We start from the raw sequence: 82825 nt of genomic DNA, 5'->3' as shown, positions 1-82825 counted from the left end.
TCCAGAGTTTGTACCTGAAAGCCCGCTATCTCAAATTATTGATGAATCGGCGCCGCTTTACGAGAAAGCTTCGATCGACGAGCATTACCTGGACCTTACCGGCATGGATCGTTTCTTCGGATGCCTGAAATGGAGCCGGGAGTTACGAAATAAAATCATGCGCGAAACCGGATTGCCCATCTCTTTTGGTCTGTCTGTCAATAAAACCGTCTCAAAAATTGCCACAGGCGAAGCCAAACCAAACGGTGAAAAACAGGTGCTTTTCAATGAAGTACGCCCGTTTTTACGGCCCCTGTCCATCCGTAAAATTCCCATGATCGGACCGGCCACTTACAAGCTGCTGCGTTCCATGGGAATCGATCGCATCGAGACCCTCGAAAACATGCCTCCTGAAATGTTGCGTCATGCCCTCGGGAAAAACGGCATTGCCATCTGGCAACGAGCCAACGGCATCGACCCTACCCCGGTAGAACCTTACACCGAACGAAAATCCATCAGCAGTGAACGCACCTTCGACCAGGATACGGGAGATATGAAAATGCTGACGGCCCACGTTGTCAAAATGACCGAGAAACTGGCTTACCAGTTACGCGCCGGCGAGAAGCTGACAGGGTGCATATCCGTAAAAATCAGATACAGTGATTTTGATACCCGAACCCTGCAAAAAATGGTGCCTTACACATCGTTTGATCATCTGCTGATCCCGGTTGCCAAAGATTTACTAAAGCGGCTCTACACACGCCGTGTCAGAATACGCCTGATCGGAGTGAGGTTATCCCATCTGGTAAGTGGTGCCCCGCAACTCGATCTTTTTGATGATACCCCCCGGCAGGTACAACTTTACAGGACACTGGATTATGTACGTCATCGGTTTGGGGCCGGAGCTGTTGGAAGAGCGATTTAACAATGATCATTGTTCATTCATATTACAGTCTCCGTTTCGGGACGCTCTCCCCCGAAGAGCTGGCGGCCAGGGCTGCAGAGCAAGGGATTAGTGTGCTCATTCTCACCGATATCAATAACACAACCGGCATTTTTGAATTTGTAAAAGCGTGTCGCAAAAACAACATTACCCCACTGGCAGGCATCGAGTTTCGAAACAACAACAAATGGCTTTATACCGGCATTGCAAAAAACTTCAAGGGGTTTGGCGAGCTAAACCGTTTTTTAAGTCATTACAGGCTGCAGGGATTGCCGTTGCCCGATAAGCCACCCGCATTTGAGAATGCTTTTATTGTATGGCCCTGGGGCAGCCGGCAGCCTTCCGAATTGAACGACAATGAATACATCGGCATCCGCCATTTTCAGCTAAAGCAATTGCTCACTTCTCCCTGGCGAAACCGTCAGGATCGCCTTCTCATCTGGCAACCGGTGATTTTTGCCAATCGCCGGGGAATGGAACTGCACCGCCACCTGCGAGCCATCGACCGAAACACCCTGCTCGACCGTCTGACTCCTGGTGACATGGCATCTCCTTACGACTGGATGGTGCCGCCGGCCAAACTAATGAAAGCTTTCGCCGACCACCCCGAAATTGTGAAAACAACAGATAACCTGTTAAGCCGGCTCTCTTTTGACTTCGACTTCAAAGGCAGTAAAAACAAACAAACCTACACAGGGAGCCGGCATGATGACGAGCTTCTGCTCGCCCAACTGGCAATGGACGGCCTCCGACAACGGTACGGGAACAACGTTGCAGTGGCACAACAAAGAGTAGAAAAGGAACTCTCAATCATCAGTAAAATGGGCTTTGCAGCTTATTACCTGATCGTGTGGGACATCATCAGATATTCCCTCTCCCGTGGATTTTATCATGTGGGACGAGGCAGCGGCGCCAATAGTGTAGTCGCCTATTGCCTGAAAATAACAGATGTGGATCCGATTGAATTAGATCTCTACTTCGAACGTTTTCTGAATCCCAAACGCACCTCTCCGCCCGATTTTGACATTGACTACTCCTGGCGTGAGCGCGATGAAGTTCAAAATTACATTTTCAAACGCTATGGTAATGCGCACACGGCGCTGCTGGGTGCTGTTTCGACCTTTCAGGCACGGGCAGCCATTCGCGAACTGGGAAAAGTATACGGATTGCCGAAAGAAGAAATTGACCAGTTGGTAGCCCGTCCGGCAGGCTTTGAACCTGACACTGTCGGAAAAACAATCCTTCAAACGGGACAACAGATGGCCGATTTTCCCAATCTACGCACCGTTCATGCCGGCGGTATCCTTATTTCGGACGCTCCCATTACCGACTATACTGCACTGGACATGCCACCGAAAGGATTTCCGACAACACAATGGGACATGTACACCGCCGAAGACATCGGCTTTGAAAAATTCGACATTCTCTCCCAGCGGGGCATCGGACATATACGCGATTGCATCGACATCGTACATGAAAATCACGGAGAAGAAATCGATATGCACCAGGTAGAGAAGTTTAAGAAAGACAAACAGGTCAGGGAACTTCTCAGAAAAGGTGAAACCACGGGATGCTTTTACATCGAGAGTCCGGCCATGCGGGGGTTACTTAAAAAATTGCGTTGCGATGATTACCTGACCCTTGTTGCCGCCAGTTCCATTATTCGTCCGGGTGTAGCAAAATCGGGCATGATGCGGGAATACATACGACGGTTTCACAATCCCGAAGGATTTGAATATGCTCACCCGATACTGAAGGAACAACTCAGCGAAACCTACGGCGTCATGGTTTACCAGGAAGATGTCATCAAAGTGTGTCACCATTTTGCCGGACTCGACCTGGCTGATGCCGATGTATTGCGTCGCGCCATGAGCGGGAAATACCGCTCCAGAGATGCTTTTCAGGCCATCGTCAATAAATTCTTCGAGAATTGCCGGCAGCGTGGTTATTCGCAAGCTCTAACGTCGGAAGTGTGGCGACAAATTGAGTCGTTTGCCGGTTACTCTTTTTCAAAAGCCCACTCGGCCTCCTATGCCGTGGAAAGTTTCCAGAGTTTGTACCTGAAAGCCCGCTATCCGCTGGAATTTATGGTGGCAGTAATCAATAATTTCGGCGGATTTTATGCCACGTGGCTCTATGTGAATGAAGCACGAAGATGGGGCGCCAATATTCACCTGCCATGCGTAAACCGCAGTCAATATGCCACTTCGATTACAGGGAAGGACATCTTCCTGGGATTTGTGCATGTACACGACCTGGAAACAAAAACAGTCCTGAACTTCATTGAAGAAAGGCAACGCAATGGTACTTACCAAAACCTGGAAGATTTCATTAACCGCACAGGCATTAGTCGCGAACAACTCATACTCATCATACGCCTTGGTGCTTTTCGCTTCACCGGAAAGAGCAAACCCGGGCTGTTGTGGCAGGCCCACCTGCTTTTGTCGGGCGAGAAAAAGAAGAAAAAGTTGCCCCGTCTGTTTTCGCTTAAATCGCCCGACTACCAGATGCCCCGTTTTGAGCAACAACGCATCGAAGATGCCTACGACGAAATAGAATTGCTGGGATTTCCCGTGGGAAGCTCTTTTTTCGATATGCTGAAAACATCGTTCCGCGGTGAGCTCCGTGCCCGCGACCTGGAGCAGAATATTGGCCGCCGGGTGCGCATGGCAGGACAACTGGTCACCATGAAATATGTACGAACCGTCAACCGTCAAATCATGCACTTTGCCACTTTCATCGATGCCGACGGTGAATTTTTCGATACCGTTCATTTTCCTCAGGTTCTGAAACAATGGCCTTTCACCGGAAACGGCGTTTATCTGATTCTGGGGAAGATTGTTAGTGAATTCGGACAGCCTTCTGTAGAAGTAGAAAAAATGGCCGCTTTGCCACTGCAGGCTGACCCGAGAGGGGCTTGATTTTCGACAGTTTTCCCTGAATTATTCTACCGAATAAATCCACCAAACTTAAGAGGCTGTCCAAAAATATGGTTATCCTGGTCATGGTGAAAGATTTCAAAATATTGATTTTAAGATTCTTCACTGCGTTCAGAATAACAAAAATTTTTTTGCTTTTTAGGCAGCCTCTTAAATTAACAGTGCTAATAATTTTATCAGGATGACTCTAAAAACCTGTTTATCTGACAATAGGAACAAACCTCACAGCAGCCCCGCCTCCGGGAGCCAACTTAAAACTAAGACCTGAATCTTTTGTGACTTTTTTTTCTATAATATGAATATCTGTGGGATTATCTTTGTAGTTGGCTTTCACCCCATCCTCATATATTTGTGCAAGATAAGTTATCCCCTCCTCAAGAAATGACAAATCAACCGAGATATTTCTTTTCTTTTCATTTGTTATTGTTCCCAAATACCATTCTTCACTGTTATAGTCTTTTCGGACAATTGTAACAAATTCGCCGATAATACCATTCAAGACTTTTGATTCAGACCAATTACAAGGTACATCTTTCACAAACTGAAATGCAGGCACATTCTCATAATTCCAGGGAATATCAGCAGCCATCTGTAGAGGACTGAAAATAATGACATAAAGCGCCAACTGCTTGGCAAGAGTTGTTTGAACCTTAGCACCCGCTGCTGTATGGTAATCAAAATTAAATATGCCCGGAGTGAAATCGAAAGGGCCGGCAAGCATTCGGGTAAAAGGTATAATTGTTGTGTGTGAAGGAGGGTTTCCACCATCTGCCGACCAAGCATTGTATTCCTGCCCGCGGCCCCCTTCCTGTGCCATCAGGTTTGGATAGGTTCTCTCCAGGCCCGTTCCTTTAACCGGCTCATGATTATCAATCATTATTTTATACCGGGCAGCTGTTTCAACCACATTTCGGTAATGCCTGACACCAAACTGACCATCATGCCATTCCTTCCCATCCAGATATTTATTTACATACCCGGTTTTCACCGAATTAACGCCATATCTATGATACAGAGCAAAAGCATCCTCAAGTTGCTTCTCATAGTTAAACACCGCCCCGGCTGTTTCGTGATGTCCAATTATCCGAACATTCTTTTTAGCACCATAGCGGCAAACCTCCTCTAAATCGAAATCCGGATATGAAGTTGTGAAATTAAAATCAGAACCATCTTTGGCCCAATTACCATCCCATCCAAGATTCCACCCTTCAATCAAAACACCACCAAATCCATTTTCTGCTGCAAAATCGATGTAACGCTTGGCATTCTGTGTGGTTGCCCCATGCTTGGGACCTTGTCCCCAGGTATATTCATCCAGATGCATAGCCCACCATATTCCGATATATTTGGTAGGTTCAATCCAGGAAATATCATCCAGAACACAGGGTTCATTTAAATTTAGAGTAAGATTTGACATGGCCAAATCGCCCGGGGTATCGCCCACAAGAATGGTTCGCCAGGGCGTTTGAAACGGTACCCTGCCATACACTTTAACTCCATTCGACCACGGAACCAGGTCACTTTCATACTGATTTGAGTCTGTCAATAGTAGCGTCATCGAAGCATAATCGGTAAGAGCGGCCTCATGAATAGCAAGAAAGGAACCATCATTCATCTCAAAGGTGGCCGGTGTATTAATAGTATCTGTTTCTCCCATTTTAGTTAATCGAAATAAACTTTCATAATAACTATTTTCCGAATGTACCGGTATCCACCACACCTTTTGCTCACGGGTGAATGTAAATTGAGTCAATTCATTAATAATAACAAGGCTGTCGGCATTGGGCTGTTCGGGAAACTCATATCTAAAACCCAAGCCGTCATCAAAAACTCTGAAAATTATATGTAATATTCTTTTATCTCCACTTTTTTCCTGCAGGGTAACAGATAATTCTTTATGATTATCCCTCACCTTTTTGAATTGCCCCCACGGTTGTTCCCAGGTTATATTAACAGAATCTTTTGTTGCTTTTACAATTTTAAAATTATCCTTCATGGGAGGCATATTCTTAAACTCGAACCCCATCGAAGAAGGTAAAATTATTTCCTCGCCGCCTCTTGATAAAGCATAAAAAGGCTCTCCTTTCTTTAGAAAAAAATCCAATTTAAGCTGCCCGTCGGGTGATGTTATTGAAGTATTACCCGGAGAATTACAACTCTGAACTGACAAGAAGATACATCCAATTAAAAAACAAAATATAACATTTTTCACAACACAACCGAATTAAAATTAAAATAACTATTACCATTTTTTATTGTACACATACGGGTATTCTAAATTTCACTCAGGAGTTCCTTTGCCAAACCTGGTTGCATAGAAACAAAATAATAAAATACCTGGTCCAGCTTTCTCTGGATTTCCTCATTATTTTTATATCTCTTCCTGAATTCATACAACAGAATAATTTGATCAAAAACATCCTCACTATTTTCAACCCCTGCAAACTGCTTAATCGTTTCCAGATATGAAAACCCGAACTCGTGAGTAGGTTCAATGATAGTCCCTTCTCCGTAATCATTCCAGGTAACAATTTGTAAATACTTTACACCCGATTCTTTTGTCAGCTGAAGGGTTTCTTCCAAAGTAGCTCCGTCATTGTGTGGTATTTCCCATCCCAGGCTCTCACCCCAGCCCCCTTCTTCATAGAAATCAACAAATCCGGGATAGGCAGACCCCATTGCAAAATTCAGAAGTGGTAGGCGATTAGTATAAAAGTTCTCTAAAAAAGAATTGTCCTTATAGACCCAGGCATATTCTCCATCAGCATTTTTACCTGCAGCCTCCGAATGATTCCAGAGTGTCAAAAACATAGGCTTAACACTGAGATTTAAAAAAGCATTTGTCCAGTCATTTTCCGACACTAAATTTATTGGCCCAAAGACCAAAAGAAGAGGTTTGCCGTCAATATGGATGTACTCTTCCATCCCGAAATAACTATTCTCAAGAAATGCCATGTCTTTTTTAACCACTGAGAGACGGTCATTTTCTGCTCCTTTATCAACAACTTCAGAGACGGTTCGATCTTCATACACAACTGCGAACTCAATTCCTACTTCTCCAACTTTATGAATCAAGGCTTCCGTATTTTCCTTAATAGAATAGTAATCATTGACATCGTAAGTTCCATACCAGTCTATCAACAGTCCGTCTATTCCCGAATATTTCATTAAAAGCAACTGGCATTCAATCACATCTTCATCGCCTGAGGCATAAGGACCAATTAAAGGATTAAAATGCGACGCAATATCAGGCAACCCTTCACCATCGAACTGGTCAGGGTCTTTTGTTGCCATCGACCAGTGCATACCCCATTCACCGTTTTCACTGCTTTCAGGGGTTTCATACCAGGGCATAAAGTGAACAAAAATATGTGTCTCATTATTTTTCTTCACATCAACGGGGTTCAGGACATGAACTTCAAAATCCTCTTCAGAATTTTGTTTTTCTTCATCCTTACATCCCGAAATACAAACCCCAAAAGCAGCAATAAATACTAACACCGGATAAATCTTCATACTTGCAGAATTATGTTTGAAATTTTGAAATTTTCGAAGCTCAAAGAAAACAAGCAGAGGAATAAATACCTCTGCTTGTTTTACAACGGTTTTCTAAAATCAATAATTTGGATTTTGAACGAGGTTTTTATTTTTATCCAACTCTGACTGAGGAATCGGAAAGACTTCCCTGTACCGGGGTGTCTCGCCCTTCTCCCACCATGGCTCAAAGAAATCACCAAATCGAATATTATGCGTACGCCGATGACCTTCAAAAATGAATTCCCTGAGCCATTCGTCATTCAGAAAATCAAGCGTAATCGTTTCAGGAGTATCCATCCCGGCACGCTCTCTGATTGGTTCAATAAAAGGGCGAGCGAGGTCAGGAGTCCCCATACGAACATAGCACTCAGCTTGCATCATCAAAACCTCTGCATATCGCATAACCACCCAATCGTGATCACGCTCCCATGATTCACCCGCTTTTACCTCGTATTTGAACAAACGAACACCTTCATTCTGTTTAGCATTCTCAAAGTTCTCTATCTCTTCAGTATAAATTAAAGGCTCACCATTATCCATATTTATAACAGAACCTGTAGCTAAATTAATTTGTTCTCCCTCCAGCATAGCATCTTTCCTTCGGTCTGCATCATCGAAGGATGAATACACTCCCGGCTGCCCGCAAATACCATTCCCACACCAGGGATAATCACCCGTTGGAGAAAAAGCATAAGGCTGTTTATAGTGAAAAGTCATTGAATGCAGATAATTTCCAACAGTACCAGCCTCTGAGTCATAAGGGATCGCAAAAATCACTTCCCGCGACACCTGATTTTCTGTCAAAAAATTTGTGAAATAATCCGGTTCCAGAGAATAACCCGAAACTTTTTCGCAGGCATCTATGCAATCCTGCCAGCGTGGGTTACCTGTATATACTTCAGCATTAAGATAAAGACGAGCAAGCAAAGTATTGGCAACATTTTGGGTAAAACGCCCGTAAATAACTTCGGACGGAAGAACATCCCTTATCTCCAATAACTCGCTTTCCACGAAATCAAACACCTCCTGACGTGACGATTTAGCAGGAAGCTCTTTATCTTCAAAGTCTGTAACAACAGGCACATCACCAAACATATCCAGAAGCAGATAGTAATAATAGGCCCTTATTCCCCTAAGCTCGGCATTGATTACGAACTTTTCATCCTCTGTCAACTCTGACTGATTGACCTGATAAATAATAGCGTTTACTTTTGCCAATCCCTGGAAACAATACCGCCAGGCACTCAATATCATAGCATTGTCCGCCGTCCATGTATGTTTTTGCGCTTCCTGATAACGCCCTCCGTCGTACCAGTCGGTACCCCGGGTAGGGATACATGCTTCGTCGGAAGTACATTCAGAGAGAAAAAATACATATTCGCAAGTAGGATATGAAATAGAGATATCATCGCTGAAACCACGCAAAGAAGAATAAGCCCCCCCTACAATGGTTTCAATTTCATCCGCAGTCTTTCCGTAATCTTTTGACTCCACCTGACTAAACAATTCTTCATCAAGATCGGTACAGGAGGTAACAGAGGTGATAATTACCCCCAATGTCAATATTATAATTAAATATATTTTCGACTTCATAACTCAATATTTTCTTTTTACAAATTCAGAATAACTCTCTATTATCAAAAACTTATATTAACACCGAAAGATATTGTGCGGGGTTTCGGATAATAGTTAAACATATCGATTCCGGGACTTTCGAGTCCCCCGATATTAACTTCCGGATCTACACCGGAATATCCGGTAATCACAAACAAATTTTCCCCTGTAACATAAATTCTTGCATTTGAAAATCCGAGAGTTTCAACAGGCAAGGAATAACCAAGAGTAGCCGTTTGTAATCTTAAAAAGGAAGCATTTTCAATCCAGTAATCCGAGAATGTTGGATCGCTTGTAATCCCGCTTTTCAGGAAATCATCGGGGACATTCTGGGCCGGTAAGCGGTTCGGGTCGTTCATACTCATAGCAGTTGCATTCAACACCTTTTGTCCAAACATACCATAGGTTGAAAAAGAGGCATCAAATTTCTTGTAGGTAAAGCTCATGCCAAATCCCAGATTTAATTTTGGTTGGGCATTACCTAATTCTGTTTTCTCCTCTCCCAGAATAAAGGCACCATTTTCATCAAGTCCTGAGCATTTGTAACCCCAGAAGGTTCCAACCGGATACCCCTCTTTTATAATTTGTGAAAATTGATTGGACATCCCGCGAAGGCTGTGCAATGAACCACTATAAATAATATCGGTCTCATAAGCCTGGTTTGAAAGTTTGTCTATTTCCTGGTGATTGCTTGAGAGCGTCAGATTAGTATCCCAATTAAAATCTTTTCCGGACATTATGTTGGCATCAATGGTTAGTTCAACACCTTTATTGCTTAGATCGCCAACATTAGCCAGCATGGTTCCAACCAAATACGGCGGCTGTGGCACTTCATAAGTATACAACAAATCACTGGTTTTTTTCTGGTATACCTCCAGCGAGCCAATGATTCGATTCTTTATTGCAAAATCGAGACCTATATTAATCTGCTCTGTTGATTCCCACTTCAAATCCGGATTTGCATTCTGTATGGGACCATAAGATTGTTTCCATTTTTCGCTTTCAGCATCATAATACATCTCACTTCCAACTCCAAGTAGTGGTAGTGATTTATACTCTCCAATCCCTTCCTGATTTCCGGTTACACCGTAACCAACACGAAGCTTGAGATTGTCGAGCCACTGTTCAGACCAGTCCATAAAAGACTCATCCGATAGCCTCCAGGCAATGGATCCTGACGGGAAAACCCCCCATTTATTATTCTCTCCGAAACGGCTTGAGCCGTCACGACGAATAGTACCGGTAAACATATATTTTCCATGCAATGTGTAATTTGCTCTGCCAAAGAAAGAGACAAGTTTTGCAGAACCTTTGTATGAATAAACATCACCTGCACGAAAATCCTGACCGGCAGCAAGATTGTTGTATAAGAACAAATCGGTATCAAATCCTCTTCGTTCAGCACCAAACCCTTCGTAAATATTTTCCAGATAAGAATATCCTGCCAATAAATTAAAGCGATGAATATCCATCACTCGCTCATAATTCAAATAAGTTTCCAATTGTTGGTTTTTGTATTCGCCGAGTGATTTTTGACCATACCCGTCATCAGTACGACCGGTTATTACTGCATATGAAGGTATGTAAAGGTTTCCTTTATGCGAATTATACTCATAAGAAAGGTTAGTGATTGATTTCAACCCAGGCAGAATCTCAAGTTCTGCTTTAAGATATGCAAGCAAACGATCCCTTTTATCATCAGCAGTTCTGTTTTGCAATATTTCTACCGGATTTTCATAGTTTGTTCCTGAAATATTAGTGAACTCGCCATTTTCGTCGCGCACAGGGATAACGGGGCTTAAATTATAGGATCGTTCAAAAATCATATAGTTAAGTGGATGCCATTCATCACGGTTGGCATGAAGACCAGCTTCCACTTTCAATTTTCCGTCTAACCCGTACTGATATCCAGACAAACTCGCACCAATGCGTTCAAGTTTTGTGGTTTTTATTACTCCCTCATTTTCAAGATAGTTCACTGAGGCCCGATACCCACTGTTTTCAGTACCATTGGAGAAAGAGATGGCATGTGATTGAGAAATGCTTGTTTGCTGTAATTCCTTTTGCCAATCGGTATCTCCCCCGTAATCAACAGCTCCTGCTATGTTATTTTCACGAACATATTGCCGCCATTGATTGGCTGAAAGCAAATCTAACTGATTGGCTACTTCACCTATAGCGACATATCCGGAATATTCAAGTACACCTTCCGTTTCATCGCGATTCGTTGTAATGATGATCACTCCATTTGCACCTCGCGACCCGTAGATTGCTGTAGCCGATGCATCTTTAAGCACATCGATCGATTTAATTTCTGAAGGCTGAACGGTATTTATATCAACACCAGGGATTCCATCTACCACAATTAACGGGTTGTTACTTGCTGTCAATGAAGTTCCTCCTCTTAAACGAAGGGTAGCACCGCTGGCAGGATCACCCGACCCTTGAACTACAGCTAATCCAGCTACTCGCCCCTGGAGTACCTGTTCGGTAGAATTGATAACTCCTTTCTTTAAATCCTCAGAGGCTACAGAAGCTATGGATCCGGTTAAATCGGTTTTTCGCATTGTTCCATATCCCACGGCAACAACAACTGCTTCATCAAGAGTTACCATACTCGGAGTTAGAGTAATCCGTATGGGTAATTCCATTGAAGAAGTGACATCTATAACTTCTTTTTCAAATCCAACAAATGAAACAATTAGCTGGCTTCCCACGCTTGCCACTATTTCAAAATGACCATTAACATCAGAAATAGTGCCGGTAGTTGTTCCGGCTATGAACACTGATGCTCCGGGAAGAGGTTCTCCTTGTTCATCGACAATAACACCTGTGACGTCAATGTTATCTTCCTGAGCATAGAGAGAAGAACTCAGAACGAATGAACACATTATCAGCCATAAATATTTTCGATAATAATTTGATTTACAAAGTATTTTCATGGTTACAATTTTTTAGTCATTAATTTAAGCGGGATGAATAAGTCTCCCTATGATTCTAATCCGACATCTATTTATCCGGTTGTACCAGAGGCAAGTCGGTATCTACAATTATTCTGTCGTTATTGTCCACGACAAGAACGTGAATTTGGGAAAGACCCGTCATTCCTTCGAGTTCTGAAACCAGATTTACAAATCCTTTGATCTCTGACATTCCGCCTGTAAACTCGCCTCCATATTCCTTTTCTCCTGCTGTAATGGTATATTTTAATGTGTTCACTCCCCGTTCATTATTTGTTCTGATCATCCCAAGGATGTCTTTCTGACTAATCTTCATAGGAAAGAACCTGAAGGCGGGTGGTGGTGGAGGAACAACATCGGCTGCAATAAGCTTTTGATCGGGAGTTGTTGCCCCCCAGTCTCCATTAACAAACTCCACGAAAAGAAAAGTCATATTTTCCATCACATACCCTTCTTCGGTGTTGAAATATTGTTCCGGAATCAGGTCCATTTTATAAAACCCGTTCCCCATATCCTTTAGCTTAGTCTTTTCAACAACCTCAGGCACCCAAACCTGGAATTCCTGTAATACCTCCCAATCATTCAATCCGGCATGCATGTGCACACTCGGGGCATCTTCAAAGCCATCCACTAAATTGGAATTAAAGAGAATGCTTAAAGGTTTGTCAATATAGGGTTTAGGTGGGTATGCACGGATCAACTCCTCTGCTTCAAAAAAGTCGTCGAAAGGAGTTATAGGTACACTTGCTACTCCCGTTTGTTTGGTACCCGTTTTGTCTTTTAACCGTAACCAAAATCCCGGACCATCTTTTATTTCCTGAGAAGTAACTCCAAAATATTCGGTCGGAACCAAATCAAACCGCCATATATAATCGCCTTCATAAGAAAGTTTTGCAAATTCGGATGAGTTTTCCCAGTTTCCGGCATCAGGCTCTGTCGGGGACCATATCCAGATGTAGACATCCTCATCTTCGTCAAATGTGGTTCCAGCCAAATCGAAATACCACGATACCTCTTCATCATATTGATAAACAACAGGATAAGTCCATATTTTTGCAATATCGCCCGCCTCTTCAGGATCATCCTGCGCACTGATAAATATTGGGAAAAGCAATAATAAGCCTATTACGAATGTATTTTTTTTCATCATGTCAAATTTTATTGATTACCATCAGTTAAGCTTAAAGAAAATGAATAGGTTAGAAAAGCAACTCCATCACTACGACGCACAAGTTCAAATGACATTTCATCCCGTGCTCCGGGAATGGTAGTCAGTTCAAGTTCATCCACTTTATTTTGGCGTCCTGAATCCGAATAGAGATTTATCTTCACGCGGCTTAAATCAGTGGTAGGAAACGGAGAACTCAGTTCCCAATAACCTTCTGTAAGAAACAACGCAGGGACGTCGCCCGATACGGCAAAGGTGGTTGGATTATTATCTTCATCAACATTGAGTGTTATCTCCATTTCTTCAAAATTGAAGTAAGAAGAGATTTCTTGCTCAGAGGGCTCAATGGTGTTGGCTTTGGCATAATTATCAATCATAACCAACTTTTTCAGTCCCCAGGTGCCATTAACTTTCTCGTACAAAGTAATGGGTTCTACAAAACTCCCATCTTCGGTCTCGTTACACCCCGGTAAAAAGATGAGTCCTGGTGTGAGAAAGACCAAATAAAACATTAATCTTTTCATAAATCTTTTCATGTGTTTCGGATTTTAATTAACAATTTTGAGAATTGACCTATACAAAACTACACGGACTACAACCGTTCAAATAGTTTTTCAGTAGAAATTGAGAAAGCAGAAAGAGGTAAGCAATTAAATATCAGAAGGAAAAAACAATGGAAATTGTACAAAAATTGAGAAAGAATTTAGATAAATGAAATACTTTTTAATATTCTTTTACAGACAACATAAACGCTTTAAACGGCCTGAATCTCCATTATCCTGTTCTCAAATTCATCCTTGAAAGGAGATCGGCTCTTTACTTTTGTTTTATAAGTATAAATGGTATTTACTGTTAAATCTAAAAAATGAGCTATCTTTTCATTATCGGTAATACCAAGACGAATTAATGCAAATATTCTCATTTCCGGACTCAGAAACTCATTTTTCTTTGGAGTAAATATTTCTTCTTCGTCACAAGAAACCAGCTTTTTAAACTCGTCAATAAAATCAGGAAAAAGTTTAAGGAAGATTTCATCAAATCGTCTGAAAAGCGACCTTCGCTCTTCCTTTACATTAAAAGTTTTAAGGACTGAGACAATATCTTCATATCGCCGGGCAACAATTTTACGATGAATACTTTTGTGAAAGGCATCAAGTTTTTCAACATATTCCGAATTAATACTAAAAAAGTATCCGATATACTCCTCTTTAATTTTATTAGCTTCGACAAGTTTAGCATTCAATTTGCTCAAATCCGCAACAGTGTTTTGCAAGATTTTTCGGATTTTGTACAATTTTTTAAGCTGATAATAAATGATTGCCAGAGAAGCAATTACTAAGAGCATTAAAAATACAAGGACGATCAGAAAAATAATAAGCTTTTCCTTCTGTTTTTCGGTCTGTGCCAGTCTTTCACCTTCAATTATAGGGAGGATGCTCGCTATTTCAATTTTCCGATGCCGGGCATTATGAAAGGTTGCATCGTCGAGGGCGGCAATTATGTATCTGTAGGCTCTTATTTTTTGTCCTTCTTCGAAAAGAATGTTAGCAAGATTTCTAAGGGCTACGGTTTCTTTTGTTGCATTCTTAATATCTGCAATTGCAGCCCGCGCCAGGTATTCAATAGCTTTTTCTCTATATCCGGTTACCTGGTAAATATATCCGAGACTGGAAGTTGCAATTCCATAATAAGCAGGTGGCACATCAAAGTTTCTCATCCAGTATTCAAATGCGAATTTTGCTCCGCGCCAATCGTATTTCTTCATTCGCCTCAAACTCTCAGCAGACCAGTAAACATTAGTATTTTCAGCGGCATATACCAAAGCAGTATCCAGATATTTATTTCCTATTTCCAGATAAACATCGGTAAATAATTCTTCATCATCATAGTCGGCAAGATCATAATAAGCCCGGGCTACTACAGGATAATACTTTCTTTTTAATGTATCCGGGCAATTGCGTACAGGTATATGTTCCAGACTATCTATAGCTTCCTTGAACAAACCACCAGAAATAAGGACAAACCCTTCCTTTATCCTGGCTTCGACAATCAAATTGGGTTCATTTAATTGTCTTGCGATTTCCTTCGACCTTCTGACAAAATAATAAGCAGAATCAAAAATAAATGATTGATATTCATTTACCAGGTCCATTGTCAAGAAGAACTCTTCTCGTAAATCGTTTTGGGATGAATGAAAATGTAACTTATCTTTAAATAAATCAATCTTTTCATTCTTTTTTTGAATATAAAACTCACGTTCATCCAGATATCTGTCCAATTCATTCAACAAGCTGTCATTCACTGTTGCCGAAGTGATTATACTCTGTAATGATAAGAGAAAGAAAAGAAAAAAGAACTTCATTTGATAATTGTTTCAAAAATATTCGCTTCGTTTATATGATATTGTAAGTTGTCAATATATCCTTGCAAAAAAGACTTTTATATTTCTCAATCTATTTTTGGTATCATGACTTCCTAACCTATATCGTTAGATTTTTAGATGTAAGATAAAACCTAAAAAACTGAAAATATGCATTCACAAATAAAACAATTGATTTCAAGGAATTTGCAAAATATTAACAAACTATTGCTTATAAATGTGTCAACAAAACTGGTATAACCAATTATTGTTCTTTGCAATATGCAATACAAGAACCACGATACTTTGCAAAAATAAATTATTTTTTTGTCTTTTTTACATCTGAAAAATAGAACATGCTCAATTCATAAAAAACCCCGAATGCGTCTAATGCATCCGGGGTAAGTTAACGTTTAACCTTAATGATCTTCATTCAACTACATCAATCACCTCCTTGTTAATTGCCCTTATGCGATCTTCATCTACCTTAACAACCTTCCGGTCGTAGGTCATCAGACCATTGACTTCCATCTCTACATCAGTGGTCTGTGTATAAACGGCGGCCGAAAAACCGGCCTTCACCAGTTTCTTCAGTTCTTCTGCAAAACGTACGTACTCATCGGTAACCGCCTCTGAAGATTTGAACTGAACATAGCCCCAGTTCCGGTCCGGAGCCCAGAGGTGATTTTTCAATGCCAACCCTATTCCCCCATATTCACCAAGCACTGTAGCTCTCATGGCATCATAGAGATACAATTTCGGCTCGGGATAATTATGGATATCCAAAATATCCCCAACCGGATAATGATTCCCACCGCTGGCTGGATTCACAAGGCGAGACGAATCATATTCTTTCGTCCATTCTGCAATTTCTTTGGTTTTGAACTGTCCCCACCCTTCATTAAAGGGAATCCATACAGCAATGCTTGGATAGGAATATAAATAATCCATAATATCTTTCCATTCTTTTCTGTAAATGTCCTCTGACCGGGCAGTTCTTTGAAATTCCATGCCATCAAAATAGGTTGTTCTTTGCCAAACGGGACCAGCATCTCCATTAGGCATATCCTGCCAAACCAATATTCCTAATCTGTCACAGTGCGTATACCAACGTGCCGGCTCCACCTTTACATGTTTCCGAATCATATTGTAGCCCAAATCTTTAATCTTTTCTATATCATATTTTAAAGCCTCATCAGTGGGTGCTGTATATAATCCATCAGGCCACCAGCCCTGGTCAAGGGTACCAAAATGAAAAATATTCTCATTATTCAATTTCAACCGAATAATTCCATTTTTATCGCGTCCCATTGACACCTTACGCATGGCAAAATAACTTTCAACCTTGTCAATTACTTCTCCGTCACGGAGCAATAAAACTTCCATATCGTATAAATACGGGTTGTCAGGGGTCCAAAGTTTTGGAGATTCAATATCGACCTCTAAAACTTCTGTTACAGAAGCACTTCTTTTTGCAATAACCTGCCCCTTATCCTTAACTACCACCTGAATAACATCGCCATAGCTTTCCCCGCATACTTCTGTATCAACCAATACTTTGTTTTTATCAATATCAGGAGTGGTACGTAAATTGGCAATATATTTCTTAGAAACCGGCTCCAGCCAGACGGTTTGCCAAATACCACTAACAGGCGTATACCAGATTCCCTCCGGATTAGCGACCTGTTTTCCGCGAGGTTGTGGCCCCCGGTCTGTCGGATCCCATACCTTAACTTTTATCTCCTGAGCCCCCCTATCATTCAAAAATGGAGCAATATCAAAATAAAATGGTGTATAACCTCCTTCATGACTTCCAACTTTAATATCATTAACCCAGACATCTGTTCTCCAATCAACTGCACCAAAGTGGAGCAACAGTTTTTCCTTTTTCCATGATGCAGGAACATCGAAAGAGCGTTTATACCAAATGACATTCTCCTCACCAACTCTCTTCTGAACGCCACTCAGGCTTGATTCTACCGCAAAAGGCACCAGTATATCCCCATCATAGCCGAAAGGCTCACCATCTTTTCGTGGTACTATGGCATATTTCCACAAACCATTCAGATTTTTCCATTCCGAACGTTCCATTATTGGACGTGGATATTCCGGAAGAACATTATCCGGATTAATTTCTTCTGCCCAGCGGGTTTTTATTTTATCACCTGCCGGTTCCCATTGTGCTGATGTACCGAGCCCTAACACCATAAACATGCTTACTAACAAGACACCTGTTTTTGACATATCTTTTATGTTTTGTAATAACTTATGAGTGTGGTATAAAAAGACATATTTTTGTCAAAATCAAAGTGTTTTAAATTTTGCTACGCACTTAACTCATTGCTAATGTAGATTCATCAGTATAAAATAAATCTAAGTTATTGGTCGGATGGAACCCGCATGATTGAGTTTATACATGTTCTTTTGTAACAAACCTTGTCATCCTTGTTTCAAAAATTTAAAACAACAATGAGTTTAGCAAAAAAGATACTTTTTTGGCCACACTCACTTATTTAACATTTAAAATTCAATTACCACCTGGGTCTCTCAAGATTACTAATACCTGGTGTATCGTTTAAAATTTCAGGCCAGCCGTTATTCCATCTTATCCGGTCGAGCATCAATACCCGGCCATCGGGATTCTTCACGTCCACGGCATGATACAAAACCCAGTCGTTTCCGGCATCATCGGTAACAATTTCGGAATTGTGCCCCGTTCCCACAAAACGATTATTGCCACGAATTAATACTTCATGATAATTGTTCATCATACTGTTTCCCTCTTTATCGAGATATGGACCGAACAAATTATCAGAACGTCCCACCACTGTGGTATACGTACTGTTAACTCCCTCACAACATGTCCCAACAGATGCAAACATATAATAATAGTCATCCTTTTTGTGGATATAAGTCCCCTCATAGGCAGTACCGGCAATTTGTTGCTTTTCGGCTCCGGGTTTCAGGGTCAATCCGTCATCGCTCAATTCTATGGCATAAATACCTCTGAAGCTTCCCCAAAACAGATATTTTTCCCCGTCTTCTTCGATATAAAAAGGATCAATTGAATTCTGAACATCAATTTCATTACTCCGAAAAAGCTTGCCAAGGTCGGTAAACGGCCCCTCAGGCGTTTCGCTTGTAGCAACGCCTATGCCACAAGTCCATTCTCCACCCCAAACCGACATGGAATAGTAAAGAACATATTTCCCGTTAATAAAATTTATATCGGGAGCCCACAATCCACCGTCTGGCTCAAAGTCCGGCCGTCCTTCTTCAGTAAAGGCCGTCCCGACATATTCCCAGTCTACCAGATTGGTGGATTTGTGGACGGGCATGTTGCGAATATCTTCGGTGGCATACAAATAGAAAGTTCCCTCCGAATCCCTGATTATAGAAGGATCGGGAAGGCTGTAACTGACCACCGGATTGCTGTATCCGCCTGTCTTTGAATCATCATTTGTTTTTTCTGTATCGTCTTTGTCGTTGTTATTACAGGAATACCCTGCATAAGCAACGGTTACTATTGTAAGTAACAGAAATATTTTCTTCATTGGTATAAATTTTATTTCAGGTCATAACTCAATACTTCGCTAAACTTTGGCAAACACCTGGTAATCTGTTTGGTTATGCTTGAAAGTTCTTAAATCTAAAATCAATCAAGCATAAACCGTTCTGCCGCACCTGGTGTAAGCATTTCCCAAAGGGATGCAACAGTCCATCCGGGTGCAAAAATGTCATTATAAAAACCTTTCCCGTTTTTCCCGTAATCCCAGTTGGTGTGCTGAACCACTTCGGGATAATATCCGGTACGGGCTATGCCACACATGTGACCTGGGTAAGGCAACAGTTGCAGCATTGAAGTATTAATAACTTTAGCAAATTCACTGAATGCCGGTTCAGATGTCTCCTTCGCAAGGTAGTTCAACACATCGGCAAACTCAAAGATGAATACATCAATATGATTATTCTCAACCGAGACATTCCCCCATCCGCGGGTTTTCAGACCAATATCACCTAACATCTGTCCACGGGCAAAAGGAACATCCCACATGTAATACCACGAAAGGGCAAAAAAGGAAGCCTCTTTGGCAAGCGCAACATAATGATCGTGCTTCCTCCCTTTTGAAGCCAGAGCCAGATAATACATAGCCGTTGATGCATAAAGAGAGGCCTCTTTATCCTCACAATTGGCGTCAAGTGTGGAAGAAAAATAATCGGACCTGGAAATCAACTCGTTTTCAAGATATTCTCCCGATTTTTCTGCACTTTCCAGGTATTCCTTATCATTGAAGTATTTTGAAGCCATAACCAAAGGCACTGTTGCCGAAGGAGTACTTCCTCCCGTTGCGTCCACCAGTTCAAAATCATTTTTAAACTTACGCGGGAAACTGCCATCCGCGTTCTGAAGTCTTAGAAAATTATCCAATAACTTTCTGATTCGTTTTTCCCATCCGAGATGCTTCCTCCCTTGCTTCCTCTCAAAATCCAGATACTTAAGAATTGCATAAACCCCCTCAGATTGCCGGCGGATACTATACACATCAGGTTCTTCATCAGTATGATAGTTGATAGATTCTCTGAAAAACCCCGAATCTGTAAATCCTTTTTCCAGATAACTTTTCAAAACGTTTTCTGCAATCTGCTTAAGCCCGGGATTATCTGTTTCATGGGCATATTCAAGTGCAAAAAAAGCATTCAGTAGTACCCTGCCTATAAAGCCAACCTCAGCACCTCCCATATCTGAGCAATCATCCGTACGTAAATGGATACCGGAAAAGTAATTGAGGTCTTCGGTCTCCACATAACTTTCGATAAAAAAGTTTGCCAGTGTCTCTTTCACCGTTTTAACCGAATAATCCAGTTCAACCGGCATCGGTTTGAAATGGCTGAACGAATAGTTCCATACCTGAGCCACAAAATCAGAGAAGCCGGAGGCATGGCCGCTGTTTACAATCCAATTCAGGATTTTGGTTTCTCCTTTTTTTAGCCCGGCAAATGCAACAACCGGCGGAGCAAGTGTCAGCTTGCGAATGTAAGTTTTAGGAATCTCGCGGTGAGGAAATCCGAACGACATCCAGGCTTTGTCATGAATATTTTCAAAACCGGTAAAGCCTAAATCACTTTCGCCCGAGAGTATAACTTCACCGTGATGAATAGCTGTATATGATACTGTATCTATATCATCGTTCCTCAAAACCGTATAATAACGGCCGGTACTTTCATCAAAAATACCGGTAAGGGGTGAACTCAAACGGTCTTCTCTTACCAGCCAGCTGTCACTTGTGTGAAATGACGGTGCTTCTTCCGGCGAACGAAGATTGTGACGATACCAAAACCCCGGCATCAGGAACTTACAATTTTCATGTTCAGCCTGGCCGGCAGCCACACTTTGTTTAAAATTAAAGAATACATCTTCACGGGCAGTCAATGTTATCCTATAATATACAGAATTCCCGAGGGTCTTTGTTTTTCCTGTTATTTCCAGCGGAATGTCCTTATCCGGTAAGTAACGGAAGTTATTGTCTTTATCCGTGTTTCCAATCCTCAGGATATAGCTTTTCGCCGGATTTCCGGGCGTTTTCAACATAATTTCGGCCCGCATTTCTTCATTTGTTTGTGAAAAAACACTTCCTGCAAACAATGTCACGAATCCCAGTCCAAACAAAAACCTGCAACTCCAATATTTAATATTTCTCATAAACCTTATCTATCAAATTCAAATCATTTAATTTTTTTAACCCAACCAGATATTTGCCACCTGCATTATCGCCAGCCATTAATTGTTATGCTCTCTTCGGGAGATAAAGATTTTCATGGTTTCATTTTCACCCTGCACCAGGTATTTGAAGCATCATCAACAGCATGAACAATATTCTCTTCGGTTATGCTGCCATCTTTATCCCGGTAACTGAGTTTTACATTTATTCGGATGTCATTTCCTTCCCGGTAATTCAGTGCAGAAAAAGGTATGGCAAGTTCCAACCGGTATCCTTTGTTTTCCAAATCCTGTGTTGACAATTTTATTCCTTCAGCCTCTTCATGAATCCATTCGCCTTTTCTCCCCTCGTGAAAGCGAAATTCTTCATTGCGATTACAGAAAACTCTGAAAAGACCGGAATCGGGACACGTGAGGTTGTAGTTTCCTGCATCTACATAAATAGTAACACCATCGTCGTCGGTTGTTCCGGGAATCGCTTCAGAACTTTCATAATTAACTTTTGCAGCGAAATACAAGAAGTCGTCATCCCGGGCAATATCGGCCCGGGCATTGACCATCCCCTTATGCCCTATAAAAAGCGGAAATCTTTCTTTCCATTCGTTTTCATTCATGCGGCCGTCAACAGACACCGGACTGACCGGAGCGACCGGCTCTTTTACGATATGTCCCAGGATGGTCCACACCTCACAGGCAGGATTTCTAAAGCTGGTAGTGGAAGCAGCGACAACGGTATTTTCATCCCAAAGCGAAATGGAATTCCATTTGGCTTCGCGATCCAACGGGACATCGAATGGTTGCGTAATCCTTGAGAAATTGCGCCCCTCAGAATCTCCAATTGCAACTTCCATAGTAGAAAGTTCCCAATTATCGGTTCTGCCACGGGTGGTCTGATAAGACAGGAGCAATTCTCCGGAAGGAAGTCTTACCAGATAAGGCGCCCCGGCATAAACCTGATCGGGCAGTTCCTCATGATGAGCCGCTTCACGATTTGGAGAATCTCCGTCAACCGGCTTAATCCAGGGTTTATCAAGAGGTGTCCTTACAATCCAGGGTTTAAACTGCCCTGATGCATTATCCTCTATCGCCACCAGTATTTCGTCCCCTCCAATAACCGGAACAGGCATACCATCGCGATGGTTTTTTCTAAAACTAACAGTGACAGCCTCTCCGCTCCAGGTATTTCCTTCATCCGAAGAGCTTAACATGGATATTTCCTGTTCATCAGACTGCGTATAAGGAGCTTCATTGGCAAAATAAACCTGCATTTCACCGGATGGGAGTTGCAAAAAGGCCGGTTCCCAGCATCCATTTCTGAAATCTTTACCGGCTTCATAAATTACCTGCGATTCCGACCAGGTTTTCCCCAAATCTGAACTCCGCTTCACTGCTATTGCAAATGGTGCAATACCATCATTCGAAGGGCGGTAATTGCATCCGGCCACAAGATCACCGTTTGACAGTTGAATCAACTCACCGTTGGCTTTGCTTATTGTAACAGATGAACGGATGTGTTTTTCAAAAAGTATGGACGGATCACTCCAGGTAAGACCGTTGTCCTCACTGCTGATGATTTCCACATTGCCATTGGTCTCATAAACGGCCACCAACATGCCGTTATTCAATCGTTTTACTCTTGGATATCCGGCCCATGAAAGCTGCCTCCCGTCACGTGGCGCCAGGCGCTTCAGTGAACTATAGTCCCATGCTATACGAATGCCGTCAAGCGGATCATCTGTCTTTCGCTCGAAATCTGTAATACTATTTTCCTGATTCTGCCCCTTACAAGATGAAGAAAACAGGCACAAAAGCACACAAAAAGAGAACAATCTTAATTCAGAAATCATAATTAATCCGTTTTCAGTTGGGGAACCATATAATTCTCATCAACAACCATCACATCCGGATCGTCATTGCGTTCCTTAAAGCTCACTGTACTGATATACATGTGACGAGGATGAATGCTCTCATCGCTATTATGCGCGTGGAAAACGATTCTGAGAACACCGTCTTTGTCTCTGAACATTGCACTGTGTCCAACCCCAACCAGGTTGCCGGGCTTTTGCAATATGGGATTTTCTTCATATTTCACCCATGGGCCTGCCGGACTTTCAGCAGTAGCAAAGCCAACGCCATAGAACTGACTCTCATAACTGTTGGCCGAATAAGTCATGTAATAAAGTCCATCGTGTCTGATAACATAAGCACCTTCATTCACCCGTGGCCATATCTTCTCCCATTCCTGAGAAACATGAATGCATGGTTTCATGGTTTCCGGTTTTATTTCAAGAAGATTTTCGGTCAGTTCGGCCACCCAAATATTCAAACCATCATTAAACCTGTCGAAATAAAGCCATGGGGTCCCGTTTTCATCAACAAAAAGAGAATTGTCGATGCATTTCTCGTCAGTTATCATCGGCTTTTTCTCTGCCTGTTTAAACGGCCCCAGCGGGTTGTCACTGGTAGCTGCACAAATATGTTCATCAGCAGAAAAATACATATAGAAAGTCCCGTCAACATGATAAACTTCAGGCGCCCAAAACCAACGATCACCCCACACATCAGATTTATGAAGCGCCAAACCATTGGTCAATCCATCTGGCACTTCCCAGTTCTTCAGATCGGTTGAAGTAAATACGATAATGCCATCTTCCGAAAAGGTCCCATAAGCATAATAAACACCTTCATGGTACATAATGAACGGGTCACCTAAAGGAACTTTTGTAGCAGCGTCACCAGAATTGTCAGAAGAATCACTTTTTCGATCAGAACAAGCATAAAATAAAGCACTTCCCAATAAAACAAGTAGAAATAGTATTGCTTTTCTTGTCATTATTCAAAGTTTAAAATTTTCGGATGCGGCAGGCATACCATCTCCCACCGCATCCGTTAAAAATTATTCAAAGGACCTTTAATCCTTTATAAATTCCTTAATAATTGGGATTCTGTTCAAGATTCTCATTGTTATTAACTTCACTTGAAGGAATTGGGAGACAGTGGTGTCTTCCCACTACAAAGTTGTTGAAATCGGGATCCCTTTGAGCCAGTTCATTAACACCATCCTGATTTTCCATTAATCCCCAACGCCTTAAGTCGGCCCAGCGGTGTCCTTCGAGACATAACTCAAGCGAACGCTCAATTTGCAAACGCTCCAGAAAAGCTTCATTATTCTGGGTAGCTTCGGGATAATTTACTTCAAGATTTGGCATATTGGCCCGGGCCCTCACTCTGTCAACCATTGCCACTGCATCGTCAAGGTTTCCGGCAGGAAGGTTGGCAATGCATTCGGCATACATCAGAAGCACATCCGCATAACGAATTAACCGCACATTAACAGGACTGTGATAATCATCAAAATCACGATAGTAATCGGTTCCGTATTTCCTTACAAAAACACGTCCCTGGTAATTATCCTGGTTCCACACTTCCATGCCAAAACGATAAATCCTGTCATTCCCGGGGAAATCATCCGCCATCTGTTCATAGAAAACACTTTCCCTCAAACGGATATCATATCCTCCATCAAGATTTAGTTCACTTCTGAATTCGTCAACAATCCATGGACGCACTTCGCCATCTGTCCACCCGATTCCGGGAGGTGCAAAAAACTGTCCCCGGTTCAGACCAAGGTTGGGATCAATATCAAAATCTCCATCACCGGCCGGTGCCTTATGAACATCGGAATACTGAATTTCGAAAACGGATTCAACGTTATTCTCATTATAATGAGTGAAGTTATCTTTAAAATTAGCGACCAGGTCATAATATTGAGCGCCTTCACCGTCTACAAGCCATTCCAGGTCCTGGAGTGCTTCGTCCCACTTGTGCTGTTGCATCCGGCATTTGGCCCTCAAAGCATAGGCTGCACCTTTCGTTGCCCGTCCAACATTGCTATCGTCCCATTGTGGAGGTAACATAGCAATAGCGTTCTCAAGATCATTCTCTGCCTGTGCCCAAACATCAGATACAGGATGTCCTTCAGGAGAATCACCCGGTTTAGATGGCTCCGATACAATCGACAAACTGTTGTTTTCACTACCCCAGAGAATGGCCAGGTTGTAGTAGTAGAGCGCTCTGAGGAAATAAGCCTGTCCGAGCAGCCGGTCTTTCTTTTGCTGGTCTTCAAATTCTATATCAGGAACGTAATGCAACACCTGATTGGCACGGAAGATGGCTTCGTAACAATCGCGATAAGTCCAGCCATTGCCTTCCCAAAAATTGTAATTGTTGTAGATAAAACGGGTCCAGTCTGCCAGTTCAATCCAGGGGCTGGAACTAAAACCTTCGTCGGAGGCAAGGTCAAAACGGAACCATATCCAACGCGAGTAAGTTCCCGGCTTGTAAAACATATTATAGATGGCATTAACACCACTTTCGGCATCGGCCTCGTTTTGCCAGAAGTTTCTCACCTCAATATTATTCGGATTGCTTACATCAACAGCATCCTCGCAGGACGAGAGAAGCAAACCAATGGAAAAAATATATATCAATAACTTTTTCATATCTCTAATAATTTATTTTTTAACAGCTCAAAATCTATCCAATATTGAACACCTAAAATGTTAACTGAGCACCGATTGTCACTGATTTTGGATTAGGGAAAGCACCATAATCGTGCCCTCTTTCCCAAATGTTATCGTTCCGGAATTCCGGGTCTAACCCGGTGTATTTAGTAAAAGTGATCAGATTCTGGGCATTAACAAACAACCGGAGGTTTTCAACCGAATTGCCCAGGATATTTTCAGGAAAAGTATAGCCCAGGGCCATCTGTTTCACTCGAAGGTAGGAGCCATCTTCTATCCAGCGTGACTGGTTGCCTATGGCATTACGGCCATCCTGATAGATTGGTCTGGGATCCTCCGCCTCAACATTGTCGGGTGTCCATGGATCATAGTCGGCCCTGTAATTGGAATTGTCATCGAATCTGTCCATTCCACTGCGCGGTCCGTTAAATACTTCATGCCCGAAAGCGCCGGCCATTTGCAACTGAAAGTCTAATCCTTTCCAGGCTACAGTACCATTAATACTGAGGTGAAGGTCGGGCCACGGGCTGCCAACATGCTGACGGTCTGCGTCGGTAATCATCCCATCATTGTTGTAATCTTCAAATCGGATATCTCCGGGCTGTGCATTGGGTTGAATCAGGTTTCCTTCATGGGTATGTGCCAGTACCTCGTCCATTGAACGAAATATTCCGTCCATCTTTATCAGGTACCACTCACCAATAGGCTCTCCAACATGCGATTGAGTATTCCATTGGGTAAAATATTCGCGGCCATATCCAACGGAACTTCCTATCTTAAAGAAAATAAATATCCCTTAAACCCCTTTTCTGTCAAGGGATGCGCCATATTATCAGGCTGATTCCTTCTTAGCTACATTTAGTTTTATATCCAGTGCATCCAATATTTCTTTTTGATGATTCGATAAGTTATGTGGGCGTACTTTTATTTTGGTTCCTTTAAAATCATATTCTATATATTGTATTTTATCAAGGCTTTCAATAGCAAATTTTCGGGTATAGTTTAAACTGGCTATTTTATCTGAAATATATTTGGTTATCATATACGCCAGCATCACAACAAATACGTGGCCCTTTGTCCTATCCTCTTTTCTTACAAATATTGGTCTAAGCTCTTCAATTGTGGTCTTCATGGTCCTAAATGCAAATTCAACCAATCCTAAATCTTTGTATCTATCATGGGCCTCTTTTGTGTTTAGTTCTTCTTTTGGGACTCCCGTTTTAACCACATAACAGCCATCTAACTCCCCTTGTTTTTCTTTTGCTTCCTCATCTATAGATATAGAGAACCCTCTTTCGTTCACATCTACCGTGACGATGTTTTTTAGTTTTAATTTTACCAGCTCATTGTTTATATCTCTTTGCGCAACATTAATTTGTGCTTTTGGATGTTCTTTTAAGTATTTGTTTTTATTAGTCACAAAATCCATCAACCTTTTAATTCGGTCTTCTCTATTTCGTTTTAATTCTATTGCCCTATACTTGTTTTTCCGCAATATGTACCTCACATTATTTTCGCCAGCTACTTCTACCAATTCGTCTTCAAATAAAGATAGCTGCAATACCCCTTTATTTATTAATGATTTAATCTGCTCTTTGGTAATTGTTGTGAGATAATCCCATTTATACTGGTTTGATATGATTTCATCAATCTGGCTTGATTTTATCATTCCTTTATCCCCAACAAAAATAACTCGCTCTACACCAAATACTTCTTTGAGTTTTTTAAGTTGTGACGAAACTGTTTTTGTGTCACCGGTATTCCCTTTGAATACCTCTATGGTAATTGGGTATCCATAGCTGTCGAGCATCAGCCCTACAACTATTTGCATCTTGCCTTTTTTCTTGTCCCTATTATATCCGTATGTGGCCAGTTCGTTTTTTGTCCCCTCCAAATAGGATGAAGTTACATCGTATAAAAATATATTCTTTATTTTTTCTGTTTGATAACGGTGTCTGAAAATTTTCTTTTCTATTTTTTCCTGATTAGCGCTTAACCAATCCAGGTTATCGTATAAGCTATCTTCATTGAAACTGGACACATTGTAAACATTCTCAATATCCTGATTAATCACCCATTCGTTGGCAATGTAATTCCTTGACTGTTGCGTAATTATACGCCCTGCAATTTGCACCATTGCCAGTTTTGCTTGTTTAGAACTGCCTAAGGCCTGATATATTCCCAGTCGGTTGGCCACTTGTTTGATTACTTCAATTGCACCGAATGATTTGCCATTAGAAAGATTCAAGTCCTCTATTGCCGTAATAGCTTTACCTTTAATTAATTTTTCCAAATCATTTACAAGATGTTCTGGCCATTTTGTTAAAGAGGTAATGCTTCTATGTTTAACTTTTTCACCCTCCCTATAATTTTCCATCAGAACAACTGATTGGTAAACCTTATTTTTTGTCTTACGGTATGTTCTTTGAATAAACATATAGCTAAATTTATGTCTTAGCCACAAATATAATAATTTAAAAAATTATATGCAAATGTTTTATAGAATTTTTGTATTAATTCTTTCTTAGCCACACATATTTGAGCAAAAAAAACTCTTAAACTTAGCCTGGCAGTGGGAGTGCTGTGATTTGCCGATAAAATTAGACAGGAAGTTCCGATCCAAGTTCCAAAATCTCGTTTTTCACTGTAGAAATGTTTGTGTTGACCGAATATCGCCAGTCACCTTTAGTTTCGCGCCAGGTAGCAGAAAATTCGAATCCGGTATTCTTTAATGTTGCAGCGTTTACATTGGGATTACCCCCATTATTACCGGTCGACATCAGTATCTGCATTCCTGTCAGAACGTCCTGTGTCTCTGATTTATAATACTCAGCAGACAACTCCAGCCTGTTATTCAGCATAGTTGCATCAACACCTATATTGAACTCGTGGAGTTCCTCCCATTTTAAATCCTCGTTAACCAGTTTTACCTGAGTTTGACCGTTCTCGATGTGTTGATCGGTTCCAAAGATCGCCTGGGGAAAAGAATTGATGAAGGCAACCCAATCCCAGGGGCCAATATTGGAACTTCCCAGAACACCATAATTCGCCCGTAGCTTCATATCATCGATCCAGTCAACATCAAAAAAGCCTTCGTTACTGATTCTCCAGGCTCCTGCAATAGAGGGAAAAACACCGTCACGATAATCAGGTCCGAACTTTGATGATGCATCACGACGAATCGTTCCACTAAGCAGATACCTGTCATCAAAGGTGTAATTAAACCGTCCAAACACAGAAAATAATCTTTCCATGTCTTTGTATCCTCCTGTTTTCGGATCTTTCTGTGCAGCATTCAGCTGCTCGAAATAGGTACCATCGCTAAGGCGCAACAACTCATTTTTAGTTCCCCACAACTGCTCATAAGAAATATCCATAAAGCTGGTTCCGGCGACTGCACCAATGGCATGATTTCCGAAAGTATTGCTGTATTCAAGAGTATTATCGTATACCAGCGAATTGAACCTGGCTTTATTCTTGTTCAGTGAGGAAGGGTCCCATGGCTGATTAAAGGTCCAGTTGCCTTCCTTTCTTAAATATTTGTGCTCATCCGAGCTTGTTTCGAAACCAAAATTGAACTTGTATTTGAGATTGCCAAATAATTCAAGTTCGGTAAAAATGTTACCGCGAACTCTTAAATTTTTATTCTCAGTAACTGTAAGGTCTTCTTTGGCTAAGGGATTTGTACCAAAAGTAACATCTCTTGAACCGTCGCCATACCCGTATCCGCCGGGATTGTCTTCGTTGTACACCGGTATTGTTGGTAACATCCGCCAAACATCAATTATAGGATTGGTATCCAGCTCATCAATCTGATAATTACTGATGATCACGTTTTCTCCGATACGTAATCTCACATTTTCTCCAAAATCCCTGTAAGCGGAAGTATTTACCCTGAAAGTAATCCTTTCGCTTTCTGTTCCGACAGTGGTTCCGGAATTGCTTTGGTAATTGGAAGAAACATAGTATGTGCCTGTCTCTGCACCACCTGAAAAAGATACATTATAGTCATCAACATGACCGGTTTTAAAGGCAACATCCTGCCAATCGGTATTGGCATCAAAATGGTTGGCAGGTTCGTATCCACCGTTTTCGAAAGCCAGGTCGTTCAATTCTATCCACTCTTCACGGTTCGTTAAATCGTAACGAGGCAACCACTGAAAACTTTTTTTGGCCGAAACATCAATCTTCATCGGGCCTTCCTGACCGCTCCTGGTGGTTATGATAATCACCCCGTTTGCTGCACGCGATCCGTAAATTGCTGCTGCAGAAGCATCCTTAAGAACCTGAACCGACTCAATATCGTTAAAATTAAAATCTCTGTTGGCACCTCCCTCAACAGCAATTCCATCGATAACATAAAGGGGTTTACTCGAACCAAAAGATTTGGTACCACGGATTTCAATCCAGCCTTCAGCGCCAGGCTTGCCCTCAGTCCGGCTAAAAACACCCGGAACTGTTCCCAAAACATCGCCAACACTTCCGGTTACAACTGTATTTTTCATCTGCTCGGGCTTAAAAACCGAAACAGCACCTGTCAGGTCTGCTTTCTTCACAGTCTGGTATCCAATAACAACTACCTCATCCAGCGATCGCAAACTCTCATACATTGTAACATCTAAAGAAGACTGACCGGTATAAACAATTTCTTGTTGCTCCATTCCAATAAAAGAGAATACAAGGGTTTGACCTTCATTTACTTCAATCGAAAAGTTTCCATCAGTATCTGTGATGGTTCCTTTCTGAGTGTCCTGTACAATAATGTTTACCCCCGGAATGGGTGCGCCGGAAGCATCTACAACCTTACCGGTTAGTGTGTTTGTCTGAGCAAACAGGCACACCGGTAATAACATTAACATCAAAAACAAGATTCTTTTCATAGTAAAATTGATTTAATAATAAAATTAATGACCAAATTTTGTGATCTTTACTTTTTCTCATCGGGGTAGTAACCACATCACAAACAAACAACATTTGTTAACATTTTAATGCAACTTTTTAGGCAAAAAATAACAACTTCTGACCAATTCTGATATTTTTTTTCATTTGAAGCAACCGGTGCCTAAATTGTTGCATAACCCGACCAGATTGTTGTATTGGAGAATAGAAAGAATTCTTTTATTTAACCTGATCTATTCATAAATTATCTACAACGAAACTTTTGAATAAATCAGACTGGCATTTACTAACAAGTGTTCGTCTATAAACTCGCAAAAATTTTCACAATATGTGTGTCTGTTCAGAAAGTGCCAATTGCAAGGCTTGCGAAGCCGCCAAAACCGGAGTTTACTCATCGTAAATGAGGATTTTGGCGTCAAGCGTAACGAAGCAAGTGGTACTTTATGGACAGACACTAACAAGACTCAGAACAATGCGCTATAAAGTCGACTGGAAAAAAGCAGGAAGTATATGTCTTTTCCTTTTACTTATAAACGGAATGACAATTACCGCCTATAACTTCAAATTCAAGAACTACCAGGTTAACAACGGCCTTTCGGAAAATACCGTGCAAACGATATTGCAAGATAATCGGGGTTTTATGTGGTTTGGTACAAAAGATGGTTTAAACCGCTTTGACGGAAATGAGTTCAAAATCTTCAAGCATGAACCCGGAAACCCGCAATCTATAGGAAATAATTTTGTGCGCACCTTATTCCAGGATGAAGACAATAAAATATGGGTAGGCACCGATCAACAGCTTTATATTTTGGACCCTGTCACCGAAGCCTTCCAGAAATTCAACTATCAGACAAAAGACGGAGTTTCTGTCACCTCCGCAGTAACATCCATTAAAGCAGAAAACCAGGACAAAATATGGATTGGAACAATGACCCAGGGTGTTTTTTGTTATACCAAGTCCACCAACGAATTGGTTCAATATACCCAGGGGAACAGGGGTCCTACCATCGGGTCAAATCTTGTCTGGAGAATTTACCGCGATAATGCCGGCACCATGTGGATAGGCACACGCAATGGGTTAAGTGCTTACAATAAAGAAACAAACACCTTTGTTACATATGGATCGCGTGATGAGAAGAGTCCGATCGAAGACCCCGAGATACTGGCTATATCGGAAGACTCGGACGGTGAATTATGGCTTGGGACTTGGGCAGGAGGACTAGTGAGATTTAACCGGACAACCAATGAGTTTACAAATTACTTTGGGAAAGATGACGAAACTTACATCACCCATATCAGAGCTATTTTCGAATATCAGAAAAATGAACTGCTTGTAGGTTCGGATGACGGGCTTTACCTCTTCAATAAACAGACACTTGAATACAGCAGAGTGGATGACCCGGGCGATCCTTACAGCCTGAGAGACCAGAACGTTTACTCCATATACAAAGACCGGGAGGAAGGTATATGGATTGGAACCTATTTTGGTGGAGTGCATTATATCTCTACCAATAGCAAAATAATTGAACACTATTATCCCAAACAACACAAGAATTCGTTGTCAGGCAAAGCTGTCAGTCAGTTTTGCGAAGACCCGGCTGGTAATTTATGGATAGCCACCGAGGATGGAGGACTGAACTATTTTAATACCAAAACAAAAAAATTCACATCCTATCTTCCCGATGATGATAAAAACAGCATCAGCTATCACAATATACATGCTTTGGTGCTGGACAATAACCGGCTTTGGATAGGAACATTTTCAAGGGGACTTGATTTAATGGATTTGAATACCGGCAAATTTAAGAACTACCAATACAACGAAAACGACACGAACACCATCAACGACAATTGCATCTTCTCACTGTATCAGTCTAAAGCAGGGACTCTTTTTGTGGGAACGCCATTCGGATTGAGCCGGTATAATCCGGATAAAGACAATTTTACCCGTATCCCTGAAATTACGGGATTTGTTTATGACATGACAGAAGATCACCTGGGAAACTTCTGGGTTGCCTGCTATGGAGAAGGCGTATTTAAGAGAGATCGTGATACTGAAAAGTGGATAAATTACAGGCACGATATTAAAGACAAAACCTCCCTTTGCTTTAATAAGATTACCGATGTTTACCAGGACGAGCAGCACAGGCTCTGGTTTTCGAGCGAAGGTAGAGGAATTTGTAAATACAACTATGATACGGATGATTTTCTGACTGTCGATCAAAGCAAAGGATTGCCCAACAATGTAGCCTACGGCGTGGTAGATGATAACCATGGTAACATATGGGTAAGCACAAATAAAGGTATTTCAAGAATAAATCCTGCTACTCTCGACATTAAAACCTATACACAGGAAGATGGTCTGCAAAGCAATCAATTCAATTACCGCTCAACTTATAAGGCAAGCAACGGTAAATTCTATTTTGGTGGAATCAACGGTTTCAATGCTTTTTATCCAAACGAACTCAAGAAGAACAAATATGTTCCTCCCGTATTTATCACAAAATTTGAACTACTTGATAAACCGGCCTCATCAAAAGAAGACTCCTCGTATAATAGGACGCTGCACACCACCAAACAGATCACTTTGAAACACAATCAGGCTTCATTCCGGATCAGTTTTGTCAATCTCAGTTTTCAGGCCCGTTCAAAAAACCGGAATGCATATATTCTGGAAAATCTCAACAACAACTGGATAACTACCGGTAATCAAAACCAGGTGTCATACATCAACTTAGCTCCGGGTAAATACGTTTTCAGAGTAAAAGGCTCCAATAACGATGGCCTCTGGAATAATGAAGGAGACGCTCTGGTCATTGAAATTCTTCCGCCCCTATGGAAAACCAATTATGCCTATGCTTTGTATTTTGTTCTATTCATCGTCATGGTCTTGTCCATCGCAAGAGTTTACCTGAAAATCTCGCATACAAAACATGAAAAGAAACTTGAAGAATTCAGAGTGAAGAAAGAAAAAGAGATATACCTGTCAAAAATTAATTTTTTTACCAACATCGCTCATGAAATTCGTACCCCCATCAGTCTTATTAAAGCTCCCCTCGATTGCATCAAAACAGCAGGACCTTTCCAACCGGAAGTAAAAGAAAACATCAAGATCATCGATAAAAATGCCGAGCGACTGCTCAACCTGGTCAATCAATTACTCGATTTTCGTAAAATTGAAGAAAACAGTTATACACCAAACTTCGAACCGGTTAATTTTAATACACTGATAACAGATGTTTGCTACAGGTTTAAAGCCGCAGCCTCTCAGAAAAAGATTACGCTTCAGACAAACATGCCCGAAGAGTCACTTACCTTTAATGCCGACCGCGAAGCACTAACAAAGATCATCAGTAATTTAATGATCAATGCCCTGAAATTTGCTCATAAAAAAATAGTCATAGACCTCAGAAAAAAGGATAATTTCATAGAGATTTCTGTAACAGATGATGGTCCCGGAGTTGAAGAAAAATACCGGAATCGGATATTTGATCCATTTTTCCAGATAGAAGGAACAAACAAAGACGATAAAAAATACGGAACCGGCATCGGGCTGGCGTTTTCCAGGCAACTGGCCGAAAAACACGAAGGAACGATCTTTCTGAAAAACGACCCGCATCACCAGGGGGCTGTCTTTGTGGTCAGGATAAGCACCAACCTGAGCAAAAGCAAAATGACCGTTAAATCCGACTCAAAGTCTGTAACGGAAAAAATAACCGGAGAGTCGGATTCACCTCTCTCAAATTCCAACGGAAAACCCAACTTACTGATCGTAGAAGACAATGAAGACCTATGCAATTTTCTCGAACGAAACCTGAAGGTGGAATACAGTGTTCACAAAGCCTCTAACGGTAAGGACGCCTTGAGACTTCTTGAGGACAAAAGTGTAGATATTATTATCAGTGATGTTGTAATGCCTGAAGTTGACGGTCTTGAGCTGGTTCAGAAAACACGTGAAAACAAGCAATACAGTCATCTGCCTATCATTCTCCTTTCGGCCCGGACCAACGTTGAAACCAAAATACAGGGGCTGGATGTAGGGGCAGACAGTTATATCGAGAAACCTTTTTCAGTAGATTACCTGAAGGCACAGCTCCACAGCCTCATCCGCAACCGCGAACGACTGCTCGAAAAATTTGCCAACTCTCCTTTTGTTCCTTACGGCACCATTGCAAACAACAAAAAGGATGAAGAATTTTTAAATGAACTTAACGATGAGATAGAGCACAATATGACCAACCCCGATTATTCAATTAATCATTTGGCCAATGCCATGTCGATGAGCCGTTCTAATCTTCAACGTAAAATAAAAGGAATTTCAGGGATGACCCCGAATGATTACATCCGCGTGTATAAACTAAAAAAAGCCGCCCGCCTGATCATCGAGGGCGAATACCGGATTAATGAGATATGTTATCTCGTCGGGTTTAATAATGCTTCTTATTTTTCTAAATGCTTCCATAAACAATTTGGGAAATTACCCAGCGAGTTTCAGAAAGAAACGAGCATGACAAGATTTGTCACAAAAGAACATGTATAAGTTCTTGCATGCGAGTTCCATCCGACCTTAATAATTAAATTTTATACGGGTGAAAATATAAACCAATAGATTACCAGGTGCTGCGGTGTGTTTCTAAATGATCAGGTTAAAAAACACATTTCTCAGGATCATACCACTCACATGAAATCTTACCTGTCGTATCTCAAAATCCAATAACCTATTAATTTCCTATCTTTGCCCGAAAATTCTCAAAAACGATGGATAGAAAGAATATTACAGTCATATTTTTAATTACCCTTACTTCGGTCATGGGAGTAGCCAGTATCACACCGGCATTACCCCAAATAGTAGAACGCTTTAATATTACCCCCACCCAGGTAGCTTTGCTGATAACGGTATTCACGTTTCCCGGTATTTTTTTAGCCCCTTTTGCCGGTCTTTTGGCCGATAAATGGGGCCGCAAGAAAATACTTTTACCCTCACTGCTGTTATTCGGTGCCTCAGGAATTGCATGCTTTTTTACCCGCGACTGGGAAGTACTGCTGGTTTTACGTTTTTTTCAGGGAGTGGGCGCCGCGCCACTTAGCTCGTTGAATTTAACGCTGATTGGCGATTTGTTCTCCGGCGAACGCCGGGCAGCTGTTATGGGATACAACGCGAGTGTTTTAAGCATTGGCACTGCCCTGTATCCGGGCATTGGCGGCGTTTTGGCCATGGCCGGATGGCAATATCCCTTTTTGCTGCCCCTATTGGCTATACCAACGGCAATAATGTTGCTGCTTTTTCTGAAAAATCCCGAACCCACCAAAAAAGTTTCTTTTACCGATTATATCAAAGAAGTATGGAGCTATATTAATAAAAAGACCGTATGGGGACTTTTCCTGGTGAATATCCTCATGTTTGTTATTTTATATGGTTCATACCTTACCTATTTCCCGCAATTACTCAAAGAACGATTTCAGGCAGAAGCATGGCAAATCGGGCTTACAATGTCTGCCTTTTCGATCGTAACCGCCACTGTATCCTCCCAGTTGGGGCGAATGCACAGGCACATGAAACCACTCCAGATATTCAAACTCGGATTTGTGCTTTATGGTGTATCTATGCTCGGCCTTGCTTTTGTCTCTCAGGCATGGCAACTCGTTCTTCCCATTATATGTTTCGGTATAGCCCATGGCATAATGGTACCAAGTGTTCCGAATGTATTGGTTACCTTTGCCCCTAACAATGTCCGTGCAGGTTTTATGTCCATCAACGGGATGATTCTTCGCACCGGCCAGACACTCGGCCCGGTTACCATCGGTTTTTTTTATATGCTTGGTGGCACCAGCTTTGCCTTTATCGGAGGAGCCATCGTGGCAGTTTGTATGTTCGTGATTTCGTTGTTTATGATTAAACTGTAAAGAATTATGAGCCCGGTCTGAAAAGCATGTTTTTTAGACCACAATCAATATTATGAATACGATCCCTTCGGGGGTCATTTATACCTCGAAAAGACGCTAAATCGGAAAGTCTTAATATAAAAGTTTTATATCCTCCAAACGGAGCCTGAAAGGCTCCTATGTTTATAGCTTATTGACATAAAAAATATCGACGCCGAAGGCGTCGTACAATTTTTAAGTTCCCCCTTCGGAGTAGAATGCAAATCCACTCCTGCGAGGGGAACGGAATTCGGTAAGTTGTCGTCCGCCACTCCTGTCGGATAATATTGAAAAAGACCTGTTTATTACTCAATATTTCTCAGCTCAATAACTGCACTTTTCAACCCTGTTCCTTCCGCTTTTAACTGTACAGGCTCTTGCGAATCATCCAATCCACGTACAATAACCAGGGCCAGGCCACTGAATACCTGTCGTTCGTGCGACGGAAACTATTGTTCACCAACTTCATTCCCCATGCTCCAAAGTATCACAGAAGGATGATTCCTGTCGCGCCGTATAAAGGCTCTCATATCCTGTTCGTGCCAGTCGGGGAAAATCAGATAAAAATCAAGAAAACATTATGGCTCCGGTCAAAATCAGGATTTGGAGTATTCTTATTATGTTCATATTTTGGTATTTTTAGAGAGGATGAATGAAAAAGCAGAGAACATCAACATCGTGATTTTTAAAATTTATATCCACGACAAATAATGAAAAGTAGTCTGAGACTACAAGTTAAAAATGTCGAAGTCAGAGACTTCGCACTGCCTGAAATCGAAGAACTTCCGGCTACTGTCTGACCACAAATTTCCTCTTCTTTCTGCCTGATCAACTTCTTTCTGCCCTTACTTCATAAAAGCTTTAACAACCATAGCCTTGTTCTCCCCTTCGTTAATGATACGGTAGGCTCCTGCCGCGGCCGGCACAACAAAAGTCTCGGCATAATTGAAACGTTTTTTCATCCCCCCGCGGGTTTCCACAAGAATGGATTTGCCCTCCACCAGTGACAAAACATGACACCTGTTCCGGGTCTCAACATCTACACTGCTATAAAAGTGGTAACGGTGAACATCATAGGAATGCTTTTCATGCGTGGGGAGGTGAAAAAGTTGCCAATCGGCGCCTTCTTCCAGCAATTGAGGTTTTGATATCAGTTTTTCCTTCACATAATCACCTTTTCGATCGAAGTACAGGTTTTCCATCCCCCGGTCAATATTCAAAGGGCGGGGTTTCCCATCCATATCAAGACGCATCCAGTCGTACATTTTAAAAGTAAAAATATACGGAGTTGTACTGATTTCCAGTACCAGGTTATCAATCCCGGAGCCGTGAATGGTTCCCGGCGGGATCAGAAACAGGTCATGCTTATGAGAATTTAAAACCTGCACATGCCGGGTAATGTCGATGGACTGTTTTTCGCGGACACTACGTTTCAGGTCTTCTTCAAATTTCCGGGGCTCAATATCGGCCTGAAAACCGAGGTAACATTTGGCATCATCTGCAACATCCAGAAAATAATAGGTCTCTTCCTGGGTGAAATTCTCGCCGAAGTGTTTTTTGATGTATTCAGGCCTGGGATGACACTGGATGGAAAGGTTTCCCCCATAGAAGGTATCAAGAAAATCGAACCGGATAGGAAATTCGGTTCCATACTGAGATGCATGCATCCCCAGCACATCCTCATAGGAATGGCCCATCAGGAAATCAAATGACAATTCCATCAGTTTGCCGCTGCTTTCAAACAAAAGCCCGTTTTCCGGTGTAATCAATTCAAACGACCACGCGTAATTGACAACATCTTTGTTCAGTCCATCTATATGCTTTTTGATCCATTTTCCACCCCAGACACCAGGTTCGAACCACGGGCGGACGCGGAACAAATTCCGTCCCATTTCCCGCAGCGCTTTTCTTACTTGTTCTCCTTCTATAAAAGCAGGTGTGGCAGGATCCTGTGCATCCACAAACAGGCCAACTGATGGCAAAAGCTGTTTTTTATGCTTGTTGAGTACCACCCAGTCTACAAAATAGAACTGTTTGTACATACTTTTGGGATCACGGGGAATATTCATCCCAAGATTGGTTACACACCCGGCACGAGATCTGAATTGGAGCTCATTTTTGGGCAGATCAACATAAACCAGGAAACCATCCTGGCTGACAAGCGAAGCACCAGGCCCCATGATCACATTGATCCCTTCAAATGCAACGGGTTTTAAAGCATTCAGCTTATCCGCTTCGAAAAAATCGCTAAGCGAAAGATTTGTTCGCGTTCCGAAAACGCGGTCATCACCTCCCGTAAACGGGGCCACCATCTCTTCAATGGATTCTTCCTTTTTTTGGGCATCCCAAACAAAATGAAAAGAAGATTGAATACCCAGGCGGCTGAATTCACATTTCAAAGCATCTCCGAGATCACGATAAAATACCCCTTCAAAACCATCTATGATGACAGTTTTATAGGATGATAAATAACGGGCAAGTGCTTCCATTCCATGTGTAATCAAACCCGGTTCGAGCTCAAAAGAGGGGTAAATATCATATTTCCCCGCTTCTGTAATGGGTTTGTTCTTTGGCAAAAGGTATTGTTGTGTTTCTCTGTATCTATTCATTTCCTTCTTTTATCTTTATTAATTCTGTACCCATCTGTTGGGTTTAGTTCCTGCCTCTATTTCAAGCATTTGTCAGGTCTTTCCAGAGAATTTCAAAAGTATTCAGGTCCTCCAACGGGCTCTTTGAATATAAGAAAATGTGGAAGGATCGCCCCTTAATAAGTTCTTTGAATATCCAGCTGATCTTCCAAAAGCTCAATGGCTTTATAGAGTACACCGGCCGATCCCCGGAAAGTACCTGAACCTTCGGGTTTATTATCAACGGTATACCATTCATAGAAACCTTCATTCTCTTCAACCCGGCGAGTCATGGGCAACAAGTGTTTATAGGCTTCTTCTACAAAACCATTGACCACCAATTGTTGAATCATACGGGCGCCAAACCAGGTCCAGTCACCACCATTCTGGTAACCATATGGGTACATCCCTTCATTTTTAAAAAAACCTTCGGGATAAGGCGGATACAAGGTTAAACCGATAGAACCAGCCCCGGAAGCCTCTACATTTTCAACCATATGATCCAGTGAAGCTTTTATTTCATCCTTGTCCAGTAAACCGGCTTCAATGGCAACAGCCGTACCGCCGTGATAAAAGATTTTGTCTTCATTGAAATCGTCCGGGAACGGAGAATCGTCAAGATACCGGTGGGGATAAAATTTCTGGTTTTCCGCATCCCACAGCACTTCCCGGCTATTTTTAGCTATCCGCTCATGCACCGGCATCCATTTCTCTTTCTTTTCGGGAACCAATTCCACAAAGTTTTCCAGTGCAATCAGGAACATGGCATTGTCATAGATGTCTACGCACAAGTGAGAATCATCAGTGAGATAGACTCCCCATTCATGCTCGGGCTGAACATCCCCCCAATCAGCGGTGGTAGCTCCCAAAAGAAGCCCATACTTTTCGGAATACCTTTCATTCAGAAGAAAATCAAAGGCATCTTCCATACGTTGTGACACAGCTCGATCGCCTATTTCTTCATCCAGAATAAACCGGTCGCCGGTGGCTTTCACATATTTATAGACAGCTTGGACAAGCGATGACTCCTGGTCGGTTTCCACGGTATTTTTATGCCCCGCATAACGGGGTTCCAGCTCTGAATAGATGTAATCATAACCACCTGAAGTTTTATCACGGGGAATGAAGCCGTCCACAACACTCCCGCCTTCACCCTGAAGGAGGAAAAAGACCAACAGGTTTTCTTTCAGAGATTCGGGAGGAAAAACTTCTGCAGAAAGTTCGATAAAAGTATTGTAATCTCGTATCCATACTTCGCCATAACTATCACCTGCGTTAAAGCCGGTACGGACTATTTCAACAGCTTTTTCTTTGGTATATGAGATGGAGCTTTCCTTTTTCATTTTTTCAGCCAGCTCCTTATAGTCATTATCCTTTTGATTACAAGCAACTATTGAGAACAGAACCAAACAGCTTAAAATGATCTTTTGCATAATAATTTAGTATTAGTTGTGTGTGATATTGAATGCTATACGTTTGCAAAATTTGTGAATAAATGTCAGAAATTAGTTGCACTCCAGACTAGGGTTCAAGTATTTATTGATGAGCCCAGTCTAAAAAGCATCTTTGTTGCCAAACTCGTTGTTGTTTTAAATTTTTGAAACGAGCATGACAAGGTTTGTCACAAAAGTTGATGTATAAAATCAATCATGCGAGTTCCATCAGACCAATAGCTTAGTCTAATTATATACTGATGAATCCTCATTAACAATAAGTTAACTCCGGTACAAAAATTTAAACGCCTTGATTTTGACAAAAATGTGCTTTTTATACTGCACTCATTGATCAAAAATTTTTCTTTAAAAACAAGGCTTCACAGGAAATGATACTCTGATGTGAACAATTTCCTGGTTTGCTTTAATAGAGTACGAAGTCACAGACTTTGCCCAGCGGGGATACCTATATGACCTATTACCCGTTCGTACACCCCTTGGCCCCCTAAAGGGGGTACCGCTATCGCGCGATTTCTTTTATATTGTACCATTCTTATACATTATTATCAGCAATTATTTGCAGACTACCGACCTATTGCCTACTGACCTAATTTTCTTACATATCTTTCAACAGCGGCTCCACCCTTTTCCAGAAACCTTCCTCAATCAACCGGGCACTGCCCGCCATGGCGGCTAATTCCTGAAGATAAGAGGTCAGCACTGCTACATCCAGGCCTTCTTTTTTAAGGGCTTCGTTAAGCGATGGGCCGAAAAAGTCAAAGGCGTTGGAGATGTTGCCGCCAATAACCAATACTTCAACACCAAATTTCCTGATCCAGGGCTCAAGCAATTCAACCAATCTTGCTCCAAAATCGCGAAAAACTTCCAGGGCAGCATCTTCCACTTTCGCAGCCTCAGCAATTTCCCTGGCACCGGTCACTTTTTTGCCGGTCAATTTATTGTAGCGATTAACCAAACCACGGGTGGAAAAATAATCATCAGCCGTTCCCCCGTCAAAAGGTAAATGGTACAGACACCCCATTTCGGGCACTTCACCTCCTTTGACCACCGGCAAACCTTCTCTCAAAAAAGCAGAACCAAAGCCGGTTCCTAATGTGATACACAAAGACCTGGAAAAACCTTTTGCATTGCCCAACCAGTCCTCCCCGATGGCAAAAGCCGTGGCATCATTGATGAAACGGACAGGAAAATCTTCCGGAAGCTCCAGAAAATCACGTAGGTTTTTGGGAACATCCAGCCCATACAGATGCTCATATTTCTGATTAGCACCGGTAAACAATGGAACCCCCTTTACATAATCAAAAGGCCCGGGCATGGCAAAACCAATGCCGCCTACATTTTGCCGGCCGACTTTTTCGATTGTTTCCTGCAAAGTTTTTCCCCAGATACTTATGATCTCCTCTGCAGAAGCATGGTTATCAAGGTCATTTTCAGTCAGGGTATCTTTCAGGAGAGTTTGACCGTTTACATCACAGGCGGCAGAGCTTATATGGCTACCACCTATATCCACACCGATTGCTGCATAATTCATAATTTATTTGTTTTAGATTAACACAATTATCGCTTAATACTGATTGAAGCGTGAACTTATCGGCCCGGTATATGCTCCGGTTGTATTTAACGGGCCGGGTTCCGGCATCATATACAAACCGTCACGCACAGGAACCGGCTCGCCTTTAAGCATATGAAGCTGCTTTGAGGTTATTGTAGTAATCTCTCAAATTTAATCCGTTCTTCCGACAATAATGGAAAATTTCCCCAGAAAAACCTGCTTGAAAAAGAGATTGCAATACGCTTCGACCTTATAGAATATACTCCTTTCAGCAAATACAACTATATAATCTTTTGTCAGGATTTTACAATTGCGAAGAGTCAGATACGCTCACTATGCACAGGATTGAGGTATTTTACACGGGGAAGTTCAGCATTAGTCATTGTCATGCCGATAAAATTTATACCCCCGCCGAAACCATCCGACCGGGGCAAAACATTTCAGATATAAATTAATCCATCGAAAATGATGGAGGTACATCTTCCGGAGAAACACCCCATTCTTTATTGGGATATTTCCCCATAAACAACTCCAGGGTTCCGCCTTCGGCGATATCCTGATGCCGGAACCAGGGCTTGTTCCAGGTTTCACCATTGAGTTTGGCAAACTGAATGTATTTGTTTTCCGGAGAATAATTCCGGGCAATAACTTTAAAAGTTTTGCCATTGGGTAGATTGACAGTAGCTTCTTCGAAAGTGGGACTTCCGATGTTGTACATGGGTAGCCCCGGGGTAACGGGGTAAAAGCCCATTTGGGAAAACACGACAAAAGCCGACATGCCACCGCCATCTTCATCGCCGGGAAGACCCATTAAATCGTTTCGGAACCATTGGTCCAGCAATTTCCGGATGCGTTTTTGAGTTTTCCAAGGCACCCGGGCATAATTGTAAAGATAGGGAATGTGAAAAGAGGGTTCATTGGCCATGGAGAACTGCCCTACATTTCCTGAATGATCGGGTAGCTGGGAATAAAACTGGAATTTCAGGTCCACGCCTAAAGGTTCTGCAAACATAGAGTCCATGTTGGCTTCAAACTTTTCGGGTCCCCCCATCAAATCAACCAAATCGGCTATGTTGTGGGGTACATCCCAACGATACACCCAACCGTTGTTTTCTCCGTAGTATTCACGAGCACCCAGACCGCCGGAAAAACGGTAATCAAAAGGTTGAATAAACTCCCCGGCCGAATCTTTGGGATGAAAAAAGTGGGTTTCGGGATGAAACAAATTTCTATAGTTGTAGGCATCGGACAAAAAGCGTTTATAATCATCCTCTTTCTCCAGCTCCTGAGCAATCTGGGCAAGACACCATTCATCGTAAGCTGTACCAAGAGTAACAGGTACAGGCTGCCTTTTTTCATGCTCCTGTACTTCCGGAATATATTCTTTTTCACCAGGCCTCAGGGCCGGAATATAGCCATGTTCTTTATAGAATTCATCAAGTTCCCCGGCCGGAGCTCCCGACCATGGTGCAAGTGTTTTTTCTGTAATGGCTCGACGGCTGGCCTCATAAGCTCTTTCAAGATCAAATCCGTCCAATCCCTTCCGGTAGGAATCGATGATGGTTGCCACCCCGTGGTTGGAATTCATCCGCCGGCTGTCACCTGTAATTTCAGGGAAGGTTGGCAACCAGAAGTGGTTCATCTGCTCAGCCATCCGCAGAAATGAATTGATGATGTCGGTCTCCAGTTCGGGTTCAATGATGACCCGCAAGGGATGAGTGGCCCGGTAAGTATCCCATATCCAGTCGTCGGTATAAAAGGGCGTCCCGTTGTCGTCATGCACCTTCCCATCAAATGCACTGTAATACCGGCCCTCCTCTGAAATTTTAACCGGTCGCTCGTAGGTCCTGTAAAGAGAAGTATAAAACACCGTTTTATCATCATCTGAACCTCCTTTGATATCAATTTTCCCCAAGGCTTCGTTCCAGATTTTCCGGCCCTCTTTATGAAGCTGAGATATGCTGTTGCCGGCCACTTCCCGTTCCATGTTCTGGAGAGCCTGGTCGGTATCAATCAATGAAATGCCATATCGGATTTTCAGGTTATTGGTCCCTTTGGGATATTTCAGAACCAAACAGGCGTCTTCACCTTCAGCTTCGGTTTTTTCCAGAAGTTCACCATCATCCAGCACATACACGGTTTCGGGTAAATTTTCCGGTTGCATGGACAAATAAATATTAGTCTGATTGCCACCAATCTCACTGCTGACAATCTGATGCCCTGTAAGTAAGTGACCATCCCATTTCAAGGCCCCATTGGTGGAATTGATGATCAGATAAGACGGCGCATCATTTTGAAACCGGACATCATAAATGGCCGATTGGTGTGAGAGCCCAAAGTCAATAAATGTCTCCTGCTCATCGAAATAAACGGAATAGGAATAAGGAGTCACTTCTTCAAAATCGTAGCTGAAGTCAATAACAGGTTTCATCTCCGATTCATCCCCCTGATAAGGACTCAGGTTAAAAGCCGAACTTCCACGGTGACTGGTAATAACCAGCGGCAATCCCCCCAGCCGGTCACCGGTATAATCATTCCGCTCGGGGTAAACCCGCAACATACTGTTGGGCAAATGAATGGTCGGATAAGTGGGAACCAGCAAGTGGCTGATATTGCCCATGTAGGGATTAACGTAGTCGACAGGCTCCTTCTCTCCGGGAAATACATTACCCGGTAGCAACAGCATCAGCATGACAACCAATGCCATCAGCAGTATTTTTGATGGTCTCATAAATTCGTTGTTTTAGGTTACACACGACTATTCAGGCATTCATCATTAGGGGTTTACTCTTCCCAAATGACAGTCTCCCCGGTTCGTGCGGATTGCCGTGCGGCATCGAGGATTTTTACTACCTGGACATTATTTTCAAGGGAATAGAGTCCATAAGGCTCAACATCAACATTTCCCTTTATCACATCATAAAAATAAGCAAAAGGATCTACGTAAACTTCAACATCAGCGGCCGTAACAAATTTTTGCTGTTCCTGTTTCATCTCTTCATTCCGGACCCGCATTTCCTGATCATTATCGGCTTTTATGTAACCGGTGGCCCCGTATATCTCCATATCTTTACGATTAAAAGGCCAGTTCCATGAAGCCTGTATGATGGCCTGCGATTCGGGGTAGGAAACGATAATGGTGGCTTCATCATCTACTTTGGGATATACATCAGGTTTAAACTGCCGGGTCACGGCAGTTACCGACTCCGGCTTTTTACCTGCTGTAAGTGCGGTCATAATGTTGGCCCCGTAACACCCAAAATCCATGATGACACCGCCCCCATTCAATACAGGATCGGTGAGCCATTCCAAAAAATACTTGCCAACACCAATCTCCACAGGTCCCTGATGCCCATGATGGAAAACGGCCTTTCGCAGTCCGCCGGTAAAATCATCTTCCTGCACCATTTGAAGGGTTTTCATCGTAGTGGGATACCAGGAAATTTCGTAATCGGTAAGCAAATGAATGTTGTATTGCCCGGCCAGTTGGGTCATTCGACTGGCGTGCGACATATTTACAGCCAACGGCTTCTCCACCATCACATGAATGCCCCGGGGGGCACAGGCTTCAACGACTTCAAGATGGGAAAACACCGACCCAAAAGCCACAACAGCTTCAGGGTTAACCTCATCAAGCATTTCCTCCAGATCTGAAAACATCAAATCTTCGGATAAATTAAAACGGTTGGCTATCCTTTCCGCCAGTTCGGGATTGTCTTCGGACACCCCCACCAATTCAAAATCTCCTTTATCGGGGCGGTCCAGGATAAAAGAGATGTGTCCGTGGGATGTGCCGGCAACGGCAAGGCGGATGGGTTTTTGCTTCTGTCCTTTTATATTGAAGGTGCCAACAAACAGAATCGCAATCACGAAAAGTAGAATATGGTTTTTCATCAGTATAAAATTAATCTAAGTTATTGGTCTGATGGAACTCGCATGATTGAGTTTTATACATGTTCTTTTGTGACAAACCTTGTCATGCTCGTTTCATGGATTTAATTTTTATTTGCTAAGATCGGAAGAAAAAGCCAATTCACATCCCCGGTTACAAAGAATACTCCATTTTAACACAATTTGAAAAGTTTGATCTATAAATCAGGAAAGTTTAAAATTTTAATCTATTAAGTTAACTTATTCAGGCAATTAACAAAATCCCGCATGTTTTCATTGCGCTTTTAATAACTTGGCTGTTAAGCCAATAAAATTTTCAGCAATTTCTGTAGATCCCCATAATGTTTGTTTGTATTTACAGGGTGGATATCGACCGTTTTTCTCACCCGGATATAGTTTTACACTATTCAAGACATTACTACGAAAAATTCCCCATATAGAAGCCCGGCAATTCAGAAAGGTCATATCCAAAGGAGCGAAGCAACTTCAATAAAACAATGCCTTTCAGCAATTATCAACAAATAAAAGTTTATTCATTTTCCCAAAGTTGTTTAATTTTCGTCTCCAATCCTGTGCCAACGACGCACAATTCCTTTTTATTGGCTTTAAATTTGTGCGGTTCATGAACGCCATCCACAACCATCCTGCATGTGGGCATTTGCAGATATCCGTTGGAATCGGTTTCATTCAACCAATTAAACGCATATTCCAACCACTCTTTCTTTTCATCATCAGATTTTAAGCTGAACCAGGTTATTTCATCATATCCCCAGACAAAATCGGAGCCTGAAACCGTATTCCCAGGATCGGAACTAATTCCATAATTATCAAATTCAACCAGATAAGGCAAACTTTCCGTTTTCCACCCACAAGGAGCTATACCTCCAAAGCTTTTATTGTAAATGGCATCATGATAATTTACTTCTAATATCCCTGCCATTTCTTTAGAAGTATCCTCCTTAATTCTCAAGGGAAATGAATGAAAATCAAATAATAATTTACTACCGATTTTAAATCCACCTTCTGGTGCATGCGCATCACTTAACACATAACTTCTACGTGCATTCTCAATCGCATAATCTCTGACCATATCCAATAATTTCTGCCAGTGATACAAATCGGGATCATTCATGGCCATTAAAGAAACCTGCCCCCAATGGATTGCTTCGAAGCCGGCATTGATATATTTTGTTGCCAAGAAGTACAACCAAAATTTGGCTTCCATTTTAGATATATCCGGCACGCTTATCCCCTTTCCCCAATGATTCACAAAGCGCCCATCGGTCGATAGCATTGACACATAATCAAAATTCCTGTTTTCCACAGGCATCCCAAACTTTTTAAACACATAAGGAGGTATAGAAACTGTCTCCACCTCGTTTGATACTGCTTCAAAAATAGCAGCCTGAAATATTACATCGGGATCTTTTTCATGAACCCTACGAATCATATTTTGGGCATAACGCATGAACCCTGGATGATTAAAAGAACTTTCTCCTCCCCATCTAAAAAAAGCACGCCCAATAAATTTAGCGCCTATATTATCCAACATCCTGACATCATCATCAATGCAAGGATTTTCTCCATCTTGCATATAATCAGGATGAGTGCACAACTCAGCATGAGTAACTGCTTTGGAAAGATAGTTTCTTAGAACAGTTTCACTTATTTCTCCGTTAAAATCATATGGTGAACTATTATTAGTTGAATTACAACCGGAATCATTTGGTGAACTATTATTGGTTGAATTACAACCGGAAATCAATGCAATCACAAGGACTCCTAATACTAAAACATTTACCTTCATTTCTTTCAAATTAAAAAAATCACCTTAATACTCAGACGACATAAAAAACTATACCTTCCCTCCTTCCATAATCTCATTATGGGTGATAAACAAGCGGCAGTTTTTTTATCGTTAAGATAAACAGAGTCCACATAAAACTAAGTTTATGGGTCGAAATTTTAAACTCATTACCATTTTTTTAAAACAGTTTCTTCCACAAATGGAGTTTGAATATCATAATTCCCACTTCCCGCGTTCACAGGATAAAAAACCGAGTGCTGAAAAAACATACCATACAGACATTTGTCCCAACCCATCATTATTTTTATCTAAATTTAACAGACAATAGTGATTTTTCGCAAAAAGTTAAAATTGTTAAGCAAGAAATGCCTCAAAGAACTTTCACTTACTAGTTATGAGTGCAGTATAAAAAGCATATTTTTGTCAAAATCAAGGCGTTTTAAATTTTTGTACCGGAGTTAACTTGCTGTTAATGAGGATGCAAAAATTTAAACCAACAACGAGTTTGGCAACAAAGATGCTTTTTAGACTGGGCTCAGTTATTTTGCCATATCATCTTTGCTGTTTCTTCTTGTCCAAAACCATCAGGGCATGCCTCAGATTTTTTATTTATCCGGTAAGTCCAAATCAACCCTCCTTCTTTCCGGGGGATTGGGTCAGCAGCAATAGTAGCATATCCTGGCATTTCTAAAAATCCATTGGGATCATTTTTTTCTATCCAATCCCAGGCATACTCAAGCCAGTAATTCCTATAAGAACTATCACAATGAGCAAACCAGGAAATTTCATCCCATCCCCATGGCCAATATTTTGGTTCCTGACCACAAACACCAGGATTAGAAGCTCCGGAATTATCGAATCCCACCAAATAAGGCAATGACTCACAACTCCATCCACTAGGTGTAACCCCACCCTTACTTCGTTTATAGAACGCATCAATAAAACCTATTCTAAGAAAGCATTCATAAGGACTGCCACAAATCTCCTGTGGCCGTTGGGGAAAAGAATGAAAATCCAAAAGTAAGGAATCATTATCCAGAACTATACCTCCAGATGGCACATGAGCATCGCAAATAATGGTGCCTCGCCGGGCATTCTTAACAGCATATTCACGAATCCGATCAAGCAAACCTTTCCAAACCTGAAAATCCTTATCATTTTTGGCCATTAATTCAATTTGTCCAAAATGAATACCTTCAAAACCCGCATTAATATATCTTACGGCGCGATAATAAAAGTACATTTGGGTCTCAAGTTGAGTTATATCGGGAATTGATGCCCCTTGTACCCAGTGATTTTTAAATACCCCATCTTGATAGAGCATAGCTTCATAATCAAAATTCCGTTCTTGTATAGGTAGATCGAACTCCTCAAAAACAAAATCCGGAATTTTGATCTGGTCAACACCATAATTGGTTAATTCATTATCACTTTTAAAAACCGCCTCAAAAATGCAGCATTGCAACAAAAAATCAGGATCGGCATTATGGGCTTGTCGGGCTTTTTCTGTAACTATTTCAAAGTGTTCATCATCGGGTCTGTCAGGTGTCCATACAAAAGCAGCTCTACCAATGAACTTTGCTCCGATATTTTGTAACATACGAAGATTTTCCTGAAATTCAGGATCTCCACTTGGTGGTTGGCAAAAATTCCCTTGGTCAATGGCACGAGACAAATAACTTTCAAGTACATTACGGGGAATACTTCCTTTCCCAAAATCATAATTGCGATCTATAATCCTCTCTTCAGGACTATCTTCCTCATCAATCTTATCCTCTTTATCACAAGACAACAATAAAAAAACAAACAAACTTAAAAAAATCAATAATCGTTTCATGCTGACTTCATTATTTCTCTCAGAATGATAAAATGTCATTAGTGTCTGTTCTAAAGATCATTTGATAAAAAATACCAAACAATACTTCAGAACAGACACATGATCAAGAATTATAATCTCTTAATTTTTTTCTCAAGGAATAAAAACTAAAGTCCACAACCTTCAAGTGTTTCAAAATCTATAGGATTGCCATCGGGATCTTCCAGAGTTACTTCCACATCCGGATTTACAATTACGCCACTATCATAAAAATCTCTTATCAAACAAAGGCCTGGCCTATTACCCCAAACAACGCCGACATTCAAACCACCATTATTTACAATAATTATTTTCTCTGCCCCCACATAAGTCAGCCTTTCGAGTCCATAAAGAGTAGTCAAATTAGGATTATTCCTAATAATAATATCTCCGCCAATATAAGTAATAGCTGAATCATAAAAATCCCAAAGGATTCTAAAATCCTCCTCACCTTTTTCAATTATGAAATCTTCTCCAACATACTCTAAGCTTTTAAATCCAAGGGTCACATACATCGCACAATTCCTCACGATAAAACTTCCTTCAACTTTTGTAATATTCTGGAATCCTGCACCATTTGGAAGAGGTGCGTCCCAAGCAAAATCCAACAGGGGATTATCTTCCAAAATTAAATCGCCATGAATGACTCCTTTAAGAGGCTGAAAGCTATTGATGTTATCAAATTGCTGATTGTTTCTAATCACAATGCTTCCGCCAAATTCGATGGCACCAAAAAAACCACCCTTCTCTTCCGTCCAAGTATTCCTACAACTTGTATTCTCAAGTGTAAAAGTCCCCTGAACTTCCGAAATTTTACCAATTAAAGAATTGAGAGTAGCATCATCAATATCAGTTCCTTTTATGGTAAGATCCTTAACTCTTCCCTCATCATCAAAATTAAAGAAATTCTCCACATCACTTTTTGATGCAAGCGTATAATCGATAACAGTTGTCCCAATAGGAATACCAATTAAGGCAGCATTATCAGCAGCTTTTGGATGGTTATTCAGAAGCGTAACCACATTTGCATTCGGAATGACTCCTTCATCGATTAATTTTTTAATCGGGCCAAATCCAAATTCTTCACTGGGTAGCGGAACCACATTTTCTCCCAGATTGGGATTTCCTGATACCGTCAATGATCCATAAAATGTCTTTAATCCCAAAATACCCGAGATGTCATGCAACACATCGTTGTCTCTTATGAGCATATTACCGCCAAAAAACTTCAAATTATTCAGACCATCAAGTGTTTCCATTTTATCATTATCGATAATTTGCAAGGAAACAGTCACAGACTGCAAAGACGGAATACTTAAATCAACGATGCCGGTATTTTCAATAATCAAATTTTTAACTGTAACGACAGGAAGGTTCGTAATATCAGTGATATCTTCACCCTTTATAGTCAGGGTGCGAATGTTCTCAACTTCGGAGAACTCATCTACTTCTCCCTGGGATGTTAATACATAATCATTCCCCTTGAGGTTTGGATTTTCCACATCATTTCTATCACAAGACGAAAAAAATAAAATCAGACAAAGGGAAATTATTTGAACAAAATATCTTGTTTTCATGGTAATTTCTTTAAAAATTATTTGTTCGAATTCAAATCAAGCTCACGCTGTGGTATAGGATAGAAATAGGCATACTCATTTAATTTGGCTTCAGAAACACCCGGTTTTGTGACAGCCTCTTTAACCCGGTTTGTTCGTCTTAATTCCATTAATCTTTTCCCTTCAAAAGCCAATTCAAACTTCAATTCATTCCAAACTGCTTCCCTAAACTCACCTACAGACAAACCTTCCGGCAAGTCAGGCAAGCCAGCCCGGCTTCGAACTGCATTAACAGCTTCATATCCTTTAACGGTTGGACCGGCAGCTTCAGCATAAGTGAGCATCACTTCTGCAAAGCGGATGAAATACAACTCAACAGAAGTATAGATGCCATCTGCATAAGGATCTGTATATTTGCGGCACATTGGATAATAGAAGGCAGCTTTATCAGCATCAGAGCTATTAATATTCTCAGGGGCCCATTCAACAATAACCTGCCCATTTTCATCATAAATTTTAGTTAACAACAATTCTTTTCTAAGGTCTTGGTCATCATAAGAATTGTAAAAATTACTATCCGGCCTGTAATAATTCCAACCACCCTGCCCTTCTGCAATATACAATTCAACATCTGAAGGACCATTCACTTCTTCACCTAATTTTTTCGGAATATACTTCGTATCTATACTATTGCTAAACATCATAGGCAGATTGATCCGGTCATACACTCTTGACCGCTCAGTAATCCAAATATGTTCAGGTGAATCTTCATAATCAACATTATACACTTTTGACAAATCGGGTTCCAGCGCATAAGTATTTTGTTCAAATACTACTTTTTCAGAATATTCAGCAGCTTTGTCATACATTGCCTGAGCATCTGATACCCACTCATATCCAGGTGAACCGGTATCTTTTGAAGAAGCCAAAGTAAGGTATACCTTTGCCAGTACTGACTGCGCAGCAACCAGGTCTGCTCTTCCCTGAATATGGTGAATGCCCATCATTGATATCGCCTGCTCCAAATCTTCAATAATCTGGGCATAGATGTCCTCAATTGGAGAGAATGGCACCTGCCCGTCTTCCTGTGAATTTATCTGAGATGTATGAATAGGAACTTCACCGAATGTCCGGACAGCCATAAAATGATTGAAGGCACGCAAAAAGTAAGCTTCACCGACAATTTGATCACGGTCTTCTTTAGAAATAATTTTGGAACTCATCTTACTGACATTCTCAATTACACTGTTGGCCCGGTTAATCGACATGTAAATGTATTTATAAAAATAGGTAAACTCTTCCGTAATAGGACTTACGTCCCAAGTATAGAATAATGTCTCGACCCCTTTCCCATATGTAGAACACTCATTTGTAGGCAGATCCATCAAGTTAAACTGAAACCTCTCAGCATATTCAGTTAGCTTTTGCGGTGCGTAAGCATAAAGCAATGCACTTACAGCATTATCCTTCGAATCATAAAAATTATCTTCTGTAAAAACACCTTTTTGATCCTCTTCCAGCATATCTTCACAAGAAGTGAAAAAAGCACCGAAAAATATGATTAAGCAAAAAATTATTATATTTTTCATTGTTTTAACTATTTCAAGATTTAAAACTCCAGTTGTACACCCATTGAAACGGTTGCCACTCTGGGATATCCGGCATCCCCTAATCCGTCTTCAGCTATTTCCGGATCATACTGGGTACTATTCGTAATTGTAACCAAATTAGAACCTGAAACGTAAACCCGGGCCGATTCCATAAAAGATACCGGAGGTAAATTATAACCAAGGGTGACATTTTGCAATCTCAAGAAACTTCCATCTTCAACAAACCAATCAGAAAAGTAATAGGGTCTATCAGCCCTCAGACTTGGTCTTGATTCACTTGGGTTATCCCAGGTCCAACGCTCTTTTTGCAGATCAGTCCGGGCAAGTTTGGTTCTTGAAATGATATCATTGCCATATACCGCATACCACTCCATAGAGAAATCAAAACCACTCCTGTGAGACAAAGATAAATTAAAGCTACCCGTGAAATCGGGGTTGGGATCTCCTATAATTGTCCTCTTGTCGGGATTAAGCGTTCCGTTTTCGTTTAACCCAACATAATTGAATTCACCCGGCTGAGTCAAATCCGTTGGATTTTCGGGCATTTCCTGAATAATTCCATCTACTTCATATCCATAAAATACACCCATAGGTTCACCAATAGCTAAAATACCATAATAGCTTTCAAGGAAGGTTCCTCCCCGCATACCTCTGTAAGGCTCATACACGATTCCATTGGGATCCTCTATCAACCCGGAAGCATTAGGATCTCCAAGATTCAAAACTTCATTTCGGTTCATGGAAAAGATTACTCCACTATTAAGTGTAAATACGGAAGAATCGATAATGCGCCCATTCAGAGAAATTTCAAGACCTCTATTTTCTATTTCTCCGCTATTCGTCCATATTCTGTCAAAACCAGTATTTGGAGCAAGGAACTGTTCTCTGAGCAAATCGGTGGTATTCTTTTTATAAACATCCATGGTAAGATTCAGTCTATTATCAAAGATACCCATATCAAGGCCAAGGTTCCATTGAGCCGTTTTTTCCCATTTTAAGTTTTCATTGCCAATTCCTCCCCATGTAATGTATCTATCACCATAACCTTCCCGGCCTATCTGAAATCCAGGGCCATAAGCCTTAATATCTCTTCCCTGATAAGCATGCCAGAGCCATCCATAAACAGTATTTGTTTGATAAGGAGCAATACCCTGATTACCGGATACTCCATAGCTAACGCGAAGCTTTAGATAGCTGAAAAAATCGAGATTTTTAATAAAATCTTCTTCTGAAAGCCTCCAGCTTAAAGCGCCGGATGGGAAAAACCCCCATTTATTATTTTCACCGAATTTGGAACTTCCATCAGCTCTGGCCGTGAAAGTTGCATAATACTTACTTTGGTAATTGTAGTTCAATCTACCAAAACCTGAGAGCAAAGTTTCTTCATTAAAACCGTTACCAGTCTCCATCACACGTGCTGCTGCAAGATTTTCGTCCTCAAGGGTTGTACTTGGAAAATCGCTCCCTGCTCCATACAAAGACTTATTGGTGGTTCGATCAAAATTCGCACCTGCCATTGCTTTAAAGTTATGGTTTTGAGCAAATGTTTCATCATAAGTTAACAACCCGTCAAACTGCATATTTTTCGATGATGAACGATTATGTGCAGCTCTGTTGTTCCATTTATCGCCCTCTTCAGTCCATTTAACAGGGTTAAAAAGATGATTCTCCGGATAACTGGCTCTAACATTCCCACGTAATATCATATTTAATGAACTCGTGAAATCAACATCAATTTGCATGGTGGCATAACCGCTAACACTTTCAGTTTCATTGGTTACGTTTTCACGAATAGCTACCGGGTTTCCATAGTCTGTAGGATGCAGCTTAAAAGGTGTTCCATCGCCTCTATATACAGGGAATAAAGGATTGCGTTGATATCCCCCCGGTGCTACATTATTCCGATCATCCTTAAAGAACCCGGCTCTGGTTTTAATTGAAAGAAAATCTGTCACCTGAGTTGTATAATTCAAGTCAATCGTGATCTTATCATAGTCATCACCAATCCGCATTCCTTCGCCGTCATAATAGGTGGCATTGAGATAGTAACTATCATTTTCCGAACCACCCCCGACGCCTATACTTGTTTCATTGGTCATTGATGGCTTTCTAAAAATGAAATCTTTCCAAGTTGTGTGGTATGGCCATGCCCCACTCTCAACTTCAGAGACACTAGGATAGTAAACCCCGTTTACTGGATCGCGCTGACCAATATATATAGGCTCTATTTCAGCATTGATGTAAGCTTCATTGTCGAGCTCCATCATTTCAACAGGGTCTCTCCAGTAATCAAGTTCATCACTGAAATAACCAAGGGTGGTTTTATGGTCAACGTATATGTGAGATTGCCCTTTTCCCCCTTGTTTTGTGGTAACTATAATAACACCATTGGCCCCTCTTGAACCATAAATTGCAGTAGAAGAAGCATCTTTCAGCACTTCAATGGACTCAATCATCGAAGGATTAATATTTCTAAGTGCCCCGGCTTCACCAACAACTATACCATCCACAACGACCAATGGAGAATTGGACCCATTGATGGAGCTTAAGCCTCTGATACGGACGGTAGAACCTCCGGCAGGATTGTCATTCCCATTGTTAACGATTTTCATGCCGGCAACCTTCCCCTGAAGCATACTTTCAAAATTGGCTGAGGAACGGGATTCAACCATATCTTCTACTTTAACAGAAGCAACACTCCCGGTTAAATCGCTTTTTTGCATTTCACCATACCCGATCACAACTACCTCATCCAAACCCATAACATCTTCCTGCATCACAACATCAAATCTCATATTGTCTCCGATCGATACTTCCTGAGTTCTCATACCCACAAAAGAAAAAACCAAAACATCAGCATCTTCAGGAACACTCAACGAGAAATTTCCATCCACATCGGTAATGGTTCCCCGGGTAGTCCCTTTAACAGTGACTGTTACTCCGGGTATCGGCTCACCACTTTTGTCTGTCACCGTCCCTCTAACCGTTTTCGCCTGAGGCTGATCAATATTTTCGGCCATAAGCTCCACTGGCGAAAGCACAATCTGCCGTCCCATAACGACATAGCTCACTCCTTCATCACTAAACAGTACATCAAGAATGTCCTTAATTTTTTGATTTCTGGCCTCAACATTGACCACTCGTTCCACATCAATCAACTCATTGTTGTAGACAAAGTAGAACTCCGAAGACCGCTCAATCTCCTTAAGCACTTCTTTTACCTGTGCATGATTCATCTTTACAGTAACCTTCGTATCCTGCGAGTAGGTAACGGAGGCAATGGTCTGAAAGCTGACCAACAAAAACAAACCTAAAGATAGCCTCATAGCTAACAATACTTTTCGCGGAAGAAACCCTGCAAAGTTTCTTCGCCATTGACAAATTTTTTTCATAAATTTGAAAAGTTTAAGTGTTAAACATTTACCTGTCTGCAAACAGGTATTTATTGACAGGAAAGTGCTGCAACACTTTCCTGTTTTGCTTTATAATCATTTTCTTGTCAAAGTAACAACTCTCTTTAGATAGACATTATCTTCCTCCTTAACCGGCCTGCATATTTCATATTCAATAGGTGAGGATAGTGTTATTATTCTCAGGAACTCTTCGAGTGTTTCGTCAAGAAAAGTCGCTGTGATACGGTATTCGAGCAGGCGGGGGTCTTCAATATTATACTTTACATTATATTTCCTTTCCATGGTTCTGAGAACAGACTCAAATGGTTCATTGACGAAAACAAAACGACCTTCCTTCCAGGCAGTATATGGTTCCAGATCATTCTCGCGGGAAATACTTATCTTTTCAGAATCTTTGTCAAACCGGGCTACCTCACCCGGCTTCATTTCGGCCAACACACTACAATTTTTATCAGCCCCTTTTTGTATTTTAACGCTACCCTCCACCAGGGTAACCGATACATCGGGTTCGTTCTCATAAGCCGATAGATTAAACGTAGTTCCGGTAACGCTAACCTCCAACTCATCACCGGCAGATACGATAAATGGTTTCTTTCTATCGGAGGCTATCTCAAAAAAACCTTCACCAATCAATTTTACTTTACGTGCTTTTTGCCCTTTAAATGATACAGGGAAATGAACTTCACTTTCCGAATTGAGCCAGATACGTGACCCGTCGGGTAATTCCACCTGGCTTTGAATGCCGGCAGGAGTCGTCATTTTTGTCATTGCCACTTTGTCACTATCGCTGTACTGAAAGAGAAAAAGCGCTAAAGCCATGAGCAATGGCAACAAAAGAACAGCAGCCACCCTGGAGAAGGTGAGATAAAACCTGCGGGTAAATGATTCCTTTTCTTCCAAAATGTTTATCTGATGATGAATCTGATTCAATACCTGGTTATAACGGACAGGATTTCCTTCCGGTTTTTCGCCGGTATAATCTTTCCAGTGCCTGTGCATAAAATCACTAAGCGTACCCTGATAAGCAAATCCTGCAAGAACAGTTATCGCCTTCTTAAATTCGTCGGTAGTACACTCACCGTTTACATATTTTTGTAAAATTTCTCTCATTTTAATCGCTCTAATAATTCAACGCAAAGGAAAGGATATTCCCCTATTCTTTTTTAAAATTTTTTTGACATTTATTTACAAATGATTGATGATCAGACATAATAGATTGTGAAATAAATTGTATGAATTTTCAGAAAAAGTATCCGACAGGCAGAAAGCAGAAGGCAGAAGACAGGGCATAGGGCATGGGGCAAGGAGTAAAGGTGGAAAGGCGATAAAGTAAAAGGGCAGGATGGTGGCATGAAGCATAAGGAATCGTATATTTTTGGCAAAATATTTTAAGCGTGCAGTATAAAAAGCATATTTTTGTCAAAATCAAGACGTTTTAAATTTTTGTACCGGAGTTAACTTGTTGTTAATGAGGATGCAAAAATTTAAAACAACAACGAGTTTGGCAACAAAGATGCTTTTTAGACCGGGCTCTTTTAAACCTAATTCTGTAGAATTGCTCATAGTGGGCGCAATGTGGTTTGAATAGCGCGCTTATGTCTTACTGAGTTACAGCTCTGCCACCGCTGGGCGGTTTTAGCGGGTGCTGCTCTTTTCTTGCCCCTGAAGGTGTCGTATAATTTGAAATCGCGGATTTCGGGATTATTTTTGATTTATTTACAGTGGATCGGCGCTGTGCTCTGCAAAGAGTCCGCTATTCCTACAATATAAAAAGATGAAAAAACAGCAACCCCAGAAAACCGGCAGCGCTAAAATGCTCTTTTAAAAAAGCAAGTGCCCTGGTCAGTTGGTTTTCCACGGTTTTTTCGGAGATTTTCAAATTAGCAGCAATGTCTTTGTTTGTCAGACCCTTTTTCCTGCTGAGAATAAAAATCTCGCGACGTTTTTCGGGCAGTTGTGAAATCAACGACTCGTATAGTTCTTCAAGGAAGTTATAGTCGATTTGTTCGTTGGTTCCCATATTATTGGAGATGACGGTATTGCCCAGGTATTCCAGGTATTTTTGTTCGGTGGCTCTTTTCCTGAACAATGAGATGACGGCATTTTTGGTAGCAGTAAATATAAACGGCTCAATTCTGGTATCTTTTTTCAGAGAAGACCGGCTGTTCCATAAGTTAATGAAAACTTCCTGGACAATGTCGTAAGCGTCATCTTCATTTTTTAAGTATGATAATGCAAACCCGAATATTTTTTGATGATAACGATTATATATTTCATCCAGAACCCGTTTGTTTCCTTTGCTCAATTCTGTAAATAGCTTCTCTTCCTGCATATATTCTACTTTTAATCATTCTTTTACACAAAGAAACACTTTAAAGTGAATGCAAAATTAATACTTTTTAACAACTATCCAATCTCATAGTCTTTTAAATTTTCTTTCCGATTTATACATTAACATTATTTGCAAAATGTTCCACGCAAAAGGTACAAAAGACTATCGCAACCTTTGCATGCTTTTTTCTTTCATCCGTATAAAATTAGTCTAAGTTATTGAAATGGTGCAACTTATTATTCTTTAATTGATTTTAGATTCTTCGCTCCGCTCAGAATGACAGACTGTCTAATGTCATTCTGAGGAGGTAACGACGAAGAATCTGTTACCTGTTTTTGGTTTCTTAGATGATTAAAGGTTAATTATACATGTTCCTTTGTGACAATTTTTGTCATGCTCGTTTCATCCGTATAAAATTAGTCTAAGTTATTGGTCGGATGGAAGCCGCATGATTGAGTTTTATACATGCTTTTGAGAACCCTTGCCATGATCGTTTCATCCCGACTTGAACATTATCCGTATTTCTGCGGTTAACTATTTATATTTTCCTTCAAAAACACCAATCAGGGACTTAACCTGTTTTATTCATAAGTTTTCGTTATGAGATGATCAAATATCAAATAATACAAGCAACAGCGGACAAATTTTAAGCAGGAAATAGTGAACTATTTTCAAGTTAAATTTGATGAGGACATTTGTATTCTGCCGATAGTTGAGCATCTTAACAGAAAATTGATGAATAATGCTACTTAGGATTCCCGAGCGTTTTTTAACCAACAGATCGGTTTCAGGCAACTTCATAGCAAATACACCAGTAGATTTTCTAACAATGAGTCCACTCCTAAAAATCACTTTCAGGAGAAGACTCAGCAATAAAAATTTAATGCCATGAAGTTTATAACCTACAATGCCAGAAATTTCCGTGAAATTGAGTACATGCGTTATCTCCCGAAAAAGGTCAAAACGGAGATCGACATTGTTTCCAAAGTGATTCCATTTAAAACCAATAATTATGTGGTAGATTACCTCATCGACTGGGAGAACTATGAAGACGATCCCGTCTATATTCTCAATTTCCCTAACAGGAATATGCTCACCGCGGATCAGTATAACAGACTGACAAAAGCGCTGAATGATCCGTCGGCCAACGGAAAGGTGAATAAGACCATTTATGACATACGAATGGAAATGAATCCGCATCCGGCTCAGCAAATGACCAATGTGCCTGAGCTTGATGGTGAAGAACTCAAAGGGATGCAACATAAATACAAGGACATTGTATTGTTTTTCCCCAGCCAGGGACAGCCCTGCCATGCCCACTGTACCTTTTGTTTCAGATGGCCGCAGTTCATCAAAGACCTGGATATGAAATTCTCCATGCGCGAAATTGAAAAGGTGATCGCCTACATCAGACAAAACGAAAGTATCAATGAAATCCTTTTTACCGGTGGTGATCCTATGGTGATGGATCCGGCAACGCTGAAAAAATATATTGATGCACTTATCGATGCCAAAATTCCAAATCTTCAAAACATCCGCTTCGGCACAAAATCACTAAGCTACTGGCCATTTACATTCCTTCCCAGGCACAACGAAGAGGCGGGTCAGATACTGGATATCCTGAAACATATCACCGACAGTGGTCTTCATCTGTCCATCATGGGACACTTCAATCACCCCAATGAACTGGAGACCGAAGTGGTACAGGAAGCCATTCGCAATATCCGTCAAACAGGAGCCGAAATCAGAACGCAGGCACCGGTGCTGAACCACATCAACAACCGAAGTCAAGACTGGGCTCGTATGTGGCAACGACAGGTGCAACTGGGGCTGATCCCCTATTATATGTTTATCGAGCGGGAGACAGGCCCATACAACTACTTTAGTATACCGCTGGCCGATATATACAGGATATACCAGGAAGCCATCCGCGAAACCGGCAGCTTTGCCAAAACAGTGACCGGCCCTACTATGTCGGCATCAAAGGGGAAAGTGCAAATTATGGGCATCGTCACCAATCCGCTTGACGGCAGCAAATACTTTATGATGCAATACATCCGGCATCGGGATTATCGCGAAACCTTTAAACCTTTCCTGATGGAATACGATGAAAAAGCCACATGGGTTGACCAACTCAAAGAAGTAAAAACCCCTGAATTAGCTGGATGATAGTTAACGTCCCCGATCGGAATCCAAGGGCAGGGAGCAGGGGGCATGGTGAAAAAGTAGAAGAGTAGAATCTTATATCTATTAATCTTACATCTATTAATCTTACATCTATTAATCTTATATCTATTAATCTTATATCTATTAATCTTACATCTATTAATCTTATATCTATTAATCTTACATCTATTAATCTTATATCTATTAATCTTACATCTATTAATCTTACATCTATTAATCTTACATCTAGCATCTAACAACAATGGCACAAACAACTAAAACACAAAACATACCAACCAATGCAGGCGAAAAAGCAGCGACACCGGAGAATACACTTCATGTGATTTATGGAAGCCGGACCGGCAATTCAAAGTCGGCAGCACAGCTGGCTTACGATTATGCCAGGCACCTGGGCATCGCCAGTGAAATTCACGATATGAACACCATGAATCCCGCTGTTATCAGTGATATGAAGAACATCCTGATAGCCGTCAGCACGCACGGTGAGGGAGACCCTCCGGCTGTAGCCGAAAACTTTTACAACTATATGAATTCTGAAGAAGCTAAAATTCGCGGGGAAGTAAAATTCAGCGTGCTTGCTTTGGGCGACAGCAGCTATAAAGATTTCTGCAAAACAGGCCATGACTTCCGAAATCGTCTGCTTCAACTGGGCGCCAAAGAAATATCGCCACTCGTGGAATGCGACATCGACTATGAAGAAAATGCCATGCTGTGGGTTCGCCAGTCGGTTGAAGCCTTTGAAGCTGTTCTTCCTAAAACAATTACCCAAAGCAAAAAGGAATTTGCTTTTGAAATAAACCGGGTGGATGCAGAGGACTCAAATATTTTCTATGCCAAAGTGAAAGAGATAAAACCGTTGACAAACCCCGATTTTCCAAAGCGGACGCTTCATCTTGTCCTCTCGACGGAAAAGTTTGGCAGCGACTTTCAGCCGGGCGACTCTTTCGGCATCTATGTCCACAACTCCCGCCTACTGGTCGACCAACTGCTGAAACATCTGAAGTTTGACGGTGCTACTACCGTCGAAACTGCAAGAGGCCCGCGTCTGCTAAAAGAAGCCCTGGTGGAAGAATACGAAATCACCCTGATTACACCGTTAATGGTGAAAAAATATTCGGAACTGTCTCAAAACGGAAACCTCAAAACACTGATATCAGACAAGCTGCTTCTGGATAAATATTGTGAAACCAGTGATGTCCTGGATTTGGTTTCCGATTTCCCCGGAGACATCACGCCACAGCAACTGGTCGATCTTTTGAGGCGGCTCAATCCCAGGTTATATTCAGTGGCAAACAGCCCGTATATGTTCCCGCGAGAAGCTCACTTTACGGTCGGACTTATTGAATATCAACAAAAAGGACGACATCACACCGGTGTGTGCTCCACTTATCTTTCCGACCGTCTCGATGAAGGTGATTCCGTTCCCGTATTCCTGGAAAAGAATGAAAAATTCCGCATCCCTGAAGACGATACCAAACCCGTAATAATGATCGCTACCAGTACCGGTATTGCACCTTTCAGGGGATTTTTGCAACAACGCCAAAGTAGCGGTGCCAGTGGAGAAAACTGGCTGATATTCGGGGATCGCCATGCCAGAAGTGACTTTCTGTACCGCAAAGAATTGGAAAACTTTTTGCAATCCGGCATATTAACGAGGCTTGATACGGCATTCTCACGTGATCAGGAAAACAAAATTTATGTCCAGCACCGCATGAAACAGCGCCAAAAAGAGTTGTTTCGTTGGATCGACAAAAAAGAAGCTACGGTATACATTTGCGGAAATAAACGTACGATGGGCCAAAGCGTTAAAGAAGCCCTTGAAGAAATCGTCGCTTCGGAAGGTAATTTAACCATCCGGCAGGCCGGAGAATATATTCAGCGCCTGAAAAATGAGAAAAGATTACAAATGGATTTGTATTAATGGAAAAAGAGGCTGCGTGAAAAAATCAATTATGATGTTGTCAATGACACGAATGACTGTCGCATCAAAGATGCGACTAAATTCGCGTTAATTCGCGCAAATTCGGTGATCCAAACAACAAATGGCGCAGCCATTTTTTAAATATTATGCCAAAAAATACAACAAAATTAGAGATAAGGTACTACGTTTTTTCAGGACAAGCCTCAAAAAAAACCCCTGTGCGGGATTTAGTCAACTTAAACAACATGTTGGTTGGTTTTATGCGCTAAGCGCCTAACAATCCTAACATTTTCATCAGTATAAAATTAGTCTAAGTTATTGGTCTGATGGAACTCGCATGATTGATTTTATACATGTTCTTTTGTGACAAACCTTGCCATGCTCGTTTCATCCGTATAAAATTAGTCTAAGTTATTGGAATAATGCAACTTATCATACTTTAATTGATGTTAGATTCTTCGCTCCGCTCAGAATGACAGAGCGCTCAGTGTCATTCTGAGGAGGCACGACGAAGAATCTTTCTCTTGTTACAACAAGTTCCTTTAGCCGGTTTTTATCATTCAAAGACTCTTTGCCACTGATGAGATTCTTCGCTTCGCTCAGAATGACAGACTGCCTAATGTCATTCTGAGGAGGTAACGACGAAGAATCTGTTGCCTGTTTTTTGGTTTCTTAGATGATTAGAGGTTAATTATACATATTCTTGTTGTGACAAACCTTGTCATTCTCGTTTCATTAAATTTTTTCATTGCAGTGTCGTGTTTCTTTAATTCTACATTCTCAGCGTAGAACAAAAGCAGCCAAAACTCATAACACCTCAAATTAAAAAATAAAAATTTCCCTATCCTGTTTTATGAAAATTGAACAAATAATCACTAAATTTAAACGTCAAAAAATCAACTATTATTGTTAATGTAACTAACCAACACCCTTTAAAAATGAAGGCCAACCGACCCGACACGAATTACAATTATTGCCGCTTTCCGGAAAATTTCCATTCAAATTCGACAAACTGCTCCAATTTGTTTTATCGAAGAGATTTGATGTGGTATATCCAGCCGGCATGCCGCATTTCACTTTCCCCGTTTCATGACTTGAATTCACTGTTAACCGTACTATTATGAGATTCAGGATAATATTTAACCGTACCGGGAAGCAACGAATGCTTCCGATGGATTACCAGTATTACATCAGTGCCTGGATATACAAAGTGTTGAAGCAGGCCGACAAAGACTTTGCCCGGTTTCTGCACGACCAGGGCTACGGAAGCGGCACCACAAAACTGTATAAGCTCTTTTGCTTTTCGCGCCTTAACTTCGGAAAACCCAAACTGTGGAAAGAACGAAAATTATTCGGGATTGCTGCATCAACCCTTTCGTTGCAGGTATCGTTTGATGCACCTGAAGCAGCCACTAACTTCATAAAAGGACTGTTTATAAAACAGGAATTCTTTCTGGGCAACAAATTCAATGGCCTTGATTTAAAAGTTACCAATGTAGAAGCTCTGCCGGAGCCCCGGTTCGATGAAAACATGCATTACCGGCTGGTAACCCCCTGGGTGGTAAGCTATCAATCCGATAAAAACAAGCCCGCGCATTATCTGAAACCGGATGACGAAAATTTTCAGGAACTATCGGTTAAACATATTACCGAAAAATACAGCAGCACAAGAGGACTCGAAATGCCCCCCGACAAGATCAACTTTAAACCCGGGCAGAAATACAAACGAAGCGGTTTTGTGATTAAACCGGAAACACCACAGGAGACAAGGGTTGTTGGCAACATCTTCGATTTTACGCTAACGGCTCCTGCTGAAGTACACAGAATGATTTGGAATTGTGGCGTAAGCGAAAAGAGTTCAGCAGGTTTTGGATGGTGTGAAATAACAGATCAACAATCCGTCAAAAAAACTTAAAAGCAAAGACGCGGTGAGGCAAAGTTTCATCAGACCAATAACTTAGATAAATTTTATACGAATAAAATGATAAAAGAAATCGTACAATTTGTAAATACATTGCCAGAGGAAACATTTAGCAGAAATCTTCAACTAAAAGAGGGATTGTATATATTTCTTGACATCCAGGAAGAAAAGGGAGTCCCCGTATTAAAGAATGTTGATGCAGATGGAAAGCTAAATGAAGAAGATTATGGTGTGTTCACAAAACAGACCGAGATGAATCCTTTTTTCCAGGAATGTCTTAATATTCAAATTAATACTTTACCGATTTCCCCTGCAAAAATTTTCAACCCTAACAAAAAAATTTACGGGGTTTCTTGTTCTCCATTTGTTCTTGCCTTTACGAAAAAGAATTTCGCGAAATACCACAAGGACATACTGATCAAAGAGCTAACTGATCAATATTTCAAAAAGGCTGAAAAATATTGTAAGACAGATACCCAAAAAAAGATGTTTCTCCTTTTCAGAAATTATCTGACTCAAAACATTTATGAATTAGTAAACGACCTTCAACCTTATCAGGAGGCAAAAGATTCATATACGGTTTATCTCATACTAAAAAATATAAGTGCTGATGATTTAACAGAAACTCATCGTGAATATTTAAAAGAAAATATTTTTAATAAAGACGAATACAATCAGGAATTTAATGAACAAGTTTTCGGAATTAGTGACAGCCTAAGCGGATTCAACGATAAAAAACGTTTCCTGAAGCATCAAACTTCCTCATTTAAATATAACTACAGGATAAAAGAAGATGAAGCTGAAAAAATATGGAAATTCTTTAAGCTCCAGCAAAACAAACAGATCCCTAATCCCTGCCCGATATTCATTGATGAAAAGGAGTTAAACAAAGAACTTGTAAGTTTGCACCAGGATGGTAAAGTTTTATCTTACTCAGAACTTATTAAAACACTTTTAAAAAAGTACAACAAAGAATCTTTACAAAATTTTTATCTCATCTTTTTTCAGGGAATTAAAGGGAGTAGAATTGCAGACATTGATTTTGTCCCCCAGTTCAAATACAAAATTGAGAAAAATTTAAAACTTTATGAGTTATTTCCCATAGGTGGAAATTTTAAATCCCTTCAAATATTCAACATTTTTCAGTTGGAGGACATTGTCTTTAATAAAATTTTCAACGGCAATCTGATTAATAAGACAAAAAATGGATTATGGCTTAAGTATTTTGATGAAATTGAACCAAAGCCCAAGTACCATTTTACTGATGTACTCTTCAATTTAATGTTACAGTACCGCAAGGCCATTTATGATTATATCTACAAAGCCAACCATCAAAGCATCACCTGCAATATGTTTGATCAGATGATGCAAACGTCTATTCTGGAAGACATAAGAACTGATGAAGATTTTAAACGCAGATATTCAATTAAAGAGAAACTAAATATATGGTTTAGCCTATACAATTTTTTTAATCAGAATAAAAACAGAGAAAATATGGCATCACGAATCCCACAATTATTGGAAAAGATGAAACAGGTTGCTAATGAAGATAATGTTTCCTTTTCAAATGACCCGGCTGAATTTGCTTTCGGTGCCGGACAGGTTGTCTACTTTTTATTGACTAAAAGTGCATCCAGCAATAAGACCTACGCCATGCTGGAACCTTTCCTGCAAAAAACAAAAGCATCACAGTTGCAGGAAACCATAGGTAAGACTATAGCTATATACAAACACGAAATTAAAATATCAAAAGGACGTTTTGAGAAACTGGCAAGCGAAGTTTTGACTTATGAAACAGACGTAAATATGAAGGACTATATCAGATACTTTCTGGCAGGCTGTTTTGCCCATAATGTTATTTATGAAAGCAAAGAACAAAAGGAAAACAAGGAATAACTCATTAAAACCATTTACCATGACTTATAAAAAAAGAATTTTCGGAGCTGCTATTGTCAAAGCAATCAATTCAAATTATAACGCCGATTTTACCGGACAACCGCGAACTTTGCCCGATGGCACTGTTTATGCAACTGACAAGGCCTTTAAATACACAGTTAAAAATTATCTCAAAGATGTATACGCTAACGAAAGGATCTTTTATTTTAAGAGATTCAACGAAGAATTTGTCCCGTATAGTCTGGATGATGCTTATGCCAGAATGTTCCCCGACCATAAAGATACCAGGGACAAAAAGGTAGTTGCCAGGGACATTTTGAGCTGCCTCGACATCCGTCTGTTTGGAGCTACATTTGCTAAAAAAGGAAAAAGCAACAATATAGCTATTTCCGTTCATGGGCCTGTTCAGATCAATCACGGAGTTAATATTTGGAAGGAGAATAATATTTACTCCGAACAAATTATGTCTCCCTTTAGAAATCCGGATGAAAACAGTGATGAAAAACAGGCGACTACCCTTGGACGGCAATCCAAGCTTCAGGAAGGACATTATTTGCATCATTTTTCCGTAAACCCCAAAAACCTGGAAGAAGTTGTTAAACTCGCGGGAGAGGGTGCAAACGACCTTACCGAAGATGACATTTCAAAATTAAAAGAAGCCATGAAACGCGGAGTTACCTGGTATGATTCGGCATCAAAAACTGGTTCCGAAAATGAAGCGCTTATCTGGATTGAACTTAAAGAAGGTTCAAAATTGGTTTTACCTAATCTTACACAACTGATAACCATGCAAGAAGAAAAAGAGGATGGGAAAGTAGTACTTGATTGTACATCATTGAAAGAAGTTACTTCAACCTATAAAAATGAAATTGAAAAAAATGTAATAGCATTTAATGAAAACAGTTTAGTCATAAAAAATGCACCAACAGGAAGTGTTTATGAAAAACTATAGATTATAAATTGCTGATATAAAAAATAATAATAAAAAATGATATTTATTTTAATACAACCTTTTATGTCGTATATTTACATATTCGCTATGGATTAAATACACAAAAGGTCATAATTATGACACATAATGAAAATGTAATACTGCAATTTCTGGAAGAAAACGGTTTGGATGTTTTTGTCAAGAGGGATATTGAAAATAACGTACCAATAGGTTCTGATGATTTCAGGAAAGGCTTCAGAGGACTTACTCAAAAAGCCCAAATTCTATTGATCGAAAAAGGGAAATACCGCCGAAGACACTTTTCTGACGAAAATGTAATTGGCTGTTTTATGGCTGCCGACGGTGGTATTGCCTACTGGTCCGCATTGAATGCTCATGGACTAACAGAACAATTCCCGAATAAAATATTTATCCAAAACAGTAAGCGCAGAGGTGAGAAAGTTGTATTTGGGATAGGCACTGTTTTCCATTTTGTAACTTTAAAAAAGCAAAAGCTAACAGGATACAAGACTATGGGATATGGCAATCATACTTATCATATCACAAATATTGAAAAAACCATTGTTGACTGTTTCGATCAGCCACAATATTCAGGGGGGTATTATGAAATAATCAAGGCTTTCAACAAAGCAGAGCTGAATGCCCGAAAAATGGTTACATATTGCAAAGCTGTTGACAATATCGCCGTTACGAAACGTCTTGCTTATTTATCTGAATTATTAAAAAAAACAGAAATGAAATATTTTCTGGAATATGCCGGCAAGATTTGTAATGAAAAGTACAGCCCTTTCGACCCGTCATTGCCAACAAAGGGAAATTATATAAAAAAATGGCGAATTGTTCTCAATATGGACGAAGAAGAAATAATGGAGATAGCCAATTCAGCGCATTAAAGATGATCAAACAAAAGGAAATCGTTGACATTGCCAATATCAAAAGTGTTCCTAAAACAACAATTGACAAAGACTGGGTGTTAGGGCACTTTTTAAATGCATTATACTCATTTAAAGACATAAGCCGTCTTTTTGTCTTTAAAGGGGGCACATGCCTGCATAAATGTTACATACAGGACTATCGTTTTTCTGAAGATCTCGATTTTACGTTACTTGATAAAGAATTCGTTATAAATGAATCTTTCATCAAAAAAATAATGAAGAAAGCCGGGGAACAATCTTCAATAAAATTTTATTTGGCCGGTTTTCAAAATCAATATTCCAATGACGTTCCCCAAGGCTACAAATCCAAAATAAAATTTTGGGGAGCAGATCATAATCCCAATCAACGTCCTCTTCCTTCTTCCCGTTGGCAAAATAGTATACAAATTGACATTAGCTTTTCTGAATCACTGCTTTTGCCACCTGTAGAGAAAGACATCTTCCATCCCTATTCAGACAAAAATATAGTTTCCCGGAAAGCGAATTGTTATGATCTTAGAGAATTATTTTCTGAAAAGATCCGTGCTTTAAAACAAAGAAACCGACCACGTGATGTATATGATGTCTGGTTCCTGAGTAATACAAACATGTTAAACGGAACCTGGCCGGAATTGAAATCCTTGCTCATTAAGAAATCTGAATTGAAAGGATTAAAGATCAATGGAGTTGAAGACTTTGTAAACAAAGAAAAAGCTTTAAGAAATAAAAGGGCATGGAAGCAGAGTCTGGCGCACCAAATAAAGATGCATGATCTACCTGAATTTGATGATATATACAAAGAACTGTCGCAGTTTATTAATCATTTACTAAAATGAAAGGACATGAAAAAGCAACTTCTTTCCTTTGATATAAAAGCCGATTTCGGGATGTTGAAAAAACCTGATACCAATGAACCACTATATTTAACCTTCAACATGTTACATAAACCGGCCCTTCTGGGCATACTTGGAGCAATTGGTGGTTTTCCCGGCTTTTCAAAAAACGGAGAATTACCCGAATACTACCAGCTTCTGAAAAATGTGCAGGTAGGTATCATGCCTTTACCAAATAAGACCGGCGAAAACTATCACGAAAATGGGAATTTTACAAAAACCATTATAAAATATAACAATACTACGGGACTGGCCAGTGAAGAAACCGGAGGAAACTTAATGGTGGCGGAACAAACACTTATAGCTCCCGCCTTTCGCTGTTTTGTTTTACTAAACTCAGTAAATCAGGATGAACAATTACTAACAAAAAACCTCTTAGCCTATCATGCAGAATATGTGCCTTACCTGGGAAAAAATGAATGTTCATTGTGGTGGGAAAATGCTCAAGAAATCTGTTATTCTGAATTTGTTCCGGAAGGAACTTTTAAAATTAGTTCGCTGTTCCTGAAGTCGGAGCCGTTAAAAGACAGTAAAGCTGAAGAGCCGTTATTTGATATATTAATGGAAAGCTCCGAAGGCAACACATTTACTTACTTTGAAAATTTGCCTATTGCCTATTCAGGTGCACCTCTTTTTCAATATGAATATGGCAACTTTGCTTACACTGACTGGGATCTTTCCCTAAAACAGAAATCGTCAGGAAATTTTATCAAATTAAAAACAGGTGAAGATGAAGGAAAAATTATCCAGCTTTTCTGAGATAACAAGTCACAAACTATCATCAATCAGCAATATTATTCCCGATGCTGCTATATATTGGGCCCATATCGACGGAACTAATAGCAGGTACGAGATACTTCAGGATCATGTAAAATTGGTTATATCATACGCCACATCGATTGTTAAAACCCAAAAAATTGATGATATTATTGATCACTTATGCAACAACATAGCAAAAGAAAATCAGAACCTGGCTGAATATATCAAATTGCTTTTTAGTGCTTCCATCGCGTACCACGATATAGGTAAAATAAATCCCAATTTCCAGGTTTTGAAAATGCAGAACAATCTCTTTAAAGAGAAAAAACTATCAATCGGAAGTCAACATTCCTTGCTTAGTGCAGTCCTGTTTCTTCATTACTTCATCGAAAAGGTCAATTTCAGCAATTTCGAGCCAAAAGAAAAAGAATTACTTTTCGGAATAATAATTCTTTTTTGTATCCCCATTTTAAAACATCACAGTGCCGTTTTAAGTAATGAAAACCATTTTTCTGTCGAAATTTTTGAAGAGCTTTTTCCTTTCGTAGAATATTGCAACATCAATTTACCTCTTAAGGCCAGTACAAAAATAGTCCACATCAAAGACAAACTAATTGAAAGAATTAGCAAAGAACAACATTTTTCAATCTTTGCCTTGCTTAAATTATCTTATTCCCTGCTTACAGCAAGTGATTATTATGCTACCAACGAATACATGGCAGACATAAAGGTTAACGACTTCGGCATTATTGATAAGGCTTTACGCGATAAAATATCTGACAACTTCAAAACAAAGTTACCATATAACGAGGATCTCTTCATCAATATCGAAAAATACCAGAATAAACCGTTCAGTGAATTACAGGAAGTCAGCAAAAAGAATCTGAACTTTTTGCGTCAAAAGTTAAATGCAGAAGTCATTACATCAATCAGGCAAAAACCTGATAGTCCTTGGTATTATATTGAAGCACCCACCGGCGCCGGGAAAACAAATTTATCTTTAGCATGTGTTTCAGAATTGCTGCAGTTAGATCAAAGCCTTAATAAAGTGTTTTATGTATTCCCTTTCACAACACTTATCACCCAAACATTTGAATGTATTAAAGAGACAATAGGCCTGAATAATGATGAATTGATTCAATTGCACTCGAAAGCCGGCTTTCATGAAAAAGAAGAACGTGTGGACGGAGAATACGGGAAAGAAAAAAAACTTCATTTGGACAATCTTTTTGTAAACTATCCGGTCTGTGTAACCTCTCATATTCGCTTTTTTGAAATATTAAAAGGAAATAACAAGGAATCCAATTATTTATTACATCGGTTATGTAATTCAATAGTAGTAATTGATGAATTGCAAACATATAATCCCAGGCACTGGGACAAAATTGTCTTCTTTATTGAAAATTATGCCCGCCATTTCAATACTCGTTTTATCGTTATGTCGGCCACCTTACCAAAAATCGATGCTTTGAGTGAAACGTTAAAAGGGCGTTTTGTAAATCTTACACCAAACAAAAAACTATACTTCTCGAATAAAAATTTTGCTGGTCGAATTGAGTTTGATTTTTCTCTTCTGAAAAAACCTAAACCATCAAAAGAAAACAAAGAAGAATATTTAACAGAATTGGCATATTTCATAAAGCATAAAGCTGACGATTACACAAAAATACACCACCAGTCCAGAGTACTCATCGAATTTATCACAAAAAACACGGCTTCACATTTTTTCAGATTGCTCTCTGAGTCTGATGATTTCCAAAATTATAAATTATATCTCCTTTCCGGCGACATTCTTGAGCCCCAAAGAAAAAGGGTAATTAACGAAATAAAAGAAGAAAAATACAAAAAAGTAATTGTGGTTTCAACCCAGGTCGTTGAAGCAGGAATTGATATTGATATGGATTTAGGGTTTAAAGACCGATCAATTCTTGACAGCGATGAACAGTTGGCCGGCCGAATCAATCGAAACGCTTCGAAAAATGATTGTAAGGTATTCTTATTTGATTGCGACCGGGCTTCAACAATTTACGGCACGGACAAAAGATATCAACATCAGCAGAAGGACAAGGAATTATACTTTGGTTTTGAAGAAATATTGCAAAAGAAAGAGTTTGACAGACTTTATGAAAAGGTTTTTGAAGATGCAAAAAAAGATGACTGGACAGATTCTTCTAAGCTCAAAAGTTATCTTGAGAACTTTAAACGATTTGACTTCTCCTGTATCAGTCAGGAATTTCAACTTATAGAGAATAACGAAACTGAATCATTGTTCATTCCGGTTGAAATAAAAATTCCGGATGGTTATTCTTCAAAAGACCTTAAAACAATTGATCTTTTAACAGATGACCAATTAAGGATTTCAGGAGAAAAATTATTTGACCGGTTTATTGGCCTTATTCATAACAAGGATATTGATTTCATACAAAAACAAATTGACCTGAAAAAGTTGACTGGCCTAATGTCTCTTTTCTCTGTTTCAGTATACCCTAATCTGTTGAAAGAAATTGTTGATAAACTTGATATCGAAAAAAGTAAATATGGTTACCAATATTTATCACATTGGGAAAGTTGTTATAATATAGAATCAGGTTTTAACCTTGAAAAAGCAAGAGAAGATGTCTTACTATGAAACCAGTCCCGTCCCGCCAACCTCAACCGACTCCTCTCCGCCCTTCCTTCGCCCTGACGTGGTTGGATTTTCCAGCAGAACGGGCCGGCCAAACTCCGGAACGTCAGTGGGCAAGCATGAGCGGGAAGGTAAAGAAAACCCCCAACCCCTCCTCCCACCTCGGCCACCTCTTCAACGCTTATACCCGTTACTTCAACCTGAAATACCATCGTCACGGATCCCTGTTCGAGCACCAGTTTAAACGAAAACCGGCAGAAAATGAAAAAATGCAACTTGACAGAGAATAACACCCGATACAAACACCTCATCATGCAAATTACCGGAACTCATTTCAATTATTACCTCATTTGCCATCGCAAACTCTGGCTGTTTGCCAACGGCATTCAGATGGAACACACGTCCGATGCTGTTTATGAAGGGAAGCTCATCCATGAAACATCCTACGATCGTCGAAGCGACAAATACCGCGAAATAGAGATGAATGGTATCAAAATAGACTATTTCGAGCCACGAAACAGAATTGTTCATGAAATAAAAAAATCGGACAAGCGTTCTGAAGCCCATCAATGGCAACTGAAGTATTACCTCTATGTGCTTGAACAAAATGGCGTAAAAGAATGTACCGGACTACTCGAATATCCCCGTCTTCATAAAACCGAAGAAGTATTGCTGACTACCCCAGACAGGGACGCCATCCGGGAAATGGTCGTCGCAATTAAAACAATCATTAATAACGACGTTTGTCCGCCAAAATTGCCGAGAAGTAAATGCAAAAATTGCAGCTATTTCGATTTCTGTCACAGCGGCGAGGAGTAGCTGAAAAATGTAACAAACCCCTCGTATGGCTTGACCTTGTGAAAGAAAATGAACCGGAGCCACCCGAACAAACCGGTCGCCGAAAAAATGCAGCAGATACCCTGCTGAAAGTATCTGCAACTACCGGGAAAATGCTGGAGCAAATCAGAAAAATCAATAAATCATAGCTCAACAGCTCAATAATTCACCAACTCAATATCTTTCCATGCTATGAAACGAACTTATTACCTTTTCAATCCGGGATTGCTTCAACGACGCGACAATACCCTCAAATTTACCCCCTACGATAAGGAAGGCAATAGTCAGAAGCCGCGTTTTCTGCCGGTCGAAAATATTGCCGAACTCTATTGTTTTGGAAATTTAGATGCCAACTCGGCCCTTTACAATTTCCTGGGACAACAACAAATTCCGGTTCACTTTTTCGATTATTACGAAAACTACACAGGATCATTTATGCCAAGAGACGGACTCTTGAGCGGAAAGGCTCTTATGGCACAAGCCCGTTTACACGACAATGAAAATCGCCGCATCAAACTGGCCAGCCGCATACTCGACGGGGCTGTACATAACATGATCAAAAATCTGAAATATTACGACAACCGGGGCAAAGACCTCTTACCAGTGATCGAACGTATAGAAGGTTACCGTCATCAGTTTGACCATGTGAAAGCCATTGATGAACTCATGGGATTGGAAGGCAACATTCGCCGTACTTATTACGAAGGTTTTGAATTGATTGTAAATGATTTCAGTATGAGCGGACGCAGCATGCGCCCTCCAAAAAACGAAGTGAATGCCCTTATATCGTTTGGCAACATGATGTGCTACAGTCAGTGTCTGAGGGCTATACATCAGACACAGCTCAATCCGGTCATTTCGTTTCTGCACACACCGGGCGAAAGACGATTCTCCCTCTCCCTGGATCTGGCTGAAATTTTCAAACCTATTCTTGTTGACCGGGTGATCTTTAAAGTCCTCAACAAAAAAATCATTGGGGCCGGAGACTTTGATAATACACTGAACCGGATTGTGCTGAAACCCGCCGGGAAAAAGGCATTTGTAAAAGCCTTCGAAGACCGGCTTTCAGAAACCATTCAACATCGAAGCCTGAAACGTTCTGTAAGCTATAAACATCTTGTCAAACTGGAGTGCTACAAACTGGTCAAACATGTACTGGGAATTGAAGAGTATCAGCCGTTTAAGATGTGGTGGTGATTATAACTGGTGAGCTGATATGGTAGCGATCTGGCATCAGACCATCAAACGATCGACTAAAGTTATTAAAGCTTTAAACATCATAACAAATTTAAATAGGGCGTTAAAAAAAACAAACATAGAGACGCAAAATTTTATTATATTAGGAGATAATTTGTTATTGCTGGTTTCATTATCATTTAATTATCAATCATTTGTAAAAGTTTATCAGAATATTGTTATACGAAAAACAATGTTATGGAAAACAAGGAATTACTGTTAATTAAAGGTGACGTTGCAGGCATTCAGCACTACATCTTTTCGGTAAAGAATGATGGCGCTGCCCGGCGATTGAAAAATCGTTCGCTGGAAGTAAAAGAAAGCACCCTCCAAACCGGGCTGGATATTGCGAGGGAGCTGGATGCCACAATGCTCACGACAGGCGGCGGCTACTTTTTGTTAAAAGCCCCAAAGCCTTCCAAATGGGAAGAACAATGGAACCTGTTGCGAAAAAGGTATGAAAGCAAAGAACGGAAAGGACGTTTAAATCTGGTGCTTTCCTTTTACGAAGTTCCTGGAGAAGAAGAATTAAACCTGAATTATTCCCGTTACCGGCATTTGTTGGAAAGTCAGGCCGGGAAAGATAAGTTGCAACAGGGGAAGATAACAGACGCTTTTTTTGATCCATACCGGATGCCATCACCTACTCCTCCCACAGACGTGAAACCGAAGGATATTCCTACCTGGGACGATTGCCAGGAAAGACTATATGATGAAAATGAGGAGTCTCCCAAAAGTGGAATTATCGACTTCGACCATTTGGCAGCCTTTGCCAGGCAACGTACCGGGAGCGATCTGCTCGCGGCCCTAAAACTGGATGTAGACAACCTGGGAAAATGCTTCGAAAAATTGAAAACCAAAGAAGCCTCGGATAAACTTTCAAAACGGCTGAATCAATTCTTTGGTGAGGAATTGAAAAAACTCCGTGAAAAAGAAGTATTTCATCATAATGAATTTTCCCACCGCTACAAAGACAATATTTACCTGGTTTTTGCCGGTGGCGACGATACCTTTCTCCTTGGCGGATTCGATGCAGTATTGCAATTTACCGAATTACTGCAAAATAAATTCTCCACTTTTTCCAAAGAACTGCTGAATGATATCCCGAATCTTGAAAAAGTCATAACTTTTTCCGCTTCGATCATTTTTTTTAAGCCATCGTATCCACTTTTGAAGATGGCTTCAACAGCTGAGCATCATCTGAACCTGGCCAAAGAAGCCTCGACCGATAAAAACCGTATTTCTGTTTTAGGACAACCATTTAAGTGGCATGAATTCTCCCGTATGATTAACATATCCAACCTGCTGGATGATTTGGTCCGCAATCATGGTGAAAGTAAAGCCGTCATTTCACGTATAAGGGAGAGCCGCAAAGGATTTGCGGCAGCATTGCGTCATTCGGATCGCGGGCGTTTAAACATTCCGAGCGTGTGGCGATTATTCTATTTCATACGAAATGTAAAACCCGAAAACAAAGAGGAAATAGAAAAACTGATCAAAGAATATGAAGCCTTGATAATGAATGCCTTCATGGAAAAAGAGAACGGTAATCCCATGCTTTTCCCGGTTGCTGCAAGAATAGCCGAATATAAACTTAAAAATTTCAAGTCATGAATAATCAAACAAGAAAAACCCCCAAGAAAAAAGAAAAAAGCGATCAAGAACTGTTAGAATTGTTAAATACTGAATTCCCGGGTTATCCCGCTTCCCTGCTTTCTTTCACGCAAGGGAATGACCCCAAAGAAACAGGAAAAACAATTGAGAATTTGAAAAATTTTGTCCGTAAAACCGGAAAAGACATTAGCACCTCACAGGTTCGCAACCTCTATTCTAAGGCAAGAGCTGTAAAGAACGAAAGTCAGTTGCAATTGTTACGGCCTCAAATTGCCTATATGGTTGCACGGCAACAAGCAACTGGTCAACCATATAAAAGAGAATCCATGCGAAAGTTTTTCCTTTTGCTCGACGACCTCATAAGCAAAGGCATTTCATTGCCCGATTTCCTTAAGATATTTGAAGCTATCGTAGCCTATCATAAATATTTCGGTGAAAAGAACTGAACTAATAACCAATAAAATGCTTAAAAAATGAAACTTACAGGAAAAATCATCATAAGTGGAAATATTGAACTCATTACAGGGTTACATATAGGAGGTTCTTCCTCTATCAGCGACATAGGCGGCATTGATAATAACGTCATTAAGTCGGTTCCCTTAAAAACCGATTTTGAAGGCATTCCTTACATTCCGGGAAGCTCATTAAAAGGAAAACTCAGAACATTACTGGCTAAAGAGTATGGTTTCATCAGTATTGACGATGACAGAGAACCTGTTTCGACCATCTTTGGCAGCACCAAAACCAATGAAATATCACGTATTATTGTATCTGATGCAACGCTTGATACTGAAGCATTTAAGAAAATCTTCAACCAGAGTGAAATGGAATTTCCATGGACCGAAAGTAAGTGGGAAAACCGTATTGACCGGAAAAACAGCAGCGCTAACCCAAGGCAAATGGAGCGGGTGCCGGCAGGTGCCGTATTTCATTTTAATATGATTTATGATGTGTACGACGATAATAAGGAAGATGTGCACATGCACGAAATCGCAAGAACATTTCATTTGCTCGAAGATGACTACCTGGGAGGAAGCGGTACCAGAGGCTATGGACGTATAAGATTTAAAGATATCAGCCTCAAACGACGAACCATCACCGGCTATTATAAACCGAAAGAAAACCGGCATGAAGAAGATATTACAAGTGATTACTGGATAAATACAATAACAAAATGAAACGCGTTGAACTCATTTCGATGCCCGGCAAGCAGTATCATTTTGGGGAGATATTACCGGAGGAGGAAGAGCAGCATTTGAATGCCATAACGCCATTCCCTTCCTCCGACCTGCTGTTTTCTGCCCTGATAAACATCTGGCGTAAGGTGTTTGGCGATGCCTCAGTACTAGTCAAAAATTTTCAGGAAGATGATATCCGGATATCGTCAGCTTTTTTCTTTATCAGGAAAAACGAAAAAGCCATTCGTTTTTTACCAAAGCCTGTCACAGCCAACCTGTATCAAATCGAAGAACACAAAAAACTGAAAAAGATTGATTTTGTTTCAGAAGGAATCATAAATAACGGAGTTCTTCCTGAAGAATGGCTCAAGCCTGACCGTTGCTCGTTGCTCGACGGAAAACTGGTCTGTCTTAAGGATGAACTCTCAGAAACCGGGCTGGACAGCATCACAGTTTACAAAGAAGTCACCATTCCCAAAGTGAAAGTACATACGCCCGAAAAAGATAGTTGTATCTACAGTCAAACCAATATTATGTTTCCGGTGTTCGAACGTAATGATATTGAGACAGGTTACTACTTCTATCTGGATGAGCATCTTCCAACCGAAAATCAGGAAAAGTTTCTGACGGTGCTGAACCTACTGGCCGATGAAGGACTTGGAGGCGACCGCTCTACGGGTTGCGGTCAGTTTAAGGAAGTGCGGCTGACTAAAGCTAGTATTCCTCGCGGCCCTTCAGAAAATTACCTCTCGTTATCGTTGACCAATCCGTCAACAGAAGAACGCGATGCATTTGCCTTTTACCGGATTGTCACCCGCGGTGGCCGTCGCGTAAATGGTAACAAACAGTTGAAGTTGGTGAATATGATCGGCGAAGGCTCCATTGTTACCCGACCGGTATCGGGGCGGATCGTGGATATTTCTCCCGACAATGATGGCAGCTACCGGCGATATGGCCGGACATTGCTCTATCCGTTACCTTCAAATTTCGAAATGCTATGGAAAACACAACAAAACACCTGAAAATAGAAACGGTTACTCCAGTATCTGTTGGCACAGGCGAAGTTTGGTCGCCTGTTACAGATTTTTTTGTAAAGGATAAACAGTTATACCGAATCGATGCTGTAAAATTTCAGAATCTCCTGCAGGAAAATAACAAAATAGAGACCTTTCTGCAATATGTTTCGAAATCGATTAATGAGTCCCGCACTGGCACAAATGCCGATTTGAGACTTTTTATCGAAAATGAACTGAATTCTCCGGCACAAAATCTGGCCGGGTCGGTACTCCCTTACCCAAATATGGAAAGTGGAAAAGAACAGGTGGACTGCTGTTACCAGGTAACGGGACTTCCTATTATTCCAGGTTCCTCCCTCAAAGGAGCAGTCAAAACCGCTCTCTTTTACGATTGGCTCAAACATTCCGGAGATGGGAAAAAAGCGCTCGATAACATCATCAATCATCTTCTTCCGCAATACCATTCAGAATGGTTCAAAAAAGAATACCCTAAAGAGGTCGAACAGAAATTCCCTGATGCGCATGATGAAGCGGGAAAACACTTGTTTGCCGACTTAAGCATAAGTGATACCGATCCCTTCCCTGAGGAATCAATGATAATTTTCAAAACCAAACGTATTCATCTGAACAACCCAAAATATAATGGAGTACCCCAAGTCAAAATGTGTATCAACAAAGGCTATTCTTCAATTCTTAACTATATGTCTTCCCGCTGGAAGCCGGATATATCCTTCATTCAACAAATGAATACTTTTGCCTACAATACCATTGTCACAGAAGAGGAAATATTGTTTGATCATTCACAGGGCATATCCCGCAATATAAAACAGAAATTAAATACTTTCTACAACAGGATGACCAACGAGATAGACCGCATTGAAGAAAGTGAAGAATTGACCTTCTTCTTGAGGATTGGTTCCGGCAAAAGCTTCTATAATAATACCATATCAATGATACTCCTGGAAACAGATATTGAAGCATTTAAAACATTTTGTAAAATGTATAAGCTGGGAAAAGCCCCAAATGAAAAGCACTATAAACCAAAAGAACCTTTCCCTGTTACGCGCTCAGTTATTTCAGGTATTTATGAACCAATGGGATGGGTGAAAATTTCGATACAATAAAAAAGAATAATTTTATGGCACGAAAAGTATTTCTTTCAATATTAGGGAACGGATTTTACCATGAATGCAATTATTACTGGCAAACCAGAAATCAATTCTCTAAACAACGCTTTATCCAAAAAGCCTGTGTAGACCTCTTGTTCAATGACTGGAACGAAAACAATGAAATAATCCTGTTTTTGACCGACGCTGCCCATAAAAGTAATTGGAATAAATGCATTCATAAAAGAATAAATAAAGAAGGAATAGAACAAGACTATCAGGGGTTGGAAAACTTATTACCCCGGGCCAAAACACAGCCAATTCCCGACGGAAAAACAACAGAAGAGATTTGGCAAATTTTTGATACCATTTATGGCTCATTGCAAGAAAATGACGAGGTATATCTGGACATTACCCATTCGTTTCGCTATTTACCCATGTTGCTTCTTGTTCTGCTCAATTACGCCAAATACCTGAAAAACATATCCCTCAAACGAATCTCTTATGGCAATTATGAAGCCCGGGATGCTGATAACTTCGCCCCGATAATGGATTTAACAGCCTTTTCTGAATTACAGGATTGGAGCATTGCTGCGAGCGACTTTGTTAACTTTGGACAGGTAACGAAAATAGCTGAACTTACAGATAAAAGGATAGCACCTGTTCTGAAAAATAAAGGAAATAATGAAGAATCTGCCAGATTTCTTAAAGGAATAAAAAAAGAGCTAATAAACTTCGCTACAGATATTCAAACCTGCCGTGGCCAGAATATTATTTCCAATGCTTCGGTAGTCAAAGTTCACCAATACCTGGATAAACTTAAGAATGAAATAATAAAACCACTCAACCCGATATTGGATAAATTAAAAGACAGAATTAAAGATTTCAAAACCAACAACATACTAAACGGCCTTGCTGCCGTTGAATGGTGCATTGATAACGGATTGATTCAGCAGGGCATAACAATTTTAGAGGAAACAGCAATTAACTACACGGCTTCAAAATTGAATGTTGATATGCATAATCGGGAAATCAGGGAGGTTATTTCATCAGGTTTTAACATTTTGTCACGTAAAATAGAAGAAAAAAATTGGGATGAAAAATGCAAAAAAAATAAGGATATAATAGTCCAAATGAGCCTTGACTCAACTATAACTCAACTTAAATCATGCTTTGAAAAACTCAGAACTGACAGAAATGATATTAATCATTGTGGGATGCTTGAAAAACCGCAACCTAAGAAAGGCGAAAAGTTTCAAACCAATCTAAAACAACAATTAATTGATTTTAAATACATTATAAGTAATGCTCATTAACTTAAGCAATCACCCTTCTGATACCTGGGAACGGGAGCAAAAATTAACAACCGGCAAACTATTCGGAATCATCAGGGATTTGCCCTTCCCTGATGTTGACCCGATGGCAGATGAAAATGAAATCAATTCTCTTGCGAACAGCTTGGTTAAAAGATGTAGAGAAATTTTGGAAGCCCAGCCATCGTCTCTTACTCATGCAGTGCACGTCATGGGAGAAATGACTCTGACATTTGCTGTTGTAAAAAAACTTCAGAAACATCATATTCAATGTGTAGCATCAACTACACAGCGGATAGTATCCATGCACGATAAAAACCAAAAAAGCAGCAGTTTTAAATTCTGCCGTTTTAGAAATTATTTGTAACAAGATTCTAACCTCCCTTATACATAACTAAACAACTTTATTCAGTTCGGATAGTTGAGTGCAGTATAAAAACCATATTTTTGTCAAAACCGAGGCGTTTTAAATTTTTGCTCCAGAGTTAACTTGTTGTTAATGAGGATGCAAAAATTAAAAACAACAACGAGTTTGGCAATAAAGATGCTTTTCAGTCCGGGCTCATGTCTAAGGTAGTTAAAAACTAATTCCTCTATTTTATTATTAAAGATGTATGTAATTCTTGTTTACGATGTCAACGAAAAACGGACCAGCAAAATGCTAAAGTTGTGTCGCAAATATCTGAATTGGATTCAAAACTCAGTTTTTGAAGGAGAAATTTCTGAAGTAAAATTAAAGGAACTTATAAACAAAGCTTCTTCAATTATGGACAACGAAACCGATAGTTTGATTATCTTTAAAACAAGAAATGAGAAGTGGCTCGAAAAAGAAATTATAGGAAACGAACGTTCTGAAACAGATAACTTTTTGTAATTGTTGGTCGTCGGTCTGACTTTTTTAGCTAATAAAAAAAATTTCTTCATCGCCACACTTTTCAAAAAAGCTCTTTGACATACTGGAAATTAATAAGTTAATAACAATTGTCGAAGGACGGGCTAAAACGCCTTATTATACATCGACAACATTTAAACCCAAAATTCCGAGGATTTATTTCCTAAAACCCTTATTTTTGGGTAACTTTTTTAAGTTGATTCAACGGCTTCCAATCGTACCATGGTGGAATTGAAATCTCAGTACAGGGCTATGCAACCGAAACCTGGGTTGATGCTTCCAATCGTACCATGGTGGAATTGAAATCTTGAACAAGTGTATCAGGAAACAGCAAGGCTTACTTCCAATCGTACCATGGTGGAATTGAAATTTTAACGGAACTGTGGGATACTAATCCGGCATCGCCCTTCCAATCGTACCATGGTGGAATTGAAATTGTCAATTTTTCTATTAATCGCTGCTGCCTGTTCCTTCCAATCGTACCATGGTGGAATTGAAATGAAATCTGAGTGAAGTCATTGCCGACAGCGCAGAACCTTCCAATCGTACCATGGTGGAATTGAAATAGTTTCTTCATTTGATTTTGTCTTTTAAAGACGACTTCCAATCGTACCATGGTGGAATTGAAATGGGAAATGTAAAATGTGTATCCTGAAAACGTAATTGTCTTCCAATCGTACCATGGTGGAATTGAAATTTCGACATGAGAGGAGCCAGAGCTTTTGAATTAACTTCCAATCGTACCATGGTGGAATTGAAATGTGCCGTAAAAATCCGGCCCTTCAGATGGCGGAATCTTCCAATCGTACCATGGTGGAATTGAAATCAAGGAAGTTGCCCCGTCGCTTATCATTAACTGACTTCCAATCGTACCATGGTGGAATTGAAATCTCCCTGTCAGTTAT

At 40.5% G+C, this 82825-nt stretch carries 54 protein-coding genes and 1 CRISPR repeat array; of the genes, 25 read left to right on the top strand and 29 right to left on the bottom strand.

The window, feature by feature from the left end; translation table 11 throughout:
* Together ATH1_RS18800 and ATH1_RS0102075 are read left to right on the top strand one after the other, a co-directional pair.
* The coding region (locus tag ATH1_RS18800; protein WP_010416926.1) for a DNA polymerase Y family protein at window positions 1–904 on the top strand (904 nt) is incomplete at its 5' end.
* Window positions 905–906: 2 nt separating this feature from the next.
* The gene (locus ATH1_RS0102075; RefSeq protein ID WP_010416924.1) at window positions 907–3843 is read left to right on the top strand and encodes a DNA polymerase III subunit alpha; all 2937 of its coding nucleotides are present in this window, start codon (window positions 907–909) and stop codon (window positions 3841–3843) included.
* A 217-nt stretch (window positions 3844–4060) separates the two neighbouring features.
* Here the strand turns inward: ATH1_RS0102075 and ATH1_RS0102070 are convergent, their stop codons facing one another.
* The 16 genes from ATH1_RS0102070 to ATH1_RS18795 form a co-directional block, all read right to left on the bottom strand.
* Window positions 4061–6031: a glycoside hydrolase family 97 protein gene (locus ATH1_RS0102070; RefSeq protein WP_211208056.1), complete on the bottom strand. Its 1971-nt coding sequence runs from the start codon at window positions 6029–6031 to the stop codon at window positions 4061–4063.
* Between the two features lie 104 nt (window positions 6032–6135).
* Window positions 6136–7377 (bottom strand): glycoside hydrolase family 99 protein, encoded by a 1242-nt coding sequence (locus ATH1_RS0102065; protein WP_010416920.1) that lies wholly within the window; start codon window positions 7375–7377, stop codon window positions 6136–6138.
* Between the two features lie 99 nt (window positions 7378–7476).
* A complete protein-coding gene (locus tag ATH1_RS0102060) occupies window positions 7477–8991 on the bottom strand; it encodes a RagB/SusD family nutrient uptake outer membrane protein (protein ID WP_010416918.1) in 1515 nt (504 codons plus the stop codon).
* 44 nt (window positions 8992–9035) lie between these two features.
* On the bottom strand, window positions 9036–11954 hold the full coding sequence (locus tag ATH1_RS0102055) for a SusC/RagA family TonB-linked outer membrane protein (protein ID WP_010416917.1): 2919 nt from the start codon (window positions 11952–11954) through the stop codon (window positions 9036–9038).
* A gap of 67 nt (window positions 11955–12021) precedes the next feature.
* On the bottom strand, window positions 12022–13119 hold the full coding sequence (locus ATH1_RS0102050) for a hypothetical protein (RefSeq protein ID WP_010416915.1): 1098 nt from the start codon (window positions 13117–13119) through the stop codon (window positions 12022–12024).
* An 11-nt stretch (window positions 13120–13130) separates the two neighbouring features.
* Window positions 13131–13676, bottom strand: coding sequence for a DUF5004 domain-containing protein (locus ATH1_RS0102045; RefSeq protein WP_010416913.1), 546 nt, complete (start codon window positions 13674–13676; stop codon window positions 13131–13133).
* A 218-nt stretch (window positions 13677–13894) separates the two neighbouring features.
* Window positions 13895–15502, bottom strand: a complete 1608-nt coding sequence (locus ATH1_RS0102040; RefSeq protein WP_010416910.1) for a DUF6377 domain-containing protein — start codon at window positions 15500–15502, stop codon at window positions 13895–13897.
* 426 nt (window positions 15503–15928) lie between these two features.
* Entirely contained in the window at window positions 15929–17743 is a 1815-nt protein-coding gene (locus ATH1_RS0102035; protein WP_029163914.1) for a glycoside hydrolase family 2 protein, read from the bottom strand.
* Between the two features lie 287 nt (window positions 17744–18030).
* A complete protein-coding gene (locus ATH1_RS0102030; protein ID WP_010416905.1) occupies window positions 18031–19053 on the bottom strand; it encodes a family 43 glycosylhydrolase in 1023 nt (340 codons plus the stop codon).
* 101 nt (window positions 19054–19154) lie between these two features.
* A complete protein-coding gene (locus tag ATH1_RS0102025; protein WP_010416903.1) occupies window positions 19155–21200 on the bottom strand; it encodes a hypothetical protein in 2046 nt (681 codons plus the stop codon).
* Window positions 21201–21313: 113 nt separating this feature from the next.
* A complete protein-coding gene (locus tag ATH1_RS0102015; RefSeq protein ID WP_010416899.1) occupies window positions 21314–23065 on the bottom strand; it encodes an exo-alpha-sialidase in 1752 nt (583 codons plus the stop codon).
* 2 nt (window positions 23066–23067) lie between these two features.
* On the bottom strand, window positions 23068–24051 hold the full coding sequence (locus tag ATH1_RS0102010) for a glycoside hydrolase family 43 protein (protein WP_010416896.1): 984 nt from the start codon (window positions 24049–24051) through the stop codon (window positions 23068–23070).
* Between the two features lie 97 nt (window positions 24052–24148).
* Complete coding sequence (locus tag ATH1_RS0102005; RefSeq protein WP_010416894.1) at window positions 24149–25720, bottom strand: RagB/SusD family nutrient uptake outer membrane protein; 1572 nt, start codon at window positions 25718–25720, stop codon at window positions 24149–24151.
* Window positions 25721–25772: 52 nt separating this feature from the next.
* Window positions 25773–26420: a SusC/RagA family TonB-linked outer membrane protein gene (locus ATH1_RS0102000; protein ID WP_010416891.1), complete on the bottom strand. Its 648-nt coding sequence runs from the start codon at window positions 26418–26420 to the stop codon at window positions 25773–25775.
* A 153-nt stretch (window positions 26421–26573) separates the two neighbouring features.
* Complete coding sequence (locus tag ATH1_RS0101995) at window positions 26574–28178, bottom strand: IS1634 family transposase (RefSeq protein ID WP_010416888.1); 1605 nt, start codon at window positions 28176–28178, stop codon at window positions 26574–26576.
* Window positions 28179–28341: 163 nt separating this feature from the next.
* The gene (locus tag ATH1_RS18795) at window positions 28342–30621 is read right to left on the bottom strand and encodes a SusC/RagA family TonB-linked outer membrane protein (RefSeq protein WP_010416884.1); all 2280 of its coding nucleotides are present in this window, start codon (window positions 30619–30621) and stop codon (window positions 28342–28344) included.
* Window positions 30622–31112: 491 nt separating this feature from the next.
* On the opposite strand from ATH1_RS18795, the gene ATH1_RS0101985 reads away from it, so the two are divergent.
* Window positions 31113–35180, top strand: coding sequence for a two-component regulator propeller domain-containing protein (locus ATH1_RS0101985; RefSeq protein WP_010416879.1), 4068 nt, complete (start codon window positions 31113–31115; stop codon window positions 35178–35180).
* Window positions 35181–35398: 218 nt separating this feature from the next.
* A complete protein-coding gene (locus ATH1_RS0101980; RefSeq protein ID WP_010416875.1) occupies window positions 35399–36544 on the top strand; it encodes an MFS transporter in 1146 nt (381 codons plus the stop codon).
* A 467-nt stretch (window positions 36545–37011) separates the two neighbouring features.
* Here ATH1_RS0101980 and ATH1_RS20310 read toward each other — a convergent pair whose 3' ends face one another.
* From ATH1_RS20310 to ATH1_RS0101900, 13 genes are all read right to left on the bottom strand, one after another.
* Window positions 37012–37092 carry a glycoside hydrolase family 2 TIM barrel-domain containing protein gene (locus ATH1_RS20310; RefSeq protein ID WP_245531684.1) on the bottom strand — a complete coding sequence of 27 codons (81 nt, stop codon included), beginning with the start codon at window positions 37090–37092 and terminating at the stop codon, window positions 37012–37014.
* Window positions 37093–37407: 315 nt separating this feature from the next.
* Window positions 37408–39171: a class I mannose-6-phosphate isomerase gene (locus ATH1_RS0101975; protein ID WP_010416870.1), complete on the bottom strand. Its 1764-nt coding sequence runs from the start codon at window positions 39169–39171 to the stop codon at window positions 37408–37410.
* Window positions 39172–39326: 155 nt separating this feature from the next.
* Window positions 39327–40622 carry a GH36-type glycosyl hydrolase domain-containing protein gene (locus ATH1_RS0101970; protein WP_010416869.1) on the bottom strand — a complete coding sequence of 432 codons (1296 nt, stop codon included), beginning with the start codon at window positions 40620–40622 and terminating at the stop codon, window positions 39327–39329.
* Between the two features lie 616 nt (window positions 40623–41238).
* Complete coding sequence (locus tag ATH1_RS0101960; RefSeq protein ID WP_010416866.1) at window positions 41239–42174, bottom strand: ROK family protein; 936 nt, start codon at window positions 42172–42174, stop codon at window positions 41239–41241.
* A 472-nt stretch (window positions 42175–42646) separates the two neighbouring features.
* Window positions 42647–44926 carry a GH92 family glycosyl hydrolase gene (locus tag ATH1_RS18790; protein ID WP_010416860.1) on the bottom strand — a complete coding sequence of 760 codons (2280 nt, stop codon included), beginning with the start codon at window positions 44924–44926 and terminating at the stop codon, window positions 42647–42649.
* A 53-nt stretch (window positions 44927–44979) separates the two neighbouring features.
* A complete protein-coding gene (locus tag ATH1_RS0101940) occupies window positions 44980–46089 on the bottom strand; it encodes a Gfo/Idh/MocA family protein (protein WP_010416856.1) in 1110 nt (369 codons plus the stop codon).
* 526 nt (window positions 46090–46615) lie between these two features.
* A complete protein-coding gene (locus ATH1_RS18785) occupies window positions 46616–47893 on the bottom strand; it encodes a hypothetical protein (RefSeq protein WP_010416854.1) in 1278 nt (425 codons plus the stop codon).
* Between the two features lie 535 nt (window positions 47894–48428).
* On the bottom strand, window positions 48429–49730 hold the full coding sequence (locus tag ATH1_RS0101925; RefSeq protein WP_029163912.1) for a hypothetical protein: 1302 nt from the start codon (window positions 49728–49730) through the stop codon (window positions 48429–48431).
* Between the two features lie 146 nt (window positions 49731–49876).
* A complete protein-coding gene (locus ATH1_RS0101920; protein WP_010416844.1) occupies window positions 49877–51325 on the bottom strand; it encodes a hypothetical protein in 1449 nt (482 codons plus the stop codon).
* 17 nt (window positions 51326–51342) lie between these two features.
* On the bottom strand, window positions 51343–52893 hold the full coding sequence (locus tag ATH1_RS0101915) for a RagB/SusD family nutrient uptake outer membrane protein (RefSeq protein ID WP_010416840.1): 1551 nt from the start codon (window positions 52891–52893) through the stop codon (window positions 51343–51345).
* 20 nt (window positions 52894–52913) lie between these two features.
* Window positions 52914–56306, bottom strand: coding sequence for a TonB-dependent receptor (locus ATH1_RS0101910; protein WP_052306292.1), 3393 nt, complete (start codon window positions 56304–56306; stop codon window positions 52914–52916).
* Window positions 56307–56402: 96 nt separating this feature from the next.
* Window positions 56403–57437, bottom strand: coding sequence for a FecR family protein (locus ATH1_RS0101905; RefSeq protein WP_010416833.1), 1035 nt, complete (start codon window positions 57435–57437; stop codon window positions 56403–56405).
* Window positions 57438–58086: 649 nt separating this feature from the next.
* Window positions 58087–58659 carry an RNA polymerase sigma factor gene (locus ATH1_RS0101900; RefSeq protein ID WP_010416830.1) on the bottom strand — a complete coding sequence of 191 codons (573 nt, stop codon included), beginning with the start codon at window positions 58657–58659 and terminating at the stop codon, window positions 58087–58089.
* An 888-nt stretch (window positions 58660–59547) separates the two neighbouring features.
* On the opposite strand from ATH1_RS0101900, the gene ATH1_RS0101890 reads away from it, so the two are divergent.
* The 21 genes from ATH1_RS0101890 (at window position 59548) to cas2 (ending at window position 81902) form a co-directional block, all read left to right on the top strand.
* Window positions 59548–60828: a KamA family radical SAM protein gene (locus ATH1_RS0101890; protein ID WP_010416824.1), complete on the top strand. Its 1281-nt coding sequence runs from the start codon at window positions 59548–59550 to the stop codon at window positions 60826–60828.
* A 259-nt stretch (window positions 60829–61087) separates the two neighbouring features.
* Entirely contained in the window at window positions 61088–62767 is a 1680-nt protein-coding gene (locus ATH1_RS0101885) for a diflavin oxidoreductase (protein ID WP_010416821.1), read from the top strand.
* Window positions 62768–63887: 1120 nt separating this feature from the next.
* Complete coding sequence (cas6, locus tag ATH1_RS0101875) at window positions 63888–64682, top strand: CRISPR-associated endoribonuclease Cas6 (protein WP_139035207.1); 795 nt, start codon at window positions 63888–63890, stop codon at window positions 64680–64682.
* 66 nt (window positions 64683–64748) lie between these two features.
* A complete protein-coding gene (locus ATH1_RS0101870) occupies window positions 64749–66584 on the top strand; it encodes a hypothetical protein (protein ID WP_010416814.1) in 1836 nt (611 codons plus the stop codon).
* Window positions 66585–66603: 19 nt separating this feature from the next.
* The gene (locus ATH1_RS0101865; protein ID WP_044114787.1) at window positions 66604–67536 is read left to right on the top strand and encodes a type I CRISPR-associated protein Cas7; all 933 of its coding nucleotides are present in this window, start codon (window positions 66604–66606) and stop codon (window positions 67534–67536) included.
* 116 nt (window positions 67537–67652) lie between these two features.
* Window positions 67653–68429 (top strand): type IV toxin-antitoxin system AbiEi family antitoxin domain-containing protein, encoded by a 777-nt coding sequence (locus ATH1_RS0101860; RefSeq protein ID WP_010416807.1) that lies wholly within the window; start codon window positions 67653–67655, stop codon window positions 68427–68429.
* 2 nt (window positions 68430–68431) lie between these two features.
* Window positions 68432–69286, top strand: coding sequence for a nucleotidyl transferase AbiEii/AbiGii toxin family protein (locus ATH1_RS0101855; protein WP_010416804.1), 855 nt, complete (start codon window positions 68432–68434; stop codon window positions 69284–69286).
* Window positions 69287–69292: 6 nt separating this feature from the next.
* The gene (locus ATH1_RS0101850) at window positions 69293–70102 is read left to right on the top strand and encodes a Cas5 family CRISPR-associated protein (protein ID WP_010416802.1); all 810 of its coding nucleotides are present in this window, start codon (window positions 69293–69295) and stop codon (window positions 70100–70102) included.
* Window positions 70074–72731 carry a CRISPR-associated helicase/endonuclease Cas3 gene (locus ATH1_RS0101845; protein ID WP_010416799.1) on the top strand — a complete coding sequence of 886 codons (2658 nt, stop codon included), beginning with the start codon at window positions 70074–70076 and terminating at the stop codon, window positions 72729–72731. Before ATH1_RS0101850 ends, ATH1_RS0101845 begins: the two co-directional genes overlap by 29 nt.
* A gap of 62 nt (window positions 72732–72793) precedes the next feature.
* Window positions 72794–73018 (top strand): hypothetical protein, encoded by a 225-nt coding sequence (locus ATH1_RS0101840; protein ID WP_139035203.1) that lies wholly within the window; start codon window positions 72794–72796, stop codon window positions 73016–73018.
* The gene (gene cas4 / locus ATH1_RS0101835) at window positions 72990–73547 is read left to right on the top strand and encodes a CRISPR-associated protein Cas4 (protein WP_010416794.1); all 558 of its coding nucleotides are present in this window, start codon (window positions 72990–72992) and stop codon (window positions 73545–73547) included. The genes ATH1_RS0101840 and cas4 overlap by 29 nt, the downstream gene beginning before the upstream one ends.
* A 38-nt stretch (window positions 73548–73585) precedes the next feature.
* Entirely contained in the window at window positions 73586–73714 is a 129-nt protein-coding gene (locus tag ATH1_RS22420) for a hypothetical protein (protein WP_010416791.1), read from the top strand.
* A gap of 43 nt (window positions 73715–73757) precedes the next feature.
* Complete coding sequence (gene cas1b, locus ATH1_RS0101825; RefSeq protein WP_010416788.1) at window positions 73758–74762, top strand: type I-B CRISPR-associated endonuclease Cas1b; 1005 nt, start codon at window positions 73758–73760, stop codon at window positions 74760–74762.
* A 237-nt stretch (window positions 74763–74999) separates the two neighbouring features.
* Window positions 75000–76415 carry a type III-A CRISPR-associated protein Cas10/Csm1 gene (gene cas10, locus ATH1_RS0101820; protein ID WP_010416785.1) on the top strand — a complete coding sequence of 472 codons (1416 nt, stop codon included), beginning with the start codon at window positions 75000–75002 and terminating at the stop codon, window positions 76413–76415.
* Complete coding sequence (csm2, locus tag ATH1_RS0101815; protein ID WP_010416782.1) at window positions 76412–76861, top strand: type III-A CRISPR-associated protein Csm2; 450 nt, start codon at window positions 76412–76414, stop codon at window positions 76859–76861. The genes cas10 and csm2 overlap by 4 nt, the downstream gene beginning before the upstream one ends.
* A gap of 27 nt (window positions 76862–76888) precedes the next feature.
* The gene (gene csm3, locus ATH1_RS0101810) at window positions 76889–77593 is read left to right on the top strand and encodes a type III-A CRISPR-associated RAMP protein Csm3 (protein WP_010416779.1); all 705 of its coding nucleotides are present in this window, start codon (window positions 76889–76891) and stop codon (window positions 77591–77593) included.
* A complete protein-coding gene (gene csm4 / locus ATH1_RS0101805) occupies window positions 77590–78615 on the top strand; it encodes a type III-A CRISPR-associated RAMP protein Csm4 (RefSeq protein ID WP_010416775.1) in 1026 nt (341 codons plus the stop codon). Before csm3 ends, csm4 begins: the two co-directional genes overlap by 4 nt.
* Complete coding sequence (csm5, locus tag ATH1_RS0101800; protein WP_010416773.1) at window positions 78591–79733, top strand: type III-A CRISPR-associated RAMP protein Csm5; 1143 nt, start codon at window positions 78591–78593, stop codon at window positions 79731–79733. The genes csm4 and csm5 overlap by 25 nt, the downstream gene beginning before the upstream one ends.
* 14 nt (window positions 79734–79747) lie before the next feature.
* Window positions 79748–81031, top strand: a complete 1284-nt coding sequence (csx2, locus tag ATH1_RS0101795; protein ID WP_044114786.1) for a TIGR02221 family CRISPR-associated protein — start codon at window positions 79748–79750, stop codon at window positions 81029–81031.
* Window positions 81021–81395, top strand: a complete 375-nt coding sequence (locus ATH1_RS0101790) for a hypothetical protein (protein ID WP_010416769.1) — start codon at window positions 81021–81023, stop codon at window positions 81393–81395. Before csx2 ends, ATH1_RS0101790 begins: the two co-directional genes overlap by 11 nt.
* Window positions 81396–81638: 243 nt before the next feature.
* The gene (gene cas2, locus ATH1_RS0101785) at window positions 81639–81902 is read left to right on the top strand and encodes a CRISPR-associated endonuclease Cas2 (protein WP_010416766.1); all 264 of its coding nucleotides are present in this window, start codon (window positions 81639–81641) and stop codon (window positions 81900–81902) included.
* 226 nt (window positions 81903–82128) lie between these two features.
* Window positions 82129–82810: direct repeats of the CRISPR family, unit length 30 nt; unit sequence CTTCCAATCGTACCATGGTGGAATTGAAAT.
* Window positions 82811–82825: the final 15 nt, after the last annotated feature.

Origin of the sequence: Anaerophaga thermohalophila DSM 12881 (assembly GCF_000191885.1) — a bacterium.
Classification (GTDB): Bacteria; Bacteroidota; Bacteroidia; order Bacteroidales; family Marinilabiliaceae; genus Anaerophaga; species Anaerophaga thermohalophila.
This window is presented reverse-complemented; position numbering and strand designations above follow the sequence as displayed.

Coding starts and splice junctions, on each gene's coding strand:
- ATH1_RS0102075 (WP_010416924.1), top strand. CDS start 907: ATGATCATTGTTCATTCATATTACAGTCTCCGTTTCGGGACGCTCTCC.
- ATH1_RS0102065 (WP_010416920.1), bottom strand. CDS start 7,377: ATGAAGATTTATCCGGTGTTAGTATTTATTGCTGCTTTTGGGGTTTGT.
- ATH1_RS0102060 (WP_010416918.1), bottom strand. CDS start 8,991: ATGAAGTCGAAAATATATTTAATTATAATATTGACATTGGGGGTAATT.
- ATH1_RS0102055 (WP_010416917.1), bottom strand. CDS start 11,954: ATGAAAATACTTTGTAAATCAAATTATTATCGAAAATATTTATGGCTG.
- ATH1_RS0102050 (WP_010416915.1), bottom strand. CDS start 13,119: ATGAAAAAAAATACATTCGTAATAGGCTTATTATTGCTTTTCCCAATA.
- ATH1_RS0102045 (WP_010416913.1), bottom strand. CDS start 13,676: ATGAAAAGATTTATGAAAAGATTAATGTTTTATTTGGTCTTTCTCACA.
- ATH1_RS0102040 (WP_010416910.1), bottom strand. CDS start 15,502: ATGAAGTTCTTTTTTCTTTTCTTTCTCTTATCATTACAGAGTATAATC.
- ATH1_RS0102035 (WP_029163914.1), bottom strand. CDS start 17,743: ATGTCAAAAACAGGTGTCTTGTTAGTAAGCATGTTTATGGTGTTAGGG.
- ATH1_RS0102030 (WP_010416905.1), bottom strand. CDS start 19,053: ATGAAGAAAATATTTCTGTTACTTACAATAGTAACCGTTGCTTATGCA.
- ATH1_RS0102025 (WP_010416903.1), bottom strand. CDS start 21,200: ATGAGAAATATTAAATATTGGAGTTGCAGGTTTTTGTTTGGACTGGGA.
- ATH1_RS0102015 (WP_010416899.1), bottom strand. CDS start 23,065: ATGATTTCTGAATTAAGATTGTTCTCTTTTTGTGTGCTTTTGTGCCTG.
- ATH1_RS0102010 (WP_010416896.1), bottom strand. CDS start 24,051: ATGACAAGAAAAGCAATACTATTTCTACTTGTTTTATTGGGAAGTGCT.
- ATH1_RS0102005 (WP_010416894.1), bottom strand. CDS start 25,720: ATGAAAAAGTTATTGATATATATTTTTTCCATTGGTTTGCTTCTCTCG.
- ATH1_RS0102000 (WP_010416891.1), bottom strand. CDS start 26,420: ATGGACGGAATATTTCGTTCAATGGACGAGGTACTGGCACATACCCAT.
- ATH1_RS0101995 (WP_010416888.1), bottom strand. CDS start 28,178: ATGTTTATTCAAAGAACATACCGTAAGACAAAAAATAAGGTTTACCAA.
- ATH1_RS18795 (WP_010416884.1), bottom strand. CDS start 30,621: ATGAAAAGAATCTTGTTTTTGATGTTAATGTTATTACCGGTGTGCCTG.
- ATH1_RS0101985 (WP_010416879.1), top strand. CDS start 31,113: ATGCGCTATAAAGTCGACTGGAAAAAAGCAGGAAGTATATGTCTTTTC.
- ATH1_RS0101980 (WP_010416875.1), top strand. CDS start 35,399: ATGGATAGAAAGAATATTACAGTCATATTTTTAATTACCCTTACTTCG.
- ATH1_RS20310 (WP_245531684.1), bottom strand. CDS start 37,092: ATGAGAGCCTTTATACGGCGCGACAGGAATCATCCTTCTGTGATACTT.
- ATH1_RS0101975 (WP_010416870.1), bottom strand. CDS start 39,171: ATGAATAGATACAGAGAAACACAACAATACCTTTTGCCAAAGAACAAA.
- ATH1_RS0101970 (WP_010416869.1), bottom strand. CDS start 40,622: ATGCAAAAGATCATTTTAAGCTGTTTGGTTCTGTTCTCAATAGTTGCT.
- ATH1_RS0101960 (WP_010416866.1), bottom strand. CDS start 42,174: ATGAATTATGCAGCAATCGGTGTGGATATAGGTGGTAGCCATATAAGC.
- ATH1_RS18790 (WP_010416860.1), bottom strand. CDS start 44,926: ATGAGACCATCAAAAATACTGCTGATGGCATTGGTTGTCATGCTGATG.
- ATH1_RS0101940 (WP_010416856.1), bottom strand. CDS start 46,089: ATGAAAAACCATATTCTACTTTTCGTGATTGCGATTCTGTTTGTTGGC.
- ATH1_RS18785 (WP_010416854.1), bottom strand. CDS start 47,893: ATGAAGGTAAATGTTTTAGTATTAGGAGTCCTTGTGATTGCATTGATT.
- ATH1_RS0101925 (WP_029163912.1), bottom strand. CDS start 49,730: ATGAAACGATTATTGATTTTTTTAAGTTTGTTTGTTTTTTTATTGTTG.
- ATH1_RS0101920 (WP_010416844.1), bottom strand. CDS start 51,325: ATGAAAACAAGATATTTTGTTCAAATAATTTCCCTTTGTCTGATTTTA.
- ATH1_RS0101915 (WP_010416840.1), bottom strand. CDS start 52,893: ATGAAAAATATAATAATTTTTTGCTTAATCATATTTTTCGGTGCTTTT.
- ATH1_RS0101910 (WP_052306292.1), bottom strand. CDS start 56,306: ATGAAAAAAATTTGTCAATGGCGAAGAAACTTTGCAGGGTTTCTTCCG.
- ATH1_RS0101905 (WP_010416833.1), bottom strand. CDS start 57,437: ATGAGAGAAATTTTACAAAAATATGTAAACGGTGAGTGTACTACCGAC.
- ATH1_RS0101900 (WP_010416830.1), bottom strand. CDS start 58,659: ATGCAGGAAGAGAAGCTATTTACAGAATTGAGCAAAGGAAACAAACGG.
- ATH1_RS0101890 (WP_010416824.1), top strand. CDS start 59,548: ATGAAGTTTATAACCTACAATGCCAGAAATTTCCGTGAAATTGAGTAC.
- ATH1_RS0101885 (WP_010416821.1), top strand. CDS start 61,088: ATGGCACAAACAACTAAAACACAAAACATACCAACCAATGCAGGCGAA.
- cas6 (WP_139035207.1), top strand. CDS start 63,888: ATGAGATTCAGGATAATATTTAACCGTACCGGGAAGCAACGAATGCTT.
- ATH1_RS0101870 (WP_010416814.1), top strand. CDS start 64,749: ATGATAAAAGAAATCGTACAATTTGTAAATACATTGCCAGAGGAAACA.
- ATH1_RS0101865 (WP_044114787.1), top strand. CDS start 66,604: ATGACTTATAAAAAAAGAATTTTCGGAGCTGCTATTGTCAAAGCAATC.
- ATH1_RS0101860 (WP_010416807.1), top strand. CDS start 67,653: ATGACACATAATGAAAATGTAATACTGCAATTTCTGGAAGAAAACGGT.
- ATH1_RS0101855 (WP_010416804.1), top strand. CDS start 68,432: ATGATCAAACAAAAGGAAATCGTTGACATTGCCAATATCAAAAGTGTT.
- ATH1_RS0101850 (WP_010416802.1), top strand. CDS start 69,293: ATGAAAAAGCAACTTCTTTCCTTTGATATAAAAGCCGATTTCGGGATG.
- ATH1_RS0101845 (WP_010416799.1), top strand. CDS start 70,074: ATGAAGGAAAAATTATCCAGCTTTTCTGAGATAACAAGTCACAAACTA.
- cas4 (WP_010416794.1), top strand. CDS start 72,990: ATGAAAAAATGCAACTTGACAGAGAATAACACCCGATACAAACACCTC.
- cas1b (WP_010416788.1), top strand. CDS start 73,758: ATGAAACGAACTTATTACCTTTTCAATCCGGGATTGCTTCAACGACGC.
- cas10 (WP_010416785.1), top strand. CDS start 75,000: ATGGAAAACAAGGAATTACTGTTAATTAAAGGTGACGTTGCAGGCATT.
- csm2 (WP_010416782.1), top strand. CDS start 76,412: ATGAATAATCAAACAAGAAAAACCCCCAAGAAAAAAGAAAAAAGCGAT.
- csm3 (WP_010416779.1), top strand. CDS start 76,889: ATGAAACTTACAGGAAAAATCATCATAAGTGGAAATATTGAACTCATT.
- csm4 (WP_010416775.1), top strand. CDS start 77,590: ATGAAACGCGTTGAACTCATTTCGATGCCCGGCAAGCAGTATCATTTT.
- csm5 (WP_010416773.1), top strand. CDS start 78,591: ATGGAAAACACAACAAAACACCTGAAAATAGAAACGGTTACTCCAGTA.
- csx2 (WP_044114786.1), top strand. CDS start 79,748: ATGGCACGAAAAGTATTTCTTTCAATATTAGGGAACGGATTTTACCAT.
- ATH1_RS0101790 (WP_010416769.1), top strand. CDS start 81,021: ATGCTCATTAACTTAAGCAATCACCCTTCTGATACCTGGGAACGGGAG.
- cas2 (WP_010416766.1), top strand. CDS start 81,639: ATGTATGTAATTCTTGTTTACGATGTCAACGAAAAACGGACCAGCAAA.